This is a genomic window from Nocardia sp. NPDC051321, assembly GCF_044455225.1.
GTDB lineage: Bacteria > Actinomycetota > Actinomycetes > Mycobacteriales > Mycobacteriaceae > Nocardia.
In genome coordinates this window covers 782,118-863,952 of the sequence record NZ_JBITEM010000001.1, presented here as the reverse complement: position 1 = coordinate 863,952, position 81,835 = coordinate 782,118, and the positions used below count along the sequence as shown (strand labels likewise).

75 protein-coding genes and 1 tRNA gene are annotated in these 81,835 nt (G+C 67.8%); 37 read left to right on the top strand and 39 right to left on the bottom strand.

The window, feature by feature from the left end; genetic code table 11:
* Positions 1 to 534: 534 nt before the first annotated feature.
* Positions 535 to 2,781, top strand: coding sequence for an MMPL family transporter (locus tag ACIA8C_RS04050; protein WP_397130717.1), 2,247 nt, complete (start codon positions 535 to 537; stop codon positions 2,779 to 2,781).
* Positions 2,778 to 3,911 (top strand): SDR family oxidoreductase, encoded by a 1,134-nt coding sequence (locus ACIA8C_RS04045; protein ID WP_397130716.1) that lies wholly within the window; start codon positions 2,778 to 2,780, stop codon positions 3,909 to 3,911. Before ACIA8C_RS04050 ends, ACIA8C_RS04045 begins: the two co-directional genes overlap by 4 nt.
* A gap of 100 nt (positions 3,912 to 4,011) precedes the next feature.
* On the opposite strand, the gene ACIA8C_RS04040 is transcribed toward ACIA8C_RS04045, so the two are convergent.
* Both ACIA8C_RS04040 and ACIA8C_RS04035 read right to left on the bottom strand, forming a co-directional pair.
* Positions 4,012 to 4,626, bottom strand: a complete 615-nt coding sequence (locus ACIA8C_RS04040; protein WP_397130715.1) for a hypothetical protein — start codon at positions 4,624 to 4,626, stop codon at positions 4,012 to 4,014.
* A gap of 33 nt (positions 4,627 to 4,659) precedes the next feature.
* On the bottom strand, positions 4,660 to 5,037 hold the full coding sequence (locus ACIA8C_RS04035) for a hypothetical protein (protein ID WP_397130714.1): 378 nt from the start codon (positions 5,035 to 5,037) through the stop codon (positions 4,660 to 4,662).
* Between the two features lie 656 nt (positions 5,038 to 5,693).
* Between ACIA8C_RS04035 and ACIA8C_RS04030 the strand changes: the two genes are divergently transcribed.
* Positions 5,694 to 6,047 carry a hypothetical protein gene (locus ACIA8C_RS04030; protein ID WP_397130713.1) on the top strand — a complete coding sequence of 118 codons (354 nt, stop codon included), beginning with the start codon at positions 5,694 to 5,696 and terminating at the stop codon, positions 6,045 to 6,047.
* 243 nt (positions 6,048 to 6,290) lie between these two features.
* Here the strand turns inward: ACIA8C_RS04030 and ACIA8C_RS04025 are convergent.
* Positions 6,291 to 6,364, bottom strand: a tRNA-Met gene (locus tag ACIA8C_RS04025).
* Between the two features lie 536 nt (positions 6,365 to 6,900).
* On the opposite strand from ACIA8C_RS04025, the gene ACIA8C_RS04020 reads away from it, so the two are divergent.
* Positions 6,901 to 7,461, top strand: coding sequence for a transglycosylase family protein (locus ACIA8C_RS04020; protein ID WP_397130712.1), 561 nt, complete (start codon positions 6,901 to 6,903; stop codon positions 7,459 to 7,461).
* Between the two features lie 358 nt (positions 7,462 to 7,819).
* Here ACIA8C_RS04020 and ACIA8C_RS04015 read toward each other — a convergent pair whose 3' ends face one another.
* The gene (locus ACIA8C_RS04015; RefSeq protein ID WP_397130711.1) at positions 7,820 to 10,822 is read right to left on the bottom strand and encodes a UPF0182 family protein; all 3,003 of its coding nucleotides are present in this window, start codon (positions 10,820 to 10,822) and stop codon (positions 7,820 to 7,822) included.
* 481 nt (positions 10,823 to 11,303) lie between these two features.
* Here ACIA8C_RS04015 and ACIA8C_RS04010 point away from each other — a divergent pair, with 481 nt between their 5' ends.
* Positions 11,304 to 11,903, top strand: a complete 600-nt coding sequence (locus ACIA8C_RS04010) for a PPA1309 family protein (RefSeq protein WP_397130710.1) — start codon at positions 11,304 to 11,306, stop codon at positions 11,901 to 11,903.
* A 10-nt stretch (positions 11,904 to 11,913) separates the two neighbouring features.
* On the opposite strand, the gene ACIA8C_RS04005 is transcribed toward ACIA8C_RS04010, so the two are convergent.
* Complete coding sequence (locus tag ACIA8C_RS04005; protein ID WP_397130709.1) at positions 11,914 to 12,939, bottom strand: PDZ domain-containing protein; 1,026 nt, start codon at positions 12,937 to 12,939, stop codon at positions 11,914 to 11,916.
* Between the two features lie 126 nt (positions 12,940 to 13,065).
* Between ACIA8C_RS04005 and ACIA8C_RS04000 the strand changes: the two genes are divergently transcribed.
* From ACIA8C_RS04000 to ACIA8C_RS03980, 5 genes are all read left to right on the top strand, one after another.
* The gene (locus ACIA8C_RS04000) at positions 13,066 to 14,496 is read left to right on the top strand and encodes a zinc-dependent metalloprotease (protein WP_397130708.1); all 1,431 of its coding nucleotides are present in this window, start codon (positions 13,066 to 13,068) and stop codon (positions 14,494 to 14,496) included.
* Between the two features lie 86 nt (positions 14,497 to 14,582).
* Positions 14,583 to 15,488, top strand: coding sequence for a hypothetical protein (locus ACIA8C_RS03995; RefSeq protein WP_397130707.1), 906 nt, complete (start codon positions 14,583 to 14,585; stop codon positions 15,486 to 15,488).
* 77 nt (positions 15,489 to 15,565) lie between these two features.
* Positions 15,566 to 16,909: an ABC1 kinase family protein gene (locus tag ACIA8C_RS03990; protein ID WP_397130706.1), complete on the top strand. Its 1,344-nt coding sequence runs from the start codon at positions 15,566 to 15,568 to the stop codon at positions 16,907 to 16,909.
* Between the two features lie 200 nt (positions 16,910 to 17,109).
* Entirely contained in the window at positions 17,110 to 17,466 is a 357-nt protein-coding gene (locus ACIA8C_RS03985; protein ID WP_397130705.1) for an SSI family serine proteinase inhibitor, read from the top strand.
* Between the two features lie 124 nt (positions 17,467 to 17,590).
* On the top strand, positions 17,591 to 18,199 hold the full coding sequence (locus ACIA8C_RS03980) for a helix-turn-helix domain-containing protein (protein ID WP_397130704.1): 609 nt from the start codon (positions 17,591 to 17,593) through the stop codon (positions 18,197 to 18,199).
* Between the two features lie 163 nt (positions 18,200 to 18,362).
* Here the strand turns inward: ACIA8C_RS03980 and ACIA8C_RS03975 are convergent, their stop codons facing one another.
* From ACIA8C_RS03975 to ACIA8C_RS03965, 3 genes are all read right to left on the bottom strand, one after another.
* Positions 18,363 to 18,686 carry a WhiB family transcriptional regulator gene (locus tag ACIA8C_RS03975; RefSeq protein ID WP_397130703.1) on the bottom strand — a complete coding sequence of 108 codons (324 nt, stop codon included), beginning with the start codon at positions 18,684 to 18,686 and terminating at the stop codon, positions 18,363 to 18,365.
* A 138-nt stretch (positions 18,687 to 18,824) separates the two neighbouring features.
* Positions 18,825 to 19,157, bottom strand: a complete 333-nt coding sequence (locus ACIA8C_RS03970) for a hypothetical protein (protein WP_397130702.1) — start codon at positions 19,155 to 19,157, stop codon at positions 18,825 to 18,827.
* Between the two features lie 111 nt (positions 19,158 to 19,268).
* Positions 19,269 to 21,437 (bottom strand): ATP-dependent DNA helicase UvrD2, encoded by a 2,169-nt coding sequence (locus tag ACIA8C_RS03965; RefSeq protein WP_397130760.1) that lies wholly within the window; start codon positions 21,435 to 21,437, stop codon positions 19,269 to 19,271.
* Positions 21,438 to 21,488: 51 nt separating this feature from the next.
* Here ACIA8C_RS03965 and ACIA8C_RS03960 point away from each other — a divergent pair, with 51 nt between their 5' ends.
* On the top strand, positions 21,489 to 22,754 hold the full coding sequence (locus ACIA8C_RS03960) for a low temperature requirement protein A (RefSeq protein WP_397130701.1): 1,266 nt from the start codon (positions 21,489 to 21,491) through the stop codon (positions 22,752 to 22,754).
* On the opposite strand, the gene ACIA8C_RS03955 is transcribed toward ACIA8C_RS03960, so the two are convergent.
* Genes ACIA8C_RS03955 through ACIA8C_RS03945 form a run of 3 tightly spaced genes read right to left on the bottom strand, consistent with a single transcriptional unit; the run spans position 22,749 to position 24,064 of the window.
* Entirely contained in the window at positions 22,749 to 23,201 is a 453-nt protein-coding gene (locus ACIA8C_RS03955) for a MarR family winged helix-turn-helix transcriptional regulator (RefSeq protein ID WP_397130700.1), read from the bottom strand. The genes ACIA8C_RS03960 and ACIA8C_RS03955 overlap by 6 nt on opposite strands.
* Before the next feature lie 9 nt (positions 23,202 to 23,210).
* Entirely contained in the window at positions 23,211 to 23,645 is a 435-nt protein-coding gene (locus ACIA8C_RS03950) for an EVE domain-containing protein (RefSeq protein ID WP_397130699.1), read from the bottom strand.
* Complete coding sequence (locus tag ACIA8C_RS03945; RefSeq protein WP_397130698.1) at positions 23,642 to 24,064, bottom strand: SRPBCC family protein; 423 nt, start codon at positions 24,062 to 24,064, stop codon at positions 23,642 to 23,644. Before ACIA8C_RS03945 ends, ACIA8C_RS03950 begins: the two co-directional genes overlap by 4 nt.
* A 121-nt stretch (positions 24,065 to 24,185) precedes the next feature.
* Here ACIA8C_RS03945 and ACIA8C_RS03940 point away from each other — a divergent pair, with 121 nt between their 5' ends.
* Positions 24,186 to 24,416, top strand: coding sequence for a mycoredoxin (locus tag ACIA8C_RS03940; RefSeq protein ID WP_150402880.1), 231 nt, complete (start codon positions 24,186 to 24,188; stop codon positions 24,414 to 24,416).
* 61 nt (positions 24,417 to 24,477) lie between these two features.
* Here the strand turns inward: ACIA8C_RS03940 and nudC are convergent, their stop codons facing one another.
* Both nudC and ACIA8C_RS03930 read right to left on the bottom strand, forming a co-directional pair.
* Entirely contained in the window at positions 24,478 to 25,380 is a 903-nt protein-coding gene (nudC, locus tag ACIA8C_RS03935; protein WP_397130697.1) for an NAD(+) diphosphatase, read from the bottom strand.
* Between the two features lie 45 nt (positions 25,381 to 25,425).
* A complete protein-coding gene (locus tag ACIA8C_RS03930; RefSeq protein WP_397130696.1) occupies positions 25,426 to 26,481 on the bottom strand; it encodes a potassium channel family protein in 1,056 nt (351 codons plus the stop codon).
* A 140-nt stretch (positions 26,482 to 26,621) separates the two neighbouring features.
* Here ACIA8C_RS03930 and ACIA8C_RS03925 point away from each other — a divergent pair, with 140 nt between their 5' ends.
* Complete coding sequence (locus ACIA8C_RS03925) at positions 26,622 to 27,035, top strand: hypothetical protein (RefSeq protein ID WP_397130695.1); 414 nt, start codon at positions 26,622 to 26,624, stop codon at positions 27,033 to 27,035.
* On the opposite strand, the gene ACIA8C_RS03920 is transcribed toward ACIA8C_RS03925, so the two are convergent.
* Positions 26,992 to 30,840 (bottom strand): UvrD-helicase domain-containing protein, encoded by a 3,849-nt coding sequence (locus tag ACIA8C_RS03920; RefSeq protein WP_397130694.1) that lies wholly within the window; start codon positions 30,838 to 30,840, stop codon positions 26,992 to 26,994. The two genes, ACIA8C_RS03925 and ACIA8C_RS03920, sit on opposite strands and share 44 nt — an antisense overlap.
* A gap of 193 nt (positions 30,841 to 31,033) precedes the next feature.
* A complete protein-coding gene (locus ACIA8C_RS03915; RefSeq protein ID WP_397130693.1) occupies positions 31,034 to 34,981 on the bottom strand; it encodes an ATP-dependent helicase in 3,948 nt (1,315 codons plus the stop codon).
* Between the two features lie 71 nt (positions 34,982 to 35,052).
* On the opposite strand from ACIA8C_RS03915, the gene ACIA8C_RS03910 reads away from it, so the two are divergent.
* The 10 genes from ACIA8C_RS03910 to mtnC all read left to right on the top strand — a co-directional run bounded on the left by ACIA8C_RS03910 (position 35,053) and on the right by mtnC (position 43,518).
* The gene (locus ACIA8C_RS03910) at positions 35,053 to 35,829 is read left to right on the top strand and encodes an alpha/beta fold hydrolase (RefSeq protein WP_397130692.1); all 777 of its coding nucleotides are present in this window, start codon (positions 35,053 to 35,055) and stop codon (positions 35,827 to 35,829) included.
* A 5-nt stretch (positions 35,830 to 35,834) separates the two neighbouring features.
* Entirely contained in the window at positions 35,835 to 36,131 is a 297-nt protein-coding gene (locus ACIA8C_RS03905; protein WP_357380677.1) for an MGMT family protein, read from the top strand.
* A 40-nt stretch (positions 36,132 to 36,171) separates the two neighbouring features.
* The gene (locus ACIA8C_RS03900) at positions 36,172 to 36,921 is read left to right on the top strand and encodes a VOC family protein (RefSeq protein WP_397130691.1); all 750 of its coding nucleotides are present in this window, start codon (positions 36,172 to 36,174) and stop codon (positions 36,919 to 36,921) included.
* 83 nt (positions 36,922 to 37,004) lie between these two features.
* Entirely contained in the window at positions 37,005 to 38,744 is a 1,740-nt protein-coding gene (locus ACIA8C_RS03895) for an NTP transferase domain-containing protein (RefSeq protein ID WP_397130690.1), read from the top strand.
* Between the two features lie 44 nt (positions 38,745 to 38,788).
* A complete protein-coding gene (locus tag ACIA8C_RS03890) occupies positions 38,789 to 39,547 on the top strand; it encodes a methyltransferase domain-containing protein (protein ID WP_397130689.1) in 759 nt (252 codons plus the stop codon).
* A 145-nt stretch (positions 39,548 to 39,692) separates the two neighbouring features.
* Complete coding sequence (locus ACIA8C_RS03885; protein WP_397130688.1) at positions 39,693 to 39,893, top strand: hypothetical protein; 201 nt, start codon at positions 39,693 to 39,695, stop codon at positions 39,891 to 39,893.
* 316 nt (positions 39,894 to 40,209) lie between these two features.
* Entirely contained in the window at positions 40,210 to 40,464 is a 255-nt protein-coding gene (locus ACIA8C_RS03880; RefSeq protein ID WP_397130759.1) for a DUF1330 domain-containing protein, read from the top strand.
* A gap of 125 nt (positions 40,465 to 40,589) precedes the next feature.
* Positions 40,590 to 42,260: an S-methyl-5-thioribose-1-phosphate isomerase gene (gene mtnA, locus ACIA8C_RS03875; protein WP_397130687.1), complete on the top strand. Its 1,671-nt coding sequence runs from the start codon at positions 40,590 to 40,592 to the stop codon at positions 42,258 to 42,260.
* Positions 42,257 to 42,832 (top strand): 1,2-dihydroxy-3-keto-5-methylthiopentene dioxygenase, encoded by a 576-nt coding sequence (locus ACIA8C_RS03870; protein ID WP_397130686.1) that lies wholly within the window; start codon positions 42,257 to 42,259, stop codon positions 42,830 to 42,832. The genes mtnA and ACIA8C_RS03870 overlap by 4 nt, the downstream gene beginning before the upstream one ends.
* On the top strand, positions 42,829 to 43,518 hold the full coding sequence (gene mtnC, locus ACIA8C_RS03865) for an acireductone synthase (RefSeq protein ID WP_397130685.1): 690 nt from the start codon (positions 42,829 to 42,831) through the stop codon (positions 43,516 to 43,518). Before ACIA8C_RS03870 ends, mtnC begins: the two co-directional genes overlap by 4 nt.
* A gap of 6 nt (positions 43,519 to 43,524) precedes the next feature.
* Here mtnC and ACIA8C_RS03860 read toward each other — a convergent pair whose 3' ends face one another.
* The 5 genes from ACIA8C_RS03860 to ACIA8C_RS03840 all read right to left on the bottom strand — a co-directional run bounded on the left by ACIA8C_RS03860 (position 43,525) and on the right by ACIA8C_RS03840 (position 46,391).
* A complete protein-coding gene (locus ACIA8C_RS03860; RefSeq protein WP_397130684.1) occupies positions 43,525 to 43,959 on the bottom strand; it encodes a YdeI/OmpD-associated family protein in 435 nt (144 codons plus the stop codon).
* A gap of 19 nt (positions 43,960 to 43,978) precedes the next feature.
* The gene (locus tag ACIA8C_RS03855) at positions 43,979 to 44,431 is read right to left on the bottom strand and encodes a VOC family protein (RefSeq protein ID WP_397130683.1); all 453 of its coding nucleotides are present in this window, start codon (positions 44,429 to 44,431) and stop codon (positions 43,979 to 43,981) included.
* A 296-nt stretch (positions 44,432 to 44,727) separates the two neighbouring features.
* Positions 44,728 to 44,970: a hypothetical protein gene (locus tag ACIA8C_RS03850; protein WP_397130682.1), complete on the bottom strand. Its 243-nt coding sequence runs from the start codon at positions 44,968 to 44,970 to the stop codon at positions 44,728 to 44,730.
* Positions 44,971 to 44,999: 29 nt separating this feature from the next.
* The gene (locus tag ACIA8C_RS03845) at positions 45,000 to 45,881 is read right to left on the bottom strand and encodes a hypothetical protein (protein WP_397130681.1); all 882 of its coding nucleotides are present in this window, start codon (positions 45,879 to 45,881) and stop codon (positions 45,000 to 45,002) included.
* A 63-nt stretch (positions 45,882 to 45,944) separates the two neighbouring features.
* Positions 45,945 to 46,391 carry a cupin domain-containing protein gene (locus ACIA8C_RS03840; protein ID WP_397130680.1) on the bottom strand — a complete coding sequence of 149 codons (447 nt, stop codon included), beginning with the start codon at positions 46,389 to 46,391 and terminating at the stop codon, positions 45,945 to 45,947.
* Positions 46,392 to 46,584: 193 nt separating this feature from the next.
* Here ACIA8C_RS03840 and ACIA8C_RS03835 point away from each other — a divergent pair, with 193 nt between their 5' ends.
* The gene (locus ACIA8C_RS03835; protein ID WP_397130679.1) at positions 46,585 to 48,288 is read left to right on the top strand and encodes a metallophosphoesterase; all 1,704 of its coding nucleotides are present in this window, start codon (positions 46,585 to 46,587) and stop codon (positions 48,286 to 48,288) included.
* A 10-nt stretch (positions 48,289 to 48,298) separates the two neighbouring features.
* Here ACIA8C_RS03835 and ACIA8C_RS03830 read toward each other — a convergent pair whose 3' ends face one another.
* The 8 genes from ACIA8C_RS03830 to ACIA8C_RS03795 form a co-directional block, all read right to left on the bottom strand.
* Positions 48,299 to 48,640, bottom strand: a complete 342-nt coding sequence (locus tag ACIA8C_RS03830; RefSeq protein ID WP_397130678.1) for a TfoX/Sxy family protein — start codon at positions 48,638 to 48,640, stop codon at positions 48,299 to 48,301.
* Positions 48,641 to 48,682: 42 nt separating this feature from the next.
* The gene (locus ACIA8C_RS03825) at positions 48,683 to 49,660 is read right to left on the bottom strand and encodes an alpha/beta hydrolase (protein ID WP_397130677.1); all 978 of its coding nucleotides are present in this window, start codon (positions 49,658 to 49,660) and stop codon (positions 48,683 to 48,685) included.
* 101 nt (positions 49,661 to 49,761) lie between these two features.
* On the bottom strand, positions 49,762 to 53,856 hold the full coding sequence (locus tag ACIA8C_RS03820; protein ID WP_397130758.1) for an amino acid adenylation domain-containing protein: 4,095 nt from the start codon (positions 53,854 to 53,856) through the stop codon (positions 49,762 to 49,764).
* Between the two features lie 188 nt (positions 53,857 to 54,044).
* Positions 54,045 to 54,857 (bottom strand): sirohydrochlorin chelatase, encoded by an 813-nt coding sequence (locus ACIA8C_RS03815; protein WP_397130676.1) that lies wholly within the window; start codon positions 54,855 to 54,857, stop codon positions 54,045 to 54,047.
* Entirely contained in the window at positions 54,854 to 56,071 is a 1,218-nt protein-coding gene (locus tag ACIA8C_RS03810; RefSeq protein WP_397130675.1) for a uroporphyrinogen-III synthase, read from the bottom strand. Before ACIA8C_RS03810 ends, ACIA8C_RS03815 begins: the two co-directional genes overlap by 4 nt.
* A gap of 5 nt (positions 56,072 to 56,076) precedes the next feature.
* Positions 56,077 to 56,478, bottom strand: a complete 402-nt coding sequence (gene nirD, locus ACIA8C_RS03805) for a nitrite reductase small subunit NirD (RefSeq protein WP_397130674.1) — start codon at positions 56,476 to 56,478, stop codon at positions 56,077 to 56,079.
* Positions 56,479 to 56,542: 64 nt separating this feature from the next.
* Positions 56,543 to 59,053 carry a nitrite reductase large subunit NirB gene (gene nirB / locus ACIA8C_RS03800; RefSeq protein ID WP_397130757.1) on the bottom strand — a complete coding sequence of 837 codons (2,511 nt, stop codon included), beginning with the start codon at positions 59,051 to 59,053 and terminating at the stop codon, positions 56,543 to 56,545.
* Positions 59,054 to 59,380: 327 nt separating this feature from the next.
* Entirely contained in the window at positions 59,381 to 60,634 is a 1,254-nt protein-coding gene (locus tag ACIA8C_RS03795) for a CynX/NimT family MFS transporter (RefSeq protein ID WP_397130673.1), read from the bottom strand.
* Between the two features lie 65 nt (positions 60,635 to 60,699).
* On the opposite strand from ACIA8C_RS03795, the gene ACIA8C_RS03790 reads away from it, so the two are divergent.
* Positions 60,700 to 61,371 (top strand): FadR/GntR family transcriptional regulator, encoded by a 672-nt coding sequence (locus ACIA8C_RS03790; RefSeq protein ID WP_396992685.1) that lies wholly within the window; start codon positions 60,700 to 60,702, stop codon positions 61,369 to 61,371.
* Between the two features lie 216 nt (positions 61,372 to 61,587).
* Positions 61,588 to 63,096: an MFS transporter gene (locus ACIA8C_RS03785; protein WP_397130672.1), complete on the top strand. Its 1,509-nt coding sequence runs from the start codon at positions 61,588 to 61,590 to the stop codon at positions 63,094 to 63,096.
* A 76-nt stretch (positions 63,097 to 63,172) separates the two neighbouring features.
* Here the strand turns inward: ACIA8C_RS03785 and ACIA8C_RS03780 are convergent, their stop codons facing one another.
* The 3 genes from ACIA8C_RS03780 to ACIA8C_RS03770 all read right to left on the bottom strand — a co-directional run bounded on the left by ACIA8C_RS03780 (position 63,173) and on the right by ACIA8C_RS03770 (position 66,488).
* On the bottom strand, positions 63,173 to 64,027 hold the full coding sequence (locus ACIA8C_RS03780) for a TIGR02569 family protein (RefSeq protein WP_397130671.1): 855 nt from the start codon (positions 64,025 to 64,027) through the stop codon (positions 63,173 to 63,175).
* 130 nt (positions 64,028 to 64,157) lie between these two features.
* Positions 64,158 to 65,342, bottom strand: coding sequence for an adenylyltransferase/sulfurtransferase MoeZ (gene moeZ, locus ACIA8C_RS03775; RefSeq protein WP_397130670.1), 1,185 nt, complete (start codon positions 65,340 to 65,342; stop codon positions 64,158 to 64,160).
* Between the two features lie 96 nt (positions 65,343 to 65,438).
* Complete coding sequence (locus ACIA8C_RS03770) at positions 65,439 to 66,488, bottom strand: DUF3152 domain-containing protein (protein WP_397130669.1); 1,050 nt, start codon at positions 66,486 to 66,488, stop codon at positions 65,439 to 65,441.
* Positions 66,489 to 66,797: 309 nt separating this feature from the next.
* On the opposite strand from ACIA8C_RS03770, the gene ACIA8C_RS03765 reads away from it, so the two are divergent.
* Positions 66,798 to 67,454: a TetR/AcrR family transcriptional regulator gene (locus ACIA8C_RS03765; protein WP_150402487.1), complete on the top strand. Its 657-nt coding sequence runs from the start codon at positions 66,798 to 66,800 to the stop codon at positions 67,452 to 67,454.
* Positions 67,455 to 67,528: 74 nt separating this feature from the next.
* Here the strand turns inward: ACIA8C_RS03765 and ACIA8C_RS03760 are convergent, their stop codons facing one another.
* Both ACIA8C_RS03760 and ACIA8C_RS03755 read right to left on the bottom strand, forming a co-directional pair.
* Entirely contained in the window at positions 67,529 to 67,756 is a 228-nt protein-coding gene (locus ACIA8C_RS03760) for a DUF3107 domain-containing protein (RefSeq protein WP_378721984.1), read from the bottom strand.
* Between the two features lie 208 nt (positions 67,757 to 67,964).
* Positions 67,965 to 68,516, bottom strand: coding sequence for a YceI family protein (locus ACIA8C_RS03755; protein ID WP_397130668.1), 552 nt, complete (start codon positions 68,514 to 68,516; stop codon positions 67,965 to 67,967).
* A gap of 102 nt (positions 68,517 to 68,618) precedes the next feature.
* On the opposite strand from ACIA8C_RS03755, the gene ACIA8C_RS03750 reads away from it, so the two are divergent.
* Positions 68,619 to 69,455 (top strand): helix-turn-helix transcriptional regulator, encoded by an 837-nt coding sequence (locus ACIA8C_RS03750; RefSeq protein ID WP_397130667.1) that lies wholly within the window; start codon positions 68,619 to 68,621, stop codon positions 69,453 to 69,455.
* A 5-nt stretch (positions 69,456 to 69,460) separates the two neighbouring features.
* Here ACIA8C_RS03750 and ACIA8C_RS03745 read toward each other — a convergent pair whose 3' ends face one another.
* From ACIA8C_RS03745 to ACIA8C_RS03735, 3 genes are read right to left on the bottom strand one after another with little or no spacing between them, the layout of a single operon-like run.
* The gene (locus ACIA8C_RS03745) at positions 69,461 to 70,150 is read right to left on the bottom strand and encodes a ferritin-like fold-containing protein (RefSeq protein WP_396992678.1); all 690 of its coding nucleotides are present in this window, start codon (positions 70,148 to 70,150) and stop codon (positions 69,461 to 69,463) included.
* 58 nt (positions 70,151 to 70,208) lie between these two features.
* Positions 70,209 to 71,276 carry an alpha/beta fold hydrolase gene (locus tag ACIA8C_RS03740; RefSeq protein ID WP_397130666.1) on the bottom strand — a complete coding sequence of 356 codons (1,068 nt, stop codon included), beginning with the start codon at positions 71,274 to 71,276 and terminating at the stop codon, positions 70,209 to 70,211.
* Positions 71,277 to 71,332: 56 nt separating this feature from the next.
* Positions 71,333 to 72,190 carry a hypothetical protein gene (locus tag ACIA8C_RS03735; RefSeq protein WP_397130665.1) on the bottom strand — a complete coding sequence of 286 codons (858 nt, stop codon included), beginning with the start codon at positions 72,188 to 72,190 and terminating at the stop codon, positions 71,333 to 71,335.
* Between the two features lie 367 nt (positions 72,191 to 72,557).
* On the opposite strand from ACIA8C_RS03735, the gene ACIA8C_RS03730 reads away from it, so the two are divergent.
* The 6 genes from ACIA8C_RS03730 to ACIA8C_RS03705 are packed head-to-tail and all read left to right on the top strand — an operon-like array spanning position 72,558 to position 77,494.
* On the top strand, positions 72,558 to 74,324 hold the full coding sequence (locus ACIA8C_RS03730; protein WP_397130664.1) for a DEAD/DEAH box helicase: 1,767 nt from the start codon (positions 72,558 to 72,560) through the stop codon (positions 74,322 to 74,324).
* A 27-nt stretch (positions 74,325 to 74,351) separates the two neighbouring features.
* Entirely contained in the window at positions 74,352 to 75,587 is a 1,236-nt protein-coding gene (locus ACIA8C_RS03725) for a PQQ-binding-like beta-propeller repeat protein (RefSeq protein ID WP_397130663.1), read from the top strand.
* A 39-nt stretch (positions 75,588 to 75,626) separates the two neighbouring features.
* The gene (locus tag ACIA8C_RS03720; protein WP_397130662.1) at positions 75,627 to 76,133 is read left to right on the top strand and encodes a nitroreductase/quinone reductase family protein; all 507 of its coding nucleotides are present in this window, start codon (positions 75,627 to 75,629) and stop codon (positions 76,131 to 76,133) included.
* Positions 76,134 to 76,190: 57 nt separating this feature from the next.
* Complete coding sequence (locus tag ACIA8C_RS03715; protein WP_397130661.1) at positions 76,191 to 76,802, top strand: acid phosphatase; 612 nt, start codon at positions 76,191 to 76,193, stop codon at positions 76,800 to 76,802.
* A complete protein-coding gene (locus ACIA8C_RS03710; RefSeq protein WP_397130660.1) occupies positions 76,799 to 77,284 on the top strand; it encodes a GNAT family N-acetyltransferase in 486 nt (161 codons plus the stop codon). Before ACIA8C_RS03715 ends, ACIA8C_RS03710 begins: the two co-directional genes overlap by 4 nt.
* Before the next feature lie 15 nt (positions 77,285 to 77,299).
* A complete protein-coding gene (locus ACIA8C_RS03705; RefSeq protein ID WP_397130756.1) occupies positions 77,300 to 77,494 on the top strand; it encodes an endonuclease V in 195 nt (64 codons plus the stop codon).
* Between the two features lie 38 nt (positions 77,495 to 77,532).
* Here the strand turns inward: ACIA8C_RS03705 and ACIA8C_RS03700 are convergent, their stop codons facing one another.
* On the bottom strand, positions 77,533 to 77,958 hold the full coding sequence (locus ACIA8C_RS03700) for a hypothetical protein (RefSeq protein ID WP_397130659.1): 426 nt from the start codon (positions 77,956 to 77,958) through the stop codon (positions 77,533 to 77,535).
* Positions 77,959 to 78,054: 96 nt separating this feature from the next.
* Here ACIA8C_RS03700 and ACIA8C_RS03695 point away from each other — a divergent pair, with 96 nt between their 5' ends.
* Together ACIA8C_RS03695 and ACIA8C_RS03690 are read left to right on the top strand one after the other, a co-directional pair.
* Entirely contained in the window at positions 78,055 to 78,999 is a 945-nt protein-coding gene (locus tag ACIA8C_RS03695; RefSeq protein WP_397130658.1) for a diacylglycerol/lipid kinase family protein, read from the top strand.
* Positions 79,000 to 79,251: 252 nt separating this feature from the next.
* Positions 79,252 to 79,506: a WhiB family transcriptional regulator gene (locus tag ACIA8C_RS03690; RefSeq protein ID WP_011211115.1), complete on the top strand. Its 255-nt coding sequence runs from the start codon at positions 79,252 to 79,254 to the stop codon at positions 79,504 to 79,506.
* Between the two features lie 183 nt (positions 79,507 to 79,689).
* Here the strand turns inward: ACIA8C_RS03690 and ACIA8C_RS03685 are convergent, their stop codons facing one another.
* Both ACIA8C_RS03685 and ACIA8C_RS03680 read right to left on the bottom strand, forming a co-directional pair.
* A complete protein-coding gene (locus ACIA8C_RS03685) occupies positions 79,690 to 81,204 on the bottom strand; it encodes a histidine kinase N-terminal domain-containing protein (RefSeq protein ID WP_357380762.1) in 1,515 nt (504 codons plus the stop codon).
* Between the two features lie 20 nt (positions 81,205 to 81,224).
* Positions 81,225 to 81,440, bottom strand: a complete 216-nt coding sequence (locus tag ACIA8C_RS03680; RefSeq protein ID WP_397130657.1) for a biotin/lipoyl-binding carrier protein — start codon at positions 81,438 to 81,440, stop codon at positions 81,225 to 81,227.
* A 138-nt stretch (positions 81,441 to 81,578) separates the two neighbouring features.
* Between ACIA8C_RS03680 and ACIA8C_RS03675 the strand changes: the two genes are divergently transcribed.
* Positions 81,579 to 81,653 (top strand): 50S ribosomal protein bL37, encoded by a 75-nt coding sequence (locus tag ACIA8C_RS03675; RefSeq protein ID WP_110293457.1) that lies wholly within the window; start codon positions 81,579 to 81,581, stop codon positions 81,651 to 81,653.
* Positions 81,654 to 81,835: the final 182 nt, after the last annotated feature.

The following is an 81,835-nucleotide window of genomic DNA, read 5'->3' as shown; positions in this document are numbered from 1 at the left end:
AGCCCCCAGGAGGAGCGGAATCTCAAAACTGTGGCGGATCCGCCACAGCATCGTCAACCATTCTGAGATTCCGACACGAGTTCTGAGACCCTACAGTGCGGCTGTGAACCGTGTGATGGTGCGGACAAACGCGGACATCTAACTGCCCGCTGGGAACCACGCTCCTCTGTGTGACGTTCTCTAGGGGTTCTCGGCCTGTTGTGCAGCATTTCGCCGCGCATAGCGACTTCGCGCTCTGCACGGAGGCAGTGCTCACCGAGGCCGGGGCACTCCGAAAACTGAACCGCCGGCAGCTGTGCGCGGATGAGATTTTCGGTAGTGCGCGGGGACGTCTCGTCACCGAATTCACCGACGCCGTCCGCACCCTGATGCTCCAGGGATGCGCGGTCGAAGTAGTCCCCATCCACAGCTGCTGCGGCAGCGAATATGACATAGCTCGAATGACGCGTTCCGCTCGCAACGGAAGTCTTCGTCACCCAGTCTCGGGATCGGTATCGCGTTCGAATGACCTGCCAGTCGATGGGAAGGTTTGCTGTGATCGAGCTTCCATCGCAGATTGTTCCGAGCGGGCGCGAGGACGCTCTCGCCCGGGTGGCAGCTGTGATGGTCCGGCACCGGCACCGGGTGTTCGCGGGATGGCTGGTCACGGTAGCGATTGGGTTGGTCGGTCTGCCACACCTGCTGGGATCGCTGGCTTCTCCCTCGATCGAGGTGTCTGGCTCCCCATCGCAGCGGGCGGGTGCGGTTATCGCTGCCGGTCTGCCGTCGTTCGGCAATGAGCAGATGATCGTGGTGGTGCATTCTCCGGCGCTGCGGGCGACGGACCCGGTGTTCCAGGCTGCGATGCGCGCCGGGAAGTCGGCGCTACGGCGCCAGGGCGGCATCCGCGGGATAGTGTTGCTGCCGCTGGTCGGTGATCCGAAGCCTGCGGCCGCGATGACCGAGCTGCTGGAACCGCTGCGTCCGCTGTTCCGTGATGAGCACACTGCATACCTTTTGGTGGGGGTCACCGGTAACGACCGAGAACGCCAGGACTGGGCGCCGGCCCAACAAGCCGCGATCGACGAGGCGACCAAGACCGCGTCGGCAGGCGCGGTGCGGGCGTATCTGGTCAGCGGGTCGGCGTTCGGCCAGGCCGTGCAGCAAGCGGAAATTGCTGACCTGACGCGCATCGAATTGGTCGCGGTGCCAGTCGCGATCCTGGTGTTACTGCTCGGACTGCGCGCACCGGTGGCCGCGCTGGTGCCTGTGGTTCTGGCGGGCGCATCGGTGGTGACGACCTTGGGACTATTCGCGGTGTTGCCAGGCATCTTCACGCTGGACGGCATGCTGCTTATCGGGGTCAACGCGATCGGGCTCGGGATCGGCATCGACTATGCGTTGTTCGTGATGAATCGCTACCGGGAGGAGTTGGCGGCGGGCGCCCAACCCGAGCAGGCAATCCGGACCGCCGCGGCCACCACCGGACGGACAGTGGTCTACTCCGGATTAATCCTGTTGCTTGCGTTTATCAGCCTGTTCCTGGTGCGCTGGCACGTGTTCGCGCAGACCGCGATCGGCATTATCGCCGTCACTGTGGTCACGTTGGCTGCCTCGGTCTCACTGCTCCCGGCAGTTCTGGTGTCGCTGGCCGGATGGCTCGAATGGCGGCCCCGATCGATGCCACGGCCTGCGTCGCTCGACTATGCCGTGTCCGCAGATCGCGGATGGTTGGCCCGCTGGGCAGAGCATCTGATGCGTCACCCTCGCCCCTACGCCGTCGCGGTGGCCGCTGCTCTGTTGTTGGCGGCCACGCCGATGCCCGGCATGACGCTAGGTATAGACATCGAACGCCGCGCACTTGCCGCTACGCCGGATGTCACCGGCCTGAGCATCACCGAGCGCGACGTGCCCGGTTTGACAGCGATGGTGAACGTTCTGCTGCCACGGCCAGTCAACAGCGCTGAGCCTGACACCGGGGCGCTGCGAGCTGCCCTTCGCGCGGATCCTGAAGTCGCCGCCCTCGGCATACTCGACAATGGTGTCGACCTAACCACGATAATTGCGGTCCCCAGGCACAACGCCCCCTCGGCGGAGGTGCTGGAATTGGTGCGCCGGATCCGTTCGCAGATCGTGCCGCGTGCTGCGCCGCCCGGATTCCCGGTGCTGGTCGGCGGGTCCAGCGCGCTCATCGCCGATATCCTCACCGAGACATCGGCGAAGCTGTGGTGGGTTGTCGGGTGGGTACTTGTCCTGTTGTTCACTGTGCTGGTCTTTGTGCTCCGCAGTCTGCTGCTCCCGCTCAAGGCCATCGCGATGAGCTTGCTCGCCACCGGCGCCGCTTTCGGGCTCACCGCGCTGATGTTCCCCGGAATGATCTGGCCGCAATTGCCGCTGATCGTGTTCGTGGTGTTGTTCGGCCTGTCGACGGACTACGAGTTGTTCCTCGTCCGTCGGATCCAGGAGGAATATCTGGCCACCGGGGACAATCGCCGTTCGGTCGCGGTCGGTCTGCTGCATACCGCTCGCCCGATCTCGCTGGCCGCGGTGATCCTTGCCGTCGGGTTCGGCAGCCTGCTGGTGTCGGAGATCAAGGGGCTCCAGCAGTTCGGCTTCGCTGTCGCCGTAGCCCTGATCATCGATGCCACCGTGATCCGGCTTGTCCTCGTACCCGCGTTGATGCAGATCATGGGTCGCTGGAACTGGTGGCTGCCCTCGCTGCGCACACCTGCCGAGCACCAAACGATCGAACCGAACCAGTCGCGGACGCGGCCCGAGCTAGAAGACCAGGGAGTGAAATGAGCGGCTATCTAGTGACCGGAGCCACCGGATTCGTCGGCGGCGCACTCACCCTCGAACTGCTGGAGCACACCGACGCACCCGTCCATCTGCTCGTGCGCGCCGGCGGCTCGGCTGCCGCGGATCGCTGCCGCTCGGCGCTACAGGCCGCTGCCGAGTCCTATGGGCTGGAACGGGATTTCGTCCATCGGCATCGCGACCGGATCCGTGTCGTGTCCGGCGACCTGACCGACGCCCACGTCGCTGAGCACCTGCCGAGTCGCGGCATCACCGACGTGTGGCACTGCGCGGCGTCGCTGAAATTCGGCAACCGGAACAGGGACGAAATCTTCGCGGTGAATGTGGACGGCACCGCGCGGCTGCTCGACCTGTCCGAGAAGATCGGCGTCACCCGATTCAATTACGTCAGTACCGCTTACGTGGCCGGGGATGCGGTCGGACGTATCGAAGAATCTGCCGTACCGCTGGACGCCAACTCCACCAACCAATATGAACTGAGTAAGATCGTCGCGGAACGCGTTGTGTCGAAACGTGACTCGATGTCGACCTGTATCTGGCGGCCCAGTGTCGTTGTCGGACACAGTAGGACGCTCGCGACCACCAGCTTCACTGGGCTCTACGGAATGGTTCGGGAGGGTCTACGGTTCAAGCGGCGGGCGGAGATCCTGCTCGGCGCACCGCTGGCCTTGCCTCGGGTGCACATTGTGGCCGACCCCGCGGCCGAGACCAACCTGATTCCGATCGATATCATGGTGCAACAAGCGGTTTCGCTGTCGACGCGCCCTGGCTTCGACGCTAAGATCGTACATCTGACGAATGCTTCCGCGCCGTTGGTAGGGGACCTTTTATCGGTCGTGGCAGCGGCGGCAGGGATCAGGGGGCTCGACTATGTCGATTCTCCGGACGGTTTCACAGCCATCGAGCGCCGATTCCATAAGACCATGCAGTTCTACGGTCAGCACGCCGGTGCAACAAAATCCTTCGCTCAGGATGTAGCCGACCAGTACGGTTCGGCAATTCATTTCCCGATGGATGTCGAGTATCTGCGCTCCCTGGTCGGTTGGTACGTCGACCATGCGGGACTTGCGGACCTGACGAAGGCTGCGCGACTGCCAAGAACAGTTTTCCATTAATGGAAATCCAAGGCGATCAATGTATAGCCGGGGCCGCACAGTGTGGACCCCGGCACGCGCAAACAGTTCGTTTCATCAAGATCCCCTGTTATGGGAATCACTACCGGATCGGCGTAGAAACAAGATCTGTCACAGTGAATTCTCCGATCGGAATCGCGTCACATTTCTTTATTCCGTGACCTTTCACTGTGCCGGTATAATTGTCGACGTCGTCGTTGCCCACTGTACCTACTGCTGTAAAGGTTGCCGGATCTCCGTTCAACGGGACAGTTATCTCCGCCCGGTTTCCCTTTTTTACCGTTTCCCTCTCCGTGACATGGTCTTGATTGTCTTGCTTGACAGCTGTGCCGCCCTTCGTGCTAGCCCTGAAGATGCATGTATTATTTTCGGTGTCCGCAGTAAAGGTGATGTGATCCATCATGACGTTGAATCCACCGGCACATCTCCCTGACGACCCGAATGAGCCATCCGCGTACATCACAAATTCGTCCGGGTCGCTGTCGCGATTCTTGTCGTTTTCGACCTCGAAACTGCCCACGCCGGCGGGGCAGGTTTCTTCATCTGCCGCCGTAGAGCTCGGGGCGTTCACCACGTTATAGCCAACCGTGGACGCAATCAGAAATCCGGCAGCAGCAAGAGCTAGACGACGCGTTCGAACATTATGAACACCTGTCACAACTATCGAATCGAGCTGTTTCGGACGTCCCATTTTCATTTTAAGCCTCCCTTTGATTGTATGACAGGCCTGCTAGGACGCAGGCTTGCAGCTGAGTCCGTGGACTGCATGCGGCAGATCAACGATGCCTATCGATTCGCATGTGAAAGTTACCTTTCCATCCTTGCTGACAATCATGAAGGATTTCGCCTCGCTCGACTTCAACTCATCTTCGTCGCTAGGTGCGCCATCGGATGCTACGCAATTCTTCGTCCCCTTCGCAGGCCCGTCGGTGTCGGCGTCGTGCGGAGTAGCTTTCACCTTGTCACAGGTATAAGTCGGGACGGCGGCATGGGCCGCAGGCGCCAGTGAAATCCAGCTCACGAAGGCCAAGCCAGACGCGCCGAGAACGGCGGCGATGCGGTTTCGGTTGCGCATCATCATAAACCTTCCCATCGATTGTAAGGTCATTCTGAATGGTAACTACAGCAGGCCCCGAATTTTGTCTCGACACCGGTAGCGCTGCGGGTAAAGAATTCGATCTCGGGCAAATACTTGCCATACAGAACCATCGAACACTGCATTTCTGCCGATGCCTCGGGCCTGGCTAGTTTCGAGTGCACTCGCCCCAACGCCCAGCAGGCGTCGGCACATCGTATTCGTCGCCGGATCGCACCTGGATGGGTCCGATCTCGGCGCTGCGCACCGCCGCCGATCACCACCCAATGCTCGGTCAAGACTCAGCAACGGCCATAGGATTCCTCCCACCAGCATGTCCGTTTCGCGAGGTCATCGGCCGATGAATAGTCCGTTCGTTGGCACTTAGCGGCGGCTACCCAGCGCGAAATGCAGCAGATGCGGATGTCCGTGAACGCGCACACTGCGGCATTACGGCTCACTCGTGCCGACTGGAGTCAGCATGTGGAATGATCCGCGCCGGCTTACCCACTTTCCTTCACGGTCTTGATGCGGCTTTGATCGTTCGCGCTGAGCTTCCCCTCCCACGATGGGATGCCTCCAGACCGTGGACCGGCTTGATTTCCGGCACCGAGCCGGGGAGTAGTTCCACCCCCGATATAGGTGTTTCTTCGGTGCTGTCGGCGCTGCGGGTGGCATAGGTTCCAGGCATGTCTGATGCTTCGTCGAGTGGTAAGAACGCAGCACCCTGGGGTGCCGTGGCTGCCGTCGTGGTGGTGCCGCCGGCTGCCGCGATCGTCGCGGCTGTGTACCAGTTCCCCGTCTTCATGTACGGCGAAGCCCGCGGGCTCAGCGAAGCCGACAACGCCGCGATGGGAAGTCTGTTCTATCTGCTCTTCGGTGGTGGCCCGATTATGGCGCTCCTCGGAGCCGCCGCAGGTGGCTTCGTCTCGCGCCATACCAGGCCGGGCATCCACCGCGCCCGGGTCGGGGCATTGATTGCAGGCGCGGCCGTGGCGCTTCTCGCCGCCATGACGGTGGGCATAGCTTCGGGTTTGGGATAGGCATGCCGGAGATGCGGATGTTCGCTGCTGTCGGCGGCGCTGGTCGCCGATCTGGTGGGCCACGTCAATCCTACCCAGACGCTCAACACCTACGCCTCGCGGCGACGCCGGCCCAACGGTGCGATGGCCGCCGCGATCCAGAACGCGGTCTATCCCGTTCAAAAGGTCGAGTAAGGGTCGAGAAGGCCGAAAAAATGGCCCAGGTCAGAGAGATTGAAAAATCTCTCTGACCTGGGCCTTCTGTAGCGGGGACAGGATTTGAACCTGCGACCTCTGGGTTATGAGCCCAGCGAGCTACCGAGCTGCTCCACCCCGCGTCGGTAAACACAACATTACACACGGGTTCACGTTGACGCCAAATCGGCTGGTTAGAAGCGCATTCGCCCCCTTGGAGCCCGGCAAGGGGGCGGGTTCCGGAGGCAGGAGAGGGGTCACACGAGCCTGTCAGCGGCGGACTGTGCGCGCGACGGACGGTCGGTCGATGCAGATGGGCCTATCACCGGGCGTGGCAACCGGTCAAACGTGATCCGGGTCACAATATCGTAGTGATCTCGAACACATAACGTTGCTATAACAGACCGTCCAGAATGCGTGTCGGCGGCATTACTCACCTGCGCAAAGGGCCACATTCGGGTTATTCGCATCATGGAATGCGAGTGTTATCAAGACGTGATCTGCCGAGATTTCTTCGTTACCGTGCGTTCACGGCCCGGATCATCCCGTGAAGGGCTCGAACTCGAACCGTTCGAATACCGGCGACCCTGCCCCACGGTTCGAGGATCCCCGACAACCTGGGGGCAGGGACCGGCGACTGTTTCGCCGAGTTGGTAGGCGCAGGGAGGGAAATGCACTTATGACTGAGAACCGGAAGTTCAACGCCCGCGCCCTCGGCTTTGCCGCTGTTACCGGCGCCCTTGTTGCCGTCCCGTTCGCACTCTCCGCCGCGACCGCATCGGCCGCGCCTGCCCATAACTGGGACGGCGTCGCGCAGTGCGAAAGCGGCGGCAACTGGGGCATCGCCACCGGCAACGGCTTTTACGGCGGCCTGCAGTTCTCGCAGAGCACCTGGGCCGCCAACGGTGGCCACGGCTCCGCCAACAACGCAAGCAAGGACGAGCAGATCCGCGTCGCGGAAAACGTGCTCGCCAGCCAGGGCCAAGGCGCCTGGCCGGTGTGCGGCCAGTACCTGCGGCCGGGCACATCCGAGCCGGAGCCCCAGGCGGTTCAGGAGCCGGAGCAGGCCCCAGAGCCCGCCGCACCCGCCCTTCCTGCCGTTCCCGGCAGCCCGAAGGCCCTGGTCGAGCAGGCCAAGTCCGTCGGAAGCGACCTGGCCAAGCAGAACGGCCTCGAAGCCCAGTACCAGCAGATCCTGGAGCAGAACGGCTCGCTCATCGAGTCGATCGCAGGCCGCTGAGCCTCGGCTGACATCGGATCGGTGCCGCTGTCCCGTGCCGGGATAGCGGCGCCGATCCGTTCGCGCACTCCCTTGTAATCGCCGCAGGACTTGACTTGACATAAGTAATGGCGGCGGCCGATCAGTGGCGGGAGTCCGACGGCTACGACGCCGCTGACATGAGCTGGTGCAATTACGACCGATGTCCAACAAGCGGTACCGAGTATCGGCAATCATGAATTTGTTTGCTTCCAGAGTTCCGATAACCAACGTTGGCAACCACATCGGTAAACAGCATTCGGAACCGAAACTTTCTTTACCGTAACGAAATACGCCGCCATCACTGATGGCGGCGTATTTCGTTCCTTTGCTGACGTTGCTAGCGCCCCGCGTCCTGGTACGCCTTTACTGCCGCGTCCAGCTCATCGAGTGCTCGACCGAAATCCTGGAAGTTGCCGGTGCGCATAGCATTACGCACCGCGTCGATCTTCGTATTCAGTACTGCGGCCGCGGCATCCTTGGCCGCGGCGGAACCGGCCGGCGGTGGGGTGCCCGCGGGCGGCGGGGTACCGGTGTTCGGCGGCGGGGTGCCCTGCTCCGGTGGCGGCGGCGGCGGGGTGCTACCCGGTCGAGGCCGAATGCCCGAGTCGCCGCCGAATGGCGTTGCCAGCGCCCCACTTCCGGGCAACACCTGGTTCAACGCTTCGGCCAGGGTGGAGGCATAACCCACCTTCACGCTGCCCGCCTCGTCCCGATAACTCACCAGGACCCGCAGCAGCTGCGGGAAGGTCGCGGTGTTAGCTCCGGTATTACGTTCGTTGTAGAACGGCTCAACATAGAGAATGCCGCCGTCGGCGATCGGCAAGGTCAGCAGATTGCCATATTTGATCTTGTTCGAGTTGGACAGCAGCGTCTTCTCCCGAGAGACCTCCGGCGCCGTCGTCATCCGGTTCTGCGTCTGCTGCGGGCCGAGCGTCTGCGTATCGGTCGGCAATCGAAGGATGGTGAACTTGCCGTAGTCGTCCGGATCCGACCGCACCGAGATATACGCCGACAGGAACTGCCGGTTGTAGCCGACCATCGCGCTGGTCAGATTGAAGACCGGCTTGTTCCCGCCCTTCGGGTCACCGAGCAGCACGTAGTAGGGCGGCTGGTTGGCCGGAGCCCCACCGTCGATCGTCGGGTCGGTCGCCACCGACCAGAACGCGTTGTTGGTGAAGAACTCTCGCGGATCGTCGACGTGGTACTTCGTCAGCATCTCGCGCTGCACCTTGAACAGATCTTCCGGATAACGGAAGTGCGCCCGCAGCTCCGGGGTGATCGCGCTCTCCGGCTCTACCGCCCCGGGGAACACGCCACGCCAGGCCTTCAGCACCGGATCCTTCGAATCCACCTCGTACAGCTTCACCGTGCCGTCGTAGGCATCGACGGTGGCCTTCACCGAGTTGCGGATGTAGCTGACCTGCTTACGCGGAAGCAGCCTGCCGGTCTTCTTGTCGATACTGTCCTCGACACCGTCCAGCGAGGTCTTCTGCGCGTACGGGTAGTCGTCCAGCGTGGTGTAAGCGTCCACGATCCACTGGATCCGCCCGTTGACGACCGCCGGGTAGGCGTTGCCGTCGGTGGTCAGCCACGGCGCCACCTTCTGCACCCGATCGCGCGGATCGCGATTGAAGATGATCTTGGAGTCGTCGCTGATGGCCGAAGAGAACAGAATGTTGCGCTCGGCGTACTTGGCGGCGAAGGCAAGCCGGTTGAACCAGTTGCCGATCGGCACGCCGCCCTTACCGGCGTAGGTGAATTGCGCGGTGTCGGAATCGTATTCGCGCGGCCGCTCGGCCGCCTTCGCGCCGACGATCGCGTAGTCCGGGCTGGCCTGCGAGATCACCTCGCCGAAGTAGATACGCGGCTGATCGACCTTGATCCGCTGCTTGTCCGGCGGCGTGAACAGGTCGCTGACCATGAAGATCGGGTAGCCGCTATCGCTGCTGCCGCCGGTCGCGTTCGGGTCGTCACTTTGCGGCTTGTTGACCCGGTTCGCGGGCGCGGCGACGAAACCGTTGCCGTGGGTGTAGACAGTGTGCTGGTTGATCCAGTCCTTCTGGTTGCCGCTCAACGCCGCGGGCGACAACTCACGGGCCGCCACGATGTAGTCCTGTACATCGCCGTCGATGTTGTAGCGGTCGATGTCAAGCGACTCCGGGAAGCCGTAGAAGTTCTTCAGCTGACGCAGCTGAGTGAAGGTGGGCGACAAGATGTTCGGATCGAGCAACCGGGCATTGCCGATGGTCGCGGCGTCGACCGGAACCTGCAGCGGGCTCTTGTTGCTCTCGCCCTTGTAGTCCTGATACGTGATCTTGTCGTCGGTGATACCGAACGCCTGCCTGGTCGCGGCGATATTGCGTTGGATGTATTCGCTCTCCTTGTCCGCCGCGTTCGGGCGCACCGAGAACTGCTCGACCACCAGCGGCCACACCGCGCCGACCAAGATCGAGGACAGCACCAGCAGCGCGGCCGCCATGGCGGGCACCCGCAGATCGCGCAGCACGATGCCAGCGAAGAAGGCGATCGCGCAGATCACCGCGATCGACAACAGAATAAGCTTGGCAGGCAGCACCGCGTTGATATCGGTGAAGGAACCACCGGTGAAGGTGGGCTCCTTGCGGCTGCTCATCAACAGCTCATAGCGATCGAACCAGTACGCGATCGCCTTGAGCAGCACGAAAAGCCCCGCGAGCACAGCCAATTGGATGCGCGCGGCGCGGGTCAGCGTGCCCTCACGACCGCTCAGCCGCAGACCGCCGAAAACGTAATGCGTCACCAGGCTGGCGAAGAACGCGATGACCACCGCGACGAACAACCAGTTCAGAATCATCCGATAGAACGGCAGCTCGAAGGCGTAGAAACTGACGTCGAGATGGAACTGCGGGTCCTGCTGGCCGAACGAGCTGCTGTTGAGGAACAAATTGACGGTGACCCAATTCGACTGCGCCACCAGGCCGGACAGCAGGCCGAGCAGCACCGGGATGCCGACACCGAACAGCCGCAACCTGCTCATCACGGTGGTGCGATAGCGCGCGATCGGATCGTTCGGGCCAGCCACCGGCACGAACACCGGCCGGGACCGATAGGCGAGCAGCAACGCCAGCCACACGACCACGCCGACGAAGATCGCGACAGCGAGGAACAACAGAATCCGCGTCCGCAACACCGTGAGATACACGTTGCGGAAACCGACCTCGCCGAACCACAACCAATTGGTATAGGTGTCGGTCAGTCGCGGACCGAGCAGCAGCAACGCCGCAAGGGCAATAGCCGCCAGCAGCAGTACGCGGCTGCGTCGGGAAAGCGAAGGTAATCCGGTGGGGGGCCGCATGCCCACGGTGCCACTCTCCAAGGTCCGGCGGCACTCGCGCCGATACATCCGGCCGAGATGCCGCAGTCCGATGTTGCGGGTGGTCCTTTCGGACCGTTCGGCCCCACTCTAACTGTGTTTATTTGCCGCGTGGCCGCGGCGTGTTCGTGGCCCCCGGTGTCTCGCGTCCGAGCGGTCGAGACTCGCGCCTGCGGCGCATGCGCTTCGACCACTCGGACGCGAGACGGGCCACGAACGGTCGCTCGTAAAACTCGCTCCGTTGGGGGCAGGTTGGGTTCGGCGGCGCATGCGCTTCGACCACTCGGACGCGAGACGGGCCACGAACGGTCGCTCGTAAAACTCGCTCCGTTGGGGCTGGGTTGGGTTCGGCTGGAAGCGGCTAGGGCTACTGATTTGGTGAGGTTGGTAAGAACGCGACCGGGGTTGGTGATTACGAAGCGGCGGGTTTGGTGATTGGTGTGGGTGGCCGTTTGATTGGATGTTCTCCGTGACCCCCGCAGATCTGCACGCCGAACTCGTCCTCGCCCGCGCTGTCCGCGAGGTCGCCGAATTCGTCGACGCCGAAGGGTGGGGTAGACCGCCGCAGATGTTTGCGTTGGTGCCGACCGCCGACCTGGTGGCGGCCCAGCCTGAGCTGCTCGAGGAAGTCGATGAGGCGGCCGAGCTGACTCCCGTTGCCCAGGAACTGTTTCCGGACGACATCACGGGCGGCTCGGTGGCGCTGGACGAGTTCCTCGCGACTACCAGCTGGCCGCCTGCCGTGCAGGGTTGCGTGCTTGTGCAGGAGATCGTGGTGCTGCCGCCGGACGCCGAATCGACCCTGGACGAGGCGCTGGTGCCGCTGCTCGCCGACCACGAGGCGGCCGACGCGGCCGCGCGCGCCGCGGCGGAGGCACATCCGGAACGGCGCGAGGCCAGGCTGTTCGCCGCGGTGCTGCGTGAGGGCGCGTCGCTGTGCCTGCTGCAGCTGCGTCCGGCGGACGACGCGGACGACTTCGGCGATATGGACCTGCGCACCTACCCGAACCTGGCCCCCAACCTCATCGACGCGCTGCACGCGACGCTGGAGTGGTCCGGGCTGGACTGACCGGCCGGGCTCAGCCGCAGCTGACGGGTTCCTTGCCCGCGTTGATGTCGTTGAGCGATTGCACGGCGCTGGTAAGGGTTTCGACCTTCACCAGGCGCAGGCCGTCGGGGGTGCGCTGCTTGGCCTCGTTGCAGTTAGCGGCGGGCACCATGAAGGTCTCCGCGCCCGCGTCGCGCGCGGCCATCATCTTGTACTGAATGCCACCGATCGGGCCGACCTTGCCGTCCTGGTCGATGGTGCCGGTGCCCGCGACGAACTTGCTGCCGTCCAGCTCGCCGGGGGTGAGCTTGTCGATGAGCGCGAGACTGAACATCAGACCGGCCGACGGGCCGCCGATGTCGGCGAGGTTGAAGTCGACGTGCAGCGGCGGGCGCGCGCCCTCCCCCGGTGTCACGCCGAGGTAGCCCTTGTCCTTGTCGTCCGGTCGGGCGCCGAGGGTCACCTGCACGGTCTGCTCGGCGCTGTCCCGACGAATCTGCATGGTCAGCTGCGCACCGGGCGGCTGCGACGACACGGCGGTGACCACGTCCTTCGGCGCGGTGATCGGCGCGCCGTTGATGCTGATGATCTCGTCGCCGGCGTGCAGTACGTCCTTGGCGGGGCCGTCCTCGGCCACCTTGCGCAGCAGCACGACGGTCGGCATGTTCAGGTAGTGCAGCGCCGCGACCTCGGCGTTGCCCTCGGAATCCTTGAAGTCCTGCTGATTGGATTTGTCGATCTCGTCGCGCGACACTCCGGGCGGGTACACCTCCGCGCGCGGCACCAGGCCGTGCTTGCCGCTCACCCAGAAGCCGAACGCCTCGAAGATGCTCAATCCGTCGCGCACCGACACGGTGGTCATATTGAGGTGGCCGGTGGTCGGGTCCACCTCGGTGCCGCGGACGTCGACCACCTCTTTGCCGTCGACCTTGCCGAGTGTGTTGAAGGTGGGGCCGGGGCCGAGTGCGACGAACGGCACAGTGAGCACGGTGCCGAGCGCGCCGAGCACGAGCACCGGGATCAGAGCGGCAACCAGGGTGAGGATCCGACGATTCACCTGGACCACAGTAATGATGGCCGCCGTCGAACGGCGGTAGAGGCGGACATTCGGCGTTGCCGCGCGTCCCTGGTTTCGCGCCGCGCGAACATCAACTGCCTGCACTGGACGCGTAACGTGAACCATATGAGTGACGTCCCCTTCGGATTTTCGAACCGCGACGACGACGACCGCAAGCGCGGTGACGAGCCGGGCGGCCCCGAGTCGAACAACCCGTTCGGAGTGGGTGGACCGGGCGGCGGTTTCGATCCGTCACAGCTCGGGCAGATGTTGACCTCGCTCGGTCAGATGCTCAGCGGCATGGGGCAGCCGGGTTCGGCGCAGTCCGGCCCGGTGAATTACGACGTCGCCAAGCGGCTGGCCCGCCAGCAGCTCGGCGCGAGCGTGACCCCGGTGTCGGCGAAGACGGCGAGTGCCGTCGCCGATGCCGCGCACCTCGCCGAGTTGTGGCTCGACGGCGCGACCACCCTGCCCGCGGGTGCGAGCAAGACCGTCGCGTGGACCGCCAACGACTGGATCGAAGAGACACTGACCACCTGGCAGCGGCTGTGCGATCCGGTGGCCCAGCAGATATCGGGCATGTGGACCGCGTCGCTGCCGGAAGAGGCCAAGGAATTCGCGGCGCCGATGGTCGGCATGCTCGGCCAGATGGGCGGCCTCGCGTTCGGCTCGCAGCTCGGCCAGGCGCTCGGCCAGCTCGCCAAGGAGGTGCTGACCTCCACCGATATCGGCCTGCCGCTCGGCCCGACCGGTACCGCCGCCCTGCTGCCCGCCGCCATCGCGGAATTCAGCGCGGGGCTGGAGCAGCCGGAGAGCGAGATCATGGTGTTCCTCGCGGCCAGGGAGGCCGCGCATCAGCGGCTGTTCGGGCACGTACCGTGGCTGCGCCAGCAGGTGCTCGCGGCGGTCGAGGACTACGCGCGCGGCATCCGGATGGACTTCTCCGCGCTGGAGGAAGCCGCCCAGGGCATCGACCCGACGGCGTTGACCGATCCGGGCAAGCTCGAGGAGATTCTGTCGCAGGGCGCGTTCGAGCCGCAGACCACGCCGGAACAGAAGCAGGCGCTGGAACGATTGGAGACGCTGCTCGCGTTGATCGAGGGCTGGGTCGAGGTCGTGGTCACCGATGCCGTCGGTGACCGGCTGCCCGGCGCGGGCGCGCTGGCCGAGACGCTGCGTCGGCGACGGGCCACCGGTGGTCCGGCCGAGCAGACGTTCGCGACCCTGGTCGGGCTCGAGCTGCGGCCGCGCAAGCTGCGGGAGGCGGCCGCATTGTGGCGCAGGCTCACCAGTGACGCGGGCGTGGAAAAGCGCGACGGCGTCTGGGCGCACCCTGACCTGCTGCCCGACTCCAACGACCTGGACTCCCCCGCCGGATTCATCGATTCGGTGATCGGCGGCGGCACCACCGCGTTCGACGATCCGCTGGCGCAGCTGGCCGAGACCGAGGCGCGGGAAAAGGCCGAGCGAGACAAGTCCGACGAGGCCGCCGAACGACGCGCGGACAACGGCGAGTCCGGCCCGGACCTGGGCAAGGACAGCGGCACGTCCGCCTGATTGTCCTGTTGGTAGTGCCGAATCCCTGTGGATAACCAGGGGATTCGGTACCGGCCGGACAGCACGGGTTGCGCATACTGCCCGGCATGACATCACTGTGTCGCGGTCCGATGCTGCCCCCGCAGGTCACCGTGCTGGTGCGCCCGTCCGGCACCGTGCAACTCGGCTGGCACCCCGAGACCGCGTTGCTGCTCGACGCCGCCGGGCTCGACGCCGACACCGTGCTCGCCTTCCTACGCCTGCTCGACGGGACCCAGACCAGGCCCCAAATCGTCTGGCGTGCAGGCGAATGCGGCGTCGAGCCGGATCTCGCGGTGGCGCTGCTCGATGTGCTCGACGAGGCCGGGCTGCTCGAACATCCCGAGGATCGCGGCGGGCGGATCAGGTCGGTGCGGGTGCACGGGCTCGGGCCGATGTCGGACGCGATCGCCGCGGGGCTGCGCAAACTCGGTGTCCGGCCGAGCCGTTCGCGCGACTACCGTCCGCACGCGGCGCCGGTGTCCGGCTGGCGGGCCGACCTGGTGGTGTTGGCCGACACGATGATCGCCGACCCTGGACTCATCGACGATCTGGTGCGGCATCGGATCGCGCACCTGCCGGTGCGGATCCGCGACGGCCGCGGCGTGATCGGCCCGCTGGTGCTGCCCGGTGCGACCAGTTGCCTGCGCTGTGCCGACCTGCTGCGCGCCGACAACGATGCCGACTGGCCGCACTTGGCCGCGCAGTTGCTGGGCCGGGTCGGGCACGCGTCCCCGGCCAAGATCGCGGCCACCGCCGCACTCGCGGTCAGCGAGGTGGAGGACATCCTCGCGCTGTCGACCCGGCGGAAGCTGGCCACGTTGGATGCGACTCTCGAATTGGACCTGGCCGCGCACCTGCTCGATCGGCGGCGGTGGCCGCGCCACGCGGACTGCGATTGCCGGCGAATTCCCGCTGGGCTCACCGCATGTCGAGGCCGTACTCGGTTGCCTGCGCGATCGAAGACCGAGTGATCGGGGTCACTCCCGTGCGAGGGGTCGATTCAAGATTGCCATGGCTAAGTGGTGGTTCCTTCCGCCATGATGGGTACGTGTCTGAGATTGTGCGCCGTCGCTCGTCCCGTAACGCCAAGTTGGCCAAGATTCCGCTCGGTATCGCCGGGCGGGCCGCCGTGGGGTTCGGCAAGAAGCTGGCGGGCGGCGACCGGACCGAGATCAACGCACAGCTGAACCAGAAGGCCGCTGAGCAGCTGTTCACCGTGCTCGGCGAGCTCAAGGGCGGCGCGATGAAGTTCGGGCAGGCACTCAGCGTGATGGAGGCCGCGGTCCCCGAGGAGTTCGGCGAGCACTACCGCGAGGCACTGACCAAATTGCAGGCCGCCGCGCCGCCGATGCCCGCCGAGACCGTGCATCGGGTGCTCGACCAGCAGCTCGGCACCCAGTGGCGGGAGCGGTTCAGGGAGTTCGACGACAGCCCGGCCGCGTCGGCCAGCATCGGGCAGGTGCACAAGGCGGTGTGGTCGGACGGGCGCACCGTCGCGGTGAAGGTGCAGTACCCCGGCGCCGACGAGGCGTTGCGCGCGGACCTCAAGACGCTCAACCGGATGACCGGGCTGCTCGCGTCGGTCATCCCCGGCGCCGACGTCAAGCCGATCCTGGCCGAGATCACCGAGCGCACCGAGGAAGAGCTCGACTACCGCAACGAGGCCACCAACCAGCGCGCCTTCGCCAAGGGTTTCGACGGGCACCAGGAGATCGTGGTGCCCAAGGTGGTGGCCAGCGCGCCGAAGGTGATCGTCACCGAATGGCTGGACGGCACCGCGGTCTCCTCGATCATCAAGGCGGGCGCCGAGGATCCCGAGGGCACCCGGGAGCTGCGCAACCGGGTCGCCGGACTGATGGGCCGCTTCCACTTCTCCTCCCCCCAGACGGTCGGCCTGCTGCACGCCGACCCGCACCCTGGCAACTTCATGATGCTCGCCGACGGCAAGCTCGCCGTCATCGACTTCGGCGCCTGTGCACCGATGCCGAACGGCTTCCCCGTGGTACTCGGCCGGATGCTCGCGCTCGCGGTCGAGGAACGCTTCGCCGAGCTCACCGAGCTGATGTACGACAACGGCTGGGTCATCCCCGGCCGTACCGTCACGCACAAGGAGATCGCCGACTACCTGCGCCCCTTCACCGACCCGATCAAGTCCGACTCGTTCCACTTCACCCGCAAGTGGATGCAGCGGGTGGCGGGCAAGGCCTCCGATATCTCCAGCCAAGAGATGAAAACCGCACGCGCCCTGCAACTCCCGGCCGAATACGTGATGATCTTCCGCGTTCTCGGCGGCTCCGTCGGCATCCTCGCCCAGCTCGACGCCGAACTGCCCTTCATGGAACTGGTGCGCACCTGGATGCCCGGTTTCCGCGAGGAGCGCACCGTCAGCTGAGCCGTCCGGCCTGTCGTCGGCGTAGGCCGCGCGATCGGCGAGACCCAGCCGGGCGACGCCAATTGCGGGGAGCGGGGTGGCTGGTCGATTAGCCTCGTCTCAGGTCGGATCGGCTCCGTCTACGAAGGGTGATGGCCATGTCGCGCACCGGTCGGATTGTCGGTGTTTCGATCAGTGCGGCGGTGGTGCTCGGATCCTCGGTGGCCGCGCCGGTCGATGCCGCGACCGACAAGGACGCGCAGTCGGTGGTTTCGCTCTCGGTGGGGCCGGGTGTATCGGTCGAGGTGGTCGACAAGCGCGTGGTCAGCTTGATTTGCGCGCCGACGATCGGCGGGACCCATCCGAAAGCCAAGGAGGCCTGCCAGAATCTCGAGGCGGCCGACGGCAACATCCGCGAACTCGCGGATTTCACTGTGCCGCCGCTGTGTTCGCAGGATTTCGATCCCGTCGTCGCCACCATCGACGGTGTCTGGCGCGGGCAGCCGATCTCCGATCATGGCTTCTTTTCCAATTCGTGCGTGTTGCGCGCGACGACGGTGTCGGTATTCGACTTCTGACGTCGCGTCGACGATGACCGTTGGCCAGAAAGCTCTGGAAGCATTGCGATCACCGTGATGTAAATACGAGATTCCGTACCTCGCTGCTGACACTGTGCGAAGCAACGAGAGAGGTTTTGAGTAAGTGCATCAGATCGGACACGACGACCGGGCGCGGTGGCCCGGGCTCGGCAACGTCGTGCATGACCGCAGGCGGGCCGCCCGGCTGACGCTGGCCCAGCTGGCGGCGAAGACCGAATTGTCGCAGTCGTTTCTGAGCCAGCTGGAAAACGGGCGGACCAATACGAGTCTGCGCTCGTTGCAGCGCATAGCCGACGCGCTCAACACCACGGCGACGGAACTCCTGGCGGCGGCCGACAGCACGCCGGACTCGGTGATCGTCCGGGCGGGCGAGGGCGTGCTCGAACAGGGCGATCGGAACAACGACGGTTCGGTGCGCTCACTGGTGCACGGGCCGAGGAAGCTGCGCGCACTCGAGTTCACCGGCGGCACCGCACGCGACGAGCGTGAATTCAAGCATCAGAACGACGAATTGATCTACGTGGTCTCCGGGACCATCACGGTCGCCGCCAACGGCGAACAGGTGACGCTGTCCACCGGAGACTCCTTTTACTGCCCGTCGGGCGTGCGCCACCGCTGGTGGGCGCACGCCGACGACACCAGAACACTCTTGCTCGCCGTTGCCGACGGGCTGACGGTCCGCCGGGCACCCCACGGGCCACGACGAACCTGATCCCCACCCCACAATCCGGCGAAAGCACTGCACGACAACGCAAACGAGCCGCTCACCGAGCGAAGGTGAGCGGTTCGTCTGCTTTCTCGTTCGTTGGCTCGGCCCGTGTCAGGACCAACCGAATCGAGCACATCGACCGGAGGGAGGGAAGTTAATCCCGGCTTCATGCCGGGACCGCGACCTTGCGCGGACGTCCGCGCGGGCGCTTACGGGCGATGACGACCCCCTGTTCGAAGATCTCGCCACCCCAGACACCCCACGGCTCGCGCCGATCCATGGCCGCGGTCAAGCAGCCCCTGCGGATGGGGCAGCTGGCGCACAGCGCCTTGGCCTGCTCCAACTGGTTGGGGCTCTCGGCGAACCAGAGATCGGGATCTCCGGCTCGACAAGGCACGGACTTGTTGCCCTCCCGGGTCCGAGTGGTCGGCGCCACGGTTTCGCATGTCACGTCAGTAGTGGCCTGTGGCCATTCCTGGGCGGTGAACACGTCGTTCTCCTTCAGCTCGTTGCAGCGGTTCGTTGTGTTGTCCGCGAAACCGGGGCCGGCTGGCTGAAGGGCCGAAAAAGATTGGCCACGGTTTCGCTTCGTGCGAGCCGTGGCCAGGAGGTCTGGGAGGGAAGTTCCCTACCTAGGTATTCGACATCTCTGTCGAGTCCTGATCACGATCGCTTGGTGTGCGGGGCGGAGGCGCGTTGCCTGCAGATCCGCCGGCTCATAACCGGCTGCTGCGGCGACATTGACGTCTGCCGTTTCGACGACAGACGGGTGCCAGCCACCCGCACTGGGCTTGTCCAAAATGACGGTGCACATCGGGGCATGCGTGGGCGCGAGTTGCGCCTGCGTGCCGAAGACACCGATTTCGGACAGACCGATCCCCTGCAAGGCGAGGATCCCCCGGGAGGCCGACATGGGTGAATTCACCGCAACGCCGATCGCATTGAAGAATGTGATGTTCACGTCTGCCTCCCTCCTAACTCGTTGTGTCTGTTTGAACTCTGCGCGCCGGGATAGCCTCCCGGTGCGTAAAACCCACCATAGGCAAGTTCGCCGGGCGGTACAACCTATTTTCTACCTGCGGTTTTGGGGTCTTGCGCGCAGCCGCGAGGCAATGATCGCGAGCACGTCGGCGCCGTACTGTTCGAGCTTCTTCGCGCCGATGCCCGCGATCGCGGCCAGCGCGGCGTCGTCACCTGGGAGTTGTTCGGCGATCGCGGTCAACGTGGTGTCGGTGAACACCACGAACTCGCGCACCTGCAAGGCCTCCGCCTTCTCCGCGCGCCACTCCTGCAGCGCCGCCAGAAGTTCGGTATCGAGTTCCGCCGGGCAACGACGACAGCGGCCAAGCATAGTCGCATAGGTGCCGATGAGTGGCTTCGCACACACTCGGCAGGTCGGACGCATGCCTTTCGCCTCGACGACCGGCGTCGCGATCCTGGACGCGGGCGAATCGTCGGGGACGAGTCCGTTGAGAAACCGGGACCGGCGGCGGGTGCGGCGCTTGCCTTCGCCGCGCGCCAGCGCCCAGGACAGCTGCAGATGTTCGCGCGCCCTGGTGACGCCGACGTAGAGCAGCCGACGCTCCTCCTCCAGCTTCGCCTCGTCGCCGACCGAGCCGTCGTCGGCGAGCACGTGCGCGATCGGCAGTGTGCCGTCGGCCACGCCGACCAGGAAGACCGCGTCCCACTCCAGACCCTTGGCGGCATGCAACGAGGCGAGCGTGACGCCCTGCACGGTCGGTGGGTGCCGTGCCTCGGTGCGGGCGGCCAACTCGCGCAGCAGGCCGGGCAGGTCGAGCTGGTCGTCGTGGCTGACCAGCTCCTCGGTCAGGCTGACCAGCGCGACGAGCGAGGACCATTTCTCCCGTGCCTGCGCACCGGCGGGCTCTTCCGTGGTGAGGCCGACCGGCGCCAGCACCGCGCGGACCAGGGTGACCAGCGCGGCACCGCTGCGTGCCTCGGCGGGCAGGTCGTCGCGCGACGCGGCCTGCCGCAAGACCGAAACGGCCTGCCTGACCTCGGCCCGCGAGAAGAATCCCTCGCCGCCGCGCACCTGGTAGGCGATGCCGCGCTCGGTGAGCGCCTGCTCGTAGCTCTCGGACTGCGCGTTGATCCGGTAGAGCACGGCGATCTCGGCGGCGGGTGTGCCCGCGTCGATCAACCGTTTGATCGACTTCGCTACGGCGGCAGCCTCGGCCGGGCCGTCGTCGTATTCGGCGAAGACCGGCTCGGGCCCGTCCGGGCGCTGGCCGATGAGCTGCAGCCGAGTGCCTGCGATACGTCCGCGCGCCACGCCGATCACCCGGTTGGCCAGCGAGACCACCTGCGGGGTCGAGCGATAGTCGCGTTCCAGCCGGACCACGGTGGCGTCGGGGAAGCGGCGGGAGAAGTCGAGCAGATAGCCGGGGGTAGCGCCGGTGAACGAGTAGATCGTCTGGTTCGCGTCGCCGACCACGGTCAGGTCGTCGCGCTCGCCGAGCCAGGCGTCGAGCACGCGCTGCTGCAACGGGGTGACGTCCTGATACTCGTCGACCACGAAACTGCGATAGCGGCCACGGAATTCGTCGGCCACCGCCGGATAGTCCTCCAGCGCCGCCGCCGTGTGCAGCAACAGGTCGTCGAAGTCGAGCAGCAGACCGTCCGGCGTGGCCTTGAGCTTCTCGTACCCCGCGTACACCTCGGCCACCCGCAGCGCGTCGTACGGCGTCTCGCGGCGCTGCTTGGCCACCGCCGCCGGATAGTCCTCCGGCGCGATGAGCGAGGCCTTCGCCCATTCGATCTCGCTGAGCAGGTCGCGCACGCTGTCGGTGGCCGAGGAGAGCCCGGCCCGGTTCGCCGCCTGCGCGACGATCGGGAACTTGCCGTCGATCAGCCGCCACGGCACATCGCCGACGATCTGCGGCCAGAAGTATTTGAGCTGGCGCAGCGCGGCCGCGTGGAAGGTGCGCGCCTGCACCTGGTTCGCGTCGCCGCCGAGACCGAGCGCGCGCAGCCGATTGCGCAACTCCCCCGCCGCCCGCGCGGTGAAGGTGACCGCGAGCACCTGGTCTGCCTTCACGTGTCCCGCGGACACCAGATGCGCGATCCGATAGGTAATGGTCCTGGTCTTGCCGGTGCCCGCCCCCGCGAGTACGCACACCGGACCCCGTGGCGCGCGCACGGCGGCGGCCTGTTCGGGGTCGAGCGAATCCAGCGCGGGGCCGGTCGGTTGGTGCGTACTGGTTGACGACACGGCACCCATCATGACAGTGCCCGCCGACAACTCTCGCCGCGCGCGCAATACTGTCCCCTCGTGGCACACGACACGCCGTCGACCGACGCGCAACCGACCGACCAGCACGCGACCTGGATGGAGCTGTTCTTCGACCTCGTCGCGGTCGCGGGCATCGGTCAGCTCACCCACCTGCTGCATCGCGGCCCCACACTCGGCGACTTCGCCCTGTATGTCCTGCTCTACCTGGCCTTTTGGACGGTCTGGGCGTGCATCATGCTGTACGGCAACATCGCCCGCGATCACACCAGGATCTACCTGATGCTCGGGGCGATGCTCGGCCTCGGCGTGATGGCGGCGGCGGTCACCGGCATCCCGGACCGGCACGCGACCACGTTCGCGGCGGTCTACGTGCTGGTGCGCATGGTGGCCGCGCAGGTTTGGGGGCGCGGCAGGCTGATGGTCGACTGGCCGATCACCCAGCTGTCCATCGGCGTGCTGCCGTGGATCGTCTCGCTCTGGGTGCCCGAACCGTGGAAGTACTGGCTGTGGGCGCTCGGCCTCGCCCTGGATCTGTGGCTGATGTTCGCGCTGACCGGCGAACAGATGATGGCGGGCGCGCAGGAGGCGATCGACCGCCGGGTGCGCAACTCGCGCCGCTTCAAGGGTGTCGAGCCGCCGAAAGTCAAGGCGCTGCACACCAATCCGGCGCATCTCGGCGAGCGGCTCGGCCTGTACGTGATCATCGTGCTCGGCGAGGGCGTCATCGCGGTGATCGGCGCGGTGGGCGCGGTGACCTGGAATGTGCAGGTGCTCGCCCTCGGCTTCGGCGCGTTCGTGGTGCTGGCGAGCCTGTGGGCATTGACCCTGCTGTACGGCTTCGTGCCGCGCCTGATGACGGGTGAGGAGACGGACGCGTCGATACCGAGGCAACACGTCATGGCCATGCACTGCTGGGTCACCGGCGCGATCGCCACGATCACGGCCGGTCTCGGCCTGGCCGTCGAACACGCGAAGGGACACGTCTCCACCGGGATCGGCTGGTCGCTGGCCGGCGGCGCGGCGGCGTATTTCATCATCACCGGGCTCGGTGGCGCGCGCAGCGGGGCCGGCTGGCGCTGGGTGCTGACCTGGCCGCTGCCGTGTGCGGTGCTCGCGGTGGTGCTCGGCGCCTTCGGGCCGCGGATCGGGGCGCTCGGCCTGGTGTATGGGGTTGTGGCCCTGTGCCTTTGGGCGCTGCTGTGCCAGACGCGCGCCGCGGGCCAATGGGGCGCCGGGTCCGGTCCCGACCGGCCACGCCGGACGCCGTGGCCGCACCACGGCCTCGGGATCGACGAGATCTTATAGCCGCCGCAGGCTGCGTAGGTCGGTGGCGAACTGCCCGGTCCGCGCGCCGAGCGGGCCGAAGAACTCGCGATCGCAGGCCTCCACCGCGACCACCGCCCGATTCGCCAGTGCCACACCGGCTTCGGTGGGCACCAGCGACTTCGCCCGCCGATCGCTCGGGTGATCGCGCCGCTCGACCAGGCCCTTCTGTTCGAGCGCGCGCAACACCTGGGAGGTCATCATCGGGTCGGTGGCGGCCTGCGCGGCGAGGTCGCGTTGCATCACCGGGTCGCCGGTCACCGCGAGGTAGGTGAGCGAGGCGAGCAGCACGAACTGCACGTGGGTGAGGTCGAACGGCGCGAGCGCCGCGCGCTGTGCCGCCTGCCACCGATTGGTCACCTGCCAGAGCAACAAGCCAGGACTTTCGTCGGCCTGCTCGAACTCGGTGCGTAGCCCCTCATTCCTCATCGGCCTCCCTCACTCGCCGGTCATCGCTTTCGCGATCACCGCATGATCGTGTGCGGTGAGTTCTATCAGGCCGCGCCGCAAAACCATTCCCCAGTTCGGTGAGCTGGTCAGATCGAGCTCGTCGCGCAGCTCGTCGATCGCCACCTGCTCGGCCTCGGCTCGGTAGCTGACCGACCGGCGCCACGGCTGAAAGCAGCCGCCGTCCGGCAGTTCGACCGGGTCGGCCTGCCAAGCGGGGCGGTCGTCGATGGTGCCGATCGCGGTGAACGCGCGGACCGCGGCGCCGGAGCGCATGCCCTCGCGCGGCGAGTAGTAGATGAGGATGTCACCCGGCCGCATGCGTTCGACGGCCGCCCGCTTGCCATGATTGGCCTGCGCGATGCCGAGTTCGACGCCGCGCAGTACGTGTTCCTTGGACACCACGCCCAGCCAGTATTTGGTCATGCCCGCACCCCCTCGGCGGCGGCGATGAGCGCGTCGAGGTCGGTCCGCACCGATGTGGCGAGGTCGCCGCCCATCACCTTGGTCCACAGCCAGCGCAGCGGTCCGTCGATCGAGACGGTGACGCTGATCGTGGTGCGGCCGTCGGCCTCGGTGATCTGGTGGTCGAAGGCGAGCCGGGCGCCGATGAGCGCGGAGACGTCGACGAATTCGGTGTCGTTCAGCCGCTCGACGACGAAGGGCACCTTCGGTCCACCCTTCGGCTTCAACGTCCCCGTCGCGCCCTGGACGAACGGGCCGTCGAGACGAACCCATTCGGTGTCGTTGTTCCATTCCGGCCAGGTGGCCATGTCCGCCCACTTGGCGAAGAAGGCGGCGGCTGGTGCGGTCGAGCTGGCTTGCGCGGTGGCGATGATCGTCATGCGTTTAGCATGCGCGCTTACTAAAACCCACGCAAGAGGCAGCGGAAAAAGACTTGACTGGAACACCGGCGACCTGATCGGCGTTGCACAATCCGTGACTGACGCAACTCCCGACCTGACGATGTACTCGACCACCTGGTGCGGCTACTGCCGCAGGCTGAAGAAGCAGCTGGACGAGTCCGGTATCAGCTACATCGAGATCGACATCGAACAAGATCCGGCATCGGCCGAGTTCGTGGGCAGCGTCAACGGTGGCAACCATGTGGTGCCGACGGTGAAATTCGCGGACGGCTCGACCGCGACCAATCCGACCCTGGTTGCCGTCAAGCAGGCGCTGGCCGCACTGGCCTGATCACCAGATAGTTCCCAGACCTCCGCCGCGGGCTGACCGCCCGCAGCGGACTTTTCTGTGCTCAGTCGAGCGCGGCCCAGGATTCCATGATGGTGCGGGCGATGGAGATGGAACCCGGCAGCAACAGCCGCGCGCCCGCGCCCTGCGCCGACCAGTCACCGGCGTTCAGCGCCTCCCGCACCTCCGTGCGGCTGAACCAGTGCGCCTCGGCGATCTCACCATCGGAAAAGACCAGCGGCTGCGCCGGATCGCCGACCGCGGCGAACCCGAGCATCAGCGACCGGGGGAACGGCCACGGCTGGCTGCCCAGGTAGTTGATGTCGCGCACGTCGATGCCGACCTCTTCCTTGATCTCCCGCTCGACGCACCGCTCCAGCGACTCGCCCGTCTCGACGAACCCGGCGAGCAGCGAGAACAGCGTCTCCGGCCAGCTGTGCTGGCGCGCGAGCAGCACCCGGTCGCCGCCGTCGTGGATCAGGCAGATGACCGCGGGGTCGATCCGCGGGAACTCCTCGTAGCCGCTTTCGGTCACCCTCGACCAACCGGCCTTGCTCGACGTGGTCACCGTGCCGTCGGCGCTGTTGAATCCGGCCTTGTCGTGCCAGTTCAGCAGGGCGACCGCGGTGGAGAGCACCGCCGCGGTGAGATCGTCGACCGTTTTCGACATGCCCCGTAGGTCGGTCAGCGAGCCCTGCAGCTCCCGATCGCGCACGGCCCACAGGTGGGTGCCGCCGTCGATACCGAGGAACACCGCCTCGGGACTCGGCTCGGGCGCGAGGTCGATCGCCTTGTCCAGGATGAGCGCGCCGTCTTCGTATCTGACCTGGCCGCGGGCGTTCACCCGCAGCAGCTTGGCGTCGCGCCAACCCTCCTGGAGGGCCTGCGCGTCGGCCCGCGTCTCCTCGGCGCGATCGAGCACAGGACGGGACAGCAAGGGAACACCATTGAGCTGAAAGACCGGCACCCATCGAGACTATCGCGCCGTACGCCCGGCGCTCCTCGCGCGGCCTTACTTGGCCGCGCGCCGGATGTAGAGCAGCTTGTCCCCCGCCTCGAGCGAATCGACCTCCGGCTCGCCGACCCTGGCCAGCACACCGGCCCGCACCACACCGAGCACGATGTCACCCAGATGCCTTGGCGAGCCACCGATTTCGGTGGACTCCACCTCGCGCTCGGCGATCGCGAACCCCTCCTCCGGGGTGAGCAGGTCTTCCATCATCTCGACCACCGACGGCGTGGTCGTCGCGATGCCGAGCAACCGGCCCGCGGTCTCCGAGGAGACCACCACCGAGTCGGCACCGGACTGGCGGACCAGATGGGTGTTCTCCGCCTCGCGGATCGAGACCACGATCTTGGCGCTCTTGGTGAGCTCGCGGGCGGTGAGGGTGACCAGCACCGCGGTGTCGTCCCGGTTGGTCGCGACCACCACCGAGGACGCGTTCTGCACACCGGCCAGCCGCTGCACGTCGGATTGGGTCGCCGAACCGTGCACCGTCACCAGGCCCGCGTTGGCGGCCGCGTCCAGCGCGACGACATCGGTGTCCACCACCACGATGTCGGCGGGCTGCACGTTGTCGCCGAGCATGGCGTCGATCGCGGTACGACCCTTCGTGCCGTATCCGACGACCACGGTGTGATTGCGCACGCTGTGCCTCCATCGCTGAATCTTGAAAGCCTGCCGGGACCGTTCCGTCAGCACGCCGAGGGTGGTACCGACGAGAACGATGAGGAAGAGGATGCGCAGCGGGGTGATGATGACGATGTTCACCAGCCTGGCCTCGGCCGTCACCGGGGCGATATCGCCGTAACCGGTGGTGGACAGCGACACCGTCGCGTAATAGAGCGCGTCGAGGAAGCCGAGCGGGTCACCCGCGTTGTCGTGGTAGCCGTCGCGGCCGACGTACACCACCAGCGCCGCGGCGAACAGCAGCGCGACCGCGAACAGCACCCGGCGCGACAGTGAAATCCACGGGCTGCTCTGCACTTCCGGGATGCGCAGCACGCCGACCAGGGCGAAATGCGGGCGGTTCGACAGCCCGAGCGTGCGCGCTCGATCACCGAACACCGGACGCACCCGCCCTGATAGTCCTCGTGTCGGATGTCTCCGGCATTGCTTGTCCCGCCAGCACAGCACGGGAGCCTACCCGCTGCCCGCGATACCACCCGGTCTCGACGCGAACACCTAATAGATGTAAAGGTGCCCTCATGGCAGATAACGCGCACACACCCGTCCGCAACTCCGGGCGACGGCCCGCACTGGCCCTCGCCGCCTTGCTGTTCCCGATGGGGGTGCTGCATTTCGTTATGCCGAAGCCCTTCGACGCGATCGTGCCCAAGGCACTGCCCGGCGAGCCGAGGAACTACACCTACGCGTCCGGTGTCGCCGAGCTCGGCGTCGCCACCGCACTGGTAATCCCGCGGACCCGCAGCCTGGGCGGGCGGCTGGCGGCGCTGCTGTTCCTCGCGGTCCTGCCTGCGAACGTGCAGATGGCCGTTGACGCGCTCGGCAACAAGAAGACCTCGCAGGTGTTCAAGATCGGGACGGTGCTGCGGCTGCCGCTGCAGATCCCGCTGATCACCCAGGCGTTGAAGGTGAGCCGGTCGGCGCGGAATTCCTGATCAGCTCGGCCAGTTCGGCGGCCCCGGCCAGCTCGGCGGGGGCGATGGTGCGGCCGGTGCGCACGTAATGGAAAGCGGCGCCGATGCGTTCGAGCATCTCCTGCTCGGGTCTGCCCTCCCTGGACGCCATCAGCCTGGCCCAGGCCAGCCGATAGACGGCGAGCTGCATGGCGACCGCGGGCTCCTCGGCCGGGGTCGGCTCGGCGCCGGTCTTCCAGTCGACCACGATCCAGCCGCCGCCGGGCTCGGCGAACACCGCGTCCATCCGGCCGCGAATCACGGTGCCCGCCAAGGAGGTTTCGAACGGGACCTCCACGTCGATCGGGCTGCGGTTGGCCCACGAGGAATTCAGGAACGCGTCCTGCATGGCGGTCAGCTCGTCGTCGACACCCGCGTCGGCCGCGGCGCTGTCTGCCGCGCCGGGGAGTTCGTCGAGGCCGAGCAGGCGGGTGGAACCGAACCAACGCTGCACCCACGCGTGGAACGCGGTGCCGCGGCGGGCCAGCGGGCTCGGCGGAAACGGGAGCGGACGGCGCAGGCGGGCAGCGAGTTTCGTCGGGTCGGCGCGCATTTCCACCAGCGCGGTCGCGGCGATCTGGCCGGGCAGTTCGACCTCTTCGGCCGCGGCCTGCTCGGATTCGAATTCGGCGAGTAGGGCGTCGACGTCGGCGGCCCAGCCGTCCGGGTCGTCGGGGTCCGGTGTCGGGCCGAGCGGGTAGTCGTCGAGGAATTCCGCCGCGGCGAAGGCGATGTCCTCGTCGGAGAGGTGCTCGTGCATGGGGTCGGGCGGGATGACACTGAGGTGCGGGGGCTCGTCGGTGGCGGGATCTTCCATGGGATCCGGCGGAAGGGCATCGATGTCGTCCGGCGGTTCGAAGGGGTAGGGCTCGCTGAATTCGTCTGTCGCAAAGGCGGTTTCGTCGACGGGGACCTGGTCGAGCGCCGAACCGACGTCCGGATGTCCGGTGGCGACGTCTTTCGCGGAGTCTCGCGGTGCTGCGGGCTCGGCGCGGAGTTCGACCAGAGCGGCTCGCACCAGGGCGGCACCCTGTTCGATGGGGTCGCGGCGGTTGCCGAGCGGGTCGCGCGGCCATTCGGCGGTGGCGGGGTTGTCCGTGAACGGGTTCACCGCGTCGTGCTCCGGTGGGTCGTCCCAGCGCGCGATGTCGACGACGCCGTCGGCGGGACTGCCTGCGGATTCGCTGGCGTGCTTCAGCTCGAGCAGGAAGTCGGACGGGCCCTTGGGGGAGGTTCCGGTTTCGGCCCAGTGGTGCGACGAAACGAGCAGCACGCGTTCGGTTCTGGTGAGTGCGACGTAGAAGAGGCGGCGCTCCTCGTCGATGCGGCGGCGTTCCAGCGCCTCCTTGTGCGACTTGATGGCACGTTCGAGGTCGGCGCGGTCGTACAGGTCGGCCAGGTCGAGGACGGGGACGCCCTCGGCCGCGTCGTCCTGTTGGCGGTCGCCGCGCAATTTGGTCGGCAGTTCGGCGAGCGCGCCGAGCCAGGTGCCCGAGGCGGTGCCCGACGGGAACACGCCGCGCACCACATGTGGTACCGAGACGATCTCCCACTCGAGCCCCTTCGCCGCGTGCACGGTCAGCACCTGCACCCGGTCCTTGGCGACCTCGACTTCGCCTGGCTCCAAGCCGTTTTCGACCGACTCGGCGGCGGCGAGGAAGGACAGCAACCCGCTCAGCGCCGCACCGGAGTCGGCGGCGTACCCGGCGACCACTTCGGCGAAGGCGTCCAGATGCTCGCGCCCGGCACCGGTGCCCGACATGGCACGGCGGGCCTGCGTCTCCACGCCGACGCCGATGGTGCGCTCCACGTCGGCGACCAGCTCGGTCAGTAGCTGGCCGCTGCGTTCGCGTAGTGCGCCGAGCTCCTTGCTCAGCGCCTGGATACGGGCGAAGCCGGACTCCGAATACTGTTCGCGCGGACCAGGGTCGGCGATGGCGTCGGCCAAGCCCGCCTGCTCCGCGGGCTCCGGCGCCACCTCGCGCAAAGCCGCCGCCAGCGTGCTCCCGTCGGTGATCTCCGGTGCGTCACCGCTGGTGAAGCGGCTGATCGACAGGGTGCGCGCGCGGCGGGCCAGCGCCGCGATGTCGGCGACGCCGATGCGCCAGCGGGCGCCGGTGAGCACCCGCATCGCCGCGCTACCGGACCCGGGCTCGGCGATCAATCGCAGCGTGGCGACGATATCGGCGACCTCGGGTGTGGCGAGCAGGCCGCCGAGGCCGACGATCTCCACCGGCAACCCTTGCGCGCGTAGCGCTTCCGCGAGCGGGGACGCATCCGCGTTGCGCCGCACCAGCACCGCCGAAGTGGGTGGCGGCTCCCCCGCGGCACGGCGAGCCGCCCATTCCTCGGCGATCCGGATGGCCAGCCACTCGCGTTCCTCGGCAACGGTCTCGGTCAATGCCAGGGCGACCACGCCCTGTCCCGCATCGGGTTTCGCCCGCAAAGCGTCGACGGTCACGCCGCCGCCCTCGATGGCCTTGCGGCGCAACGGGTCCGCCACCAGATTCGCCAGCGCCAAGGCCTCGGGCGGATTGCGCCAACTGGTCAGCAGCGGCAACGTCGGCGCGGGAACGCCAGGTGCCATGGGAAAGTCGGTGGCAAAGCGCGGCAGGTTCGCGGCGGACGCACCGCGCCATCCGTAGATCGATTGCATCGGATCGCCGACCGCCGTGACGGCAAGGCGCTGTCGGCGCGATGACGCTTGCCCCGCAACGGCATTCGCGGGCTTGGCGGTGCGCTGCCTGCCGGACTCCTCGCTGATCGGCCTGACATACCGGGGCTCGAGTGCACGCGATCCGCCCGTGGCGTCCGCTGACGCTGATTCGGCTCCCGCCGGTTGCTCGGCTCCGGAGGCCGGATCGGCCTCCGGAGCACCACCGAACAGCGCGGCAAGCAGGACTCGCTGGGCGTGACCGGTGTCCTGGTATTCATCGAGGAGCACCAGCCGGAAGCGGGTGCGTTCAGCGGCGGCGACCTCGGGATGCTCGGCGGCGAGGCGGGCGGCCAGCGACATCTGAGCGCCGAAATCGAGTGCGCCGCGACGGCGTAACGCGTCGGCCAGCTGCTGGACCAGCGGCAGCAAGGCGATGCGTTCGCGCTGGACCTGGAGAATGCCGAGCAGGGTCTGGCTCGGCCCGCCGCGCTGGCGTGGGCCGGGCGGCAGGGTGTGCACCAGCTTTTCGAGGTCGGTGTGCGCCTCGGCCAGCTGTTCCGGCTCGACCAGATGCTCCGCGAGTTGTCCGGACAGGGCGAGGATCGCCTCGGTGACCGAGACCGGGGTGCGGTCGGTGTCCAGGTCGCCGTCCCAGGTCCGCACCACCTGGTGGGCGAGCTGCCAGAGCTGGGTCTGGGTGAGCAGCGTCGCAGAGGGTTCCACGGGCAGCAGCAGGCCGTGTTCGGTGAGCAGCCTGCCCGCGTACGAGTGATAGGTGCTGATCTCCGGCTCCGCGCCGGACAGCTGCGCCCGCAGCTGACCGGACGGGTCGAGCTCACGCAACAGCGGCGCGCCCGCCAGCCGGGCCAGCCGGGTCCGGATTCGAGCGGTCAACTGCTGCGCGGCTTTTCGGGTGAAGGTCAGCCCGAGCACCTCATCGGGCAGCACCAGGCGGTTGGCCACCATCCACACGACCCGGGCGGCCATCGTCTCGGTCTTGCCGGCGCCAGCGCCCGCGACGACCAGTGTCGGTCCGGGCGGCGCGGCGATCACCGCCGCCTGTTCGTCGGTGGGTGCCGGCAGACCGAGGGCCTCGGCCAGTTGATGCGGCGTTACCCGACCGCCGGTCACGGCTTCGCCTCATCGGCGTCGCACGCCGACGCTCCCGGGCCGCCGGGGCGCGCACGACGCCCGCGCCGGGTGGCACCGCGACGACGCCCGACATTCGAGTGCGCCGCGGCATCGATCGCGCGTTCCGGTATGACTGTGCAGCACAGACACTCGGCCCCGCAGATCGGCAGCGGTACCCGGAAGCGTTTGTCACTCACTCGTCGGTCACCTGCCTGCCGGTGTCCTGGACGGGGCAGCTGCCGGAGACCGGGCAGTGGCGGCAACCGTCGTTGCGCATGGCGAGGTAGCTCGGGCCCTGGGTGGCCGCGGCCGCGTCGTGAATGGTGTCGCACCACTTGTCGAGTGCTTCGGGGTCGAGCGGCGGTTGCATGCGCTGGGTCGCGCCCTCCTTACTGCTCGGCTTGGCGACGTACACCAGCCGGGCACCGCCCGGCACGCCCAGTGGGCCGGATTCGCCTGCGGCTGAACCCTGTTCGTCTGCGTCGGGCTCATCTTCGTCCGTACCCGACTCGTCAGCGCTCGACTTGCCCACAATCTCCGAATCGCCTGGAGCGACGTCCAACTCACCTCGGCGGGCATCCGAACTATCCGATTCGCCTGCTACGGAACCTGATTCACCCGCCGCCGCGCGCGCTTCCTCGGTGGCCGAGTCGAGCGCACCCATCGCCGCCGCCACCTGATACGTCGCCAGCTGCGCGTGATCGACCGCCGCCTGCTTGGTCACCGGCGACTTCCCGGTCTTCACGTCAACGATCACGAAGCGGCCGAGCGCATCCCGCTCCAGCCGATCCACCCGGCCGCGGATCCGCACGGGCCGTTCGTCTTCCGTGCGCGGCGGCAGCACGCAGTCCACCGGCACCTCGACCCCGGCCTGGGTGAGTTCGCCGCGGGTGTTGCGCACCCAGGCCATGAAGGTTTCCAGCATGGCCTCGGTGCGGCGCAGCTCCTGCCGGGAATGCCAGCCGGACCCCGGATCGACCGACTGCCAGGCCTTGTCGAGCGCGGCACGCACCTGCGCCTCGGGCACCTGTCCGGCCAGCGCCTGCACCAGCGTGTGCACCAGGTTGCCCTTGACGGCGTGCGGGTTGTCGCCGTCGGTGCCGCCGTGCCGTTCCAGCGCCCAGCGCAGCGGGCAGGTGCGCAGCAGTTCCACGGTGGACGGCGAGAGGCCGACGGCGCTGTCGTCCTCGTCCCACAGCGTCCGCCGCGAGCTCAATTCCGCGGTGCCATACCAGTCGTCGGGATGGGTGCCCGGCACGCCGGCACTGGCCAGCCGGGCCAACTGGTGCGCGGCGCGTTGCCTGCGGTCCGGATCGGACTCGGGATCGCAGACGGCACCGCGCAATTCGGCCACCAGCGAATGCATCACCAGGGCGCGACCGGGATCGGCGACCGGCAGCGCGCCCGGTTCACCGTCTTCGTCGTGCCCGAGCAATTCGGCAAGGAACCGCGACGGTACCAGATCCCGTTCTCCCGACACCGATTCCACCGCGGTGACCAGCAACGAACGCCGCGCCCTGCTGCACGCGACCAGCAACAGCCTACGTTCCTCGGCCAGGATCGGCGCCGCGCGGCTCACCTGCTCGCCGCCATCGATGACACCGGCGGTCAGGTCGACCAGGTCCTCGGTGTTCAGCAGCGTGCCGCGCGCCCGCGGGTTCGGCCAAATCCCTTCCTGCACAGCGGCAACCGCGACGACATCCCACTCGCGGCCCGCGGCGGCGTGCGCGCTGAGCAGGGCGACGGCCGCCTTCGGCGCGGTGCGTGGTCCCGAGCCGTTCGGGATCTCCTGCTGCAACAGGTATTCCACGAATCCTTCGATGCTCGCGCGGGGCAGCCGGTCCACATAACCCGCGGCGGCATCGAACAGGCCAACGGCGGCATCGAGATCGCGGTCGGCCTGCATGCCGACGGCGCCGCCGCGTTCGGACTGCCCGACCCAGCGACGCTCGAGCCGAGATGCCGTCCACAGCGCCCACAGCACATCTTCGAGACCTGCCCCGCGACGACGCGCCTTGCGGGCCCGTTCCAACGCATCGAGCACCCGCCGCAGCGGCGCCGCCTCGACGTCGGTCAACCGATCCAGGATTCGCGAATCCCCGACGCCGATCAGCAGATCCCGCAGGACCTCCGCGGAGGATTGATCGATGCCGTGCAGCAGTTCGACCGGCGCACCGCTCTCTCCGGAATTCTCAGCGGGTTTCGCGGAATCGGCCGCGCTCTGTTCGGAGGTGGCGACATCGGCCGAGCCCGCAGTTCGTTCGGCACTGTCCGCGTCGGCCGAGCCGTCGGTCGGTTCAGCGGCGTTTTCGCTCTCGTCGGCCTCGCTACTCTGCTCGGCCGCACTACCCCGCCATTCCGAGTCCGCCGGAGTCCATTCCGGCTCCACGCCATACCAATCGGCGTCATCGGCCGCCCGCTCGAGACTTCCGAGAGACGGCTCAGGCAGCCCCGAACTCCGCTCCGAGCTCTCGACGGCCCGATCGGGCTCATCCGCGATCCGTTCGGAATACCCGTTCTCCGGAACCTCCCGCCCCGACCGCGCCCTACTCCGCTCGGACTCCAGCACGCTGCGCCGCACACCACGCCGCAACCGCCGCAGTGTGATCTGATCGGCACCGCCGAGCGGGCCCGCAAGCAAGTCCAGCGCATCCTCCGGCTCGAACGCCGACCCTTTCTCCCCCGCCAGCAACGCCCGCAACGACAACAGCATCCAGGCCGCGCCGCGCCGGCGCGCCAACGGCGTATCCAGCGCGGGCTGCTGCACCGGCACCCCCGCCGCGAGCAGCGCACGACGCAGCGGCGGCAATGACAGCGGCACCGAGCGGACGATCACCGCCATCCGCGACCACGGCACCCCGCCGGTCAGATGCGCGCGGCGCAGGTGGTCGGCGATGAGCGCAGCCTCCTTCGCCGGGGTGGCGAGTACCCGCACCCGCACCTCGGTGCCGTCGTCGGCCGGTTGCTCGGCCCGCTTCGGCAGCGAAAAGCGTTGCGGCGCACTGCCCGGCAACTTGGCCGCCACCCTGGCGACCGCTAGCTGCACCGCCCCGCCCGCTCGATGGTTGTCCCGCAGCACGATTCGCCGGCCGTCCGGCGCGGCCAGGTCGGCGACGAACCGCGCGTCCGCGCCGCGGAAGGCGAAGATGCCCTGATCCGGGTCGCCCGCGACGACGGTGGTGTGCGCGCTGTGCCCGATCGCCCTGACCAGCATCGCGGCCTGCGGGTCGAGATGCTGCGCGTCGTCGACCAGCAGGTATCGGATCCGGGCCCGTTCGGCGGCAAGCAGATCGGCGTCACCGGCCAGCGCGTCCAGTGCGGCGCCGATCAGTTCGGCGGCATCCAGCGCGGGCGCGGTCGCCTCCGGCGCCTCGACGCCCACCGACCAGCGCAACAGCATCGTCTGCTCGTAACGCACCGCGAACCTGCCCGCCGCCACCCACTCCGGTTTACCGTGCTCGCGGCCGAGGCGCACCAGATCCTCCGGCCCGAGGCCGCGTTCGGTGGCGCGCAGCATCAGATCGCGCAACTGTTCGGCGAACCCACCGAGCGCGAGCGCGGGTTGCAGGCGTTCCGGCCATAGCCCGGCCGCGCCCGCGGCGATGTCGGTCAGGTCGCCGCGCAGCATTTCGCGCAGCACCGCATCCTGTTCGGCACCGGTCAGCAAACGCGGCGGCGGGTTGCCGTGCGCGGTCGCGTGTCTGCGCAGCACCGAGAAGGCGTAGGAGTGCAGGGTGCGGGCCAGCGGCTCCCTGGTCGCGCCAGGTACGCCGCCCTCAAGGTCCGGGCCGGCCAAGGGCGGAGCCGACGGGGTGGGTGAACTCAAGCGGGCGGTGATGGCGTCGCGGGCCGCGCTCGCCGCCTGCTTCGAATGGGCAAGGACCAGCACGGATTCCGGATCGTCCCCCGCCGCGATGCGATCGGCCGCGAGATCGACGAGCAAAGCCGTCTTACCCGTGCCCGGTCCGCCGAGCACCTGCCAGGGCCGCCACCCGGGACGCGTCGGACCGGCCGCCGCCGCGGCGTCGAACAGCGCGCGCACGTCGGCACCCCAGGCGCGCGGCCTGGGTGCCGTCACGTTCCGGCGAACAAGTCGCACCGCGCTATCCGATCGCACCACGCGGGCTATTGCAACAGACACGACCGACACGCCGACGGCCCCCTCACGCGACTCGCCCAACGGCCGCGGGCGGCACAGGTCAGAATGGACCGGTGTCTGCTCTGAATATCTATCGATTCGGCCCGGCGACCGGACCGGCTGTGCTGGCCCTGCACGGGGTGACCGGTCACGGCAAACGCTGGGAAGACCTGGCGGCCAACCATCTTCCCGACGTCCGGATCATCGCTCCCGACCTGCGCGGACACGGGCGATCGAGTGCGCTGCCGCCGTGGACCTTCGAGGCCGTCGTCGAGGACCTGGTCGAGTTGCTCGAAGCGGAGACCACGGCACCGGTGACTGTGGTCGGGCACTCGTTCGGCGGCGCGAGTGCGTTATATCTCGCGCGTCGCCGCCCGGACCTGGTCCGGCGGCTTGTGCTCCTCGATCCGGCCATCGCGCTTGCACCCGACCTGGTCGGCGACATCGCCGAATCGCTGCTGGCCGAACCCGACTACGAATCCGTGGCGCGGGCCCGCGAAGACAAACTCGCCTCCGCGTGGGCCGATGCGGCGCCCGGCATTTTGGACGCCGAGCTCACCGAACATCTGGTGCCGACGCCGCAGGGGCGCTTCGCCTGGCGGATGAGTCTGCCCGCGGTCACCTCCTACTGGGGGCAGCTGGCCCGCCCCTTCGTGTTGCCGCCGCGGGACCTGCCGACGGTGCTGGTGCAGGCGCTGAAGGTGCAGCCGCCGTTCGTCACGCCCGCGTTCCGCGCCGCGCTCACCGCGCACCTCGGCGAGAATCTCACCGTGCACGAGTGGGACAGCGATCACATGATCCCGCAGGCGCTGCCCGCCGAGACCGCCGCGCTGATCCGCTCGGTGCTCTGAGCCCGATGGCCACCACAGACGATCAGGTGGAGCGGGTTCGCGCCCTGGTGGCATCGATACCGCCCGGCCGGGTGGCGACCTACGGTGACATCGCCGCGGCCGCCGGACTCTCCACGCCGCGCACCGTCGGCTGGATCATGCGCACCGATGCCGCCGACCTGCCGTGGCATCGGGTGATCGGCGCGGGCGGCAAGCCCGCCGCGCATTTGGCCGACCGGCAACTGCGGCTGCTTGCGACCGAGGGCGTGCCGATTCGAGAGGGCCGAGTGAACCTGCGGGCGGCGCGTTTTCCGTTTCCGTAAACGGACACCCGGCGCGCCGCACGACGGTTACCGTTACACCATGTCCACCCGCCTGGCGTGTGTCGTGTTCGATGCAGACCGGCCGCGGCTCGTCGCGGATTTCTGGGCCGAGCTGCTCGGTTGGGCCGTGACCATCGACCGCCCGGAAGAAGTCGACGTGGCCGCCCCCGACCCCGACGGTGCCGACCTGGCCCTTGCCTTCCTGCCCGCTACCCGAGCCAAGCACGGCAAGAACCGGATTCACCTCGACCTGGCCAGCCGTTCGATCGATCATCAGCGCCTGCAGGTGGACCGCGCGCTCTCGCTCGGCGCCCGCCGCGTCGACATCGGGCAGGGCGCGGTGCCGTGGGTGGTGCTCGGCGATCCCGAGGGCAATGAATTCTGTGTGCTCGAGCCGCGCGAGGAGTACGTGGACACCGGCGCGGTCGCGGCCGTTGTGGTGGACACCCGAGATCCGCTGCGGCTTGCTCAATTCTGGGCAACCGCCTCCGGCTGGCCGGTCGCCCACGGCGGCGAGCGGATCGCCGGGCTGCGGTCGGCGACCGGGCTCGGCTCGTGGCTGGAGTTCGTGCGCACGCCGGAGGAGAAGTCCGGTCGCAACCTGCTGCATCTGAATCTGGCCTCGTTCGACGACCAGGCCGCCGAGGTGGCCCGGCTGCGGGCCGCCGGTGCTACCCCGATAGATCGCGACAGCGTGCCCCCGGCAACCGCACCCACTCTCACCCTCGCCGATCCGGAGGCCAACGAGTTCTGCCTGCTCCGGCCGGTGCGCGACCACTCGACCAGGTAAGCAGTCGCGTCCCGCCTCCCGGCTTCGCGGCGGCGACGAATTAGCATGTCCGCCATGGTGTACCTACCTCGAGGCCGTGCTCGGTGACCGCTGCCGACGCGATCGTGCTCGCGGGCGGACGGGCCAGCCGGATGGGCGGTGTCGATAAACCGGCGATCGTCATCGGCGGTCGCTCCATGCTCGACGCCGCGCTGGCCGCCGTCGCCTCGTGCGCGCACACCGTCGTGGTCGGACCGCATCGGCCCGAGCTGTCGCCGGAGATCACCCAGACGCGTGAGGTGCCACCGGGGTCGGGGCCGGTGGCGGCGATCGGGGCCGGGCTGCGTTCGCTCGGGTCGGCGGCGCCGCTTGTGGTGGTGCTCGCGGCCGATCTGCCGTTCCTGTCCACCTGGTCGATCAACGAATTGCTCAGGCATACTTGCGAATCCGGGGCCGACGCGGTGTTCGCGGCGGACGAGTCGGGGCGGCCGCAATACCTGATCGGAGTGTGGCGGCGGACCGCGCTGGCGGCGGCGCTGGACAGGTTGGATTCGCTGATCAATCAACCGATGAAGGCGCTGATTCCCGCCGATTCGGCGATCATCGCGCTGCCCGGTGTCGCCGACTGCGATACCGACGAGCAGGTGCGGCAGGCCCGCGCCTCGGTCGCCGAACCCGCACCCGCGCTCTCCCTGGACGACGCACGGAACATCCTGCGCGACAACCTTTCCCGGCTGACCAGTTATCAGGCCGACCTGCGCTCGGTGCGCGGCGCGGCGCTCGCGACGCCCCTGGCCGCCGTCGCGCCACTGCCCCGCTTCGACGTGTCCGCGATGGACGGGTACGCGGTGGCGGGCGAGGGACCGTGGCGGTTGCGCCGCGATATCGGGTTCGCCGGTGGGCAACGCCCGGTGGGACTGCTGCTCGGTGAGGCGGTGCGCATCGCGACCGGCGCGCACGTGCCGGACGGCACCACCGGTGTGCTTCGCGACGAATTCGTCCGGGTGGCACCGGATGACAGCCTGCATCGACTGCCGGACACCCCGATCAGGGACGACATCCGCCGCCAAGGCGAGGACCGCCATCCCGGCGATCTCGTTGCGCCGCAGGGAACTCCGGTCACCGCCGCGTTGATTTCCGCGGCGGCGAGCGTCGAGGTGACCACGGCGGCGGTGCGCGGACCGGTCCGTGCCAGGATCGTGATGACCGGCGACGAGATCCGCAGCGAGGGTCCGTTGCACGCGGGCCAGACCCGCGACTCGATCGGGCCGATCCTGCCGGACCTGTTGTCCTGGTACGGGATACGCACCACCGACCGGGTGCACCTACGCGACACCCCGAACGGCTTCGACGAGGTGCTCACCGCGCCATCAGAGTGCGACCTGCTGGTGATCGTAGGCGCGACCGGCAGTGGCGCGGCCGATCAACTACGCGCTGCGGTGGACCGCACCCAGGCGCGAGTCCTGGTGCGGCGACTACGGCTGCGGCCTGGTGGCTCCACGGTCGTCGCCGAACTGGCCTCGGGCACTACGGTTCTCGGCCTGCCCGGTAATCCGTTCGCCGCCGTGGCCACCCTGATGGCGCTGGTGCCCGCCCTGGTCGAGGGCCGCACCGGCGGCGCTGCCGGTCACCGCTTGCTCGGCCCGCTGCACAACGCCGCCGAGATATCGGGACCGGTCGCCCGCATCGTTCCCGCCCGCTCCACCCCGCAAGGTGGCTGGCTCGGCGACCCGACCATCCGCACCGCCCATCTCGGCGGCCTGGTCGACCGAGACGGCCTGGTCATCGTGCCCGCCGACGCCGTCGACGGCGCGACGGTCGAATTCCTGCCGCTGCCAAGGTAGGAAACCTGTTGCCGTGGCGGCAACCACTCGGCAACAATCAGGGCATGGGACGCGGCTTCGAGGATCTGGTAGCGGAGGCCGGTGCGGTCTCCGTCGCCGGTTGGGATTTCGGGTGGCTCGATGGGCGGGCCAGCGAGCAGCGGCCGTCCTGGGGGTATCAACGGTTGCTCGGTGAGCGGCTGGGGAAAGTCGCTGCGGCACTGGATATTCAGACCGGGGGCGGCGAGGTGCTCGCCGGGGCCGGGAGCCTGCCACCGCTGATGGTGGCGACCGAGTCGTGGCCGCCGAACATCGCCAAGGCGACGCAACTGCTGCACCCCTTGGGGGTGGCGTTGATCGCCGATCCCGACGAGCCGCCGTTGCCATTCGGGGACAATGCCTTTGATCTGGTGAGTAGCCGGCATCCGGTGACCGTGTGGTGGTCCGAGATCGCGCGAGTGCTGCGCCCCTCCGGCACCTATTTGGCGCAACACGTCGGCGATGCAAGCGTTTTCGAACTCGTCGAGTATTTCATCGGCGCACAAACGGAAGAAATTCGTAAGCGTCGAAATCCCGATGATGATCGGGCCGCCGCGACCGCCGCCGGACTCGATATCGTCGATCTCCGATACGAACGATTGCGCGTCGAGTTCGGCGATATCGGAGCGGTCGTGTACTTCCTTCGTAAGGTGCCGTGGATGGTCCCCGACTTCACCGTGGACGGGTATCGGGACCGCCTCCGCACGCTGCACGACGAGATCGAAGCGCATGGCCCATTCGTCGCCCACTCGACCCGATTTCTAATCGAAGCACGCAAGCCTTAATCGCCCAATATGGCCGCTACCTGCGGATATCGGTCGGATCGCCGGTGTGACAGGCATTTTTTACTTTCTCTTCCGGAATTGCTCGCGGCTCGCTATCGTGAGTGACGTTAGGCGAATATCAATCCCCGGAAAGGACCGAGTGGAGATGGCTGAAAAGTCCAAGAAAACGCCTAAGAAAATGCCGAGGCAGATGGATCGGCAGCAGCAACAGCAGCGCCAGGATCAAAACCAGAACCAGGGCATGAACCGCCCCGGCGCACCCTCGGACGGCCAGCGCATGCCGAACCAGCGCCAGTCGGACGACGATCGGCGTAATGCCGACCAGCGCCGGATGGACAACCACTAACTGATCTGCACCGCGTGCCGCCGGTTCACTGTGGAACCGGCGGCCGCGGCTGTGGTCGTTGGGCATCAGTCGCGACCGGTGACGAACTGTCGCAGCGGTCACCCACGCGCCGCGGCATCGCGTGAACAGCCGCCGTATTCATCAGGCAGTCGGGTAGCTTGCCGAGGTCGCGCGTCACCGAAGCCCTTGGCAGCAAGAATGATTCAAGAAAGACACACCGGCGGCAACGAGTGTGCCATCGCCGGAACCGGATTCGTCGGCCGAACGCCGCGAGAATCAGCGACACGTTCCGCGGGCATCGAGACGATAGAGCGGAATTCACGGCCGGTTCGTCATCCACGGCCCGCCCGCCGAGATCGCGGAGGGCAACTGGCCGGGCAGCATGGTGCTGATCGAATTCCCCGACTTGGACACGGCACGGGCGTGGTATCGCTCCCCCGCGTATCAGGCGATCATCCGGCTGCGCACCGATCACATCGACGGCGATCTGCTGCTGATCGAGGGTGTCGGGCCGGACTACCACCCCCGTGAACGGGCCGCGAAGCTGCGCGCCCAGGCCGCGGCAGGATAAACCCGCTCGCGCATCCCGAGCCGCCGATGCCGGTTCTCGACGATCGGCCGACTTTCTCCTAGCCGCTCCCGTCCGATACCGTTGACCAGGCACAACACGGCTCCACGCGATAAAGGATGCGCCTGATGGACGACAGTTCCCTGATCTGGGACGACGGTGCGCTGGTCACCATCGACCAGCGCGGGCTGCCGCACGAAGTCCGCGAGCTGCGGCTCGGCACGGTCGACGCGGTCATCGAGGCCATCCAGGTGCTTGCCATCCGTGGCGCGCCCGCCATCGGCATCGCGGGTGCCTTCGGCGTGGTCATCGCGACCGCCGCGCACACCGTCGACGGCGTCGTGGACGAGGTCCGCGCGCAGGCCGACGCCGATCGGCTCGCGGCCGCCCGGCCGACCGCGGTGAACCTCGCGTGGGCGGTGCGGCAGGTGCGCGCCGAGATCGCGCAGGGCGCCGACGCAGTGCTCGCCAAAACTCTGGACATGCTCGCCGAGGACGGACGGGTCAACCGGGCCGCCGCGACGCATGCCGCCGATCTGGTGCAGCGGATATGCCCGGATCGGCCGCTGCGCGTGCTCACCCACTGCAACACCGGACGGCTCGCAACGAGCGCCTTCGGTACCGCGATCGGCGCGCTGCGCGTGCTGGCCGATCGTGGTGCGATCGAGAACGTGCTGGTCGACGAGACCCGGCCGCTGCTGCAGGGTGCGCGGCTCACCACCTGGGAACTGGCCGAGGCGGGCATTCCGCATCGGCTGACCATCGATGCCGCGGCGGCCTGGGCCATGGCGACCGGGCAGGTCGACTGCGTCCTGGTCGGCGCGGATCGGGTCACCGCGAACGGAGACGTGGCGAACAAGATCGGCACGTACTCGCTGGCGCTCACGGCGCGCCATCACGGGATTCCGTTCATCGTGGTGGCACCGGAATCGACCCGCGATCCGAATATGGCCACCGGGCGCGACATCGTGGTGGAGGAACGCGCCGCCGCCGAGGTGACCGGATTCGGTGGGGTCGCAACGGCTCCCGACGGTACCGAGGTGTTCAACCCGGCATTCGATGTGACGCCAGGGGATTTGGTGACGGCGGTCGTCACCGAGTTCGGTGTGGTGCATGGTGCGGGGGTTGACGCGGACACCGGCGGAAATCTGCTGCCCGGCAAGGCAATCGCCGATATCGCGCGCGGGCTGTATCGACGCGGGTGGATGCCGGGTACGGCGGGCAATATCTCGGTGCGGACCGGTACGACAGCCGTGATCACCGGAAGTGGCTTGTCCAAAGGCGAACTCACCGAACACGACATGGTGACCGTCCAGGTCGCGGATTCGACGCCGATCGCGGGCAGCGCCCGGAAACCCTCGGCGGAGACGACGATTCACACCGCGGCGTATCGAGCCACCGCCGCGCAGGCCGTCGTGCACATTCATCCGCCGTATGCCACCGCGTTGGCGACGCGCTCCGGCGCTTCCGACGAGCTGAGCTTCTTACGCATCACCGGTTACGAGCTGATCAAGGGTCTCGGCGGCACCGACCCCGCGGCCATCGACATCCCGGTGTTCCCCAACTGGTCCGACGTGCCACGCATCGGCGCCGATATCGAGCGCTACCTCACCGGCCACCCCGCCGCTCTCCCGGTCCTGTTCATCGCCGGACACGGGATCACCGCGTGGGGGGACAATCTTTCCCAGGCGCGCGATCGCGCCGAATGCCTGGAGGCCCTCTGCGAGCTGGTCGCCCGCACCGGGCGACGCCAGGCCTTCGGTGCGCGCGACGAGAATCTCGAGATTGGACTGACATGACCCTGCTCCAGGTGATGGCCGCCGACAACGCGGCCGACGTGCGCGTGCGGACCACCGACGACGCGGTGATCGGCACCGAATTGGCAAAGCACGGCATCACTTTCGGTCGCTGGCCGGTGGTGGCCAACGCCGCCGCGGTCGACTCCGACGAGTTGCTCACCCACTACACCGACCAGGTCGCCGAGCTGAACGAATTCGGGCGCTACCGGCACATCGACATCGCCAGGATCCACCCGGACGACGCGAACCCGGAGTGGCCGCAAATCGCCAAGGGCGCGCGGGAGAAGTTCCTCAACGAGCACCGGCACGCCGAGGACGAGGTCCGCTACTTCGCCGCCGGCCGCGGCTGCTTCTACCTGCACCTCGGGCATGAGGTACTGGCCGTCGTCTGCGAGGGCGGCGACCTGCTCTCGGTGCCCGCGGGCACCCTGCACTGGTTCGACATGGGCAGCAGGCCCGATTTCATCGCCATCCGGTTCTTCGAGGAAGAGGACGGCTGGGTCGGCGATTTCAGCGGCGACCGGATCAGCGAAGGGTTCCCGACCCTCGACGAACTGCTCACCAACTCATGATCACGACGGTGGTGCTCGATATCGAAGGGACAACCAGCCCAACCAGTTCGGTGCGCGAAGACCTGTACGGCTATACCCGCGAACGGCTTCCGGCGTGGTTGGTCGAAAACCGCACCGACGCAGCGGCTCCCATTATCGCCGCCACTCGGGAACAGGTCGGGCGGCCCGACGCCGACACCGACGAGGTCGCCGATATTCTGCGGGGCTGGCTCGACACCGACGTCAAGGCCGAGCCGCTCAAAGCGGCCCAGGGGCTGATCTGCGCGGAAGGGTTCCGCAACGGCGCGCTGCACGGTGAGTTCTTCGCCGATGTGCCGCCCGCGCTGCGGGCCTGGCATGCGGACGGTCTCGCGCTGTACGTGTATTCGTCGGGATCGATTCGCAACCAACAGGATTGGTTCGAGTTCGCGCGTGGCGGTGCATTGTCCGCGCTGATCAGTGGTCACTTCGATCTGTCCACGGCGGGTGGCAAACGCGAACCGTCGTCGTATGAGAAGATCGCGGGCACCATCGGGGTCCCCGGCGACCGCATCCTCTTCCTGTCGGATCATCCGGACGAGCTCGACGCGGCCGTCGCGGCGGGCTGGCATGCCATCGGTCTCGCCCGCCCCGGTGAGCCCAATCCACCACGCCCACCGCATCGTTGGGTCGATACGTTCGCCGACATCAACCCCGGGGCCGAGTAAGCAGGATCAATTCAGCGACTCGACGACCTTCGCGATCCGCCGGGTGCGCGTCTCCGCACGCTTGGCCTCGACGACCGCCGTGACATGTTCGCGCCGCCGCGAATAGGACAGCTTGTCGAAAGCGGCACGCAGCCCGGCGGATCGCAGTGCGTCGGCCAGGTCGTCCGGGACCTCGATAGTCCGTTCGGCGTCGTCGCGCACCACGGTCACCACGACCCGGTCGCCGGGCTCCTTGCCCAGCTCGGCGCGGATCGCCTTCAGCACGCCGAGGCAGGGCCCGGCGCCCATGTCCGCGATGGAGCCGCGATACTCGACACCGTCGAAGGCCGCCGCAACCGGAATCCGGCCGCCGCCGCCCAGCGCGGCGACCACCGCGCCCGGCACCGCGACGTACGCGCCGCCACCAGCACCGGACTCGATGATCGCCTCGAATTGCTGCATGATCCGACCCTAAACGCCCTCAGGCGTTGTCGTACGCATCCTGCAGCGTCTTGATGTCGAGCTTGGACATGCCGCGCAAAGCGGTCCCCACCGCGATGGTCTTGGCGGCGTTGTCACCGCTCATCAGCGAGGGCAACACCGCAGGGGTGACCTGCCAGGACAGACCGAACCGATCGGTCAGCCAGCCGCACGGCCCCGGCACACCACCCTCGGTAAGCGCATCCCACAACCGGTCGATCTCCTCCTGCGTCTCCACGACCACCTGCAACGACGCCGCGTCGGTCAGCGGATGCCCGCCCCCACCGTTCATCAGCGTCACCGACTGCCCGTCGAGCTCGACCGAAACCACAAACGCCACCCCCGCCGAGTCCCGGGCAACATCGGTGATCCGCGAGTTCGGCACCAGCGCCGTATACAGGCTGGCAGCCTCCTCAGCCGCACTCTCGAACCAGAAGAAAGTATTGATGGACATAACGGCTCCTTGCCAGTGATGTGACTTGCTGTCACCCCCTGGTCGGAGCCGCCATCCCCACTTCGACCTATCTCACCGAAGTTCTCGAAAGTTTCTTCCGACCCGGTCCCGGACGGACGACAAAGTCCAGGTCAGGGATCTCGAAGCCGAGTTCGAACCGAATTCGTGCCGCCTCGTAAGCGACCCCGCCCCCTGGTCGATTCATAACCTCGGCGCGTAGTGCGGCCCAGCGCACATGTTCGCCCATCGATCTCACTCCCCCAATCAACACGGACTGTGGACATAGATCTCCGCCACTAGGCCTCGAAAAGCTCAGCGGCAGAGGCCACCGTCGCCGAACGGCGAAGCCATGAGCGCAGCTTGTCCAGGTCATCGCACGAGGTAATGCGAAGGTGAGCGTCGGGCGGAACCTCGATCGATCGCACATCAAGGATGTCGAGAATGCTTCTGACGACCTCGCTGGTTTCCCCTTCGGCCCGGCCCTCAGCCCGCAGGCGTTGTGAGGTCTCCGAGCGGAAGAACGCCAGATCAATCGGCATGCTGGCCTCCAGGTCGGGCAGCGCGCCGACTATGCATGTCGACCATCGACAAAGAGATCGGCAACGCTGGTCGCCGTCACCGCTTGATCGAGCCAGCGTTCGAGCACATCGAGGTCAGTGCACGACGTGATCCGATCCCGCACATCGTCCCCAACGACGAATCCACGACGCTCCAAAACCCGCAGAACGTTCCTGACGACCGCCTTGGTCTCCCCCTCTTCACGCAAGCGTTGTGAGGTTTCCGAGCGGAAGAACGCCGGATCGACGGTCATCATATGCCTCCAAGTTTTGGCGGCCTGGGCGTTGCCAAGGCCGAGTTCGGTGAGTTCGGCGAAGATGTGGGCGTCTTCTTCGTCGATCCCCCGCAGTGCGGCGGCCAGCGACTTCAGTATCGCATCAATGCTGGGGTCTTTGGCGTGCGTCATTGCGGAGAGGGTGGCTAGCGGGACGTCGTCGGCGGCGGTGGCTGGATCGGTGACGACCGGCACGTTGTCCGGGCCGAGGACCAGTGGCGACATGGTGAGGCTGCCAGCCCAGAACGACGGGCCGAGCTGGGCGGTCTTGGCTGCCCACGATGCGGTGCCGCGGTCATGGCAGACGACGAGCAGCACCGCGGGAAGGCGGTATTTCGCGTGGGCGTGGGCAAGGTAGTACGTCCATGCTGACGGCTTGTCGGGATCGCATTCGCCTTGCGCCTCGACAAGTAATAGAAATCGGCCCGCTGACGTAGTGAATCGTAATAGGGTGTCCACTCGGCGCTCGAGTGGTCTGATCTCGGTGAGATCGGTTGGTAGCAAAGCTACTTCGCTCGGGACGCCAAGGGGAACTTTCAATTCGCGAAATGTGCGCGCGAACATTCCTGGGTCGTGCTGGAAGATCCGGTGCAACGCTTCGTGTTGTGAACCGACCATGCCGACGAAGATACCTCTAGATTCGAAAATATGTTCGAGTCACAATATCGGTGTGAAACCGAACTAAGCGCAGGGTGGGGCGGGGGCGTCTTCGAAGAGGGGTTTGCCGGTGGGTGGGGCGTAGACGACGTCGAGGATGAGGGGGTCGGGGCCTAGGTTGCGGCCGATGTGAATGTTCCAGTCGCCTTCGGGTTCGTAGATGAAGTCGCCCGCGTGGTAGACGGGGGCGACGCAGTCGGGACCGGGGTGGGTGAGGGTGCCTGCGCGGATGATGCCGAAGACGGGGCCGTCGTGGTAGTGCCAGCCGGTGGAACCGCCTGGGGCGATGGTGATTTCGCGGACCATGAGATCGGTGCCCGCGACGAACGGGAGCAGGCCGGCCGGGATCTGGGCTTGGGCGAGGGTGACGGCGGTGATATCCGTGCCGGGCGTCGCGTTGGCCGGGATGCCCGCGCAGAGGGCGGCGCCGAGCATGATCGCGACGGCGGTTCCGCGGGTGAATGGCGTCATCGCGGGAGCATATCGGGCAGGGCGGGGCACGAACAGGTGAATTCGAGCTGGTCGCGACTTAATTCCAGGTCTCGCAGGTGCGCCGGGGTTACCCGGCCACGGATGTTCGCATCGACAGAGTTCACCCAGTGTTCGCACTCGGCTCGCGGTGTCGAGTTGCCGGGACGGCTCGAGCGGCGCAGCATCGGTCGGTATGGCGTCGAATCCGCTGAACCCCGCAGGCGACATTCCGGAAACCGGAATTCCAGGCGGGCGCTCCGCCGAGATGACAATGGCCGAGCAGCACGAATGGCACCGCGGTTACCTACGCCGACATCCGGTGTCGCGCCGCAATATCCTGCGCGGGGCCGCGGCGGCCGCGGCCGTGGCTGCGGTCGGCACCTCGCCGTTCGGCAAGCGTGCCTACGCCCAGGACGCGCAGCTCGCGGTCGGCGGCAGGCACGTCGGGTTCGGGCCGGACTCGACCAGCCAGCTCCGCTTCGCCGCCCAGCTGTCCAGGCAGCCCGCGGGCACCAAGGTGTTTCTCGATCACGGCCCGACGCCCGCGCTCGGCGCGACGGTGGAGGCCGAGGTGCGCAACCTGCTGACCCAGCTGCCGAGCAGCGACGGCGGAGTGCTTGCGGCAGAACAGTTCTACGCGCACGCGCCGGTGGACGGACTGCCCGGCCGGATACCGCACTTCTACCGCTGGCGCACCGCCGACGGGTTCACCGGCGACATCCGCGCCGCCGCCACCGCGATGCCCACCGCGCGAGCCGCGATCGTGCCGTTCCGCTTCACCATGATGGGCGATCAGGGCACCGACGAAACACCGGCGCTGCCAGCGGGTGTCGCGCCCGGCGACTACGACGACAAGTACTACAAGGCGGACAACGAGCCGAACGCACCACACGCCACCAACGTGCTGCGCCAAATCGCCGCGGCCAGACCGGATTTCCACATCCTGGCCGGTGACATCGCCTACGCCGATCCGTCCGGCGCGGGCAAGCCCGCCCAATTCGTTTCGCACGGTGGACAACTCCCGAACGGCTTCGACAAGTTCAACCCGTACGTGTGGGACGTCTATTTCGGCGCCATCGAGGCCAGCGCCGCCCAGACGCCGTGGATGTTCGCGACCGGCAACCACGACATGGAGGCGACCTACGGCGCCCTCGGCTACGGCGGGCACGCGGCGCGACTCGACTTCCCCGGCAACGGACCGGCGGGCTGCCCGTCGGCGTATTCGTTCACCTACGGCAATGTCGCGGTGCTCTCGCTCGACGCCAACGACGTCTCCTATGAGATTCGCGCCAACACCGGGTATTCCGGTGGGGCGCAAACGAGTTGGGTGGAACGCACGCTCGCCGCCTACCGGGCGGACCCCGGCATCGACTTCCTCGTCTGCTTCTTTCACCACTGCGCCTATTCGACGACCGACGCGCACGCCAGCGACGGCGGGGTGCGCGATGCCTGGGTGGCGCTGTTCGACCGCTACCAGGTGGATCTGGTGCTGCAGGGACACAACCACGTTTTCGAACGCACCGATCCGATTCGCGGCAACGCCGCGACGAAGGTGGCGGGCGACAACTCGGTGGTCTATCCGGAGACCGACGGCACCGTTTACTACACGGTCGGCGGCGGCGGCCGGCCCCGCTACGATTTTCAGCCGGGCTCGCGGGAGTCCTACCGTGGCAACGAATTACCGGATACCTCGGTGCCCAACAGCTACGTGTGGACGCCAGGCGGCGACAAGCTGGACGAGGCGGCACCGTGGTCGCGGGTGCGGTTCCGCAACTATTCGTTCCTGCGCGTCGACGTCCGTCCCGGCGTCTTCGCCAGCGAAATGGACGTGACCGCCGTCGACGAGTACGGCCGCGAGTTCGACCGGGTCACCTACCGCAGGCAGGTCCGCGGCTGAGCGCTCCGGGCTACTTCTTCTTTTTCGGCGGCAGCGACCGCGCGTAGCCGACGCCGCGGTCGACCCACGCCCGGAGCACCTCGTCATCGTCGGCCGCGTCGGGCGTGACGCGCAGCCAGCCGATCAGTTCCCGGCCACCCATCACCATCGGCCGCACGAAATCGATGGCGAGCAGCTGGTCGTTTTCCTTCGGATCGACCCGGACCAGCAGGCCGCCCTGCCCGCTGGCCGCCACCGCCATATTGCCGCCGATCAGGAAGGCCAGCCCGCCGAACATCTTCCGCTCGGACAGCTCCGGTCCCGGTTTGATCAGAAACCGAATGCGATCGGCAAGTTCCTCGTCATACGCCATAGCGGAATTGTCGCCCTCGGCACCGACAAGTTCGACAGCTACTCAGGCACCGATCGCGGCGGCGAACAACGGCCAGGACTGGTGCACGTCGTCCTGCCAGTAGGTCCAGGCGTGCGTACCCGCGGGGCGCAGGTTCGCGGTGACCGGGATGCCGAGCTCGTGCAGCCGATCCACGAACGGCCGGGTGCACCCGCCGATGACGGTCTCCATCACGCCGCCGACCAGCATGCGGTCGACCAGCCGGGCCGGGTTGCCGTCGATGCCGCGGTCGCCGATGTTGTCGTGCTCGCCCGGTGCGCCGGTGCCCGACGAAACGTAGAGCGCGACCCCGCGCAAACGTTCCGCCTGCAGCATCGGATCGTTCGCTACCCAGGCCGGGTTTTCCGGCCCGCCCCACATGTTGGCCGCGTTCGCGCCGAACACCGCGAGCTGCGACGACACGTACGCCTGCGCCACCGGATCACTGGTGCGCGGGCATCCGCTGTAGGCGCCGACCGCCTGGTAGAGGCCGGGCGCGCCGGTCGCGAGGTTCAGCGCGGAGGTCGCCGACATGGACAGTCCCGCAATGGCATTGCGCCCCGTCATGCCGAACCTGGCGGCCAGCAGCGGCGGCAGTTCCTTGGTCAGGAAGGTGGTCCACTGGTTGCGCCCGAGCACGGGGTCGTCGCGCAGCCAGTCGGTGTAGTAGCTGGCGCGCCCGCCCATCGGGACGATCACGTTGACGTTCTTGTCCGCGAAGAATTCCGCGACATCGGTGCGCCGCGTCCACGGGCCGCCGTCCTCGCCACCGTCCACCGCGTTGAGCAGATACAGCGCGGGCGCACCCGAGCCGGGATGCGACATCCACAGCGTGATGGGCTTGTTCATGGCCGCCGAGTGCACGACGACCTCCAGCTCCCGACCGCCGAGCGGCCGCACCTCCAGGATGCGGGAGTCGGGGTCGGCGGCGGCCGTGGTGGCCGGGAGGATCGCGGCGACAACCGCGAGAAGTGGAACCAGGCATCGCATCAGCCGGGGCATGGCGTCGAGTATCTATCAGGGTCGCCGGGACGTCCGGCATTCACCGGGCGTGTTCGCCGAACGAATGAACATGCAGGTCGGTGGCTATGTCGCCGGCGAACTCAGCGCGCGCTGCGCGCCGGCGCGGGTACGGCCGTTCGCTCCAGGTGCCTCGCCAGGATCGGGCCGATCACGGCGACCACAGCCGCATTGGTCAGCTGCGCATGTGTCGCCGCAACCGGGTGTTCTATGAGGTCGCCGGTGATGAACGGCCGCCACATGTCGGCGCCGAACAACTCGGTCACGCCACGGGTTGCCGAAAAGTACAGCAGGTCACCGTCGAAGACGGCGGGCCGGTAGCCATGCGAGAGCGCGACGCCGTCGACGTAGCCCCGGTGCAGCCGTTCCAGTTGTGCGGCCGCCAGACCGGTACCGAATGACGCACCGGCACGGGCCAATTCGTCGGCGGCCTCGGCAGCGGTCAGCTCCGGGGCGGTGTCGCCGTCCGCCGGTTCCTCACCGAGCAGATGCGTCAGCAGATCTCGCATCCGCGGGGCGGGCGGCGGATCGACACCGTCGGGGAAGATGACGCTGTCCAGCATGACAAGCGCCGCCACCGAGGCGCCCCTGGCGCGCAGCCGCACCGAGATCGCGTGCGCGATCTGGCCGCCGAGCGACCAGCCGAGCAGGTGATACGGCCCTTCCGGCTGGACACGGAGCATCGTGTCGACGTAGCTGTCGGCCAGCTCGTCGATGGTGCCGATGGCGCGAGACGGTCCGGTCAGCGTCGGCGCCTGCAGGCCGTACACCGGGCGGTCGGTGATGTAACGGGCCAATCCGGCGTAGCACCAGGCCAGCGGGACCGCGGAGTGGACGCAGAACAGCGGCGGGCGGGTTCCGTCGCGACGCAACGCTAGCAGCACGCCGAGCGCGTCGTCGTCGCTGGTATCCGTGCCGTCGTAGCTGGTGATCCGTTCGGCGAGCGCCCGCACCGTCGGCGCCGTGTATATCCAGCGCACCGTCACCGGCACTCCGGTCACCGCCGCCAACTCGGCCGAGATCGCCACTCCGAGAATGGAATTCCCGCCGAGTTCGAAGAAGTCATCGTTCAGGCCGACCCTCGACTGACCGGTGGACGCGCCGATGCGTTCCGCGACCAGACGTTGGATCACCGTCTCCGGCGCGCAATATGGCCGCGGCACGATGGCCGGCGGCGGCAATGCGGTCCGATCGAGTTTTCCGTTGCTCGTCACCGGCAACCGGTCGAGTTCGACCAGCGCCGAGGGCACCAGCGCGGCCGGTAGCGTCGCGCGCAACCGGTGCAGGGTGGCCGCGGCGTCGAACGCCACGCCCGCGGCGGCAACGACGTATCCCACCAGCCGCGCCTCGGGCCGACCCGCGTCGGCGACCACGACCAGGGCGGACCCGATCTCCGGCCCGGCGAGCAGCGCCGCCTCGACCTCGGCGGGCTCGATCCGCCGCCCGCGCACCTCGACTTGGGCGTCGACGCGACCGAGGAACTCGAATGCCCCGGCGGGGCCCGCGCTGACCAGGTCGCCGGTCCGGTACAGCCGTCGGCCGACCCCGAACGGATCGGCGATGAACCGCACCGCGGTGCCCGCCGGATTGCGGACGTAACAATCGGCGACGCCGATGCCACCGAGGTAGAGCTCGCCCCTGGCACCGTCGGGCAGCCGCGCCAACCGCGTGTCGAGCACCACCGCGAGCACCCCGGGTAGCGCGCGGCCGATGGTCACCGGCTCGTCGACCGCCAATGCGGCTGTCTCCGTTGCCATTACGGTCGCCTCGGTCGGCCCGTACCCGTTGAACAACCGCACATGCGGTGCCCATTCGCGCACGGTCTTCGCCGGACAGACCTCCCCGCCGACCGCAACCACCGACAGGCTCGGCACCTCGGATGGCGACAGCGTGGCAAGCACCGCCGGGGTCGTCAGGAAGTGGGTGCAGCCGCCATCCCTGAGCAGCCGCGCCAGCTCGGCGCCGGAGACAACCGACGGCGGCTGCACCACCAACCGGGCACCGGGCGCGAACGCGGCGAGGAGATCGAGCAGGTGCGCGTCGAAGGACGGCGCGTGCGAATGCAGCACCACGGAATCCTGGTCGAGGCCCCAGTGTTCGACGATGTAGTCGGTCAGCGAACCGAGGCCGCGATGGCTGACCACCACGCCTTTCGGCCGCCCGGTGGTGCCCGATGTGTAGATCAAGTACGCCGGGTGCGCGGGCCGCAGGGAACGCGGCCGCTCCCCGTCGGTCACCGGCGTCGCCGCCCTGCGCTCGACCTCCGCCACGGACCGCGGATCGTCCAGCACGAGCCAATCAATTCCGCACCCCATCGCGCCCGCGCCGTCCGAACCTGTCGGCGTTTCGAGGTCGGCGCGGCCTGGGAATCCGGTATCGCAGCACAGCCTATCCCGCACTGCGCTGACTGTGATTCCCTGCCGCGCTTGGCAATCCGCGATGACTGCGGCGATCCGCGCGACCGGATCGGCCGGGTCGACCGGGACGACGCAGGCGCCGGTCTTCGCGACGGCCCACAGCCCGAGCACCGATTCCAGCGATCGCGGGACCGCCACCACCACGAACTCGCCGGGACGTGCGCCGCCTGCCATCAGCTCACGCGCCAAGCGGGTGGACGCGTCGTCGAGTTCGCGGTAGCTCATGACGCGGGTACCGTCCTGCACGGCAACGGCATCCGGCGACGAGCCAACGCGCAGCAGGTCGGGCAGCACCCGCACCGGCCCCGCGGGCGGCGCGGCCGACGGAGCCGACGGGGTACGGCGCAGCGCCGGTATCGCGCAGTCGGATTCGGCAGCGAGGAAATCGCTGAAGTACTCGAGAAACATGCGGTGCTGCCGCACCACCGTATGGTGTTGGTAGCGCGCCGGATTGGCCTGGAAGTCGATGCTGACCGAGCGGTCGTCCGGGCCGGCTTGATAGCCGTTGACCATGAGATCCTCGACCGGGCCGAGCGCGAGCAGTCGAGCCTGGCCGTCCAGCGGGCCGAGACGGAGCGGTTCGGCGAAACCGAGAACGTTGACCAACGGCCCGAATCCGCTGCCGAAGGCCTGATCGCGCCCGCTGTCGCGCTGCATGTCCTCGAACCGATAGCGCTGGTGGCGCAGGGCGCCGATGACCGTCGACCGCACCTGGGCGATGACCGCACCGACGGTGCTCGTGTCGAGGCCGGCCAGTCGCAGCGGCACCACATTCGACATCGAACCGGCCGATCGGCGCAGGCGCGCGGTGGTGCGTGCTGGGACGGGCAGCGTGAGGGTGACTTCGTCGTTACCGGTCATCCGCGCCAGGAAGCAGGCGAAGGCCGCGAGGGCCAACTCGGGGAAGGTCGCGCCGTGCCGGGCCCTGGCGTCGGCGAGCAATTCGGCGGTGGCGGCGTCGACAGTCGCCGTCACCCGGTGCGGGCGTGCCTGTGCCGCGGCGGGCCGGGCCGCCAGACTCACCGGGGCGCCGAGGCCGTCGAGCTGGCCGAGCCAGTAGTCTCGATCGATCGCATGACGTGGTGAATCTCGGTACGCCCGTTCGGCTTCCAATAACTCGGGCAGCGACAGGGCCGAGACTGCCTGTACCGAATCAGCTTTGCGGTCGGTGACCGTACCGTTCGGCGGCACCGCCGCGGCAGCTACCGCCGCGTCCCGCGTTTCGCCGCACCGTTCGGCCGCAACAACTTCGGCCCGATAAAGCTCTCCGGTGCGGCGCAGCACCGCGGCGGCACCGAGTCCGTCCAGCACAATATGGTGGCTGCGCAGGTACAGCAGGTGGCGTTGACTCGCCACCCGAAACAGCGTGGCGACGGTGTGCTCGTCGGTGAGCGGATCCAGTGGTGCGCTGTAATCACGCTCCATCACAGCAAGAGCCGTCGCGACCGGATCGATGTCGGTGGTCAGATCCACGACCTCGATCGGCAGCTCCGCGGCGGTATCGACGTACTGCCGCGGATACCCGCCGACTGCCCAGAGTCGCAGCCGGGGCGATTCGAGTTCGCGAGCCGCGCGCCGGGCACATTTCGACATCAGAGCTATCTCGAGCGGACCCGAAAGATCGAGGTACATCGCGACCGTCAGCGGCACCGCGGGCTGCAACTGCTGAGCCACCCACCAGCTCTGCTGCACCGTCGACAGTGGATACATCCGCCGTGCCGTCCCATCGCGCGGCACGCCGTCGTCGGCTCCGGTCAACACGCCTCCCATGCATTCGGAAGCCACCGCTGAATCGTTTCCCGGGCAAACTTACGGCATCCGAGCCTGAACTCACCGTAATTCCAGCATGATCGGCGCGTGCAAAAGCGTCTGTCAGCACAGACAACGCGGGCAGAGTCGAGGGATTCGACCGGATCCGGAGGAAGATAACGTCCCAGGCGAACTCCGTGCTATGCCGTGCGAGCTCTAGACGTCTCGATGCGACCCCGGCTCGATCGACGCACCAGATCCCACGCGGCGGCGCGGTAGCGATCGGCGATGAGCCGAACCACGGCGGGGTGGACGCCGATCGGCTCGGCGACGCCGTCCGCGCCCGCGTCGTGCAGACGTTGCTGAAACAGGCCGTGCGCCAGCAGATATGACGCGATGAACACCCGTTCAGCACCGGAATCACGCAGTTCGGCAACGACTTCCGGCACCCGAGGGGTTCCGGTGGCGATATAACCGAGCCGGACCGGTGCACCGAGGTGTTCGGTGAGCATGGCGGCCGCACGGCGAACATCGTGCCTGGCACGGGAATCCGAGGAACCGGCGGCGGCGAAGACGACCGCGTCGCCCGGCCGCCAACCCGTGGCGCGCAGGCGCATGGTCATGATCCGGGCCAACGCCGGGTCCGGGCCCATGGCCGGGGTGACCGCTACGGCCGGATGGTTGCTTTCGGCCACTTCCCGTGGGACGTCTTGATACACGTGGTAGCCGGACGCGAGGAAGGCCGGAACCACTACCGCGGGAACGGATTCTCCCGCCCCGTCACGCAGATCGCGCAACACCTCGGCGGGCGACGGACCGAGCACGTCGACGAACGCGGTCCGCACCGCGGGGACCGACGTCGCGGGGACCGACGTCGCGGGTAGCTCGGCATCGCGCCCCGAAACCGCGACGCCGAGCTCCCTGGCCACCGCCTCGGCCAGCGCGGCGATCATCTGGACCCCACGGGTGCTCCTGGTGCCATGTGCCACCAGCACCAGGGCGGGTTCCCTCATGACGTCCCCAAGGTCTGCACGTACCGCGTCGGCATGCCGGCCTGCGGCAGCAACTCGGGTCGCGGGTTGTTATCGATGCATTCGGCCGCGTCCAGCGCCAGCCGGTAGCCGCGCTTGACCACGGTCTGAATCGCCTTCGGCGCACCAAGCCCGGCGCGCAGCCTGGCGATCGCGGTCTCGACGGCGTGCGTGTCGTCACCGCCACCGGGCAGCGCGGCCAGCAGGTTCTCCCGGGACACGACCCGGCCGGGCTGCCTGGCCAGCGACCGCATCAGGGCCATCGGCGCGGGCGCGAGCTGGCGCACCGCACCGTCGACCACCACGCAGCCGCCGCGCACGCTGAGCGTGTGCCCCGCGGCGTAGATCCGGTTGGCCCGCCGCGGCAGTTCCTCGGCGACGTGCCGGGCCAGCGCACCGAGCCTGGCACGTCCCGGCATCGACGTGGCCACCCCGAGTTCTTCCAGCGGCGCGGCGGTGATCGGGCCGACGCAGGCCGCGAGCACCCGCCCGCGCAACGCGTGCAGCACGCCCTCCAGCAGCCCGGTTTCCTTGGCGCGCATCAACATCGACGCCACGGCGGGCGCGCTGGTGAACGTCACACAGTCCAGGTTGTACGTCACAATGGCCTCGATCAGCTGGTCCATCGGACCCTGATCCGCCGGCGGCATCCACCGGTACACCGGCACCGGCACGACATCCGCACCGGCGCAACGCAATACCTCGCAGAAGTCGGGCACCGGCTCCCACTCGGTGGTGGCGCCGTGCAGTTGCACCGCGATGCGCACACCCTCCACGCCCTCGGCGAGTAGGTGATCGAGCACCTCCGCGGACGATTCCGAGGCGGGTGACCATTCCTCGCGCAATTCGGCGGCCCGGATGGCGCCCTTGGCCTTTGGGCCGCGCGCCAGCATCCGGGTGGCGCCGAGCGTCGCGCGCAGGTCCTCCGCGACGCCCCACCCTTCGGCCGCCTCCATCCAGCCACGGAAGCCGATGCCGGTGGTGGCCACCGTGATTCGCGGCGGGTCCAGGATGAGCTGGCGGGTGACCCGCTCCAACTCGGTGTCGTCGGCCAGCGGGATGATCTGGATGGCCGGGGCCGACACGATGTCGGCGCCGCGCCGCAGTAGCAACGTGGCGAACTCGTCGGCCCGTCTGGCCGCCGTGATGCCGATGGTGAACCCGGCGAGGCAGGGGCCCGCGTCGATGGTTGTCATGCGGTTTACCCGTCCGAGGAAGCGAGCCCGGAAATTACCGGCTCGTTGGAGATCGCGACGATGCCGTCGGCTACGCGGACCGCGTACACCGGCAGCAGCGCCGATTCGTCGTCCAGGCAGCGCCCGTCGATCAGGGAGAACGCCTGCTTCAGCAACGGCGAGGCGACGACGGGGATCCCGCCGCGGTCACCGACGATGCCGCGCGAGATGACCGCGGCCCGGCCGATCGGATCGATGTTGCCCACGGCGTAGAGCATGCCGTCGGCCAGCAGGAACAGCGCGGCCTGGCGGCCACCCTTCAGCAGCACCGCGACGCCGCGGCCGGGAATCAGGTAGTCGAGCCGGCACGCCTGGGTCCAACCGGTGGCGGTAACTGCGGCGATGCCGGGGGTATCGATCACGGTCATGGGTGTCATCCTCCAAACGCCTTACCCATTGGTACAGGCGGCCTGTTTCTATGGGGTTAAGCCGTCATTTCCCGTGCGTGGCGACCGGCACGTCCGGCATGCCGAGCAGCACCGGTACCTTGCGTTCTCCGGTTTCATCGAACGAAATTGTGGGGTCCGTCTCATCCGGAGCGTTCACGAAGGAAACGAAGCGCGACAGCTTCTCCTCGTCTTCCAGCACCGCCGCCCACTCGTCGCGGTAGCCGGCCACATGCTGGGCCATCGCGGCCGCCAGCTCATCGGCGATGCCGAGGCTGTCCTCGCAGATGACCTGCTTCAGGTAGTCGATGCCGCCTTCGAGTGCCTCCTGCCACGGCGCGGTGCGCTGCAGGCGGTCGGCGGTGCGGATGTAGAACATCAGGTAGCGGTCGATGTACTTGATCAGTGTCTCGTCGTCGAGCTCACCGGCGAGCAGCACCGCGTGCTTGGGCGAAAGTCCGCCGTTGCCACCGACATACAGGTTCCAGCCGTTTTCGGTGGCGATCACACCGACATCTTTACCGCGCGCCTCGGCGCATTCGCGGGCGCAACCGGACACCGCCAGCTTCAGCTTGTGCGGGGAACGCAGTCCGCGGTAACGCTTTTCGAGCAGCACGGCCATGCCGACCGAGTCCTGCTGGCCGTAGCGGCACCAGGTGGAGCCGACGCAGCTCTTCACCGTGCGCAGCGACTTGCCGTACGCGTGACCGGATTCCATGCCCACATCGACGAGGCGCTGCCAGATCCGCGGCAGCTGTTCGACCCTGGCGCCGAACAGGTCGATCCGCTGGCCGCCGGTGACCTTCACGTAAAGGTCGAATTCCTTGGCTATTTGGCCGATGGTGATGAGCTGATCGGGAGTGACCTCGCCGCCGGGCATCCGGGGCACCACCGAGTAGGTGCCGTTCTTCTGCAGGTTGGCCAGGAAGTGGTCGTTGGTGTCCTGCAGTGCGGCCTGCTCGCCGTCGAGGATGTGCTCGCTGGAGGTGGAGGCCAGGATGGAGGCGACGGTCGGCTTGCAGATGTCGCAGCCGGTGCCCTTGCCGTACTTGGTGATCAGGGCGGAGAAGGTGCGGATGCCGGTCACCTGGACGATCTGGAACAGCTCGGCGCGCGACTGGCCGAAGTGCTCACACAGCGCCTTCGACATCTCGACGCCGGACTGTTCGAGCAGCTTCTTGAGCATCGGAACGCAACCGCCGCAGGAGGTTCCGGCGGACGTGCACTTCTTGAGGCCGGCGATATCGCAGGCGCCATCGGCGATGGCACCGCAGATCGCGCCCTTGGAGACGTTGTTGCACGAGCAGATCTGCGCGTCGTCGGGCAGCGCGTCGGCACCCAATTCCGCACCGGCGGGCGAGATCAGGGCGGCTGGCTCGGCGGGCAGCGGCCGCCCGACCAGGGGGCGCAGCGCGGCGTATGCGGTGGCGTCACCGACCAGGATGCCGCCGAGCAGGATCTGCGCGTCATCGGAGACAACGAGTTTCGCGTAGGTGCCCTTGGCGGCGTCGTGCAGCACCACCGACAGCGCGCCCTCGGTGGTGCCGTGCGCGTCGCCGAAGCTGGCCACGTCGACGCCGAGCAGCTTGAGTTTGGTCGACATGTCCGCGCCGGGGAATTCGCCGGCGCCACCGAGCAATCGGTCCGCGACGATCTCGGCGGTGGTGTAGCCGGGCGCGACCAGGCCGTAGCAGGTGCCCTCGACCGCGGCGCATTCGCCGATGGCCCAGATGCTCGGATCCGAGGTCTGCAAACCGAGGTCGGTGACGATGCCGCCGCGCGGGCCGACCTCGAGGCCGCTGTCGCGGGCGATCTGGTCGCGCGGACGGACACCGGCGGAGAAGACGACGAGCGAGGCGTCGATCACCGAGTCGTCGGACAGGCTGACCCGAATGCCGTTGTCGGCCTTGTCGATCGAGGAGGTGCCGACACCGGTGTGCACGTGCAGGCCGAGATCGGTGACCAGGCGCTCGAGGATCGCGCCGCCGCCCTCGTCGACCTGGGCGGGCATCAGCCGCTGGTTGTACTCGACCACGTGCGGCGTGAGGCCGAGCAGCCGAAGGGCATTCGCGGCCTCGAGGCCGAGCAGGCCACCGCCGACCACCACGCCGACGGCGCCGGGCCCGGCGGCTTCGGCGGCGGCCCGGATGCCGTCGAGATCGTCGATGGTGCGGTAAACGAAGCATTCCGGTCGGTCATGACCCGGAACGGGGGGAACGAACGCGTACGAGCCCGTAGCGAGCACCAGGGCGTCGTAGGCGATGGTGTCGCCGGCCGAGGTGGTGATCTTGCGGGCATCCCGGTCGATCGTCTCGGCCCGCTGCCCGAGCCGCAGCTCGACCAGTGCGTCACCGGCGTATTCATTGCCGGGCAGCGCCAGCGCGGCGCTGTCCCACGCCCCTACGTACGCCGAAAGGCCGACGCGGTCGTAGGCGGGCAGCCGCTCCTCGCTCAGCACGACCACCTGCCACTGGCCCGCCTCGTCCCGCGAGCGCAGCGCCTCCACGAAACGATGCCCGACCATGCCATGGCCGACGACCACGGCGGTCTTGCGCAGGGCAGGTGCGACTGGGTGATTCGTCGGGGTGCTCAAGAAGGGCCTCCAATGATCCGGTTGGCCCCACGGTAGGAAACAGGTATTGCCGCCATGCTGCGCGCGATGACCGGCGTATCAACGGTTGCTCACGGCGGCCCGAACACCCGGGTGAGCTCGGCGGAATGTTACGCGGGTGTGACGCAACGGTTTCCGTGCGTCACGAGGAGGCCGATCGCGCGGGAGTCAGCCGGTGAGGTGTGCTGCGAACAGCCTGAACGCCCCCGCACCGCCCCGCAACTCGAACGGTGAGGTCATCCGATTCGGACAACCTCACCGGCAGCGCTCAGTTCACCAGGTGTCTTCGAGCATCCGCGGCTTGCAGGCCAGCCAGGCACCGGCCAGCAGCACCAGCACGGCGACGCCGAGCAGCAGGAACGGCGCGAGCCAGCCGTCGGTGGCCGAGTGCAGCACGCCGAACAGCAGCGGGCCGACGCAGGCGACGGCGTAGCCGACGCCCTGGGTGAAGCCGGAGAGGGCGGCGGAGCCGCCTGGGGTGTTGGTGCGCAGGTTGATCAGGGTCAGTGCCATCGGGAAGGTGCTCGGGCCAAGGCCGAGCAGCACCACCCACAGGATGGGCACGCTCATCGGGGCGACGAGCAGGCCGACGAAGGCGGCGATGAAGAAGGCCGCACAACCGACCACGACGGGGAACGGATTGCGGAATCGCGTGACGACCGTTGGCGCGCTGAGCGCCGCGCCCAGACCGACCACCGCGAACAGGCCGAGCATCGACCCGCCGAAGCCGGCGCTTGCTCCGGCGTCGCTGAGGATCTTGGGCAGCCAGGTGAACAGCGCGTAGGTGATCAAGGACGTCATGCCGAACATGCCCGCCATGCCCCAGGCGACCGGCGAACGCCAGACCCGGCCGGCCCGCGGCGCGTCGGTGGGCAGCGCGGTGGTGTCCTGGACGTCGCGGCCGCGCCGGTCACGCAGCACGCCGAGCCACGGCAGTACCGCCGCGAAGCCGAGCACCGACCACAGGCCGAGCGAGATCCGCCAGCCGTGCGCGTCGGCGATCGGGACCGCGACGAACGCGGGCACCACGGTGCCGAGCTGCACCATCATGATGTAGAGCGAGCTGACCACCGCGAGCCGATCGGCGAAGTAGCGCTTCACCAGCGGCGGGATCACCACGTTGCCGATGCCCATGCCCGCGAGTGCCAGGGCGGAGAAGACGAGGAGTTCGCCGGTGCCGGACAGCAGCACCCGGACCAGCTGGCCGAGGCCCGCCATCAGCATGGCGACCAGCGCGGTGCGCTCGAGTCCGAGGCGGCGGACCAGCACCGGGGTCAGCAGGCCGGACACCGCGAACATCGCGGTCGGGATCATGCCGAAGACGCCGACGACCGCGGTTCCGTAACCCACATCGTTGCCGATGCGCTCGGCCAGCGGACTGAACGCGGTGACCGCGACGCGGAGCGTGAGCGCGGACATGACGATGGCCGCTAGAACAAGGAGACGACCCTCCGTCAGCGCGCGCCGACGCCGCTCGACCTGCGGTGATTCCTGCTCGGTCGAGGTTTTCTGAAGGGTAGCGGTCACTGCGAAATCATAGGATGACCGGATGATAGGAGGCAACGATTTGTGATGAGCGGTACTCTATGCAAGTGCAACCAGTCCGGCGCACCAGCCTCATCGCCCAGGTCACCGAGCAGCTGCGTGCCGAAATTCGTTCCAGCCGTTGGCCCATCGGCTCCCGCATCCCTACCGAACCGGAGCTGACCGAGCTCACCGGAACGGGTCGAAACACCGTGCGCGAGGCCGTGCAGGCCCTCGTCCACGCGGGGATGTTGGAGCGACGCCAAGGTTCGGGAACCTATGTGATCGCCTCCTCCGACCTCGGCGGCACCCTCGGCAAGTACTTCGCCGACGCCGAAGAACGGGATGTCCTCGAACTCCGCCTAGCGCTCGACACCACGGCCGCCGCACTGGCCGCGCGCCGCCGGGACGACACGGATATCGCGAACCTACTCCAGCTGCTCAGCGAGCGGGACAAGGCGTACAACGACGACAACCCCACCGCGATCGAGTCCGACGTCGAGTTGCACCGCGCCATCGTGGTGGCCAGCCACAACGCCGTCTATCTCGAGTTCTACGACTCGCTGCTACCGATCATCGAACAGGTGATCCGGGCCAGGACGTTGAAATCCGACGATTCCTTCCCCGAGGCGCACGCCGAACTGGTGCACGCCGTGATCGACGGCGACCCGCAACGGGCGGCCGAGGCGGCCCGTTGCTTCCTCAACACGCTGATCGCCGAATATCCCGACGTGCGATAGTCAGCGCTCTTTCGCCGGAGCGGACGCCGGGTGGGCAACTCTCACTTGCCGTCCGTCCCAGGTGTGAGTCGGAATTGCCTCGAACGTCACGCGAAGCCACGACGCCGCAACAACCGGCCCCTACGTTGTGAAACGACCGTAGCTAGGCAAACTCGACTCCGCCGGCGGCGCCAGTGCCGCGATGAGGGCCGGTCGAGTGCGAACGAGAGGACGCCGATGACTGCCATCGCAGCCGCAACCGGCACCGAGTCGGACAGCGCGACTGACGCTCCATCGGACACCCCGGCCTTCGAGCATCAGACCCGCGGACGCTGGCTGACGCAGTGGGAGCCGGACAACCTGAAGTTCTGGGAGTCCGGCGGCGCGCGGACCGCGCGCAAGAACCTGATGCTGTCGGTGTTCGCCGAGAACCTCGGTTTCAGCATCTGGGTCATCTGGGGCACCGTGGTCACCAGCATGGGTGCCGCGGGCTTCGGCTTCCTGGCCGGGCTCGGCAAGGGCGATCCGACCGCGGTGAGCAACGCGCTGCTGCTGTCGTCGACCCCGACGCTGGTCGGTGCGGCGCTGCGCATTCCGTACACCTTCGCCATTCCGAAATTCGGCGGGCGCGCGTTCACCGCGTTCAGCGCGGCGATGCTGCTCATTCCGACGCTCGGCCTGGCGTATTTCATCAACCAGCCCGGCACGCCCATGTGGGTCTTCATGATCCTGGCCGCGCTGGCCGGTGTCGGCGGCGGCAACTTCTCCTCGTCGATGTCGAACATCAACTTCTTCTTCCCCGAGGGCAAGAAGGGCGCGGCGCTCGGCATCAACGCGGCGGGCGGCAATCTCGGTGTGGCACAGACGCAGCTGGTGCTGCCCCTGCTGATCACGCTCGGCACGCACATCATGGCCAAGGACCCGGCGGGCTACCGCTTCGGCATTACGCTGTCCATCCTGGTGTGGGTCCCGTTCATCCTGGTCGCGTTCGTCGCCGCGCTGCGCTACATGGACAGCATCGCGACGGCCAAGTCCGACGGTAGGTCCTACAAGCTGGCGCTGACCAATCGGCACACCTGGGTGATGGCGGTGCTCTACGTCGGCACCTTCGGCTCGTTCATCGGGTTCTCCTTCGCCTTCCCGACGCTGATCAAGGCCAACTTCCCGAGCCTGGCCAATATCGGCTGGATCAGCACCATCGGCAACCTCGCCTTCCTCGGCGCGTTCGTCGGGTCGTTCAGCCGTCCGTTCGGCGGCTGGGTGTCCGACAAGATCGGCGGCGCCAAGATCACCCTGTGGGTGTTCGTCGGCATGGCCGTCTCGGTCGCCTTGATCATGGCCTCGCTGGAGCTGAAAAGCTTTCCGCTGTACCTGATCTCGTTCCTGGTGCTGTTCGTGATGACCGGCATCGGCAACGGCTCGACCTACCGGATGATCCCGACCATCTTCAGCGCGATCTCCAAGAAGTACGCCGCCGAGCACGGCCTGGACATCACCGAGTCCACCGCCTCGGCCCGGCGGCAGGCCGGGGCGGCGATCGGCGTGATCGGCGCGGTCGGCGCCTCGGGCGGCTGGCTGCTGCAGCAAGCGCTGCGGCTGTCCAACGTGCACTACCACACGATGGCGCCCGCGTTCTGGGGCTACGCGGTGGCGTTCCTGCTGATGGGCGCGGTCACCTGGTGGTTCTACCTGCGGTCCTCGTTCGCCGTGCAGCGGATGCCGTCGCTGGCCTACGCCAAGGTGTAACCGGCACAACGGATAACGCCCGTCGGCCGCCGAGAGCCTTTGATCGACAAGGCTTTCGGCGGCCGACGTTTGCGTGCTAAAGCATCAGGCGGACCATGTCCGCCGTGCGTGCCAAACCGGGGAACGCCTCCGGCGTCGAGCGCGGATGCAGCGCATGCACGGCGAGCCGGAACATGACCGCGCGCAACAACATCTGCGGCCACTCCGGCAAGTCCCGCCAACGCTCCAGCAGTCCGTCGTCCGCGCCGCCCCAGGCCAGCGCGTCCACCACGATCACCCCGGCCGCCCACGGCGCGGGCCGCCAGTACGGCGTGATGTCGGTGAGGCCCGGCGTGAACGTCCCGGCGAACAGCACCGTCCCGAACAGATCGCCGTGCACCAGCTGGGCTGGCGATTGCACCGGCTTGCGCAGGGTGGCCAGCTGGCCGATGAGCTCCATGCTGCGTTGCCCGTCCGGCGAATCCGCCGAGGGCAGCGTGCCGCCGGCCCGCAGGCTGCGCAGCGGCACCGCCTCCCAGGCGGCCCGATCGGCGGCGACGAACACATCAACGTCGACCCACGGGGCAACGGGCGGCTGCACCAGGAAGCGCGGCCGCTCCAGGTGGGTGGTCGCCTGATGCAGGCGCAGCGATACCGAAACCACCTCGTCGTGCCTGGGCTCCGGGATGCCCTCCAAGAATGTGTCGGCCCGCCAGCCGGAAACCACGTAGCGCCCGTCGGTCGCGCGCACCGGACGAGCCAGCCGCAACCCGTCCACCTTCAGCGTCTCGCGCACCTTCGCCGACCAGGCCGCCCGCGCATGATCGGCGACCGGGCTGAGCACCACGTCGCCGAACCGCCAGCCACCTTCCCAGTCGCCCAAGGTGACCGGGGAAACCTCGCGTAGACCGAACGTGGCACGCACGTGCTCGGGGGGTTCCACAGAAGTCACGGCCGTACCGTACCGCTGAGGTGGACGCCGTACAGCACGCCGCGCCGAATCGCAACCCCCGCCCCCACGGACCAAGTGACCGACGGCGCCCTTCGGCCGGTCTGACGGAGTGAAGGGCGCCTTGGGTCGGTTAGTAGACGGGGAGGGTGGGGTCGATTTGGCGGGCCCAGGCGATGACTCCGCCCTGCAGGTGGGTGGCGTCGGAGAAACCGGCGCGCTTGAGGGCGGCCAGGGCTTCGGCGGAGCGGACGCCGGTTTTGCAGTGCAGCACGATCGGGCGATTCTGCGGGAGCTCCGAGAGGGCCTCGCCGGACAGGATGCGGTCCTTCGGAATAAGTTTCGCGCCCTCGATGTGCACGATGTCCCACTCGACCGGCTCGCGCACGTCGATCAGCTCGATCTCCTTGCCCGAATCGAGCAGATCCTTCAGCTCGCGTGCGGTGACCGTCGAGTCGGCCGCGGCGGCCTGGCCCTCTTCGGACACCACCCCGCAGAACGCCTCGTAGTCGATCAGTTCGGTGATCGGCTGCCGCTCCGGGTCACGGCGCAGCTTGATGGTCCGGTAGTTCATGTCCAGTGCGTCGTAGACCATCAGGCGGCCGAGCAGCGGCTCACCGATACCGGTGAGCAGCTTGATCGCCTCGGTCACCATCACCGAGCCGATGGACGCGCACAGCACGCCGAGCACGCCGCCCTCGGCGCAGGACGGCACCATGCCCGGCGGCGGCGCCTCCGGGTAGAGGTCGCGGTAGTTGATGCCGCGCCCGTCCGGCGCGTCCTCCCAGAAGACCGAGACCTGGCCCTCGAAGCGGTAGATGGAGCCCCACACGTAGGGCTTGCCTGCCAGCACCGCCGCGTCGTTGACGAGGTAGCGGGTGGCGAAGTTGTCGGTGCCGTCGACGATCAGGTCGTAGTCGGCGAACAGCTCGACGGCGTTCTCCGGCTCCAGCCGGAGCTTGTGCAGGCGCACGTCGATGCCGGAGTTGATCTCGAGGATGGAGTCGCGCGCGCTGTCGGCCTTGGGACGGCCGATGTCGGACTCGCCGTGGATGATCTGGCGCTGCAGATTCGAGGCGTCCACCTCGTCGAACTCGACGATGCCGAGGGTGCCGACGCCGGCCGCGGCCAGGTACAGCAGCGCCGGGGAGCCGAGCCCACCCGCGCCGATCACCAGCACCTTGGCGTTTTTCAACCGCTTCTGCCCGTCCACGCCCAGGTCGGGAATGATCAGGTGGCGGCTGTAGCGGGCGACCTCGTCCTTGGTCAGCTCCGCGGCAGGCTCGACCAACGGCGGCAGGGACTTAGGTGATGACACGTCCAGGACTCCTCGAATCGAATGGGTCGATCTCGACTTACAACACCCGCGACCAGACCGTTCTTCCCGACCTATCGTCGCGCACCGGGGATCGGGTCAACCTCGGGGGTACGGCCAGGGGTTGAAGCGACAGCGCTTGCCGTCCATCGGGACCACGCCGTCCGGTTCGAGGGTGGCGATGTCGTTGTTCTTGGTGCCGAAGGTCTGCTGCATCATCACCGGCGCGAGGCCACCGTCGGTCTCGCACGGCTGATGCTGGTGGTACCCGATGGCGTGGCCGACCTCGTGGTTGATCTGGTACTGCCGGTAGGAGCCGATGTCGCCCTCGAAGGCGATGGCGCCGCGCACCCAGCGCACCTCGGAGAGCACCACCCGGCCGAGATCGGCGTTGTAGCAAGAAGAGTCGATCGGAATCTCGAAACCGCAGGCCTTGCGGCTGGATTCGCGAGAGGTGAGCGAGACGCGGAAGTCGGTGTCGCCCTGGTCGACTCGGCGGAAGGCGAACTTTTGGTCGTGTGTCCAGCTTTTCGGGTTGGCGAGGGTGGACTCGATCAACTTCGCCACCGACTGGTCGCCGCCGAAACCCGAAGTGTCGACGCCGTCCTCGATTTCGACGGTGTAGCGGAAGACCGAGTCGGATCCGGTGCCGATCTGAGCGGTCGATCCCGGCACCGTATGCCAAGTGCCCGTGCCGGTTTCGGCGAAGCTGCCGCCCTCCGGCAGTGCGCCGGTCGGCAGGTCGGTGGGAAAGTGGCCGTCGCCGGTCGGTCCGCCGATGATGCCGTTGTTCGCGGCGCGGGGACTCAGGTGCCCGAGACCGGGCACGCCGCTCACCGTGGTCGCCGGGTCGGAACCGCGCACCGCGTCGACCACCACCAAAACCGTGACCGCGAAAAGCACCGGCAACGCATATGCCCGCCAACCGTAGGTGGAGACGAATCGTCCTAGCGCACTTTGCTTTTTGACGCTGCGCTCGGGCCGCTCCCTGGTTCTGCCCTCGGCCGCGGCGGTGGGATCCCAACTGGCCCGCAAGGGTTGGTGCGAACGATCCTGCTGACCGTAGAGGCCGAGCGGATCGTAGATCTCGACGCCGTTGCGGTCGCGGCGCGGCGAATCGGGCTTTGCCTCTTGGCCTGACCTTGCCACGGGTTCCGACCCTACGGAACCGGGCGCGCCGGGGCCAGCACGGCGGCGCGAATCGCGCCCGCCGCCGGACGTAACCGGAGGATCGGCATGCCGCTCCCCGGGTCGGTCGGCGCGGAAAGTCACGAACACCAGGTTCTCACAGGGAGCAAGCGGCGCCGTCGGGCACGCCACATCGGCCGGCGGGTGCGACATTTCTCACCGCGTTCCACCAGTTCTCCGGGGCCGGTCTGCGGGCGGGCAACAACCGAGTATCGTTCTTGGGATACCCGGTGCTTACCCCTTGCCGGGGAATCAACTGGGAGAGCCGAAATGACTGACCTCGTGGACCGGATGGCGTCTCGTAGATCGTCGTCCGAGCCTGCCAAACGCGGCACCCGGCTTCCGCGTGACGAGCGACGTCTGCAGCTACTCGCGGCGGCCAGCGAAGTCTTCGTGCAGCGCGGCTATCACGCCGCGGGCATGGACGAGATCTCGCAGTGCGCCGGAGTGAGCAAGCCGGTGTTGTATCAGCACTTCACCAGCAAGCTGGAGCTGTACCTGGCGGTGCTGCAGAACTACGTGGACATGCTGGTCTCCAGCGTCCGGCAGGCACTGCGGTCGACCACCGACAACCGGCAGCGCGTGCGCGCCGCCGTGCAGGCCTACTTCGATTTCGTCGACAACGAGATGCAGGGCTTCCGGCTCGTCTTCGAATCCGACCTGACCAGCGAGCCGCAGGTGCAGCGCCGGGTCGAGCAGGCCACCGAGGCCTGTGTCGACGCGGTGTTCGATGTGGTCGCGCACGATTCCGGCTTGGACCCGTACCGGGCGCGCATCCTCGCGGTCGGCCTGGTCGGCGCGAGCCAATTCACCGCGCGCTACTGGCTGGAGGCCGACCGGCCCATCCCGAAGGAGGAGGCCATCGACACGACCGTCTCCCTCGCCTGGGGTGGTCTATCCCGCGTCCCGCTGCACCCGATCGACTGAATGCTTCGAACAAGCGCGAGCCCCTGCATCCGATGGTTGCAGGGGCTCGTTGCTGTCGGCCTGGGCCGAGAAAACTACACAGTGGCGAAGCCGACTCGGCCGCTGGTGACGGTGCCGATCTCGACGTAGGCGACCTTCGAGGCCTGGATCAGGAACTTGCGACCCTTGTCGTCGGTCAGAGACACGACGCCGCCGCTGCCGTTCAGCGCACCGGACACCAGCGCCTCGACCTCATCCGGGGTCTGCGAGCTGTTGATCAAAAGCTCGCGCGGGCTATCCGAAATACCGATCTTGACCTCCACGGCCAACCTCCGAACGTAAGAGTCCTGTGCTGTCGTTCCCAGGCTAGTGCAGGGCAACGGCGCGACGGCAGACGCCTGCCTGCGGCTCACCCGCCTCCCCGTGAATTCAGGCCAGACTTAGGCGTCCATGCAGTGCCGTCGGCGACCGGCGGCATAGGTGCTGGCGGGGTTAGCCCGTCCCCGACGAGTTACCCATGTTCTTTCGAAATCAGTCCTTCGGCTCGATGAGCTGGATCTCGAGCTCGATGTTGACCTTGTCGCTCAGCATGCCGGGCATCAGGCCGCCGACGCCGAAGTCGGTGCGCTTGATGGTGCCGGTGGCGGAGAATCCCGCGTGCCGGTCGCCGGTCGCGCCGAACTCCTGCACGCCACCCCACTCGACGTCCAGGGTGACCGGCTTGGTGACGCCGCCGATGGTGGCCTCGCCCTCGACCTCGAAGCTCTCCGCGATCTGCACCGGCTCGGTGGCGCGGAAGGTGAGCGTCGGGCGGTTCGCGGCGTCCAGGAAGTCCGCGGTGCGGATGTGCGCGTCGCGGTCGGCGTTGCCGGTGTCGAACGACTCGAGGTGGATGGTCGCGCCGAGGGTGGCGGCGCCGGACTCGTCGACCACGAATTCGGTCTCGAACCGGGTGAATCCGCCGCGCACCTTGGAGATGCCGAGGTGGCGAACGGTGAAGGCCACCGACGAGTGCGCGGTGTCCAGGGTCCAGGCGCCAGGCTTGAGCGACTGGGCCGTGGTGGATTCGGAAGAAGTTGTCATACCAACCACCTTGGCCGGACCACGGTCCGTTAACCAGACCGCCGTTATCCTGGTCCTGACAGGGCGAGGCTAAGCCTCCTAGGACACGGCACGATGGACCCCATGGCACGCAACGGTTTCGCGGAATTCCTCATCGCACGGCGGGCTGAACTGCGGCCCGGCGACGTCGGCATGCCGGAGGGCAGGCGGCGCAGGACGCCGGGCTTACGCCGCGAGGAGGTCGCCGTGCGCGCCGGTGTCAGCGCGGACTATCTGGCCCGGCTGGAGCAGGGTCGCGACACCAACCCCTCGGTTGCGGTGGTCGACGCGCTCGCCGACGCGCTGCTGCTGCGCGGCAACGAGCGGCACCACTTCAGCATGCTCGCGCTCGCCTCCGGGAACGAATCACGGTGCCCCGGTAGCGAATCCGCTGAGGAGAAGGTCGCAGACACGATTCAGTCGATCCTGCGCGCGTTGCAGCCGACCCCCGCGTTCGTGGTCGGCCGCAGGCTCAATGTGCTCGGCTGGAACGCGGCATGGGCGGACTTCGTCGCGCCGCTCGGCCTGCTCGACAACGAGGGGCAGCCGAACCTGGCCTGGTACACCTTCCGGGATCCGGCCGCGCGGCAGGTGCTGCGGAACTGGTCCGAAGCGGCGGACATGTTCGCCGCCGCACTGTCGCGGGCCAAGCTGCGCTGGCCGGGCGACGATTCGCTGCTGGAGACGATCGACGCGCTGCGCCGCCACCCGGAGTTCGCGGGACGCTGGAAGCCGCATCACGTCGGGGCGAGCATCTCCGGCATGCTGCACATCGATCATCCGGTGCACGGCCTGGTGCAGGTCCCGTTCGAGACGCTCGAGGCCGACCGCGATCAGAGCGTCATCGTGTGGCTCACCGACCAGGCCCAGGCGCAGACCCACGGCCTGCGGCTGGTCCGCCCAGCCGCCGTCAACGAATAAGAGTTCTAGATACCGAGCTGCGCCATCCGCTCGGCGTGGCTGGCCTGCATGCGCTCGAACAGCGCGGCGATGCCGTTGAGGTCGCCCGCGGCGCCGAGCACCAGTTCGGTCAGCTCGTCGCGCTGCGCCATCACGTACTGCGCCTGGGTGATCGCCTCGCCGAGCAGGCGCCTGCCCCACAGGGTGAGCCGGTCGCGTTCGGAGCGGCTGGTCGCGACCGCGCGCCGCACCTCCTCGACGACGAATTCGGAGTGGCTGGTCTCGGCGAGCACGTCGCGGACCACCTCGGCGACCTCGGGGGGCAGCGCGCCGGCGATCTCGGTGTAGAAGTCGGCGGCGATGCCATCGCCGACGTAGAACTTCACCATCGACTCGAGCCAGGTCGAGGGGTCGGTGGACGCGTGATAGGCGTCCAGCGCGCGCACGAACGGCGCCATCGCGTCGAAGATGTCGACGCCACGCTCGGCGAGCGCCGACTCCAGCGCGTTGAAATGGCCCATCTCGGCGGAGGCCATTTTCGCTACCGCTACCTTGCCGCGCAGCGTCGGCGACAGCTTGGCTTCCTCGGCCAGCCGGTAGAACGCGGATATCTCACCGTAGGCGAGCACCGCGAACAGATCTATGACGCCGGGATGATCGGCGAGGTCGGCATCGGTCGACGAAACACCCAGCGCGGCAGGTGACTGTGCTCCCATGGCCCTAGCCTAGTACTCGTCAGCGGTCACGCCGCCGGGGAGCGAAAGTTGTCCACATTCACGCTGTCTCCGCCAAGAACTTGTCCAAATACGCCCATGTCGAGTTGCGTGCGTCAGGTCCGGTGAGGATGCCGAGGTGGCTGCCCGGCGCGGTTTCGTAGCGCACCGAGGCCGCGCCGGTGAGGGTCCTTGTGCCCGCCTCGACGGCGGCGGCCGGGGTGATCACGTCGGTGGGACCGCCGACCAGCAGCACGGGCGCGCTCACCTGAGCCAGCTCGATGCGCCGCTTGCCCAGCCGCACGACGCCACGGCCGATGTCGTTGTTCAGGATCAACCTGCCCCACAGCTGGCCGTAGAAGCGGCCGGGATAACCGGGCATCTCGGCCATGAACCGGTCGATGGTTTCCATCCTGGCCAGCGTCTCGGTGCGCGCGATATTGCTGGCGACGAACCACGGCCGGGTCAGCTCGCGGTCCCAGGAGGTGATCTTGTACGCGATTCTGGTCAGCGGCGCTGGCACGCCGCCCGCGGCGCGCACCAGTGTCGAGGTCCCGATGCCGCCGGTGAGCTTGGCGACCGCGCGCAGCTGCGGGATGCCCGTCATCTTGTCGTAGTCCAGCGGGGCGCCGACCACGGTGATGGAGCGGATCGGCAGCTCGGGATGCGCGGCGGCGGTGAGCAATGCCAGCGTGCCGCCCAGCGACCAGCCGACCAGATCGACCGGCCTGCCGTCGCGATCGGCGGAGGTGCGCAGCACCGCCTCGGGCAGGATCTCGTCGATCCAGTCCTCGAAGCCCATCCGCCGATCGCCGAAGGTGATGTCGCCGTAGTCGATCACGTACGGCGCGCGGCCGGTCTCCAGCAGGAAACCGGCCAGGCTCTGGTCCGGGCGCAGGTCGAAGCAGCTGGCAGGCGCGGCCAGTGGCGGCACCAGCAGCACCGCGGAATCCGTTGCGGCCGAGTAAGTCTCGGCCGCACCATGGCGATGCTCGAAGCGGCGCAGCTGGCGGTGCGGCTCGTCCCACAGCACGGTCGACGGGGTGGGGTCGGGTGCCTCGACGCCCGAACCGAAGGTCAACGCCCACGCGTTGCGGGCGGCGATCGTGACGGTGTCCGCGATATTCACCCCGAAAATGTCTCACATATCGGTACCGGCGGTAACAGGCAAGTCCGGTTTCGCGGCTATCGCTTGCCCATGGCGAGCGGATTGGCCATCGGCACGATGGCGGCGTGCACTCGGTCGGCCAGCGGCGCGAGCGAGGTCGTCAACTCGGTGACGGAGTCGGCGGACAGCACCGCAAGCGCGCCGTTCCAGGCCGCGTCGTCCGTGCTCGCCTCGACGCGACCGAGCAACTCGGCGCCACTGCCGGTCAGCGCCGGGCTGACCGGCTCCCCCTCCACCACTCCCCTGGCTCGCAATTCATCGAACGCGTCCGCCCACTCCCGGTCGGACACCCCACGCGCCCCGCGCAGCACCGATTCCGTCGCCTTGCCTGCCGCCGCCTGCATGACCATCGCCTGCCGCCCGGTCAGGCCGTGCGTCACCAACGCGGCCACGTGCCCGTCACCTCGATGCTCACGCAACGAGGTGGTCAGTTGCCAGAGCGCGCCCACCGGATCCGCGGCCAGCGGCAGCGCCGCGTTCGCCGCGTAGAGCGGCCTGCCGGTCGGATCGGCCTGTTCGAGCACCGGCGTGAGCAGTGAGACCGCGCGGGCACATTCCGCTTCCCCCGCCCCGAGACCGCGCAGCAGCGCGGTAGACAGGTCGAGCCTGACCGCGAGGCACTGCTCGGGGGTGGCCCGTGACCAGGCCCCCGGCAGTGCTTTGCGCACCATTTCCGGATGGAAACCGGCAAAGATCGCCTGCACTGTGGCGGGGGTCACCGCGCCGAGCGGTGCCGCCCGAAATGCGAAGTAAGTTTGCCAGTAACCGCGCAGTCCGATCGCGACTCCTGCCTCCTTGACACCGGCCCCGAAATAGACCACGTCGTGTAGTGGCTCGAGAGTCTTCCAGATTTGCCGCGCGGGATGAATTGCCATGTCGCGCAGCGTACGTCGATGAACGGCAGCGCGATACCGGAGTTCGGTTTCCGATTAATCGGTGGCGGCAATTCGAGCCGCGCACAATATCACGCTACAATCGCACCGGACAACGAAAAGTTTCGCTCGATGGAGTTGCCAGATCAGTGCGCGTACCGCCCCGCGGGACCGGCCGATCGGCATTACGAGCCGAGGTTTCGTCGTCCAGGAAAATGTGCGCGCACCAGCTTCGCATCACCAGTGCGCCGCGCCGATGTCTCCCGAGGTAGCCGCCTAGCCGCAGCACCCGAAGACATCCGGAACGTGGCCGGGTGAGTATCACAGGCGGAGACGTGGTCGTCGCGGGCCGACCGGTCCGCCCCACCTCGTGCGCGCGGGACGCGATTACGAGGAAGGCACGAACCTGAGCAAGATCACTGTCGAACAGGAACCCGGGGTCGCGGAGACGCTACTGACCGCCGAACTGGACGCAACACATACCGCACCCACATTTGCCGAATTGGGCGTTCGCGACGAAATCGTGCGCGCGCTCGACGAGATCGGCATCGAACGTACTTTCGCTATTCAGGAACTCACTCTTCCGTTGGCGCTCGCCGGTGAAGATCTCATCGGTCAGGCCCGCACCGGCATGGGTAAGACCTTCGGTTTCGGCGTGCCGCTGCTGCATCGCATTGCCACCGCCGACACCGGAACCACGCCGCTGGACGGCACGCCGCGGGCGCTGGTCATCGTGCCGACCCGCGAGCTGTGCATCCAGGTCACCTCCGACCTGGAGAACGCGAGCAAGTACCTGACCAACCACCAGGGCCCGCTGAAGGTGGCCTCCATCTACGGTGGCCGTCCCTACGAGTCGCAGATCGCGGCGCTGCGCACCGGCGTCGACGTCGTCGTCGGCACCCCGGGCCGCCTGCTCGACCTGGCGAACCAGAACCACCTGATCCTCGGCAAGGTCGGCGTGCTGGTGCTGGACGAGGCCGACGAGATGCTCGACCTCGGCTTCCTGCCCGATATCGAACGCATCCTGACCATGGTCCCGGACAAACGCCAGACCATGCTGTTCTCGGCCACCATGCCGGGCCCGATCATCACCCTGGCCCGCACGTTCCTGAGCCGCCCCACGCACATCCGGGCCGAGGAAGCGCACGAAACGGCCATCCACGAGCGCACCGCGCAGTTCGTCTACCGTGCGCACGCGCTGGACAAGAGCGAGCTGGTCGCCAAGATCCTGCAGGCCGAGGGCCGCGGCGCGACCATGATCTTCACCAGGACCAAGCGCACCGCGCAGAAGGTCGCCGACGATCTGGCCGAGCGCGGTTTCTCGGTCGGCGCCGTGCACGGTGACCTCGGTCAGATCGCCCGCGAGAAGGCGCTCAACAAGTTCCGCAAGGGCGGCATCGACGTGCTGGTCGCGACCGACGTCGCGGCGCGTGGCATCGACATCGACGACATCACCCACGTCATCAACTACCAGTGCCCCGAGGACGAGAAGACCTACGTGCACCGGATCGGGCGCACCGGCCGGGCCGGGCGCACCGGTATCGCGGTGACGCTGATCGACTGGGACGAGCTCGGCCGCTGGGCCGGTATCGACAAGGCCCTCGGCCTCGGCATCGCCGAGCCGGTGGAGACCTACTCGCGCTCGCCGCACCTGTTCGCCGAACTCGGCATCCCCGAGGGCGTGACCGGCACGGTCCGCAAGGCCAAGCCGGAGCGCGACGAGGACGCGGTCGTGGTGGAGCGCCCCGCGCGGGCCCCGCGCAAGCGCAACCGCAAGCGCACGGTGCGCGGCCAGCCGATCGACGAGGCCGAGACCAACGGGAACGGCACCGCGGCCGACGGATCCGAGGACGCGCCGCGCAACGGCGCGCACCCGGCCGATGACGCACCCGCCGACGAGAACGGCGACCAGCCTGCCCGTCGCAGGCGCCGTCGGCGCAAGCCCGCCGGCGAGGGCGACAACGGCTCCGACAACGCTGCCGAAGCCACCGCCGACGCCGCGGACGACAACGGAATCGGTGACGCGGAGTCGGGCGACCAGCCCGCGCGTCGCAGGCGCCGTCGCCGTAAGCCCGCCGGTGACAACGTGTCCGAAGACAGTGGTAGCGCGGTAGAGCCCGCCACGGCTTCGGTCTGACCGGCCGGATCCGCTACTCTCGCAATCGTGCTCGCACCCGAGCGGCGAACGCGCGCCGACGTCATCTCCGCTGCCGCGATCGCCGTACTCGTGGTGATCGCGGCGGTGGTGGTGTGGGTGCGCGGCGATGCGAACGGCACCGAGTCGGTGACCGCCAGCTCGCCGGTACCGACTCCGGCCGCCGCCGACCAATTGCCCACCTCGCTGCGTGAGCTGTGGCATGCGCCCGATACCGCCAGCGGCAGGGCGCTGACCTCGGCGGGCGTCGCGGTCACCGCGGCCGACGGCACGGTCACCGGCCACGACCCACGCACCGGCCAGGACCTGTGGCACTACCGCCGCGACATGCCGCTCTGCGGGGTCGAGGGCCAGTTCAGCACCGTGGTAGCGGTCTACCGCGACGAACGCGGCTGCAGCCAGGCCACCCTGCTGGCCGGCGACAGCGGCGCCAGGCGCACCGCGCGCAGCAGCTACATGGACGAGTCCGTGCGGCTGTCGGTCGACGGCACCTACGTGCTCGCGCAGGGACCGAAGCGGCTGGAGATGTGGCGCTCGGACCTGGTACGCACCATCGAATACGGGTTCGTCGACGCACCGGTGAACGTGAAAACCCAACCGCGCAAAGGCTGCACGCTGCTGTCCTCGGGTTCGAGCCCGTCCCGGCTCGGCGTGCTGGAGCGCTGCCCCGACGATCCGGCCGACCGGCTGACCATGCTGAATCCCGCGCCGAAGGACAACACGGTGCCCGAGGAGTTCGGCTCGCACATCTTGACCGGGGCGGGCGCGGATTCGCCCGACGCGCGCGTACTAGCGGTGTCGGACAGCAGGATCGTGCTCTACCTGCCGGGCGGACCGGCCGCCGCGGGCGTCGAAGCGGCCGCCCCGCGCCTGGCCGTTTACGACGCGACCGGTAATCCGATTGTGGTGCACCAGCTTTCGGCACCGCTCAGCGACAAGACGGCGACAACCCGAATCGGTTCGGCCTACCTGGTTTTCACCGGCAACAGCGTTATCGCGTTGAACGGCAGCACCTTCGACCCGATCTGGACCGCCGCCAACGCGCTCGGCTCGCCGAGCATGATGGCGGGCCGGCTGCTCATGCCGACCCAGGGCGCGATCGCCGCCCTCGATCCCGCCTCCGGCGCCGAGGTCGGCCGCATCCCGGTGGACCGCCCCGGCTACAACGGCGCGCCCATCTCCGTCGCGGTGCTCGGCACGACCGTCCTCGAACAGCGCGGGACCGACCTCTACGCCCTCGGCTGAGCGCAGAAACTTGTCGGTGGGTTGCGGCAGACTGCAGGCATGAGCGAACCGCAGCGCCCCGCAACGGATTCGACCGAGACGGTCACTTCCTTCGACGATCCCGACGCGCCGTGGAACCAGGAGTTCTCCGCGGAGCAGATGGCGAACTGGAACGACGGCGTCATCGAGGAATTCCGGTCGAACGACGGCAAGGTCGGCGGGGCCTACGCGGGCGCCGAACTACTCCTGCTCACCAGCACCGGCGCCAAGAGCGGCAAGCGGCACGTAGTCCCGCTCGGCCTGCTGCGCCGCGACGAGACCCTCTATGTGAGCTCCTTCGTCGAAGGCAAATACCCGGCCTGGTACCACAACGTGAAGGCCGACCCTCGGGTCACGCTGGAGTTCGGGAACAAGACCTACCAGGGCACCGCGCACGCGCTCGAAGGCGCCGAGTACCACGAGTTCGCCGCCTGGGCATTGGCGCACAATCCGCTGCTCGCCGACTACCAATCCAAGGTCGAGCGCCCGCTGCCGCTGGTCGTGCTCACCCTGGACCAGCCGAGCTGACCGGGGGGAACACCGGCCGAACGATACAGCTCGGGGCGGGTGAACCATGATGGATCCATGTCAGTACTCGATGACGCTCGACTAGTGCTGCTGCGACACGGTGAGACCAGCTGGTCCACCCAGCGGCGCCATACCGGCCGCACCGACCTGCCCCTCACCGAGCACGGCGAGGCTCAGGCCAGGGCCGCGGGCCCGCTGCTGACCGCGCTGAAGCTGCGCGATCCGCTGGTGTTCGTCAGCCCGCGCCAGCGTGCGGCGCGGACCGCGGCGCTGGCCGGACTCACCGACCCCACCGTCGACAACGACCTGGCCGAATGGGACTACGGCGACTACGAGGGCCTGACCACTCCGGAGATCCGCGAGACCGCACCGGGCTGGACCATCTGGACCGGCGCCGTGCCGGGCGGCGAGTCCGCCGAGGCGGTGCGGGCCCGGGCCGATCGAGTGCTCGCCTCGGTGGAACCGCTACTGCCCGAACGGGATATCGTGCTCGTCGGGCACGGGCACTTCTCCCGGGCATTGATCGCCCGCTGGGCCGAGTTCGACCTGCGGGAGGGTCGCCGGTTCGCCATGTCGACGGGCGCGCTGACCGTGCTGAGCTATGAACACGCTGTGCGAACCATCCTGGCGCACAACCTGGTTCCCACCGCTGATGGAGTAACACTGTGACCGCAGAACTGCGCCGCGCCGTCGCCGCCGACGTGCCGGGCCTGGTCGGCCTCGTGCACGACCTCGCCGAATACGAGAAGGCCAGCGACGAATGCACAGTCACCACAGCGCAATTGGACGCCGCGCTGTTCGGTCCGGATCCCAAGGTCTTCGCGCACGTGGTCGAGGAGGACGGCGACCTGGTCGGCTGCGCGATCTGGTTCCTGAACTTCTCCACCTGGAACGGCGTGCACGGCATCTACCTGGAGGACCTCTACGTCAAGCCGCAAACGCGCGGCAAAGGCTACGGCAAGGCGCTGCTCGCCACCCTGGCCAAGGAGGCCGTCGACAAGGGCTATAGCAGGCTCGACTGGGCCGTGCTCACCTGGAACAAGCCGTCCCTCGATTTCTACGAATCCCTCGGCGCCGCAGCGCAAGACGAGTGGGTCGGCTACCGCCTCACCGGCGAGCCGTTGGGCAAGCTCGCTAAGGAAGCGCAGTAGTTCACCGATGATGACCTGGCCGGGCCGGGCCTGCTCGCCTTCCGCGAATTGCCCACGACCATGCGGGTATTGGCGCAGCTAGACGCCGCACCAGGCCTACTGGCCTGTGACGCACAGGGTTTGGCCCATCCACGCCGCTTCGGCTTCGCCTACCTCCCGGAAACCACCCGGCGCGCCGACTCGCTCTGCCGGACAGCACTCGCCGAATAGCCGTCAACGGCACGATACCCAGGGTCAAGCCCCGTTGATCAAGATTTCTCGGGCTCGATCGCATAGTCGGCGGCCATCCACCGGGTGGACGCCGGGGCGAACAGCAGCACCAGGGTGGCGATGACGACGACGCCGAGCAGCGTGCCGAAGACCGGCTGATGCGAGTCGGTGAGCAACGACCAGGTGACCGGCAGCAGCAGCAACTGGGCGATCACCGCGATCGCGCGCCCCCAGCGCTTTCCCAGCAGCAGCCCGATGCCCGCGGCGAGCACCGCGCCGCCGAGGATGCCGAACCAGGCGGCCGTGCCGTACCCGCTGGTCTTGGACTGATCGTGGCCGAGCAGCCCGCGCACGATCAACACCAGCGCGGTGATCACGGCGACGGCACCCTCCAGCGTCACCAACCCACCCGCGCCACGCACCGTCTTCGGCGCGCCACCAGAAACGTCCGCGTTCTCAGCCACCCGTCAAGCCTACGACCCGCCGTAGTCGTCGTCGCCGCGACCGCTGGCGGTTCAGCGGCTTTTCGGACGGATCCGGCGGCGATTAGGCTGCGGGACGTGCGGACGCTGCTGATCGTGAATCCGAATGCCACCTCGACCACGCCGGCGACCCGGGACCTGCTGGCACACGCCCTGGAGAGTCGCACCCAGCTGACCGTCGCGCACACCCAGCACCGCGGCCACGCCGCCGAATTGGCGCAGTGGGCCGCGACCAACGAGATGGACCTGATCGTCGTGCACGGCGGCGACGGGACGGTCAACGAGACCATCAACGGCTTCCTGCCGCTGCCCGAGCTCAACGACGGCCAAGCCTGGCTGCCCAGGCTCGGCGTGATTCCCGGCGGCTCGGCGAATGTGTTCGCGCGGGCGCTCGGCATCTCACCGGACCCGGTGACCGCTACCAACCAGCTCATCGATCTGCTCACGCTGGACCGGGACCGGCGGATCGGGCTCGGCCTCGCCGATGACCGCTGGTTCTGCTTCAGCGCGGGCGTCGGCCTGGACGCCGACGTGTGCGAGGCGATCGACGCGAGCCGCGCCGACGGGAAGACCGCCTCGCCCGCCCGCTACCTTCGAACAACCGTACGACAGTTCTTCCGGGCCAAGCGGAACGAGCCGAGCGTCCGGATCGAGGTCCCGGGCCACGAGCCGGTCACCGATGCGCATTACGCCTTCGTAACGAACACCACGCCGTGGACCTACCTCAACACCACGCCGGTGCACACCAACCCCGGCACAAGGTTCGAAGACGGTCTCGGCGTGTTTGCCGTGCGTTCCATGGCAGTACTGCCTACACTGCTGCTTGCCAGACAGCTCTTGGCAGTCGACGGAAACCCCAAGTCTCGCAATTTGTTTCGCGAGGACAACGTTCCGTCCGTGCGTATCGAGACGAAGGAACCCATCGGTCTGCAAATCGATGGCGACTTTATCGGGAAGCGCAACGTGGTGGATTTCACGGCCGTGCCCGCCGTCTTGGATGTCGTGGCGCCGCGACCAGAGTGATGCAGGAAACGCACGAAAAACATCGTGGTAGTGCTGCGAAAACTGGGTAGAGCGAGTACAAAGGACCGGGCAGGTTCCCCTAACGGGGGCCGATAGAGCGTGAGCTTCCCCACGGTGCACCAGATACCTATTGACATCTACGGTGTTCGTGAAAGCATTCACAAGCAACCGTGCGGAAACATTCGAGTCGCACAAGTGAACGATCCACAAACCGTCGGCGCCATTTGCGGCGCCCAGCAAAGGAGCAGAGGAATGGACTGGCGCCACAAGGCCATCTGTCGCGACGAGGACCCCGAACTGTTTTTCCCGGTGGGTAACAGTGGTCCTGCGCTCGCGCAGATTGCCGATGCCAAGCTGGTCTGCGCTCGCTGCCCCGTTACCGCCGACTGCCTGTCCTGGGCCCTGAAGTCCGGACAGGATGCCGGCGTGTGGGGCGGTATGAGTGAAGACGAGCGCCGGGCGCTCAAGCGTCGCAACGCACGCACGCGCACCCGCACCGTCGTCTAGCAGACGATTGGATTTACCGGGCCAATCAGCCCCGGTCCGGTAAACGCATTTAAGCCCGGCACCCTCGAGGTGCCGGGCTCTCTTGTACCACAACGCATATAACGAAACGACTGGCCAGATCGCCCGTGCCCGGAAACACCGAGCCGGTCGAACCTTTCGAAATCGCCGAACTAAGCCGGACCACTAACGGCCGGAACGCCGCCCCAACGGAACCCGCAGTACCGCATCGGTTCCGATGTCTGCACCGGGATGCAGGCCGATCGAACCGCCGAGTTCCGCGGTCACCAGTGTGCGCACGATTTGCAGGCCGAGGCGGTCGGAGGATTCCAGGCTGAAACCGGCGGGCAGGCCGCGCCCGTCGTCGCTGATGATCACGTCGAGCCAGCGCGCCGAGCGCTCGGAACGGATTGTCACCGTGCCGTTCTCGCCGGAATCGAAGGCGTGCTCGATCGCGTTCTGCACCAGCTCGGTCAGCACCATCACCAGCGGCGTCGCGCGTTCGGCGGAGAAGACACCGAGCGAGCCCGCCCGCCGCACCTTGATCCGAGCGGTGTGCACGGTGGCCACGTCGGCCATGATCGGCAGCAGCCGGTCGACCACCTCGTCCAGGTCGACCTCTTCGTCCACCGACATCGACAACATCTCGTGCACCGACGCGATGGAGGTGACCCTTCGCACCGACTCGGTGAGCGCGACCTGCGCCTCCTCGTTCTCGGTGCGCCGCGCCTGCAGCCGCAGCAGCGCGGCGACCGTCTGCAGGTTGTTCTTCACCCGGTGGTGGATCTCCCGGATGGTGGCGTCCTTGCTGAGCAGCGCCCGATCCCGGCGTTTGACCTCTGTGACATCGCGCACAAGTACTGCGGCACCGGCCAATTCGCCGTGCGGGCGCAGCACAAGGGTGCGCAGCAGCACGGTCGCGCCGCGCGCCTCCACCTCCATCCGGCGGCCGGTGCGCCCGGCCAGCGCGGCCTGGATGTCGCCGACCACCTCTTGCGCGTCGAACGGGTCGGTGATCAACGAGCGGGTGAGGACCGCGAGATCCTGGCCCGCGAGATCGGCCTGCAAGCCCATCCGGTGATAGGCGGACAAGGCGTTCGGGCTGGCGTAGACGACGATGCCCTCGGTGTCGAGGCGGATGAATCCGTCACCGGCGCGCGGACTGGAATGGGTGGCCGCGCGATCCTCGGTGGTCGGGAAGGTGCCGTCGGCGATCATCTGGCACAGATCGTCGGCGCAAGCGACATAGGCGATTTCGAGCGTGCTGCGCACCCGGGAGCGCTGTACGTCGGTGTCCCGGCTGAGCACCGCGATGACGTCGTCGCCGCAGCGCACCGGAATGGCCTCACGGATCGCGTGCACCGGGGTGGGGTGATAGACGCCCGCGGTCTCCACGTCACGATCGGCGCGGACGATCTTGCCCGACATCAACGCCTCGAACACCTGCGGATGGTCGGCCTGCAGGGCCAGGGTGCCGACCAGATCCTCGTGGTGCACGGTGGATGCCGTGGTCGGACGGCATTGCGCGACGCACACGATGTCGGCGCCCGCCGCGATCGGTCCCGCGCCGACCCACAGCTGCAGATCGGCGAAGGACAGATCGGCAAGCAGCTGCCAATCACCCACCACGCGCTGCAGATGGTCCACGGCGACGCCGGGTAAGTCGGTGTGTTCGGCTAATAGCTCGCTCAGCGTCGCCATGAAGATCTACCGCTAACGCTCTAGGAGATGACTGCGATCAGGTGACCGGCTTTGATGGCATCGCCCTCTTTGACGCCGATCGAGCTGACGGTGCCGCCGACCTCGGCGAGCACCGGAATCTCCATCTTCATCGACTCGAGGATCACCAGGGTGTCGCCTTCTTTGACGGTATCGCCCTCTTTGGCCACAACTTGGTAGACGACCGACACCAGCTCGGCGAGCACTTCCTCAGCCATCTAACACCCCATTCGTTCGGTAGGTTCACCGCAGCTCACTCGGCGAGTCCGAGCGGCCGAGCCGCACGGCCTGCATCCGCTGAAGGTATAGCCAACCACACGTGAAAGAATGGCCTTCAACCAGAAGGGAGACTACTCATGGGCAAGCGCGGACGTAAGAAGCGTAGTCGCAAGGGCAACGCGGCCAACCACGGCAAGCGGCCAAACTCCTGAGCGAGAGCTCGGTCGAAAAACGCAGAGCGGCACGCACTTCCATAAGGAAGGCGTGCCGTTTTTTTGGCCGCGTGGCCGCGGCGTGTTCGCGGCCCCCCGGGGTGGGGGGGGGGGGGGGGGGGGGGGGGGGGCGGGGGGGGGGGGGGGGGCGGCCGCGCCCCCCCCCCCCCGCCCCCCGCCCC

Bases quoted from the DNA above. Each gene is read 5' to 3' on its own strand.
- ACIA8C_RS03850 (WP_397130682.1), bottom strand. From the start codon at position 44,970: ATGCCGATTGATCTGGCGTTCTTCCGCTCGGAGACCTCACAACGCCTG.
- ACIA8C_RS03735 (WP_397130665.1), bottom strand. From the start codon at position 72,190: ATGGCAATTCATCCCGCGCGGCAAATCTGGAAGACTCTCGAGCCACTA.
- ACIA8C_RS03720 (WP_397130662.1), top strand. From the start codon at position 75,627: ATGAGCGAACCGCAGCGCCCCGCAACGGATTCGACCGAGACGGTCACT.
- ACIA8C_RS03940 (WP_150402880.1), top strand. From the start codon at position 24,186: ATGTACTCGACCACCTGGTGCGGCTACTGCCGCAGGCTGAAGAAGCAG.
- ACIA8C_RS03830 (WP_397130678.1), bottom strand. From the start codon at position 48,640: ATGGCGTATGACGAGGAACTTGCCGATCGCATTCGGTTTCTGATCAAA.
- ACIA8C_RS03685 (WP_357380762.1), bottom strand. From the start codon at position 81,204: ATGGCGACGCTGAGCGAGCTATTAGCCGAACACACCGACTTACCCGGC.
- ACIA8C_RS04045 (WP_397130716.1), top strand. From the start codon at position 2,778: ATGAGCGGCTATCTAGTGACCGGAGCCACCGGATTCGTCGGCGGCGCA.
- ACIA8C_RS04040 (WP_397130715.1), bottom strand. From the start codon at position 4,626: ATGAAAATGGGACGTCCGAAACAGCTCGATTCGATAGTTGTGACAGGT.
- ACIA8C_RS03745 (WP_396992678.1), bottom strand. From the start codon at position 70,150: ATGGGAGCACAGTCACCTGCCGCGCTGGGTGTTTCGTCGACCGATGCC.
- ACIA8C_RS04020 (WP_397130712.1), top strand. From the start codon at position 6,901: ATGACTGAGAACCGGAAGTTCAACGCCCGCGCCCTCGGCTTTGCCGCT.
- ACIA8C_RS03680 (WP_397130657.1), bottom strand. From the start codon at position 81,440: ATGGCTGAGGAAGTGCTCGCCGAGCTGGTGTCGGTCGTCTACCAAGTT.
- ACIA8C_RS03950 (WP_397130699.1), bottom strand. From the start codon at position 23,645: ATGACCAAATACTGGCTGGGCGTGGTGTCCAAGGAACACGTACTGCGC.
- ACIA8C_RS03955 (WP_397130700.1), bottom strand. From the start codon at position 23,201: ATGAGGAATGAGGGGCTACGCACCGAGTTCGAGCAGGCCGACGAAAGT.
- mtnC (WP_397130685.1), top strand. From the start codon at position 42,829: ATGATCACGACGGTGGTGCTCGATATCGAAGGGACAACCAGCCCAACC.
- ACIA8C_RS04000 (WP_397130708.1), top strand. From the start codon at position 13,066: ATGAGTGACGTCCCCTTCGGATTTTCGAACCGCGACGACGACGACCGC.
- ACIA8C_RS03715 (WP_397130661.1), top strand. From the start codon at position 76,191: ATGTCAGTACTCGATGACGCTCGACTAGTGCTGCTGCGACACGGTGAG.
- ACIA8C_RS03995 (WP_397130707.1), top strand. From the start codon at position 14,583: ATGACATCACTGTGTCGCGGTCCGATGCTGCCCCCGCAGGTCACCGTG.
- ACIA8C_RS04035 (WP_397130714.1), bottom strand. From the start codon at position 5,037: ATGACCTTACAATCGATGGGAAGGTTTATGATGATGCGCAACCGAAAC.
- ACIA8C_RS03840 (WP_397130680.1), bottom strand. From the start codon at position 46,391: ATGACGCCATTCACCCGCGGAACCGCCGTCGCGATCATGCTCGGCGCC.
- ACIA8C_RS03845 (WP_397130681.1), bottom strand. From the start codon at position 45,881: ATGGTCGGTTCACAACACGAAGCGTTGCACCGGATCTTCCAGCACGAC.
- ACIA8C_RS03835 (WP_397130679.1), top strand. From the start codon at position 46,585: ATGGCGTCGAATCCGCTGAACCCCGCAGGCGACATTCCGGAAACCGGA.
- ACIA8C_RS03855 (WP_397130683.1), bottom strand. From the start codon at position 44,431: ATGTCCATCAATACTTTCTTCTGGTTCGAGAGTGCGGCTGAGGAGGCT.
- ACIA8C_RS04030 (WP_397130713.1), top strand. From the start codon at position 5,694: ATGTCTGATGCTTCGTCGAGTGGTAAGAACGCAGCACCCTGGGGTGCC.
- ACIA8C_RS03690 (WP_011211115.1), top strand. From the start codon at position 79,252: ATGGACTGGCGCCACAAGGCCATCTGTCGCGACGAGGACCCCGAACTG.
- ACIA8C_RS03755 (WP_397130668.1), bottom strand. From the start codon at position 68,516: ATGACAACTTCTTCCGAATCCACCACGGCCCAGTCGCTCAAGCCTGGC.
- nirD (WP_397130674.1), bottom strand. From the start codon at position 56,478: ATGACCGTGATCGATACCCCCGGCATCGCCGCAGTTACCGCCACCGGT.
- ACIA8C_RS03870 (WP_397130686.1), top strand. From the start codon at position 42,257: ATGACCCTGCTCCAGGTGATGGCCGCCGACAACGCGGCCGACGTGCGC.
- ACIA8C_RS03785 (WP_397130672.1), top strand. From the start codon at position 61,588: ATGACTGCCATCGCAGCCGCAACCGGCACCGAGTCGGACAGCGCGACT.
- mtnA (WP_397130687.1), top strand. From the start codon at position 40,590: ATGGACGACAGTTCCCTGATCTGGGACGACGGTGCGCTGGTCACCATC.
- ACIA8C_RS03765 (WP_150402487.1), top strand. From the start codon at position 66,798: ATGACTGACCTCGTGGACCGGATGGCGTCTCGTAGATCGTCGTCCGAG.
- ACIA8C_RS03825 (WP_397130677.1), bottom strand. From the start codon at position 49,660: ATGCCCCGGCTGATGCGATGCCTGGTTCCACTTCTCGCGGTTGTCGCC.
- ACIA8C_RS03945 (WP_397130698.1), bottom strand. From the start codon at position 24,064: ATGACGATCATCGCCACCGCGCAAGCCAGCTCGACCGCACCAGCCGCC.
- ACIA8C_RS03900 (WP_397130691.1), top strand. From the start codon at position 36,172: ATGTCCACCCGCCTGGCGTGTGTCGTGTTCGATGCAGACCGGCCGCGG.
- ACIA8C_RS03905 (WP_357380677.1), top strand. From the start codon at position 35,835: ATGGCCACCACAGACGATCAGGTGGAGCGGGTTCGCGCCCTGGTGGCA.
- ACIA8C_RS03890 (WP_397130689.1), top strand. From the start codon at position 38,789: ATGGGACGCGGCTTCGAGGATCTGGTAGCGGAGGCCGGTGCGGTCTCC.
- ACIA8C_RS03810 (WP_397130675.1), bottom strand. From the start codon at position 56,071: ATGACAACCATCGACGCGGGCCCCTGCCTCGCCGGGTTCACCATCGGC.
- ACIA8C_RS03885 (WP_397130688.1), top strand. From the start codon at position 39,693: ATGGCTGAAAAGTCCAAGAAAACGCCTAAGAAAATGCCGAGGCAGATG.
- ACIA8C_RS03965 (WP_397130760.1), bottom strand. From the start codon at position 21,437: ATGGGTGCCGTGTCGTCAACCAGTACGCACCAACCGACCGGCCCCGCG.
- ACIA8C_RS03815 (WP_397130676.1), bottom strand. From the start codon at position 54,857: ATGAGGGAACCCGCCCTGGTGCTGGTGGCACATGGCACCAGGAGCACC.
- ACIA8C_RS03860 (WP_397130684.1), bottom strand. From the start codon at position 43,959: ATGCAGCAATTCGAGGCGATCATCGAGTCCGGTGCTGGTGGCGGCGCG.
- ACIA8C_RS03925 (WP_397130695.1), top strand. From the start codon at position 26,622: ATGGCAGATAACGCGCACACACCCGTCCGCAACTCCGGGCGACGGCCC.
- ACIA8C_RS03750 (WP_397130667.1), top strand. From the start codon at position 68,619: ATGGCACGCAACGGTTTCGCGGAATTCCTCATCGCACGGCGGGCTGAA.